Here is a 115,343-nt window from a genome sequence, read left to right as displayed (position 1 = left end):
TTACCAGTGCGCGGGCAATTGCCACGCGTTGTATCTGACCACCGCTCATTTCATTTGGTTTGTGATGGCTTCTGTCTGCAAGGCCCACTTTTGCCAATACTTCTTTTGCCATTTCGAGTCTTTGCCTTTTTGCAATACCTGCATAGATCAACGGCAGGGCCACATTCTCTGCAGCAGTTAAGCGAGGCAGCAAATTGAATTGCTGGAAAACAAAACCAATCTCCTTGTTGCGCACTTCGGCAAGGGCATCATCTGTCATGGTGCTCACGTTGCTTCCGTTTAATATGTATTGTCCTGCCGTGAGAGTGTCGAGGCAGCCAATAATATTCATCAGTGTGCTTTTCCCAGAACCTGAGGGGCCCATCAGTGCAACATATTCATTTTTAAAAATATCCAGTGATATGCCTTTCAGTACGGGAAGAGCTTGTTTTCCCATAAAATAGCTTTTCTGGACATTTTCAAGATGAATGATAGATTGATCCATAGAGAGGTTATGAGTTGTGAATTATGAGTTAGGAGTCGGAAGCTGCAACCCCAAGTCAAAAATAAAAAGTCAAAAATCAAAATTCGGCTTACAGATTAAACGTACAAAACTCCCTTCATTTTCAATTTTCAACTTTCCATTTTCAATTACTTCTGTATCACTTTTGGCACTTTAAAATAGTCAGAATCTGCCAAAGGTGCGTTTTTTAGTGCCTCATTTTTAGGCATGGAACCTTTTACCACATCTTCCCGGAAAGCATCGGTTACGCTGGTCATGTGCAGCAATGGTTCTGTACCGGTAGTATCCACTTCCTGAAGTTTCTCCACAAATGCAATCATTTTCTCCAAATCGCTTTTAATTTCCTGCTTTTCCGCCTCATTAAAGCTTAATCTGGATAATGCCGCCAGGTTGTCCACTAATTTGTCTGTTACTTCCATATTCCAAAAATACGGGGAACAATTTGAAAATTAGATAATTTGAAAATTTGAAAATTGGGTGTGTCACATACTTTTCTTGGAAGATAAATGCTTGGAATTCTAAATTTTATTGAATTGTTGAATTTTTTTACAAAACCCAGTTGAAAAATCTGCGGTCAGTTACGCCTTCCATTTTCAAATTTCCATATTTTCAAATTTCCACATTGGGTATTCCCGTTTTCAAATTTTCAAATTCTTATCTTCGCCCGGTTATGGAAAAAGGGAAAAAACAGATAGTAATGAGTGGCATCCGTCCCACAGGTTTTTTGCACCTCGGCAATTACTTTGGGGCATTGCGCAACTATGTGCGCATGCAGGATGAATATGAATGTTATTTTATGGTGGCGGATCTGCATTCGCTTACCACACATCCTGATACAAAAGAACTGAAAGGACATGTACATCGCGTATTGGCTGAGAATATTGCTTCGGGTCTCGATCCCGATAAAGCTGCGCTTTTCTGCCAAAGCCATGTGCGTGAAACAAGCGAATTATATCTTTATTTAAATATGCTGGCCTACAAAGGTGAGCTGGAAAAAACACCTACTTTTAAAGACAAGGTGAGACTGCAACCAGATAACGTAAATGCTGGTTTGCTAACTTATCCCGTGTTGATGGCGGCGGATATCCTGCTTCACCGTGCGGCGCTGGTGCCGGTTGGTAAGGACCAGGAGCAGCACCTGGAAATTGCCCGTACATACGCAAACAGGTTCAATCACCGTTATAGTGATGTTTTTCCTGAACCGCAGGCGTTCAACTTCGGCCAGGCGCTGGTAAAAGTGCCAAGCCTGGATGGTGAAGGAAAGATGAGTAAAAGTGAGAACCAGAATGCAACTTTGTATCTGGCAGATAGTGATGATGTGATTCGCAAAAAGGTGATGAAGGCAAAAAGCGATAGCGGCCCAACCGAACTAAACTCAAAGAAACCAGATTATATCGAAAATATTTTCCTCTTGATGAGCCTGGTAAGTGGCAAAGATGTGATCGAAAAATTTGAAGCTGATTATAACAATTGCACCATACGCTACGGTGATATGAAAAAGCAACTGGGAGAAGACATGGTGAAGTTTATTGCACCTATCCGTGAAAAAGCTGAAAGCATCCGCACAGACGAAAAGTATTTGAAAGAGGTGATGGAAAAAGGCGCGGAGAAGGCAAGAAAAAGTGCTAACGCAACCATGGAACAGGTTAGAGAACACATGGGATTAGTTTATTAATTTACATACCCTAATAAAAATTTGACTGTTTTACATTTTATTTCATGGCTAAAGCAAAAAAACCTAAACACATAGCGATTGCCGGAAACATCGGTGCAGGTAAAACCACTTTAACGGAAATGCTGAGCAAGCATTACAAGTGGATACCGCAATTTGAAGATGTTGACCACAACCCGTATCTGAATGATTTTTATGAAGACATGCCCCGCTGGAGCTTCAATCTTCAGATCTTCTTTTTGAACAGCCGTCTTAATCAGCTGCTGGATATTCACAGAGGAACAGAGACCGTTATTCAGGACAGAACCATCTATGAAGATGCGAATATATTTGCGCCAAACCTTCATGAAATGGGGTTAATGAATAAACGTGATTTTGACAACTACTATAAATTTTTTCAAACCCTGAAAGGAATGGTGCAGCCTCCGGACCTGATGATCTACTTGCAGGCCTCCGTTCCAACTTTGGTTGCGCAAATACAAAAACGCGGCAGGGAGTATGAAGAAAACATCAGGCTTGATTATTTGAAACGCCTGAATGATTATTACAACAAATGGATCGAATCATACAAAGAAGGTCCACTGTTGGTGATTGATGTTGATAAAAACAAATTCGCAGAAAACGAAGAGCATTTGGGTGATATAATCAACAAAATTGATTCGCAGTTGTACGGATTGTTCTAGTTTTTTTCCGGCAAAATAATTGAAGCGCTGGCCCTATGAGAGCCAGCGCTTTTTTATTTACAAATTGCTGAATAACTGAGTAACTGAATAACTGAAGGGATGACTATAGAATTTGACCTGTGGTACTTTAACTATGGTCGTGAGGTAAAGATTCCGATAGTCTCACCCAGTTATTCAGTTACTCAATTATTCAGTTACTCAGTGAACTATGGCTCATTGTATTTGTTTAGAAAACCTACGTATGAAGCGAATGATCTATTCCATGGCAATTCCACTTTCTATTGCTTTATCGGCAAATGCGCAGGACACGATACCGCCGGATAAATTATACGGCGAGTTATTTGTCGACGTGCAGATGAACCGCATTTTCCCTGATGGGAAAACGTTTGTGGATTGTACTGCCAAACGATCTCCGGCTGCAATTGTAGAGGATTACACAAAAATCAAGAAAGCTCCAACTGCTGATTTTTCGTTGAAAAAATTTGTGGAAGACAATTTCGATTTGCCACTGGCGCCGTCCGACAATTATAAAACGGATAAAAACGCTGATGTGCAAACGCATATCAAACAATTGTGGCAGGTGCTGAAAAGAAATCCGGACAAAACTGTTGCAGGAAGCACGTTGTTGCCTTTGCCCAACTCTTATATTGTACCCGGTGGAAGATTTCGCGAAGTATACTATTGGGATTCTTACTTCACTATGCTTGGTTTGGAAGCGAGTGGGGAAACTGCCATGATTGAAAATCTCGTGAATAATTTTTCGTGGCTTCTAAGTCAATATGGACATGTGCCCAATGGAAATCGCACCTATTATTTAAGCAGATCGCAACCGCCGTTCTTTTCTTTGATGCTCGATTTATTGGCTAAGAAAAGCGGAGATAAAGTGTATGCAGAATATCAGCGTCCATTGCAAAGTGAATACGATTACTGGATGGATAAAACTGCACCCACGAAACACGTAGTGAAAATGCCGAATGGAGATGTTTTAAACAGATACTACGACCAATATGAAACGCCCCGCCAGGAAAGCTATCGGGAAGATGTAGAGCTTGGCGCAAAAGCAAATGAAGCCGTAAAAAAAGCACGCTACAGAAGCCTGCGCTCGGCAGCAGAAAGCGGCTGGGATTTCAGTACAAGATGGTTTGCCGATGGCAAGAATATTTCTACCATCGAAACGACCAACTTTTTACCGGTAGATTTGAATTGCTTGTTATATCATTTGGAAATTACTTTGTCAAAATCATACAAAGCAACCGGCGATTTACTGAGGGCAAATTTGTACACGCAAATTGCTGAGAAACGTAAAACTGCTATCAACAAATATTTATTCAACGCAGCTGATGGCTGGTACTACGATTACAACATCAGCGGAAAAGCGTTGAGCAATTCGATGACGATTGCCGGCATCACACCGTTTTATTTTGCGCTTGCGCCAAAAGAAAGAATTGAAAAAGCTGCAGGTATTGTTGAAAAGAAATTTTTAAAACCGGGTGGCGTTGTTACAACGCTTAAAAACAGCGGTCAGCAATGGGATGCGCCGAATGGCTGGGCGCCGCTGGAGTGGATGGCGATCAAAGGTTTGGAACAATACGGAAAAAATGATCTCGCCAAAGAAATTGCCAAACGCTGGATCGACTTGAACGTAAAAGTCTATAAAGCCACCGGCAAAATGATGGAGAAATACAATGTTGAAAATATCGATGCGACAGCGGGTGGCGGCGAATATCCATCGCAGGACGGTTTCGGTTGGACGAATGGCGTGTTGATGCAATTGATGAAGGAATATCCGACGCCGTGATGCTTTACATCGGATTGTTGCATGTAATGAATGTCGGTAGAGACGCATTGAATGCGTCTCCGTTACCCCCAAACGTTTAACAGCAATATTCGGGGCGCATAATTTTTACGTTGCATTGTTTCGGTGCAAGGGAGACGCGTTCAACGCGTCTCTACAGGTTACGACGTGTAAAATTTATCCTTTTCCCATTTGTTTGGATTGTTGATTATATAGTTTGAGATAGTGTAAAATGATTGCTGTGTCCGAATAGTATGATCATGAAATCTTTCCTGCCAGCCAAATTCTTTTCCTGATTTTTTAGCATAACCAGTTACTGCAGCTTTGTATCCTTTAATGATGGAAGAAAGGTTGTGACGTTGCGGTCCGAATGTGTTTGGCGTCCAGTCTTGCATTTTACGATTGTATTCATTTCCTCCAATCATAATGACGCCATGAATATGATTAGGCATTACAATAAATTCCCCCAATTCGATATTCATATCTGCTCTTAATGAAGGCGTTTCAAACCAAGCCTCTTCGGCAAATTGTCCTATTGATGATTTCTGTAGATAGGCGCTGTCATTGGATTTGACAATAGATCCGAAATAATGAAAATGTTCTCGTGTACAAATAGTGATAAAATAGAATCCGGGACTTCCATAATCCCATGTTGAAAGCCTTGACGATGGAATACGAAATTTGTTTTGAAATAGTTCTGCCATTGGTGCTGTTTTGATGGCAGTATCCGGTAGAGACGCATTGAATGCGTCTCCGTTGCACAGGTTGAATGTAGATGTACAACGTTAGGTTCGGCACGAAAGTATGGTAATTGTTTCATTTTAGCTGCCACCTCTGGGCGCAAGGGAGACGCGTTCAACGAGTCTCTACGGAGTTAATACCCCGCATATGCGCTATATTCCTTCAAACCTTCAGAAATTTTTTGCGACCATCGTTGCTGCGCATCTTTAATCAAAGAGTGATCTGTTTCGCTGTCATATTGTTTTTGCACCTGCTCATGTTCTGTCATGATGCGCTGATAGATTTCCGGCAGATCTGTACCAACTGTTTTCTGATTAAACTTATATTCCTTCATTGCCTTGTTTAGCTTCCGGGCATAAAGTTCCGAGATATCAAAGTGTACTTGCTCGTGCGCCAAAACGTAGCCGTTTTTAACGCGCATCCATGATTTTGATTTATCAAAAAAGCAATTGATTTTATATGTAAACCCGCTTGAATTGTAACCCATGTCCATTTTGATAGAGGTATTTGTCAAAGCGGCGTTGGTGTAAGAAGATTCTATGGGAGCTCTAAAATCTTCGATTGTTATTTTTTTAACTGCATTCCAGCGAATAAGATTGCCGGACTGAGCCTTTGCAAACGATAAGGATAATAGAAGAATAAAAAGGTGGATAATTTTCATTCTACAATTTAAAAAAACGATTTCTTAAATCAGTGTTAAGTAATATCCGTCTCGTTTGCCAGAATGCGGATGATAATTGAGCGTATTACCTCGTTCTTGTTCGGTTCCTGGAATCTCGCTCTTGCGTTGGTAGACAAAATTCTTTCTCTGTCATAAAAAAAGAAAGGTAAGCTATTGACTGCAAGCTTGCTATCGAGGAGTTCATTGCAAAGTGTCAGCAGAGATTTGCCCTCCTGCAATTTCAAAAAATGGTTGAGAACGGTTAACCAAAAAATAGTTAACGTTTCATGGTACCCGCTGTCGCCGGTGTTTTCCGTGCCTATCGCCAGATTGTAGGAGATAATTCTCGAACGCATTCTGCAAATGGCTTCATCCAACGCGAAATTGTGTACATGCCAGAGGCCCACTGTTAGATGTGCAGCATGGGTCCATTCAGATTTTGGGAGCGTTTTATTATTGAACTGTTCAACGAGATGCTGAATTTCTTGTTCTGATGAATAATGCAATGAAACTAAATTTGAGAGTTGAGATATCGATTATTGTTTCCAGCGTTTTAAGGAAGGAATTCCTTTTGTAAAAAAGCCGGCAATAAAACCCGGGAATCCCATTTGTTTGAGTTTTCCCTTTACAAAAGATTGCATTTCAGCAGCAGTGATATTTGGTTGTGTGAATTTTCCATTTTCAAAACAGTAACTGCAGTACATAGTGCTTTTTGAACCATCTGTATTGGTGCCGCCGCCTTTAGGGTCTCGCTTTAGCGGCATTCCGCAGCTTTGACAATTTTTGTAAACATCTGCCATAAAAACTGATTGAAAAATGAAGTTAGAAAAGGTTGTCTAAACTAGAAATTATTTTAACCACTGGTGCTGCAGATATAACTGAAAACAATATCCTATGCGTGTTGTCCTCAGCCTTTTTCAACGGCTAGTCTCCCCGCTTTTATTTCTTTTAGAAAGCTTTCATAATCCTTTTCCGTTTGGTCCGCATAGGCGGTTGCAAAATTGCTGATCGCTTCTTCAAAAGCTTCGCTTTTGCCCATATAAGAACTGATGAGTTCTGAGTTACCTGTTTTTGCATGTGCCCGTGCGAGCATGCGCCCGCAAAGGCGTGCATAAGCCGTAAGCAATGCTTTGCTGAAGTGTTCTATGGTTGGTGCAACTTTACGGTCCCTCAATTGTCGCAGATAAAAATGCCTTCCAGCCGGGCCGATGCTCCAGCCAAGGAATATGTCGCTTGCAGCCTGTACCAATCGCTGACCTTCCACTACTCTTTGTCCCTGGTGTAGATATTTGCTAAGTTGTGTATAAGGTTCCAGCACACTTTGTCTTGCCTCTTTCACTTGCAGGAAAAGCGGTTCTTTTTTATCGTTCATCAACAGCACAACATAACATCGTGTTCCCACGCTGCCAACGCCAACAACTTTAAGGGCCACGTCCACTATTTCATATTTTGTTGCCAGCCATTTACGATCGTGTTGCAGCGTATCAAAATAGTAACTCATGAATGAGCGCATGTATTCTTTATCTTTCTCCACATCAAAAGTGTGATAGATGAGCGGGGGCTGATCGGTGATTTCAAGTTTTCCAAAAACCTCTTGTGTGATCTTATAAAACACTTTTTCAGGCGTTTCCTTATGTGCCTTTGCAATGGAATCATCCAGGAAATCTTTGATGGTTTCGTTCTTTGTTTTGCCGGCAAGTGTTTCAATATCAAACTTCATGTACCATAGGTCCAGCATGCTCATTTCCGAAAAAAGAAACATGTGCTTGCGATAGGATTGCGCCACAGTGTATGCCAGCTCCTGTCCATCAATTTCTGCAAGATTGTTATTTCTGCCTGCCAGCACAAAACTGGTGGCAAGGCGCTTAACATCCCACTCCCACGGCGCAGGATGCGTTTCATCGAAATCATTGGCGTCAAACACCAATGTTCTTTCCGGTGTGGCAAAGCCGCCAAAATTCATGATGTGACAATCACCTATCGCCTGCACATTGATTCCCGTATTTGGCATATGTGATAGGTCGTAAGCCATAATAGAAGCAGTTCCCCTGTAGAAGGCGAACGGCGATGCGCTCATGCGTGCATGGCGAATAGGAACGAGATCTGGTAGCCGGTCATAGTTTGACTGCTGTATAAAACTTAATATTTCCGGCCGGTCTTTGCTGGTTGCAAATTCGCCCTGTGAGCTTCGGCTCACTTTTTTCCGGATCTGTTTGCCTTCTTCAACTACATTCTCGATCATGGTAAATAGCTGTTTCGCAATAGATAACATTAAGTTCTTACTAATGTTTAGATATACGCAGTGTCCGCAAAACTTAATCGGTTATTGTTTTGTTATTTGAGAAACGACTCGTGATGAAACGCAACACGCTGATCCCCCTTTTAGCCGGTCTTGTTTTTATTCTTTGTGTGAATGTAAATAGCGCATTTGCCCAAAAAAATAATGATTCAACTTATTACAAGAATAGTATCAAGTTCAATATAACCAATTGGATATTGTACGATAATGTTTTCATGTTTAGTTATGAACGGGTAGTGTCCAAACATCAAACTTTTTCTGTAACAGGCGGATATGTTGAAATGCCTGGGTTTCTGCCAAATCAAACAGGCGTAAAATACCACGGAGATGTTTCAAAAAGTGGTTTTACTATTGGCGGCGACTACAGATTTTATCTGGCGGCTGAAAACAAATTTCCTGCTCCGCACGGTCTTTATATCGGGCCATATATTAGCTACTATGATTTTAAAAGCGAGCGCCGCATGGCGTACACCGATACTACCGGCAGTACATCTACAGCCATTATAAATTCAAAAATTAATGTTGGCAACCTGGGAGTGCAATTAGGGTATCAATTTATCTTATCAAAACGGATTACCATTGACCTTACTTTGTTCGCACCTTCTTTTTCCCGCTACGGCATACATCTTGATGCCACCGGTAGCTTAAGCGATCATGCGAAAGAAATAATTTATAACGATGTAACACAGGCGGTAATTGACAGATTTCCTTTACTTGACAAGTTATTGACGGATAAACATGTGGATGCTTCCGGAAGCAGAAATGCATTGGCGCCGGGTCTGAAATATTGCGTATATATTGGCTACCACTTTGGAAAAAGATAGACCTTGTGAGTTTCACGCGGCGAGCGCGGCGGAGCAACGACGCAGAGAATTTCACGCAAATCTTTCGCAAAAGTTTGAAATCTTAACTTATATCGATACTCCCGGAATAAGAATACGCTGCGTCGTTGCTCCGTCGCGCTCACCGCGTGAAATTCGTTTGCGTCAGGCATAAGAAAGCCCGGGCTTTCGGCCCAGGCACATCTTATTTAACCCTACAACCAACTTAGACAGCTTTTGGCGCGGCTTTCAAAATTTCTTCCGATACACCGGCTGCATATTTTTCAAAGTTTTTGACAAATTCTAATGCAAGAGCATTTGCTCTTTCATCGTAGGCTGCTTTGTTGTCCCATGTGTTACGAGGGTTGAGTATCTCAACAGGTACATTTGGACAGCTTAACGGAATTTCGAAGCCAAAAACCGGGTCTGCTTCAAAATTTACTTTATCCAGCTCGCCTTTTAACGCTGCTGAAATCATCGCACGTGTGTAAGAAAGCTTCATACGGTTACCTACTCCATATGAACCTCCGGTCCAGCCAGTGTTGATCAGCCAAACTTTTACGTTGGTTGATTTCAATTTTTCCCCGAGCATTTCTGCATATTTCCCCGGGTGCAATGGAAGGAAAGGAGCGCCGAAACACGCACTGAACGTAGATTTCGGTTCTGTAACACCAGCTTCTGTTCCGGCAACTTTTGCGGTATAGCCGGAGATAAACTGATACATTGCCTGTGCAGGATTGAGCCTCGAAACTGGAGGCAACACTCCGTTTGCATCACAAGTTAAAAAGAAAATGTTCTTAGGTTGAGAGCCGATAGAAGGCTCAATGGCATTGCCTATGTATGAAAGCGGATACGAAACCCGCGTATTTTCAGTGATTGTAGAATCGTCGTAATTAACAGTGTGTGTGCCTTCGTAGAAATTGATATTTTCCAGCAAAGCTCCGTCGTGCACGGCGTTGAAAATTTCCGGCTCTTTTTCTTTTGAAAGATTGATACATTTTGCGTAGCAACCGCCTTCAAAATTGAACACATTTTTATCTGACCATCCATGCTCATCGTCGCCAATCAACTTTCTTTCAGGATCTGCACTCAAAGTAGTTTTACCGGTTCCGCTGAGGCCGAAAAACAGGGCTGTGTCGCCATCTTCGCCCATATTTGCAGAGCAGTGCATGCTCAAAACACCTTCTTGTTGTGGTAAAACATAATTGAGAATAGTGAAAATCCCCTTTTTGATTTCACCTGTATAACCTGTTCCCGCGATCAGGATGGTTTTGTGTTTAAATGAAACCACGGCAGCATTCGATTGGCGAATACCGCATTCGGCCGCATTAAGTTTTAAGCCTGGAGCGTTAAGAATTGTCCACTCCGGTTCGAAAGTTTCCAAATCATGCTCCGAAGGGCGCATGAACATATTGTAAGCAAACAGATTAAGAGCAGGAGTTTCGTTTACCACGCGGATCGACAATTTGTACTGGGGATCAGCGCAGGCAAAACAATCTCTTACCCAAACTTCCTTGCGGCCATTCAGGTAATGCATGATTTTTCCGTAAATAACATGGAAAAACTTTTCCTCGATGGGCTGGTTGAATCCGCCCCAATGTACCGTGTCAGCGGTAATTTCATCGCTGACAATGAATTTATCTTTTGGACAACGGCCGGTAAATTCCCCGGTTTTGATTACCAATGCCCCTGTGTCTGCAAGCTCACCCTCATCACGTTTTAAAGCATCTTTTATGAGTTCGTCCGGGTGTAGTTGATAGTGTACGTTGTTTTGAAATGTAAGACCAATTCTTTTAAGGCCTTTGATGGGCATTGCAATCGTTGAAATCATATGGCTTAAATCTATGGTGAAGGACAAAACTAACGGTTGTTAGCAGATGCACTATCTACCCAAAGTGCATAAAATTCGACCTGCTATACAGTCGGCATTATCTTTTTTTCAAAATATGCCCGTTTTTTATACAAATAATTTAAAAGCAATCATTTGAACATTAGATAAATTGAAAATTTTAAAATTTTTTCACTTATTGACAAACATCAGCTTTTTGGGTATGAGACCTCGGGAATAAGGTATGAGGCTTAACACGTGCGCAGAATGTGCGATGTATATCGCTTGTACAATCTGACATCACAAGCCTCCCATCTCGCACTTATCTTTTCTTCCTTACTTTTACGCATTCTTTTACTTTTTCAATAGATTTTAATGAAATACAAGCCTTTAAATGCAGAGATATTTATACAGAATCGTAAACGTTTTGTAGAAAAAATGGAAAAGAATGCGATTGCTATTTTCAACAGCAATGATGAATTGCCTTCGAATGGTGACGCATTACATGGATTTAAGCAAAATTCAGACCTATACTGGCTTACAGGTATTGTGCAGGAAGACACAATGTTGGTGTTGTTTCCCGACAATCCCGATCCCAAATTCCGGGAAGTATTGGTGCTTGTAAGGCCAAATGAATTGAAGGAAAAATGGGATGGCCACAGACTAAGAAAAGAGGAAGGCACTGCAATATCCGGCATTCAAACTATTGTATGGCTGGATGTGCTCGATGGCGTTTTGCAACCGTGGATACACCTTGCAGATACCATTTATCTGAACACAAATGAGAACGACCGCAAGTCAAATTTACTGGCGGTTAGGGATTACCGTTATGTAGCGGAAATGCGCAGCCGTTATCCTTTGCATAACTATAAAAGAAGCGCAAGAATTTTAAAAGATCTTCGTGCCATTAAAACGCCCCTTGAAGTGGAAGTAATGCAGGAAGCGATCGACATTACAGAAAAAGCATTTCGTCGTTTGCTCGGCTTCATTAAGCCTGGTGTTTTTGAATATGAAATTGAAGCAGAACTGGTACATGAATTTTTGCGCAACCGCGCTACCGGAGAAGGTTACGGTAGTATCATCGCAAGTGGCGATAGGGCTCGAACATTGCATTATGTTAGCAATAACCAGGAGTGTAAAGATGGCGAATTGGTATTGATGGATTTTGGTGCGCAATATGGCGGCTACAATGCAGACTTGACCCGCACAGTGCCTGTAAACGGTAAGTTCACTAAACGTCAGAAAGAAGTTTATAATGCATGCCTTGACATTCACAAATATTGCAAAAGCATTTTAAAACCTGGTATCACATTGCTTGATTATACTGATAAAGTGGGAGATGAAGCAACCAAACAATTCCTGAAACTGGGTCTTATCACTGAAGCCGATGTAAAGAATGAAGACCCTGAAAACAGAGCGTACAGAAGGTATTTGTATCACGGTATTTCGCACCATCTTGGAGTGGACGTGCATGATCTTGGAACAAAAACAGAGCCCTTGCAAGAAGGTATGTTGCTAACGATCGAGCCGGGTATTTACATTGAACAGGAGCAAATGGGTATTCGCATAGAAAACAACATTTGGCTCACAAAAGATGGCAACATCGACTTGATGAAAAATATTCCTTACGAGGCGGACGAGTTAGAAGCATTGATGAAGAAATAAAAGGCAAGCACGCAGATGACGCAGATTGAGCAGATAAACACAGATCAGTGTAGATCAGTTTAATCTGCGTCATCTGTGTGCGGCTTTTAATAAAAAAATCATAGTTTCACGATTCAGTTATTCAGTCTATTCAGTCATTTAGTTATTCAGTCTATTCAGTTTATTCAATTCTTATATGAAGCAAATTCCTAACCTATTCACGTTACTTAATCTTTTCTTCGGCTCGCTGGCTATTATCGTTACACTTCAAAATGGCATTATCATAACTACTGACAGTTACGGTGCACAGTTAGTAGATCTCCCGGAAAAAATTTGGTACGCGTCATTATTTATTGGGCTGGCAGCAGTTGTTGATTTTTTTGATGGGTTTGTGGCAAGGTTGCTGAAAGCGTCTTCTGCTATGGGTAAGGAACTTGATTCTTTGGCAGACGTGGTGAGTTTTGGTGTGGCGCCAAGTATGATCTTGTACCAATTTTTGCGCTTAGGCATCGCTAAGGAAGAAAATGGATTGAATGTTTCTATCATGTGGTTGTTGCCTGCTTTAGTGGTGGCTTGTGCTGCGGCTTACAGGCTGGCGAAATTCAATATTGACGATTCGCAACAATATGGCTTTAAGGGAGTTCCGACACCTGCGATTGGTTTGCTGATCGCTTCGTTTCCATTAATTCTTGTGAATTCCGGAGAAACGGTTGCTTCGCTTTTACTCAACAAATGGGTGATTTATGCCATCATTGCGCTCGTGAGTTATTTGATGGTGTCCAACCTGCCGATTATGGCTTTGAAGTTTAAAGACTACAAACTAAAAAGCAATATGCCGAAAGTGATCTTGCTTTTATTGGCCGTTGTTTCTGCAATATTCTTAAAATGGCTTGCAATACCTGTCATGTTTATTCTCTATATCATCTTATCTTTGGCCCTTCCAAAACAACAGGCATAGCTTGTTGAGAGAAATTTTCTAATAAATCGAAAACCAAAATACAATGACTTTTTCAGTACAGGTAAAAGTAATGCCCCTAAAAGATTTGCTGGATCCTCAAGGTAAAGCCGTTATGGGTGGCTTAAACAATCTTGGCCTAAAGGGAATTAATGACGTAAGAGTAGGCAAACACATTACGCTTCAAGTAGATGCTTCTAACGAAGATGAAGCAAAAAAAATCGCTGAAGATGCGACTAAAAAACTACTGGCTAATCCTGTAATGGAATATTTCGAAATTTCAGTTAACTAGTGTGAAAATGTGGAAGTGTGAAAATGTGACAAGTGCAGAACTTCCATTTTCACATTTTCATATTTTTCACATTTTCATATTTTCCCAACCATGCTCTATCTTGTTCCCACGCCTTTAGGAAATCTTAAAGATGTTACTTATCGGTCGATAGAAGTATTGCAAAGTGTCGATCTCATTTTGTGTGAGGATACAAGAACTTCATCCGTGTTTTTGAATCACTACAATATTCAGAAACCGCTTACTCCATATCATCAGCATAACGAACATAAAATTCTGCAGCACCTTGTAGAGCAATTGCTGGCAGGTAAAAAGATGGCAGTGATCACAGATGCGGGTACTCCTGCAATTTCGGATCCTGCGTTTTTATTGGTTCGTGAATGCGTTCGCAACGACATAAAAGTAGAATGCCTTCCCGGCGCTACAGCCTTTGTTCCCGCCCTTGTTAACAGCGGACTTCCCACCAATCGTTTTTGTTTCGAAGGATTTTTGCCTTTAAAAAAAGGTCGCCAAACTGCACTAAAACAACTGGCAGAAGAAGAGCGCACCATGATATTTTATGAATCTCCCATGCGACTTGTAAAAACGCTGGAAGACTTCATTCAATACTTTGGGGCTGACCGGCAATGCTGTGTTAGCCGTGAACTTACCAAGATGTTTGAAGAAAACAAACGTGGCAGTCTTCAGGAAGTCTGCGATCACTTCAAGCAAAAAACGGTGAAGGGGGAGATTGTGTTGATTGTGGCGGGAAAGGAGGAATAATTTGAAAATTTGAAGATAAAGAGGTGCAACTCCTGTTATAGAGACCTTAAATTTAGTGGCTTTCATTTTCAATTTTCAATTTTCCACTTTCAATTAAGCTACCTTGGTGTAATTTTTGTCCAAAAAAAATCTAAACAAAATTTCTGTATGAAAACTGGAAAAATCCTGAGCTTTATTTTGGCAACCGTATGTATCCTAGCTGCTAACTCATTGTTTGCGCAGTTTCGTAAAATACCGGCAGAAGTAACAGATGCTTTTTATGCTAAATATCCAGTGGCAAAAAAAGTGGAATGGAAAGACAAACTGAGTTCTTTTGTAGCAACTTTTAGTCTGGACGGAGAATCGCATGAGGCACGTTTTACCAACAAAGGCATTTGGGAACAAACAGAAACAAAGCTCGAAGAAAGTAAAATTCCTTCCGTGGTGAATGATGGTTTTTCAAAAAGCAAATATTCCGAGTGGGAAGTAAAGTATGCATCGGAAATCAAATTGCCGGGCGATTCTGTTAACTACAAAATGATCGTAGCGAAAAGCAATGTCGAAAAAATGAACCTGACGTTTAACGAGAAAGGAAAGCTGTTGAGAGATAGTAGAACACTTTAAGTTATAAGTTTTAAGTTGTAAGTAATAAGTTAGAAGGAAGCCCCATCACTTAAAACTTATTACTTACAACTTAAAACTCAAATAAAACACCCTGATTATAATGAGAAAATTCTTCCTCCTGAATATCGGGTTCGTCCTGATAAGTTCATTGGTTTTTGCACAGCCTGACAGATGGCAGCAAAGAGTGAGCTACAAGATGAACATCGACATGGATGTTAACACCAACCGTTTTACCGGTACACAAAAACTGGAATACACCAACAACTCTCCCGATACGCTGTACAAAGTGTTTTATCACTTATACTTTAATGCATTTCAGCCAAACAGTATGATGGACATGCGCAGCCGTGAGCTGGGCAAAATTGTAGTGCGGCAGGACGCAAAGGGCAACGATGTTCGCGATTGGGACAGCAGGGTAAGAGATCGCATCGCAAATTTGAAACCTGATGAAATTGGTTATCAAAAAGTGCTTTCATTAAAAATGAATGGTGTTGCGCAGCCCTACAAAGTAGAGGAAACCATTCTGGAAGTAACGCTTTCGAAACCAATTTTACCGAAAAGTAAAGTGGTGTTTGACATGGAATTTGAAGCGCAGGTTCCATTGCAAATTCGCCGCAGCGGAAGAGATAATCCTTTAACAGGAGTTCGTTACTCTATGAGCCAGTGGTACCCTAAGATGAGTGAATATGATTATGAAGGCTGGCATCCTACACCATATGTGGCACGTGAGTTCTACGGCGTTTGGGGTGATTATGATGTTACTATTTCAATTGATAAAAAATATTTATTGGGTGGAACCGGCTATGTTATAAATGGCAACCAGATAGGTTATGGCTACGAGGATGCAGGCGTGAAAGTAGTTCAACCTGCAGGTAGCAAACTAACCTGGCATTTTGTAGCTCCTAACGTTCACGACTTCATGTGGGCAGCTGATCCAGAATACAAACATCTCGTTAGAAAAACGGCTGACGGAATTACCATCAACGTTTTGTACAACTATAAAGAAAATGATGCCGCTAATGATGCTGCGTGGAACAAAGTAGCGGATGCGGCAGTATTGGTACTGCCATATATTCAGCAACATTTTGGTAAATATCCTTACAAACAATATTCGTTTGTGCATGGGGGTGATGGTGGCATGGAGTATCCAATGTCAACATTGATATCCAGCCCAAGCCTTGGAACCGCATTTCACGAGTGGATGCACACATGGTACCAGATGATGATGGGAACAAATGAAAGCATGTATCCCTGGATGGATGAGGGCTTTACGTCGTGGGCAGAAACATGCGTGAGCCAGTACTACGGAGAGCAAACAAGTGGTAGTGGTGCTGCTTCAAAAAATGAACTGGCAGTAAATACCGCTACACAGAATATTCACAAGGATGCTTATGCGGGGTACTTTGCCCTAGTGAAAAGTGGAAGAGAGGAACCGCTGACCACACATGCTGATCACTATGAAAGCAATTTTGCATATAGTGTTGCGTCGTACTCAAAAGGCGAAGTATTCATGGAGCAACTTGGATACATTGTAGGAGCCCAGATTAGAGATAAAATTTTACTTCAGTATTATAATGACTGGCATTTCAAACATCCCAATGTAAATGATTTCATTCGCGTTGCGGAAAAAGTGAGTGGTATGAAGTTGGACTGGTACAAAGAATATTGGGTGAACACAACAAAGACTATTGACTACGGAATTGACAGTCTTTGGGAAGAAAATGGCAAGACAAAAATCAGGCTTGCACGAATTGGCAAAGTGCCGATGCCAATTGATCTTCAGCTAACATTTAAAGACGGAAGCAAAGAGATACAATATGTACCAATGTATTTGATGTTCGGAGAAAAGCCTGCAGAGGACAATACACCACGAGTTGTAAATGAAGCGTGGAAATGGACACATCCGACTTTTGTTATAGAAACAAAACATAGGATCACAGACCTTAAAGAAGTGGTGATTGACCCGTCCGAAAGAATGGCTGATGTAAACCGCAGAAACAACGCGTTGCAATTAAACTGGTAGAAACGCTTTGAAATAAAATGTAAAAGTCATCCCGATTGATCGTCATTATTTGACCAATCGGGATGACTTTTTTATTGAAAAACCCAGGACAATATCGATGTGTAAACACAGAGCTGTAAGGAGAATAAATAAGCCACTCTGGGAGCGGCTATTAAATTACTTTTTAAAGTAATTGAGTTCGTAATGCTGAGCGTTTTTTAGGGATAATACGAAAGGTAAGGTTTCAATGATTAACAATATTTGCTTTAACATCCCGACTAACGCAAAGGTCATGGTAATTTTTATTGGAAACAATACCCACTTAGTGGTAGTTTTTATAAAAAAAGGTTAATGCAATCGGTTGATCTAGCGGCCATAGTATTTATTCACAGCTTCGATGCGGCTGTTTACGTGAAGCTTCTCGTAGATATGGTATACGTGCTTACGTACCGTTTCATGACTGATGCCTAATTGCACACCAATTTCTTTATAGAGCATTCCTTTGGAGAGAAACTTCAGGATTTCTTTTTCCCTGTTGGAAAGCGCATCGATCAGGTCGTCGCTGCCTTCAGTTGTAGCGGCCACAGCGGCTGGTTTGTTTTGGAACGCAGCCACCACTTTTCTGGCGATCAGGCTGCTCATGGGAGCACCGCCTTCTTTCAGTTCTTTTATGGCTTCGAGTAACTTACCGGGAGCAGTTTTTTTCAAAATATAACCATTCGCCCCTGCGCTTAATGCTTCAAAAATTTTATCATCTTCCTCATAAACCGTACACATCATAAAAAGCATATCGGGATTAAGAGGCTTCAATTTTCTTACACATTCAATGCCCGTCATTCCGCCGAGGTTGATGTCCATCAGTACTACCTCGGGCTTAAGATCCGGCAGCTTTTCCAATGCTTCTTCACCATTGCTGAAGCTTCCTATCAGGTCATATCCATCCGCCATATTAATGATCTCCTCAAGGGCAAGGCGAATGTCATTCGTGTCGTCGACAATGCATACAGAAATGTTTCTATCCATACGGCAAAAGTCAGATTATTCTCCTTCCCCTGCAATACCACGAACAGGTATTTAATGATTGCAAGAGCTTATAAAGCGTTTGTACAGCAAAAAATATAACCTGTTGCAGAGGAAAAGTTGATGATAAACGAGAATCGGAAAATATTCTTGAGGGAATTAAAACTTGATCGTTAGCCGTACCTTCTTCTTTTTAGAATTGGCCTTCCAGCCGGGGCCTTCCTTAACGATCCTGATCGCTTCTTTGTCCGCAGCGTCGGTGAGTGATTTTTCAACCACTATGTTGTTGGGTTTTCCTGATTTGTCGATTTCAAAACGTACAATTATTTCTCCATCTATGTTAGGAAATGACTCTGTACTTCTCTGAACATAATTGTAATAATCTTCCCAGCCGTCAACCGGTGCAGGTTGTAATGTGTCAATAGGAGATACGGCTGCAGCTCTTACAGGCTTGGATTTCTTTTTCGAACCGTATCCTACCACCACAACATCGTTTAAAGCTGTGGCATTTTCTTCCAGTTTGATATTGTTCTGAGCGTTAGCATTTAAAGCAACGTTGGCACTCAAATAGCCAATGGAATTGACAGACACTGAATCAAATCTTGTTGCTTCAGATGCAGGAAAAGAGAAAACTCCGTTTTTGTCGGACACCACTGCAACATTGTCGAGATTGTTGGCTTTAATGACGGCCCCTGCAATAGGTTCGTTTTTACTGTTGGTGATTCTTCCGGAAATATTGTTCTTCAGTAGGCCAAAGTTTTGTGAAGCTGCTACCTGTGGTGCTTCTTCAGCTTTAACGCCACTTACCTTACCACTAAGCATCGTTGCCACCGAAGAAGGTTTTTCTTTTTTAAGATCATCTGTATCAGAAAATGTTTTTGCAAGTTTAATTGAATCGCTCACAACAGGAGCATTGAAAGTTTCTTCCGCGTTGGCGAGGTCTTTTGCATAAAACTGTTTTGCGGGGGCTAAATTATATTGCAGCTTTTTCGCATTACCGTTTGCAATTAAATTTTGCTGTCGATTGGCATTTAAGTCAGGCGTTTCTTGTTCAGGTTGTGCCTTGAAATTAAATGTTGGGGTATCTTTCGGCGTGGCGACAGTATCTTGTTTACGTTCAGTTACTTGTTCTTTTTTAGCACCACTTTCTGTTTGCGCAACTTCTTTATTTTTCTCCGGCAAGAATATGAAATAACTCAACGTGCCAAGGCCGCCAATAATGATAAGAGCTGCAGCAACTCTCATCCAATTTTGTTTGAAAAGAGGGATGGCTTTCTTTTCTTTTCTTTCATTTGATGCTAAATTCTTGCGCAACCATTTGATGTCGTTAGCAGCCGTTTGACTTTCTACAGACGAATAGCCTTCCAATGCATCGGCAAGAAAAGGATCATCAAGTGATGCTTTTTCCAACGCATGCATTTCACTTGGAGACATTGTTCCGCTCCAATAATTGCGAATGTCTTCCGCTGTAAAAGTTTTAATATGGTTTTTATTGTCGCTCATAACAAGTGTAATCTCAATTACACCGGTCGGTTTATTTACTGTTTATGGTTACCATTTTTCCTTCCATACAAATCTTCAGATTGCGTCTTCCGTTTTGTATAAGACTGCGAACTTTGTTCCATTCGTAGCCGGTTATGGCCATTATTTCGTTATAACTTTTGTTTTGCAGGTAAAATAATTCCACGCTTTGTTTTTGTTCAAAAGCAAGTGTTTGCAGGCAATCTTCCATTTGAACAAGTTGATCTTCTTTGTCCCATGCACTCTCAGGATGCATTTCTTCCCCCGATTGCATAAATGAATCATCAATGCTTACCGTTACTTTGTTTTTTTGGCTGCGCAAATGCATAAGGCAATGGTTCTTAGCTACAGCGTAAAGCCAACTTCTGAAGTTATCAATGATATGCTTTTGAACTTTAACAGGCAGTTCACCGTAAATATTCATCACAGCGTCCTTTGCAACTTCATGATCGCCAAGATACTTTACGCAAACGCCATATACAAGCTCCATATATTGCTGGTAAAGATGCGCAAGGATATCAGCATTTCCGGTGCGTTTGTATTGCGCCACAAGGTCTGCATCAGAACCTTCAATAGGTGATATTTTCTTTAAAAAAGCCAAACGGTGATTGATGCGGAAAGATAGTGTTTTGCGGGAAGAAAACCAGCAGGGGGAGATGTGCAGGGTCTGAGGGTGTAAGACGTGAGGAAAAGATGTACGAAGTACGAAATTCTTTAGGGCGTTTCATCATAATGATTTTCGTACATCGTACACCTAACACCGTACATTTCTAATGCGGCACATTTACAATAAACTTCTCCTTAAAGAACTCTTCTTCAAAGATGTCATCTATTGGTACAATATGAGGACGGAGGCCACTTTCATGAACTTCCTGCGTAAGATCGCCGCCTTTGAGGCAAACAAGTCCGGAGGCGCGTATGGAATCATTTACGCCTGTAATGGCTTCTTTATTTTTCTTCATCAACGGTTTGCCCCACTGCCACAGATCTCTTAATGGAGCTACAGCACGGGAAACAACGCAGTCAAATTTCCTGCCCTTTATTTCTTCAACACGTGTGTGCTGCGTCGTTACATTTGTTAAACCAATGCCTTCGGCAACAGCTTCTACGACTTTTAGTTTTTTATTAATGCTGTCCACAAGGTGGAACTGTACTTCCGGAAAGAAAATAGCCAGCGGAATGCCCGGAAATCCGCCACCGGTGCCCAAATCAACAACCTCATATCCTTTGGGGAAATCAAAAACTGCGGCAATGCTTAATGAATGCAATACATGCTTTTCATAAAGACTCTCAATATCCTTCCTGGAGATGACATTTATTTTTTCGTTCCACTCTTTATACAATTCTCCCAATCCTTCAAGTTGCTGTAGTTGCCGGGGAGTGAAATCGCTGAAATATTTTAAAACTAGTTCCATGTTGCTTTCGGTTTTTTCCACAATGCTGGTGCAAAGATGCAATAAAACAAAAACATCCAGATATCAAATAACCACCACAGCGGCCAAAGGTCCTTTTCATTCAATTGCTTCATGGCTTTATAATAAATAAAACCCTGTGCAATAAATCGAAGTGCGAAAACTCCCAATGCCAGTCTCCAATCAAAAACTATGAGACTTGTTATAAAAAGTGGATAAAATAAAAACTGGGAGGCAGTATAGGTGCCCAACAAAAACTTGTGTTTTGGCCTGTAATATTTGGCGGTAGAAAAATGCCTGTTCTTTTGACGCATCCAGGCACCAAAGCTTTTCTTTGGTTCAGAAAGTGTGAAAGAATCAGGATGAATAACTACGCTGGTATTCTTGTTTGTTGCCACTTTGTTGATGAACAGATCATCGTCGCCACCGGGTAAATGATTGGTAGAAGAAAAACCTTTGTTACGCAGGAAGAGATTTTTTTTATAAGAAAGATTTCTCCCCACCCCCATGTATGGCATACCCGCAATAGCATATGACATATATTGCAGCGCCGCATGAAAGGTTTCGAAACGGATAAGTTTGTTCAGAAAGCCCGGTCTTTTAAAGTAAGCGCCGTAGCCGATTACGATCTCCGTGCCGTTATCATAGCCATTTTGCATGTGCTCGATCCAGTCTTCAGAAGCAGGAACGCAGTCTGCGTCTGTTAGAAGCAGCACTTCATGTTTGGCCTCTTTAATGCCGATGGACAAAGGGTATTTTTTTCCGGGAATGCCCTTTGCGTCGTTTTCCAGGTTTACCGCATATAAATTCTTAAAAGTTTTCTTGAACTCATCCAGTAAAAATCTTGTCTCATCCTGGCTGTTGTGGTTTACAACAATCACTTCGTTTGTAGAATGATATTTTTGAACAAGTATGCCGGGCAAATTGCGTGTAAGATTTCCCGCTTCATCTCTGGCGCAAACAATTACAGAAACCGGATGCTGCTGCATATGCTCTTTGGAAGGTGTTTTGTAAAAAGCCAATTTGCCAAAAAGCCTCAATATGTAGGTAAGCTGTATTAAGCAAATAACACAAAACAAACCAAAAATGACTAACTGCCAGCCTGATTTCGAAAGAAAGATTTCCATGCCTAGGTAATTGCGGGGTTACAACAATGAGCTGCGAAAATAAGTAGAACCTCTTATTTGAAAAGATAAATGATTGGTTAAACGAGATATTTTTTCCAATAAGGGCAAGTTTCAGGCTTTAGTTACCTGGTTGCGTTTCATTCATAAATACTTATGAAGTCATATTTATTACCGGATTAAAGACTGAGGCTCAGTGAATTTTTATTATTTTGGAAACCGTCCATTGAAAAATATCAAATGGAACCGTTCAATCATTGTAACACGTATGAAATCTTTTCATTCAAAGAGCTTACTACTGTTTTTTTGCAGTTTGTTTTTTTTAACCAAAACCTTTTCCCAGAGTACTGCGGAAGATAGTATTGCCTATGCATCGGCTATAAAAAACGCGAAAGCAATTTATCATAAAGCGCTTTATCCGGAGGAGGGTTTGTATACAGGCCCCGAATATTATGGCTACCCATTTCGATTCCAAGAAGGACAGCCTTATTATTATAAAGACCAGATGGATACAGGCTGGATACAATACGAAGGTGTGTTGTATGAAAATATTGGTATGCGATACGATCTGATCAGGGATCAGCTGATCGTTACCCAACCAAAGAACAATGCCCGTATTTGCCTGATCAACGACAGGGCCAGTAGGTTTCACTTATTCAATACTACTTTTATTTATCTCAAAACAGATACTGCCAAAGCTGGAATTTCCTCAGGCATTTATGCGCTGCTTTACGAACACAACGACAATATGCTTGTAAAAAGAAACAGAAAAACGATAACGGAAGAGCTGAGCCTGGCCGAAGGTATTCTTCGTTTCATAAATGATAACAACTCGTTTGCTATAAAGAAAGGAAATAAATATTACCCGGTAAGTGGCAAGAAAGATGTGCTGAATGTGTATGCCGATAAGAAAAAACAGTTGCAGCAATATATACGCAGGAACAAACTGGATTTTAAACACGATAAGGATAATGCATTTACGAAAGCCGTGAGCTGGTACGATTCCCTATAAACCAACATCATCTACCCTGACCGACCAATACTAAATAAATGAAACTTTATTTCTGCATAGTAACCATTATGCTAATGCTCACCACTCATTTTGCTCTTGCGCAAAAAGAGAAAAAAATGATCACGGGATCATTTGAAGATATGCGGGTTGAGCAGTTTTTGCTGGAGCTGCAAAGGCAAACAAACTGTCACTTCTACTACGACACCGCACAGCTTGATACCCTTAAAATAAATATTTCTGTAAAAAATGAGCCGCTTGAAAAAGTGTTGGAGAAAGGGCTTGCAGGAACAGAGAATGTTTTTTCGATCGATGACAGCAACAATGTATTCATTACAAGAGGCACGCTGGTGAAAACAACACTTCCGGAAGGCTACTTCGATCCGGGTAATCCCAACAAATCCCGCAGCAGCGACGTGCTGGAGGAATACCAGGAAACGGAAATAAAACAAAAGGCCATTCTTGAAAATAAATTGTATGAAGTAGGCGACAAGAATGCGTCGCAGTCAGGCGGCATCAATGTAGCGGGTTATGTACGCGATGCGAAAACAGGCGAGCCGGTAGCCGGTGCCTCTATTTTTATCGACAAACCCAGAATTGGAACTTCTACCGATCAATATGGATATTACTCCATTGTACTTCCCCGCGGCCGGCATGTACTGAACATCCAGAGCATTGGCATGCGAGATAGTCGCCGGCAAATAATGGTATACGGCGATGGCAAGATGAACATTGATTTGCAAAGCCAGGTGCTCGCCCTGAAAAATGTAATCGTGTCATCTGCAAAAGCCAGCAATGTAAAGAGCACTCAAATGGGAGTGCAAAGAATAGACATCAAAGCGATCAAGCAAGTGCCGGTTGCATTTGGTGAAGCTGATCTGTTGCGAGTGGTACTTACTTTGCCGGGTGTAAAATCGGTGGGCGAGGCGAGCACAGGGCTCAATGTTCGTGGTGGTTCTGCTGACCAAAACCTTATACTGTTTAACGATGCTACGATTTATAACCCATCCCATTTCTTTGGAATGTTTTCAGCTTTCAACCCGGAAGTAGTAAAAGATGTTGAGTTGTTTAAAGGTAGTATTCCTGCTAAATATGGAGGAAGGCTCTCATCTGTATTAGATATTAAAAGCAGGGAAGGAAATAAAAAAGAGTTTACAGGTTCAGCCGGAATCGGGTTACTTACAAGCCGCGTAAATATTGAAGGCCCGTTGATAAAAGATAAAGCGTCATTTATTCTTGGTGGCAGAACGACTTACGCCAATTGGTTGCTCAAAGCGCTGCCTGACCAATACAAAAACAGCAAAGCAAATTTTTATGATCTTAACCTGAATGCAAACTATGAGATGAATAAAAAGAACACATTGTTTGTAACAGGTTACTTCAGCAAGGATCGTTTCAATCTTAACAATGACACGACCTATGGCTATGCGAACCAAAATGTATCAGTGAAATGGAAGCACATTTTCAATAATAAAATGAATGCGACAATTGTTACCGGTTATGACGGATATAAATACAATATAAGTAGCGACGCAAATCCTGTGAATGCATATGAATTGAAATTTGACATCAATCAGCTTTATCTGAGAGCCGGATTTAATTATTACCTCAACAGCAAGCACACAATTGATTTTGGCGGCAGCACACTGCATTACAAATTACATCCGGGAAATTTGCAGCCGCTTGGAGCCAAAGCAATCACAGTGCCTGATGTGGTGCCCGCAGAACAAGCATTTGAAAGTGCGCTGTATGTAAACGACAAATACAACATTACACAAAACTTAACCATAGAAGGTGGTGTAAGATATTCCATGTTCAACAACATGGGACCGCAAACGGTCAACAACTATGCTCCGGGTTTGCCGAAAACAGAAGACAATATCATTGACACATCTGTTTACTCAAAAGGACAGGTGATCAAGACATATCACGGTCCCGAGTTTCGTGTTTCTGCGAGATATTCGATCACAGACAATCTGTCGATCAAAGCGGGTTACAATACGCAAAGACAATACATACACATGTTGTCAAACACAACAGCAATGGCTCCCACGGACATTTGGAAATTGAGCGATCCAAATATTAAACCGCAATTTGGCGACCAGGTGTCGTTTGGTATTTACAAGAATTTCAAATCAAACACCATTGAAACTTCTATAGAGGTTTATTACAAACACATCAATGATTATCTCGATTATAAAAGCGGTGCGCAGTTGGTGCTGAATCATCACATAGAAACGGACGTCATCAACACCAAAGGCAAAGCTTACGGAATAGAATTTTTGATAAGAAAAACCCAAGGCAAATTGAACGGATGGTTGAGCTATACTTATTCAAGAACATTGTTGAAAATGGATGACCCAACCGTAGGAGAGCCTGTTAATAAGGGTGAATTCTATCCATCAAATTATGATAAGCCAAACGATGTAACATTTGTAGGTAACTATAGATTCTCGCACCGTTTCAGCACGTCGCTCAATGCTACTTATTCTACAGGAAGGCCAATAACAGTACCGGTTGGAATATTCTATTACGGAGGTTCTGCACGCACTCTTTACTCCGATAGAAACGCTTACCGCATTCCTGATTATTTTCGTGTGGACTTTTCTATGAACATTGAAGGCAATCATAAGGTGCACCAAAAAACGCACAACTCATGGACTGTTGGGGTATACAACCTGACCGGCAGAAAAAATCCTTACTCTGTTTACTACACCTCAGAAAACGGAAAAGTGCAAGGGTACAAGCTTTCCATTTTTGGAAGCGCAATACCGTACGTGAACTTTAACATCAGGTTTTAAAAAAATGAAAGAAGGAAAGATGAAAATAAGAATAGGGTTTTTATGTGCAATGGCAATATTACTTGCTGCATGTAAAGAAGAATACAACGTAAAGTTATCATCACCCCATACCGGATACCTGGTGGTGGAAGGGTTTGCCAATCTTACGCCAAACAGCAAAAGCACGATAAAGCTTTCACGTACAACGTCACTTGATTCCAGCTATTATTACAAAACAGAAAGCGGCGCAATAGTTTTATTAAATGATGATGCGAATGGCGCATACATCTTGTTTGAAACATCCCCCGGCGTTTATACGTCAACGACTGCTACACTGGATCCATCAAGAAAATACAGATTGCACATTGTTACGAGAGATCAAAAACAGTACAATTCTGCGTGGGTGCAGGGAAAGATGTCGCCTGCTATTGACAGCGTTAGCTGGAAACAAAAAAGTGATGGTGTACAGGTGTATGCCAATACCCATGATCCGCAAAACAAGACGATTTATTATTTGTGGGATTACAGAGAAACCTGGCAGTACAACCCAATTTTGTTTTCGCAAATCGTTTATAATCCAGCGACTAATACACTCGATCCCAGAGATCTTGTGAACAACGATATTCATACTTGCTGGATCAGTGCCAATTCCACCAACATTATAGTTGCCTCCACTGAAAAGTTGGCGACCGATGTGGTGTTTGAGAAACCTATTACTGTTGTCTCTTTTTCTACCAATAAGCTGCAGAATAAATACAGCATATTGGTTAATCAGTATGCGCTTACAAAAGAGGCTTATACATACCTTGACCTGATGCGAAAAAATACTGAACAGTTGGGTTCTATATTTGATGCACAACCATCTGAGCTGCATGGCAACATTCATCAGATAAGCGACTCGACAGAAGCGGTGGTTGGATTCTTTTATGCCACTTCTGTACAACAACAAAGAATATTTATATCCCGCAGCCAGCTGCGAGGTTTGGTGTATATAACAACCGGCTACGAGAATTGCCTGGAAGATACGGTACTAAATAATCCTGGCAAGATCAGAGAAGTGTTTAACGTTGGACCCGGTGTTGTAGTCGGAGTAACGCCTATTTATTTGGGTCCATCCATTATATCCTATACTTATTCAAGTAATTATTGCGCCGATTGCAGAGCAAGAGGCGGCAGCACTACCAAACCAGATTTTTGGCAATAGCCCTATAATAACTAAATACATTAAAGCAACCAGAAGTGAGAAATTTCAAAGGCTCTTTAATAACTGTTTTCGCGTTCACAATAGCCCAATTTTGTGTGCGGCACAGTCACGCTCAAAATGTTGCTGCATCTGTAAGGCAACATCTTTATAACTACAACAGCAAAGCCATACAGGAAAAGATATACCTGCACACAGACAAGAACTTTTACCAAACCGGAGAGATTATCTGGTTCAAAGCATATTCGGTAGATGCTTCTTTTCACAAGCCGCTCGACTTAAGTAAGGTGGTATATGTTGAGCTGCTTGATAAGGGCAATCGTCCTGTGTTACAGGCAAAAATAAAAATGGATAGCGCGGAGGGAAATGGTTCGTTATATGTTCCGGTGAATCTGAATTCAGGCAACTATCAACTACGTGCTTATACAAACTGGATGAAGAATTTTGACGAAGCATTTTTCTTTCGGAAAACGATCACGGTTATCAACGGACAAAAACTAAGCGATGTTGTTAAGAAAGGTATTGACAGTAGTTACGACGTACAATTTTTTCCCGAGGGTGGCAATCTTGTAAACGGTCTGCAAAGCAAAGTGGCATTCAAGATAAGCGATAAGTACGGAAAAGGCGTTGACTGTAGTGGAAGCATTGTAAATGAAAATGGAGAGAGCATTGCAGCATTTCAATCGCTGAAATTTGGAATGGGAAATTTTGTTTTCAAGCCTGAAACAGGACATAGTTATAAAGCCGTCATCAGGTTTAAGAGTGGGCTGAATTCTTCCAAACAATTACCGGCTGCGTTTGACAAAGGAACGGTAATGACCTTGAAGGAAAACGCTGCAAATATTGATGTGGTCATTAATGGAAACAATGATGATCGCACTGTGTATTTGGTTGCTCAAACAAGAGGTGTATTAAGGAAGACGCTTTCTGCTGCAATGCAAAACGGTGTCGCAAATTTTAGGATTAGTAAAACAGATTTGCCCGAAGGCATCACGCAACTGACAGTATTTAATGAAAGCAACCAACCTGTTTGTGAACGATTGTATTTTAGTTTTCCTTCTGGAAATGATACGCTTCAGATACAGCCTGATAAGGAAATTTATGGAAATCGAAGCAGAGTAAACCTTGACGTGCACTCTCAAAATATTGCTGGCAGGGCAAGCGCATCCATCGCTGTGTACAGAATTGATTCGCTGCAACAGCTTGATGACATGAAGCTGGGAGATTACTTAGCCCTCGGCTCCGACTTGAAAGGATCGATCGAATCTCCTTCCTATTATTTTTCAAAAGATAAAGATGCGGCAGCGGCTATTGATAACCTGATGCTTACGCAGGGTTGGCGAAGATTTGACTGGAAAAATATTTTGCAGGACAAATCGTCTTCACTAATCTATGAGCCTGAGATTAAGGGCCATATTGTAAACGCGAAAGTGATAGATGTACGAAACGGACTGTCTACAGAAGGAATTGAATGCTATCTCTCGGTGCCTGGTACAAGAGCTATTTTTCTTTCTAACGTGAGTGACGATTCTGGCCATGTTAAGTTTGAAATGCGGAATATGTACGGCGCTGCGGAAGTAATAGCACAAACAAATTCGATACGTGACAGTGTTTATAGAATTGATGTACAAAATCCCTTCAGCGAAAAATATACCAGAGATTCTCTTCCTCACTTTTACCTGCCGGTAAATAATCCTGCAACATTAACGGAACAAAGTGTAGCAACACAGGTTCAAAATATCTACACTGGTAATAAACAAAGACAATTTACAGAAGCAGGCTTCGATACTTCTCTGTTTTATTCAAAACCTGATCTCAGTTATTTACTCGATAATTACGTTCGCTTTACCACAATGGAAGAGGTGCTGCGTGAGTATGTACAGCTCGTGAATGTGAGAAGACGCGGAGGAAAATATCATTTTGATATTTACGATAACAACTCACAAAGAATGCTCTGGACCGATCCGCTTGTACTGCTTGATGGCGTGCCTGTATTCGACATGGATAAGATGATTGCATACGATCCGCTTAAGGTTCGCCAGCTTGATGTACTTACCCGTCGTTTTTATTTTAGTCATTCTGTTTATGATGGTGTGCTGAATTTCGTAACGTACAAAGGGGACTTGCCGGGCTACGAACTTGATTCAAAAGCAACCGTATTTGATTACGAAAGCCTGCAAAGCCAACGTGAATTTTACTCTCCAAAGTATGAAACAGATGTAGACGCAGCAAGTCATTTGCCAGACTTTAGAAACGTTTTGTATTGGAGCCCGAATGTTAAGCTTATAAATGCCACTACCTCTAAAATAGAATTTTATACTTCAGATAAGAAAGGGAAATTTGTTGCAGTGTTACAGGGCATCGATGCAAATGGTAAATGTATAAGCGGCATTCATTACTTTGAAGTGAATTAGTCTTCAGGCAAATTAGTTACAGGATCATCATAAGCTAACCCTGTAACCAAATGGCATTGCATAGATTTTAAGAAATCCGGAAAGGATTGAAGCTATACGGTTCAATCACCGTTATTTTTTCATGTTGTTCATTTCTTCACGCAATTTCCTGCCCGGCAGATACATTTGGAAACCTATGTTGAGATTAAGGTGATTGTTGGTGGCAGAGCTACCAAAACCAACGATGCCGTTATATTTCAAAAGTGTTTCAAGGCCTATGTTTGGTGTAAGAAAATAGGCAAAACCTGGTCCGAGACCAATACCAAGTCCATTGGTATTGTCGCCAACGGCGGGATTGTCGCCTTCTACACCAACATTGCCTTCAAAGAAGAAACGTGATTTTCTTACTACAATTGCGTTTTTATCGTTGATGTAATAGCGTCCCAATAGACCGATTCCATACGAAACATCTGTTCCCGCATTTTTAGCTGTTGACACACCTGCTTTGAGATATCCGCCAAGTGCAATATTGTCTTGTATGAACCATGCAGCCTTTGGATTGATCGTCATACGGAAATTTTGTCCAGAGCCAAGGTCAATATCAAAGTTAGCAATGTCCGCACCTATCATCACGTTTCCTCTTTGTATCTGGGCATGCAACATTTTGCTACTGCATAGGGCAACTATGCAAAAAATTAAAATTCTTTTCATAACATAAGATTTGATGAAAATAAGATGGAGATATATGGATCAAGCTTTAACGCTGGGTACGAAAGGCTGATATGTGAAGTAAAAAAACTGTGCCAACGAGCGAGGAATTAGAAATTAGGAATTAGAAATTAGGAATTAGGAATTAGGAATTAGGATAGGAATGTATTCAGCAGCGCCTAAGTACTGCTCTACATTTCCAATTTTCGATTTTTTTCTAATTTTGCGTAAATTCTTACGTAAAAAATTACCTTTATGAACATAATTGATGAATTAGGTGAATTAGCAATAGGCGCAAGAATGCGAAGACTGTATGATGTTTTCTCCAGAGATGTAATGAAGATATACAATGATCATAACCTCGATTTTGAAGCAAAATATTTTACACTCTTCTATTTGGTGAGCAAACGAAACGGCATCGGTATTATGGATGCTGCGGAAGAGTTAAGCCTTACACATCCGGCCATTATTCATCTCGCAAAAGATCTTGAGAGAAAAGGTTATATAGAATCTGTGAAATCTCCACTGGATAGCAGAAAGAGATTGCTAATGCTCTCGCGAAAAGGAAAGGCCGCACTGCCGGCATTTAAAGAAGTTTGGAACAAGATTGATAAACTAAATAAGAAACTGATGCGTGCGCAGAACAACAATTTGCTGAAAGCATTGGAAGAAATTGAGAATCTGCTCGATGAAAAATCTTACTATAAAAGATATCAAAACTTATAGAGAAATGGAAAACGTGACTATACTCGAATATTCACCGGAGTATGCAGGTGACTTTAAGCGATTGAATATTGAATGGATCGAAAAATATTTTGTAGTAGAAGAGCACGACATTGAACAGTTAAACAATCCGGAAGAATACATCATTTCTAAAGGCGGATATATTTTGTTTGCTCAATACAACAACGAAATTGTAGGCGTTTGTGCTTTGATAAGAACCAATGACGAGTCATTTGAGCTGGCGAAAATGGCGGTGTCTTCAAGTGTACAGGGAAAACAAATTGGTACAACACTTGGCATCGCGACATTAAACAAAGCAAAAGCTATGGGTGCCAATCACGTGTGGCTTGAGTCAAACAGAATCTTAGAACCCGCTATTCATTTATACAAAAAACTGGGTTTTGTAGAAATTCCGATAGCAGAAACGCCGTATGCGAGAGCAGATATTAAGATGGAAGTTTGGTTGTAATTGAAAATTGAAAGTTGAAAATGAAATGGAACGCAGATTGTTAAGATTTTGAAATTTTAAGAACGTAGCAAATAATGGCGACCATAAAAGTTTCTTGCCTCGACATTTTCAACTTTCAATTAATTTCTCCATTTCCTCCAGCAGCGCCACTTGCGCGGGATTGATCTTTTCCTTTGCTTCCTGCAAATTGAACCAGCCTGCTTTGTCTATTTCAGGAAATGTTTTTTGTTTGCCGGATTTTGGTGGCCATTCCATTTCAAATGTATTGGAAACAGTTGCAGTCTCGTCCACATCTCCTTCTATGGCCCACGCATGAACATGCTTGCCGCTTTTTAATTTTATAAGAGTAAGAGAAATGAAGTTGCCTTCCATTGCAATACCTGTCTCTTCCTTGAATTCCCTTTTGGCGGCAGCCAGCGGATCTTCTGTGTCATCAAACTCTCCTTTGGGTATTGACCATGCACCTGCATCCCTGCGTGCAAAGAAAGGCCCGCCAGGATGCACAAGAAAAAATTGAAGCTCGTCTTTCTTTTTCCTGAATACAACTAATCCTGCGCTTTGCTTAGCCATGATCAATTAATGATTAACAATGAATAATTAATAAGGAGGCATTCCTAAGTAAATATAGCACTCTGTTTCTTATGCTTAAAGTCAATTGCGTTCGAATAGCATTGAGCTTCTAATTCTTAATTTCTAACTCCTGTCCTCTTGCAAATGTTATTAGATTTGTAAATAATTTTTGCGCGAAGCATTATTATTCACAAAAGAGTTTTATGGAACGCTAATTGACGACTCACCTTTCAAAATAGAAAAAGCATGAAAGTATTTGTAACAAGAGAGATTCCTGAGATAGGTATTAAAATGATGAGGGAGGCGGGGCTTGAAGTAACGCAATGGCTGGAGAAACGAGATCTTACACAAAAAGAATTAATTGCTTATTGTCTTAACCACGATGCATTGTTGAGTTCCGGTGCGAATAAGATTGATAAAATATTCCTGCATAAATGTTCCCATTTAAAGGTGATAGCGCTTTTGTCCGTTGGCTACGATAACGTGGATATTGAAGAAGCGAAAAAGTTGGCGATTCCGATTGGTAACACTCCTGGCGTTTTAAGCGGTGCCACCGCCGACACAGCATTTCTCCTAATGCTTGCTACTTCACGCAAAGCATTTTACAACCATAAAAAAATAATCAAAGGTGAATGGGAGTTCTTTGATCCCATTGTGAATCTTGGAATCGAATTAAGTAACAAAACAATCGGCATATTTGGCTTGGGGAAGATTGGATATGTAATGGCGAAACGTTGCGTTGGCGCGTATGACATGAGAGTGATCTACCACAACAGAAGTCACAATAAAGAAGCCGAACAAAAGCTGGGCGCTAAAAAAGTTTCGTTTGAACAACTGCTGGAGCAAAGCGACGTATTATCCGTGCACACGGCGCTCACAGATGCAACAAAGGGCATTTTCAATAAAGATGCTTTCACTAAAATGAAACCGGGCTCTATTTTCATTAACACCGCCCGTGGCGCGATACACAATGAGAAAGATTTGATTCAGGCGTTGGAGAATAAAACGATTTGGGGAGCAGGTTTAGATGTAACGAATCCGGAGCCGATGCTTCCTGATAATCCATTGCTGAACATGCCTAATGTTTGTGTGTTGCCGCACATCGGCTCTGCAACAATCGAAGCAAGAACTGCCATGGCGAAACTTGCAGCGGCAAACATCATTGCAGGCGTAAGAGGCGAAAAATTACCAAACCCCGTAGAGACACGTTGAACGCGTCTCTGATACCAGCATGCGTCTCCCGGTACCAGCGATAAAGCACCAAAATATCCGCATTTTTATAAGCCAATTCTTCCTTAAAATTATATGAACATGCCTTGGGGACTTATAGCAATATTTTTTGCACTTACGCTTTTCTACTACATTTCCAGAAAAACAAAAGCAAGAAACGAAGAGCGAAGGGAACGCCTGAATGAAGCAGGCAGGCATATTTGGGTACTCTTCAAAAGAAACATAAAAGTGAAACCAATCTCGTAGAAAATGGCGAAGAATACGAAAACCACCCCTTCCGATAAACTAGACCACGATTAAACAATGTTGAAAAAAATAAAGAGTTTAAAAAACAAAAAGCACCGGAATATCCCGATGCTTGATTATTTGTCTTGAAAATCGAATTTTTAGGCATTCTCAAATTTTCAAATTGCTTGTGGAGAATACCGGGCTCGAACCGGTCACCTCTACGCTGCCAGCGTAGCGCTCTAGCCAAATGAGCTAATTCCCCGAAATGGTGGATTGCAAAAATAGGAGGGAGGAATTGTAAAACAAAAAAATGTTTCTAATAAAAAAGTCCTCCGTCAACGCGGAGGACTCCCTGAATTTTTATGCTGATTTTTTTATTCTTTCTAATCGCCCCAAATATTGTCTTCCTTGTTCAACCATTTTTTTACAAGATCGGTGGTAATTGATTTTGGACGCTCGATAGGCTGACCAAGCGCTCTATCCCAACAAAGGCTCGCCAATACGCCCAATGCACGGCTTACGCCAAATAATACGGTGTAATATTCATATTCCATCATGCCGTAGTGAACTAATAAAGCACCGCTATGTGCATCCACATTTGGCCATGGATTTTTGATTTTTCCCAACGATTGCAAAATTGGAGGCACTGTTTCATAAATGTTCCAAACAGTTTGCACCAATGCATCGTCCGGCATATGTTTTTTACCAAACTCCATTTGTGCAGTAAAGCGTGGATCTGTTTTTCGCAATACTGCGTGACCATAACCCGGAACAACTTTTCCTTCGCTTAAAGTAGTTTTTACGTACTCGGCAATTTGCTCTTTGCTTGGCTGCTCTGTGTTTAGTTTTTCGCGCAATTCGTAGATCCATTTGATCACTTCCTGGTTAGCAAGGCCGTGAAGTGGGCCGGCTAAACCGTTCATGCCTGCCGCGAAAGATAAATAAGGATCGCTTAAAGCAGAACCTACGAGGTGAGTGGTGTGCGCAGATACGTTGCCACCCTCGTGATCAGCATGAATGGTCATGTAAAGGCGCATCAGTTCCATGAATCCTTCGTCCTCAAAACCGAGCATGTGTGCAAAGTTTCCTGCCCAGTCAAGTAATCCGTTTGGATTAATATGTTGATTGTTTTTGTATTTACGTCTGTAGATGTAAGCTGCGATACGCGGCAATCTCGCGATAAGGTCCATTGCATCGTCAAAGACCGGATCCCAGTAGTCTTTTTTGTTGATACCCCGCGCATATTCTTTCGCAAAGTGGCTCTCTGTCTGAAGCGCCATGATACCCACAACAAACATTGTCATCGGGTGCGTTTCGATAGGAAGTGCGTCAATAGCATCAAATACGTGGTTGGGCACGTGCGAGCGACGCTGCAGCAATTCTGTAATAGTGTTTGCGTCTTCTTCTGAAGGAAGTTCATTGATCAACATCAGGTAAAAAAGACCTTCTGGTAATGGCTCGCTTCCTCCTTTTGCTTTTGGCAGTTTCTCCTGAAGTTCCGGAATTGAATATCCTCTAAATCGAATGCCCTCGTGCGCATCGAGCAGAGAAGTTTCAGAAACCAGGCCGGTTATACCACGCATACCCTGATAAACCTGTGCAAGTGTAACTTCACCAATAACATCGTTGCTATGATCTTTCAAAATGCCTTTTATTTCAGTAGCGGCTTCGTCGGCCTTCTTTTTGAACCTTTCTTTGAGTACTTCCATTGACAAGTGATTTTCAAAAATTATTAAAAATTCAGAATGCGGCTAAAGTTACTTAAACGTCGTTGGTGAAACAAATTAAATCAATAAGAATGCAGGTAAATTAATGCGCAATCGATGGAGAATTGAAATATTAAATCTATTTCAACTATGTGCTTTTAATTAAGAATTAGGAATTCATTGCCGCGAAGATGTGGACTGTCGGCGATGATTACTTATGCGTAAAAGGCTTCAATAAGGTCAGCCTGACGGCATAAATAGAGTGTCAGGTTGAGCTTTTTGAAGCCCGCTTATAAATTGAACGAGTTAAAGTGAGATCGGGAATGCCACACACCCAACCAATTCTTAATTCCTAATTCTTAATTATTTCGGTGCTCTTTTGTACAACCAAAACGCAGCAAAGCTGTAAATAATATTCGGGATCCATGCGGCCAGCATTGGGTGCAGGTTTCCTTTTGTGGAGAATACAGTGGAGAATTTGTCCATCACAACAAAAGATGCTGCCATCACAATACCTATGGCGAGATTTAAGCCACTTCCGCCACGTGTTTTTCTTGCGGCAACCGACACCCCAATTACAGTAAGGATTAAAATGGCAACGGGTGTTGCATTCCTGTGATGAAGTTCTACTATATAGTTGTTTAGCCCTTCGCCACCGCGTTGCTGTTCCGCTTTAATGAAGGCTCTTAGCTCAGGTGTAGTGAGTTTATCTTTTAAATATTCGTCTTTTCTCAGGTCTTTCGGAAGTACATTGAGCTTAAGAACCATTGTGTCGTGGGTGGTTAATTTTTCGTGCAACCCATCAATCGTGCGCTCCTGCACACGGTCTGCGATCCATTTTTTTGAGGCAGTATCCCAGTGCATATTGTCGCCACGAAGATTATAGTACACCGAGTTATTGCGGATCTTTTCAAGGAAAAAACTATTGGCGGCTTTTCTGGCGGTATCATAGTAGCGAAGGCCAACAAAAGTGTTGGAATCGGCGCGGAAGTAGAAGTCGCTGGAATTATTTGTACCTCCGGGAACGTATCCGCTGTTCCTGTCTATATATGTGGTCTGAAAATTGCTTCTTATTTCTTGCGCCCTTGGTATCACAAAGGCCATCATCAACCATAAGATAACGGCCAGTAATATACCTCCCATGAAGTAAGGTCTCAACATCCTATTATATGGAATACCGCTTGCAAGAATGGCTACGGTTTCTGTCCGCGCCGCCATTTTTGATGTAAAGAAGATAATAGCAATAAAAACAATGAGTGGAAAAATCATCGACACGATGAACGGCACAAAGCCGAAGTAATATTTGGTGACGATGCCGCCAAATGAAAGACCGGATCTTACAAAATCGTCGGTTTTTTCGCTCACATCAATAACTACAGCAATTGTCGTTATTGTAACAATTGTGAAAAGAAACGTTACCAGGAAGTTTTTAAGTATATACCAGTCAAGTATTTTCATGTAGCTTATTAAACGTGGCAAAAGTAGTGGTTTTAAAGTGTAACCGATGACCACGAAATCGTAAGGAATTCAAAAAAAGCGTAAAAGCTGTAAATTGCAGCGGATTGTAAGTTGCTGAAAATCTTTTCGTTAACAAGTTTTTAGCTTTCAGGTTTTAGCGCTATATTTATCGTTACAGAATTTATTGATATAGAATCCGTCTAATCTATGCTCATTTATTACCTTAAGAACGAAACCATCGAAGGACCTTATTCTGTCGAAGAGCTGAAAAAAAAGAAGTTGACTTCAGACACAATGATCTGGCACAAAAATTTTCCTGAATGGAAGCGATTGGATCAGGTTCCGGAAGTTTATGGACAGTTTGCTCAAAATGGAAATGGCTTCCACGAAACAGAGACCGTTACGATGCAGCTTGCCACTTTTGCACAACGATTCAAGTGGCTTTTTGTCTGGATAGGCTTCAACATGCTTGCGTTAGTCCTTTCATACGCCGAGGTTAAACCGTTTAATTATGTCGGCGACCCTGCAACTGAAAAGTTTTGGCCATTTGTCAAATTCACAGATGCCACGTACACTAAGATCAGCAGTAACCCTGATGTTTGGGGGACATTGGTCAAATTCAATGGGCTTTTTGCCAACTATGACTGGTCGGAATTTAGTGTGTACGTAGGAGGAACTTTATTTATCCTGTTACTTTATTATATGCATAAACGCTCAGTATAAGAATCGTGAATGGTGAAACGTGAAATGGATCACCCAATAATAAGTTTGTACATAATTGGAATGCCACGTTCACGATTCACCTTTCATGAATTACAATCTTGTTTTCAATAATTCCACCTGCTCATTTTTCCAACTCACAAAATCGCCTTGTTGAATATGTTTGCGGGCTTCGGTTACAAGGTGCAGGTAAAAAGCAAGATTATGAACACTCGCGATCGTTAGTCCCAAAATTTCTTTCGATTTAATAAGATGGCGCAAGTAGGCTTTTGAGTAGTAATTACTCGTATCGCAATCAATGCCGTCGTCAATAGGAGAAAAATCTTTTTCCCATTTTTTATTGTCAATGTTGATCACACCTTTGGAAGTAAAGAGCATCGCGTTGCGGCCATTGCGTGTAGGCATTACACAGTCGAACATATCCACACCCAAAGCGATATTTTCAAGAATGTTCCATGGTGTGCCCACACCCATTAAGTAGCGAGGTTTGTCAACCGGTAAATGGTCGCAGCAAAGCGCACAGATCTCATACATCATTTCTTCCGGTTCACCTACGCTAAGGCCGCCGATAGCATTGCCCGTAGCGCCTTTCGATGCAATGTATTCAGACGATGCTTTGCGAAGGTCTTTGTAGGTACTGCCCTGTACAATCGGAAACAGATTTTGCGTGTAACCATATTTGTCAGGGGTGTTGTTGAATTGCGTAAAACATCTGTCGAGCCATCGATGCGTAAGCTCCATGGAGGTCTTGGCATATTTGGTGTCACTCGGGTAAGGTGGGCATTCGTCAAATGCCATAATGATATCTCCGCCAATTGTGCGCTGGATATCCATCACACGTTCCGGAGAAAACAAGTGTTTCGATCCATCAATATGACTTTGAAAAATAACACCTTCCTCCTTGATCTTTCTGTTGTTTGCCAAAGAAAAAACCTGGTAGCCACCGCTATCTGTAAGAATTGGTTTGTGCCAGCCATTGAATTTATGCAGGCCTCCGGCGCTTTCAAGCACATCAAGTGTTGGACGTAAATATAAATGGTACGTATTTCCAAGAATGATCTGCGCTTTTACATCTTCATACAACTGCTTTTGGGTAACAGCCTTCACGCTGCCGACCGTGCCCACGGGCATGAATATCGGTGTAAGAATTTCACCGTGATCCGTTGTTATTTTTCCTGCCCTCGCTTTTGAAGCGCTGTCTGTCGTTTGAAGATCAAATGTTAAAGCCGCCATGTGTACTTGTTAAGCGGGCAAAAATAGTTAAAGGAATCAGGAATTAGAAATTAGGAATTAGGGATCGGCACGCAGATGACGCTGATTGGACTGATTTACACGGATCAATAACTGAATACCCGAGTAAACTGAATAACTGATATGTTGAATGACTGAAAGTCTGCACAAATAAACGACGGTGATCATCGGAAAAATCCGTGTAAATCCATCTAATCCGCGTCATATGCGTGCTCTCTCTAACTCCCTGGGAATGAGTAACCGAAAATTTAAAGAAATCATAAAATAGTCTTTAATGCCCAAAGTGTATATAACTCTGGCATAGGCGTGCCTTATTCGGCACAGTCCTTGTTTTAGGTTGGTTCCCCCCAATAAAAAGCTATACGCATCCCGACGTAGAAAGAGTAAAAACTAAATTAATTTTCTATCAAAAATTCGATTGTTATGAAACAACTCACAAAATTGAAATTGGGATTATTGGGTATTGGTGTAGCGGGATTGTTTTCTTTCTATACCGTACAAAATGGTGCTATTAAAGGAACAGTTAGTCCATCTGAAGGCGCAGTGCGTGCATGGGCATTATCAAGCAGTGATACGCTGAGAGCGGCAATACAAGGTGGCACATTTCAAATTACAAATGCCAAACCTGGAACGTATCGCGTAATTATAGAAGCCAAACCTCCTTATAAAAATATAGCGAAAGAAGATGTGAATGTAACCGAAGGCCAACCGACTGATGTAGGTGAAATTAAACTACAACAGTAAAGATAACCAGCTCTGTGTTGGCGTCTTCTTTTTCTAAAATCTGATTACTTTGATAACGACCACTATGGAATTCCATGTATCCGTTGAGCGCGGCCACTTGCGTTCAACGGATCTTTTTTTAACAGACTGATTAACTGAATAGCTGAATAACTGAAATGTTCTTATTTTGGACTCGCAATTAATTGGCAACAACTCAGTTATTCAATTATTCAGTTATTATGACTACCATTCCTCCTTATTTAAATCCCGGAGATACAATAGGCATCGTTTGTCCAGCTGGATACATGCCATATGAAAAAGCAGAAGTTTGTATCAACACATTGTTGCAATGGGGTTACAAAGTCAAAGTAGGAAAAACACTTGGAGGCGATTCTGTCAATTATTTTTCAGGCACAGATGAAGAACGTCTGAATGATTTTCAACAAATGCTTGATGACAAGGAAGTAAAAGCCATTCTTTGCGGCCGGGGCGGATATGGTGTTAGCAGGATAATTGACGACATTGATTTCCGGCAGTTCGAGAAGTATCCAAAATGGATCATTGGGTTCAGTGATATTACAGTATTTCATTCCCACATTCATACGAATTACAAAATTGCATCTATCCATTCGCCAATGGCGGCAGCTTTCAACGATGAAGGTTATAAAAGTGAATACGTTCTTTCACTAAAAGAAACGTTGGAAGGCAAGGCTATGCAGTATGCTTGTCCTGCTCATGAGTTCAACAAAACAGGAAAAGCAAGTGGCGAATTGGTCGGTGGGAATCTCGCATTGCTGGTACATTTGATCGGTTCAAAATCTGAGGTCAAAACCAAAAACAGAATTCTTTTTATTGAAGATATTGGCGAGTATACTTACAATATCGACAGAATGATGCTCCAGCTGAAGCGTGCCGGTAAGTTGGATGACCTTGCAGGATTGATCATTGGCAGCTTTAATGATATGAAGGACACCACAAGACCGTTCGGTAAAACTGTTTTTGAAATTATTCACGACGTTGTAAAAGCCTATAAATATCCCATCTGCTTTGATTTTCCTGTAAGCCATGACACGAAAAACTATGCGCTGAAAGTAGGAGTGGAGTATGAGTTGAGGGTGGATGAAAGTGAGGTGAAACTTAGAGAAATTGAAAATTGAAAGTTGAAAAATGGGCGTGCTGTAGGGGCGAATTGAAAACGCAGCGAGTTCCTGTTTGACGTTTGATTTTTACTTCATAAATGAAATTTATTGATTTTTAATCTTCATCAACGCTATCTATCTTTGCTGCATGACTTTCACGCAATTAGAATACCTCGTGGCGGTAGATAATTTTCGCCATTTTGCCGCTGCAGCCGATGCATGTTTTGTAACACAGCCAACACTCAGTATGCAGGTTCAAAAACTTGAAACCGAATTAGGCGTAAAAATTTTCGATCGCAGCAAACAGCCCGTTGTTCCAACAGAAGCGGGCGTTGATATTCTTGCGCAAGCAAGGAAGATCATCGCTGAGAAAAATGTAATACAGGAGATTGTTCAGCAAAAGAAAGGCATATTGACCGGTGAGTTGCGCATTGGTATTATTCCAACTTTAGCGCCATATCTCTTGCCGCTTTTTGTAAAAGGATTCAGTAAAAAATTTCCACAGATTAAACTGGTTGTAAACGAAATGATGACGGAAGTGATGGTTTCACGTTTGAAAGAAAGCCGCATAGACGTTGGTATTCTTGTTACACCTTTGCACGAAAATGGTATTAAAGAATATCCTTTATTCTACGAGGAGTTGCTGGCCTACGTTTCCAAAAAGAACGATTTGTTTAAAAAGACAGTTATTCAGCCAAACGATATCGCTGTCGATAAACTTTGGTTGATGGAAGAAGGACATTGCTTTAGATCGCAGATTGTAAATCTTTGCGACCTCCGGAAACAAAGCGAGCTACAACATAGTTTCAAATACGAAGCGGGAAGCATCGAAACGTTAAGGAGAATGGTTGAGGTAAACGAAGGTATAACCATTCTTCCGGAACTAGCTACAACAGATATGTCACCAAAGCAATTACAATTGCTAAGACATTTCCGCAACCCTTCACCTATGCGTGAAGTGAGCTTGGTCGTTCACCGCGATTTTGTGAAGAAAAGACTTATTGATGCGCTAAAAAGTGAGATCATTTCCGCCGTGCCAGAGAAGATAAAGAAGAATAAAAAGTCGTTTGTGGTGGAAGTGAATGGGGAATAATAACTGAATAAATTGAATAGACTGAGTGGTCGATTGACATAGTGCAAAATCGAAAAATAAACACTCAGTTTATTCAGTCCATTCGTTTATTCAATCATTGCCTTAGCAAAGAGTCTAACTTCTCGTGAAACAAAGGATAGTCATTAAGGTTGTTATGGCTTGCCCCTTTGATGGTTACAAATTCATCACCTGGTTTTAAAAAAGGCTTCAGCTTAGATGCGTTTCTATAAGTTATTACGCGATCATCCGTGCCGTGAAATATTGTTACCGGGTCAATAACTTTTTGCAAATATTCATACGTAGGCAAATTATAATGCAACATATTTTTTAGCGGATACATAAAAAAATATGTTTGCACTAGTCCACGCATGCTTGAGTACGGAGTTTCTAAAATTAATCGTTTGCAATCCCTGATGGAAGCCAGCTGCGCCGCAACACCCGTGCCCATGCTTTTGCCATAAATGATAATGCTGTCCTTTCCATATTTTGTACGCGCCAATTTATATAACTGCAGCGCATAGTCATAAAGGCGTTGTTCTGACATCTTGCCTGTGCTTTTTCCAAACCCAGGATAATCGATCATCCAGACTTCGTAACCATTTTTGGTGAAGTTGGGAGCGAATTTGGCGTACCAGCTGATGTTCTTTTTATTGCCATGAAAATACAGCACCACGCCTTTCGCAATGCTGTCCTTTGTTGTGAATTGAATGATGTTGAGGTTAGAAGCCGTATCGTAAGCAATGTTCACTTCCCTATGCGGAATATCGAAATTGTATGCTTCGTTCTTAGCTTTTCTTTCAGGATGAAAAAGAATCTGATCCTGCAAATAATAAAAAGCGATACCAATAGCGCAATACACTATGATGATAATTTTGATCCATTTGAAAACTGGTCCTCTCATTTTGCAAAAATAGGGGCTATTTGAAAATTTGAGGATTTGAAAATTTGAAAATGATATTAAGTTTAGAATTAGGAATGGAAATCAGGCATCTCGCATTAAATGAATTTTCATATTCCCACATTTTCAAATTTTCAAATTGGACTAATATTTCAAAATATCCCGAATGAAATTATGGTACTCATCAAAAGAGGGCAGGTTGTTGTGTCCGCCGCCTACAATGCGTATCAGCGTGATTTTGTTGGGGCTGATTTCCTGGAGTTTTTCGCTGTGCCTTATGGGGATCAATCTGTCTTTTGTGCCATGTAAAATGTACGTGTGGCAGTTTACGTATCGAATCCATTTATCAATACGCAAATGATATCGCAGTACAATGCTCACCGGCAAAATTGGAAGAAAGCGCTTCACCACTCTTGTGAAATTGTAGTATGGCGCATCGAGGATCAGATAGCGCGGCTTATTATCAGATGCGATCTTTGCCGCAAAGCCGCTGCCAATGCTTCTTCCATAAACGATGATGTGGTGCTCCGCAAATTGTTTGGCAAGAGCCGAGTACACAAACTGCACATCGCTCAGCATTTCTGATTCACTTCGCTTGCCTGTACTTTTTCCAAACCCCCGATAATCGATCAACACGACATCATAGTCATACCGGTAAAAGTCTTTTGCGCGTTTGGCCCAGCCCTTTATACTTCGGCTGTTGCCGTGTAAATAGAGGATCAAACCTTTGGGGTCCTTCCGGTAAAAATGCAAACCGTTTATCAGTACACCGTGAGCGATATCAAAGTTTAATTCGCGAAAAGGAACATCATATTTGAAAACAAAGTCTTTCTTTAGCTTTTCTGGTTTGAAAATGAATTTTTCCTGGAAAAAATATCCGAGAATAGAAAGTAAAATAATGCCCCCCGCTATATAAATAATGATGTGGCTCAATAAGTGGTCTGTTAGTTATTTCAAAATAGTAAATTTTTCATCTGTAAATATTAACGTTACGCAAAACAAAAAAGTTGGACCAAGGGCCCAACTTTTCAAATAACGCTCAACTCTCCATCAGTTCAGTCCATCTCAATTCTTTTCAATCGCAAGTTCGTAACTGGGGATACGATCAACGGGAACTTTTCAACTGTTACGCTTGCCGAGTCAAGACCGAAGCCTCTTTCCTCAGAAAGACTGACTTCTTTCACCCAGAAATACAACTTCATAATAATGCGCTCCACGATTGGCAATTCATTATCCTGACTTAAATATTTTTCCATAACAATGAATTGGAAATCGCCCACCACATTGTTTCTTTCAAGACTTTCATAGCGGCTGGTGATGTTCACTTCTTTGTTGGCAACAAGATCCGCCACTACTTTACGGAACATTAAGTTGATGCGCGGCTCAATTCTAAAGCCTAAACGGAATTCTACCCTGATAATATCATTCGGGATAATATGGTCAACGGAATATTCGCAGGTATACGGATCATCCAAAGTATCTACGTGAATGAACCAGTATATATCGGCGCGTTTTGGTTTTCTGTTCAGAATTGAATAAATGATCTTATGCTCAATTTCCTTAGGATTGTTCGCGCTAGTCATGTACACCAGGTGAGTCGCATGTTTAGGAACAGTTCTGTCGTTGCTCAGTTCCTGTATTTGTGGAATATAGTGGTCCATGCGTACAAACTCCACATAACGGTTTTTGATTTTTCTGCTGCGGAACCAGATATACATAATGGTGAACAAACCTCCTGCAATGATCAAAGAAACGAAACCACCGTGAGGGAATTTCTCAAGATTTGCAAAAAGGAAACCGAATTCAATTCCCAAATACACCACGAGATACAAGTAAATGAGATATGGCGGGGTTCGTTTGGAAACGAGGTAGTTTGCAAACAAAATAGACGTTGCGATCATGCACATGGTAATAGCCAAACCGTAGGCTGCCTCCATGTTGCTCGATTCCTGGAAGTACAATACTACACCTGTACATCCCAAAAATAGCAACAGGTTAATGCCCGGAATATATAGTTGCCCGCGTTCTTCTGTTGGGTAAACAATTTTGAGTTTTGGCCAAAGATTCAGTCGCATTGCCTCACTGATCAGCGTAAATGAACCGCTTATCAATGCCTGGCTGGCAATGATCGCAGCAGCCGTGGCAATCACGATACCTGCAATGATGAACCAATGCGGCATGATGCCGTAGAAAGGGTTGATCAGTTCCTGTGCGTTTGGAAACTCCAGCATGAACTTGGAATCTTTTAAAAGCTTTTCAGTCGCAAATACAGCTCCATGATGTTTTGCCAAAAGCCATGCACCCTGTCCCAGGTAGTTTAAGATCAGGGCGGTTTTTACGAATATCCATGAGTAACGGATGTTCCATTTTCCGCAGTGACCAAGATCTGAATACAGTGCCTCCGCACCCGTGGTACAAAGGAAAACCGCACCTAGCAACCAGAATCCTTTTGGATAAGTTACCAATAATTTTATAGCGTAGTATGGATTCAGTGCTTTGAAAATGTCGAAATCAAAAGAGATCTTCGAAAGCCCCAGTACCGCCAGCATACAGAACCAAACAAACATGATCGGCCCGAAGAATTTACCAATGGATGCCGTTCCAAATTGCTGTACAAAGAAGAGCATACACAAGATGCCCAGCACTATGTACATGATAATGTTAGGATTGGAATCGACAATTGGCTTGAAGAAATCCTGCCTTCCAAGCTCCTCAATGGCAGAGGTAACGGTAATTGGAGGCGTAATCATACCGTCGGCGAGTAACGCGGCACCGCCTAGCATCGCGGCAACAACCAGCCATTTCCGTTGCCGTCTTACCAGTGCGTATAATGAAAAGATACCACCTTCACCTTTGTTATCTGCCTGTAACGTGAGGATAACGTATTTAACAGTGGTTTGTAGTGTGAGCGTCCAGATAATGCAGGACACGCTTCCGATGATAAGGTCTTCTGAAATAGGTCTTCCGGCAATGATAGCGCTCATTACGTAAAGAGGAGATGTACCAATGTCACCATAAATAATTCCTAAGGCGATTAGAAGTCCGGCCAACGAGGCCTTGTTTGATATTTTGCCCACGATTGAGTAATTATGAACTTTACTGTGTACGAATATTTTAATACTGTGTTAACAGTTTTTCTGCAGACACAAGCTGCAAAGTTATATGGAAACACAATTAAAGTTGTTTAAAAAATTATTAGTTAATAACTGAAACTACTAACCGTTAGTTTAGTCAGGAATTAGGAATTAGAAATTAGGAGTTAGAACGTAGCTCAAATATCAAGTGTGTTCTCCCACTAATTTCTAATTCCTAACTACTAACTCCTAATTCCTGTTGTCTCAACGTATAATCGCACTTTTTGTTTACGTTTGTGAGGCTATTAAACAACCCGGGATTATGAAAAAGGAAGAATTACCACAGGATAAAAAAATCATTAAGGGAGAAGACAATACCTTAAGGAAAGTATTATACGTGACTGACGATTCCGGAAATTATGAGTCTGCACAGTCCGACGGCTGGGAAGCCGAGAACTATGCACTTACCCAAGCCTGGGAAGACATTGACGAACACATTGCAGAAACCAGGGATAAAGTGAAAAATGGCGAAGTAAGTCCGATTGCCTATTTTATGCTGAAAAATCTTATGGACATTCCCATCCTTGCAAGCTATGTCGGCAAATGGAAATGGGTAGTAAAACGGCATTTAAAACCTTCTGTCTTTAAAAAACTTGATAAAGAAACATTGGAGCAATACGCATCCGTTTTCAACATAACTGTAGATGAACTTACTAAATTCCCTACAGCGTAATAATATTTCAACCATCTATGATCATTGATAATTTCGAGCATCACCAGTATGCACACTGTGAAAGCGGCGTTACAGTAAATCTTTTAAGATACTACGGAGTAGAACTTTCTGAACCTATGATATTTGGCATCGGCGCAGGAATGTTTTTCGGGCACTTACCATTTGTGAAAGTAAATGGCGTACCGGGAACAACCTTTCGCATTTGGCCAGGTTACATTTTTAAAAGAGTAAGCAATCAACTTGGCGTAAAAATAAAAGTGGAGAATTTTAAAACTCCCGAAAAAGCCATGCAGGCGCTGGATGAGGTTTTGGCCAGCAAAAGACCAGCGGGAATGATGGCCAGCGTTTATTATTTAAATTATTTGCCTCCTGCTTTTCGTTTTCATTTCAATGCACATAATTTAATTGCCTTTGGCAAAGAAGGTGATGAATACCTGATCAGTGATCCGGTAATGGAAAGTGTTGCGAAAGTTTCCTCAGAAGATCTGGCGAAAGCACGCTTTGCAAAAGGGTTTCCGGAACCTAACGGCAGAATGTATTATCCCGTTCAGGCGCCCAAAACAGTTGATCTTACAAAGCCGATTTGGAGCGGCATCAATCAAACATGTTTTTTTATGTTAACTCCACCCGTGCCATTCTTCGGAGTAAAGGGCATTAAATTTTTGGGTAAAAAAATAAAACAATATCCCGCCAAACTTGATCCAAGAAGATCGGCACTGTATGTTGGAAATATCATTCGCATGCAGGAAGAGATCGGCACAGGCGGCGCAGGTTTCAGATTTTTGTATGCGGCATTTTTGCAGGAAGCAGGCAAGAAATTTGGTAACGACGAATTGTTGCGCCTGTCACAAGAAATGACCACAATTGGCGACCAATGGCGCAACTTTGCATACTCCGCAGCACGCACCTGCAAGGCCCGCAGCGGTGAATTGCACTCCTACGATGAACTGGGCGACATGCTCATTGACATATCCGGAAAGGAAAAAGATTTTTTTGAGAAACTTAAAAAAGTAGCGAAAAGCTGGAATTAATTGAAAATTGAAAGTTGAAAATTTAAAATGTAACCTCGTAGTTCAAACCAATTTTCGACTTTCAATTTTCAATTTTCAATTAATTAATGATGCTTCAAATAAACAATCTCCATAAAACATACAAGCATGCGCCGGAGCCATCGTTGCAGGGATTGAACATACAATTCTCTACGGGCATCATTGCGGGTTTGCTGGGGCCAAACGGTGCAGGTAAAACAACTACCATTTCGATCATTTGTGGGTTGGTGGCACCAGACAATGGAGATGTAGTTGTGTTAGGAGATAACGTAAGAAGTGAGCTTGACAGCATTAAAAAGAAGATCGGTGTTGTGCCGCAATCCATTGCTCTGTATCCCCAGTTGTCGGTGTTTGAAAATCTACAATACGTTGGAAAATTGTATGGACTTAAAGGAACAGCGTTGAAAGATAAGATCTATCATTATTTGAAAATCTTTGGCCTTGATAACAACGCAAAAAAGTCTATCAAACATTTTTCCGGAGGAATGAAACGGAGGGCAAATATTATCGCAGCTCTGCTGCACGAGCCCGTGTTGTTGATTTTGGATGAGCCAACCGCTGGCGTAGATGTGCAGTCGCGCAACATGATCATGGACTTTCTGAAAATGTACAATGCGCAAGGACATTCTATCATTTACACTTCCCACTTGTTAGAAGAAGCGCAGGAGTTATGTGATGAAGTTGCCATTATAGACAACGGGAAATTGGTGGTTCATGGGAATACAGAAGAATTAATTTCATCGCATCATGCAAATAATTTGGAAGATCTGTTTTTAAAAATAACCGGAACAAAAGTCAGAGATTAGGACTCATAACTTACAACTCAAAACTCACAACTTTCCCCGTTTCATGCAAAAAAAGGCTGCATCTGTATCTAGAATTATTGCTACCATCATCAATGAATGCCGACTTTTCTTAAAAGATATAGCCGGGTTATCATTGCTGTTATTAATGCCGATTGTACTCACCGTAATCATGGCATTGATACAGGACGCTCCATTTCGGGAATATCAGAACATTCGGTTCGATGTGTTGTGGGTGGACAATGATCACGGCCAACTCGCAAAAAAATTACAGGAAGATTTTAGCCAGACAAAGCAGTTTCATCTTGTTACATCTGTAGACGATAAGGTATTGGATGATGCTGCTGTAAAGGCTTTGGTGCAAAAAGGAAAATATCAGATCGGTATTGTTATTCCCAATGGTCTATCGGCTGAAGTGATCAATAGCGCCAACCAGATTGCTAATGACATCGGTTCAAAAATAGGCGCTCCCGGAAAACTACCGCAAAGAGAAAGCCGCCCCGGCAATGACATACAAGTCTATTTCGATCCTGCTGCCAAACAAACGTTCAAGCTTTCAATAATGAATGCGCTTGAGAAATTTACCACGAAATCTGAGGCTGAATTGACGCTTTCCAGACTCGCAAAAACAATGAAGTCGCAGGATAGCGATACTAACGACTCGGTAAATATTGATTTGCAGAATAGGCTGCGTTCGGTGGGTATTAGAGAGGCCTCACCCGTAAACGCCAATATTTACAGCGCCACCAACTCAGTGCAACATAACGTTCCCGCATGGGCGATATTTGGTTTGTTCTTTATCATCATTCCTATCGCGGGAAACATGATCGGTGAAAGGGAAGACGGTAGCTTGACAAGGCTGAAACTAATTCCGGGCTCGTATTTCGATATTCTATTCGGCAAATTATTTTTCTATGTAATGGTTGGTGTGGTGCAATTTTATTTGATGTTGCAGGCAGGTGTTTATTTGTTGCCCCACTTAGGTTTGCCTGCATTGTACATGGGCCACGCACCAATTTCTTTATTTATCACGGCAATTGTAATTTCATTTACGGCAACTTCTTATGGCGTGCTAATTGGAACTGTATTTCAAACGGCGAACCAGGCTTTGCCATTTGGTTCCATTTCCATCGTGATATTATCGGCCATCGGTGGTATTTGGGTGCCAGTCGAAATTTTGCCGTATGCATTGCAACAACTGGCAAAAGTTTCGCCCCTTCATTGGGCTCTCGATATTATCAATGATCTGTTTTTACGTAACGGTAGTTTTTATGGCATTTTGCCTAAGCTTTCAATGCTTCTTGGTTTCAGCGCCGTGTTTTTTATAATCGCAGGAGTGGTGGAGAAGCGGAGGAAGAGGTGAAATTTGTTAGATATGATCCAGCGTCATTGATTGTTCTTAATCTGGTCAAATCTGATAAGAAAATAATTGTCTTTGTCGAACACGATGTTTCCATTTGAATTTAGGGGGACTATGTCACCGGTGGCGCCGTTTGCTAGGTCTCTTTGTCGCATGTTTTGCCACTCATCTTTGTGATCTGGATATTTCCCTTGCCAATAACTGCTATCCATACTAGAATAACGGCGAATTAAGAATTTATTAGTTTGAATTCCATGGTGCTTTCTTAAATCGTGCATAATTATCGTGTCACCAGATAAGTCGTAATTACCCGTGTAACAACCCGGGTCCATAAAATCGCCGTCACAAAATTGGTATTTATTGCCTTTGTATAAACCGAAGTATATTACGCCAAATCCACTATTGACTGGGCCTGCATGGAATATTTTGTCTTTTTCGTCTACCTTAATCTGAGTTCGGCAATATACAAGGAGAAAAGCGAAAACAACAAAAAGTAACGTCTTGTTTGTAATCATAGAATAATCGTTGGCTCAAATATATAAAGAGAAAAATAAAGCCCCTGCAAACAATTCCCGGCTTTCTTTGTTAACAAAACTCGCGTCAGATCTTACATGTTTTTTCACATTTATAGATGTGCATAACTCAAAAGCTGTATGTTATTTGATGTTTAGTGCTGATATGCAGCTTGGCTCTGTAGTTAAGCGTTATCTGTGCCAAAAATCCTTTCCCTTACCGTTAATAAAACTTATACTAAACGATTACTTTATGGTATTTCCTTACAGATTATACCTGGTTGTCAGTGAATTGGCTTGTAAGGGCAAAAACATTTTACACGTTGTGGAGTCTGCTGCGCGCGGCGGTGTAGACCTTGTTCAATTCCGCGACAATGAGATGGATGAGACAGATTTTGCCATGACCACCATAGCTCTGCAACATTTATTAAACAAATACAATGTTCCTCTGATTGTGAATGACAGGTGGGATATAGCCAAAGGATTAAATGCTTACGGCGTTCATGTGGGTAAAAGCGATAATTCTCCGAGTATAATTAAGCAGGTTTGGCCAGACTGCGGCTGCGTGGGTTATTCCGTTGAATATGAAGAACAAATAAATTGCGAAGAAGCAAAAAAAGCCGATTACCTTGGTATATGCCCTGTTTTTACAAAAACGGGTTCGCTGGTGCAATGGGGGATAGAAGGCATCCGCTGGATTCGTTCGCAAACCAATAAGCCACTTGCCGCTATTGGCAATATTAATATGGCAAATGTAAAAGAGGTGGTAAAAGCGGGAGTGGACTGCATTGCGGTGATGTCATCTATTTGCAGTGCAAAGGATCCTGAAAAAGCAGCTGCATTGTTAAGAGCCGAGATTGAGATCGCCAGTCTTGCCTGATTAGCGAAGATATGCAGGCTTGGGTCGGTAGTTGCAGCGTGGCGTATCTGTGCTAGCAGCTATATATAAATAATTTTTGTCAGTTTTCTGTCTTCTTTAATAACTTTTATTTTTATTTGATGTTATTTCTTACCTTTGCTCTCCTGTTTTTACGGGAAAATTAGCTAATTGATGTTATATAACGGCCGTATTTTTTATATAACTTATTGATTTGTAGTGTAAAAGAGAACATTTAATGTTCTCCTTTGGTATTTTGTCTATAGACGATTTAAAATCTTTAAAACCGGTTTAATTATACATATGTCTTCAACAAAAGTGAACAACAGGGTCAATTTTGCAAAAATTAAAAACATTGCAGAAACTCCTGACCTACTCGAAGTACAGATTCAATCATTTAAAGACTTCTTCCAGTTAGAAACGACTCCAGACAAAAGAAACATTGAGGGTTTATTCCGTGTGTTTAGGGAAAATTTTCCTATCACCGATACCCGCAACATCTTCGTGCTGGAATTCCTGGATTACTTTATTGATCCGCCTCGTTACACTATCGAAGAGTGTATGGAGCGTGGTTTAACGTACGCTGTTCCATTAAAAGCAAAGCTTCGCCTGAGCTGTAATGATGAAGAGCACGTAGATTTCCAAACCATCGTTCAGGATGTGTTCCTCGGAAACATTCCTTACATGACCCCTCGTGGTACTTTTGTTATCAACGGTGCTGAGCGTGTTGTGGTTTCTCAATTACACCGTTCTCCTGGTGTATTCTTTGGTCAGTCCGTTCACCCGAACGGTACTAAGATTTACTCTGCAAGGGTAATTCCTTTCAAAGGTGCATGGATGGAGTTTGCTACAGATATCAATAACGTGATGTATGCTTACATCGACCGTAAGAAAAAATTCCCTGTAACAACTTTGCTGCGTTCTATCGGTTTCGAAACTGATAAGGACATTCTTGAGTTGTTCGGAATGGCCGATGAAGTGAAAGGCGAGAAAAAAGAACTTGATAAATATATTGGTAAAAAATTGGCTGCTCGTGTATTGAGAACATGGGTAGAAGATTTCGTGGATGAGGATACAGGCGAGGTGGTTTCTATCGAGCGTAACGAAGTTGTGCTTGAGCGTGACACTATCCTTGACGAAGAAGCAGCTGAAATGGTGGTTGATATGGGCGTTAAAAGCGTATTCCTGCAAAGAGAAGACGTTGGTGGCGACTATGCGATCATCTACAACACTTTGAATAAAGATACTTCTAACTCAGAGTTGGAAGCGGTTCAGCACATCTACCGTCAATTGCGCGGTGCAGATGCTCCTGATAACGAAACAGCACGTGGTATCATTGACAAATTGTTCTTCAGTGATAAACGTTATGATCTTGGAGAAGTGGGCCGTTACAAAATCAACCGTAAGTTGAATTTGAACTATCCTCTTGAGAAAAAAGTATTAACGAAAGAAGATATCATCGAAATCATTAAATACCTGGTTCGCCTTACAAACGCGAAAGCAGATATTGACGATATCGATCACCTGAGCAATCGTCGCGTACGTACAGTGGGCGAACAATTGTATGCTCAGTTCGGTGTTGGTCTTGCACGTATGGCTCGTACCATTCGTGAAAGAATGAACGTTCGTGATAATGAGGTATTTACCCCGGTTGATTTGATCAATGCAAGAACACTTTCTTCTGTGATCAACTCATTCTTTGGTACGTCTCAGTTGTCTCAGTTCCTTGACCAAACCAACCCTCTGTCTGAGATCACTCACAAACGTCGTATCTCAGCGTTAGGGCCAGGAGGTTTGAGCCGTGAGCGTGCAGGCTTTGAGGTTCGTGACGTACACTATTCTCACTACGGTCGTCTTTGTACAATTGAAACTCCGGAAGGACCAAACATTGGTTTGATCTCTACCTTGTGTGTTCACGCAAAGATCAACGAAATGGGTTTCATCGAAACTCCATATCGTAAAGTGAACGACGGTAAAGTTGATATGAAAGAATTGACTTACCTGAGTGCTGAAGAGGAAGATTTCGCTAAGATCGCGCAGGCAAATACTCCGCTTACTGAAAAAGGCGAGTTTGCTGAAGACAAGATCGTTAGCCGTGAAACAGGTGACTTCCCTATTTTGGAAAGAACAGAAGTAGAATACATGGACGTTGCTCCTAACCAGATCGTTGGTTTGAGTGCTTCCCTGATTCCGTTCCTTGAGCATGATGATGCCAACCGTGCGTTGATGGGATCAAACATGCAACGTCAGGCTGTTCCATTGATCAATGCCCAGGCACCAATCGTAGGTACCGGTCTTGAAGGTAAAGCTGCACGTGACGCACGTGTGCAGATTATGGCTGAAGGCAAAGGCGTTGTTGAGTTCGTTGACTCTAACGAAATTCACGTTCGTTACGACCGAAACGAAGCTCAGAAACTTGTAAGCTTTGAAGAAGATCTTAAAATATATAAACTAACGAAGTTTATTAAAACCAACCAGGAAACTTCTATCACTTTACGTCCTGCTGTGAAAAAAGACCAGGAAGTAAAAGAAGGCGACTTCTTAACTGAAGGTTACGCTGTGAAAGATGGTGAATTGGCTTTGGGACGTAACCTGAAAGTGGCATTCATGCCTTGGAAAGGTTACAACTTCGAGGATGCGATCGTAATCAGCGAAAAAGTAGCACGCGATGACTGGTTCACTTCTATTCACATTTCTGAATACGAACTGGAAGTACGTGATACTAAATTGGGTGAAGAGGAATTGACTCCGGATATCCCTAACGTATCTGAAGAAGCAACAAAAGATCTTGACGAAAACGGTATCATCCGCATCGGTGCCCAGGTAAAAGAAGGAGACATCCTTATTGGTAAGATCACTCCAAAAGGAGAAAGCGATCCTACCCCTGAAGAAAAACTGTTGCGTGCGATCTTCGGTGATAAAGCCGGCGACGCAAAAGATGCTTCACTGAAAGCTCCAAACGGAGTAGAAGGTGTGGTTATCGACAAGAAACTTTTCCAACGTGCAAAAAAAGATAAGAATACAAAAGTTCGTGAAAAAGCAACTATCGAGAAAATCGAGAAAGTTCACGAGAAAAATGTAACTGATCTGTTGGAAGTGTTGTTGAGCAAATTGCAAGTGTTGTTGAGAGATAAAGCTTCAACAGGTGTTAGCAATAACTTCGGTGAAGTACAAATCGGTAAAGGCGCGAAGTTCACTGCTAAGAACCTTGCCGGCCTTGATTACCTTAACATTAACCCGCTGGGTTGGACAGGTGATGCTGATATCGACAACCAGATCAACATCTTGTTGCACAACTATAACATCAAGTACAACGAAGAACTTGGACGTTATAAGAGAGAGAAGTTCAACGTATCAATCGGTGATGAATTACCTGCCGGTGTATTGAAATTGGCTAAAGTTTACCTTGCTGTAAAACGTAAGTTGAAGGTGGGTGATAAAATGGCCGGTCGTCACGGTAACAAAGGTATCGTTGCTAAGATTGTGCGTGCAGAAGATATGCCTTACCTGGAAGATGGTACTCCGGTTGACATCGTATTGAACCCATTGGGCGTACCTAGCCGTATGAACCTTGGACAGATCTACGAAACAGTACTTGGATGGTGCGGTGAGAAATTGGGTGTGAAATTCGCTACTCCAATTTTCGACGGTGCTACAACTGACGAAATCGCTGAATACTGCGAAAGAGCAAGTATCCCAATGATGGGTCACACTTACCTGTATGATGGTGAAACAGGCGAACGCATGCACCAGAAAGCAACTGTAGGTATCATCTACATGATCAAACTGCACCACATGGTTGACGATAAAATGCACGCACGTTCTATCGGGCCATACAGCTTGATCACACAACAACCTCTGGGTGGTAAAGCTCAGTTCGGTGGTCAGCGTTTTGGTGAGATGGAGGTTTGGGCACTTGAAGCATACGGTGCATCTAACATCCTGCAGGAGTTGTTAACTATTAAATCTGATGATATCATAGGTCGTGCAAAAACTTATGAAGCAATCGTGAAAGGTGACAACATTCCAAGAGCTGGTGTTCCTGAATCATTCAACGTATTGGTACATGAGTTGAGAGGTTTGGGTCTGGATCTGAAATTTGAATAATAAATTATTCATCATACTGTGAAGCCGCGGCATTGCCGCGGCTTTTTTATTGTGAAGTTCATAATCATCAAGGTTTACATCTACACCTCAGCCACTCTAAACGGCACCACTTCATAAGTCTCCCATACACCATCCTTCACATATGGATCTGCCTCTATCCAGTTTTCAGCAGCTTCCATATCCGGCAAGTCGATCACCAGTATTGAACCGACCATTTTTCCTTCATCAGTTAGTTTTGATCCGCCGAAAATAAAATGTCCTTTAGCTTTTTCTTTGTGCATACGGTCGATATGTTTCGGACGAACCGCGAGTCGGCGATTTAACGCTTCGGCATCTTTGTGGTCAGTGCCAATAACAAGGAATTGCATATGGGAAGTTTTGAGTTGTGAATATGAGTTTTGAGTAAAAGGTAAAAAGTAAAAGATCTTCATTGATCATGGAAATCATGAAAATCTGCCTGCCCGACCAGTCATTCAGGCGGGCGTTCAGGTTTCTCCAAAAAAAATCCCCATGAGAAATCTCACAGGGACAAATTATTTAAAATGGACTTAGGCTAACTATTTGCCTTTTGCTTTTTCAGCTTCATATTTTGCGAAGTCATCAGCGCTTAACACCTGGCCAGCAATTTTCAATTCCAAAGGCTGATCAGCACCAGCAACTTTTACGAAAATTGTTTTCTCGAATGGACCGGCAGCGGCAGCATTGAAACCAGCTTTTACCACATCGCTTTTACCTTTAGCAACCGGTTTTTCAGGTTTTACAGGTGTAGTACAACCGCAGCTTGCAGTTGCAGATTCGATTACAACAGGAGCTGAGGCAATGTTTTTGAAGGCGAAATCGTAAGTAACAGGTACGCCTTGTTTGATCTTACCAAAGTCGTGTCTTGTTTCAGCAAATTTTACTAATTCGTCAGCTTTTTTGGTTGGAACCGTACTGGTTGTTTGCGCAAATGCAAATACGCTTAGCATTAAAGAGAAAACAGATAACAGAGCGATTTTTTTCATGCTTATTGTTTTTTATTGTTTTAATAATTGAATGGAACTGTTGGCAGGAGCTGAACCTACTGGAGCCTTGGTTACTTCACCCTTAATTTTAATGGCCGAGGTTTTGTTTCCATTGTAAAAAATAGTCACGGTTTTTTCGAAGGGGCCTTCTGCTGCTGCATTGTACCCTACTGTAATTTTGCTTGTATTATTCGGCAACACCGGATCCTTTTTCCAGACAGGAGTGGTGCAACCGCAAGATGCCTGCACATTATCAAGGTGCAAAGTATCAGAACTATTGTTGGTAAAATAAAATTCATGAGTAACAGGCCTGCCTTGGGAAATTTTGCCAAAGTCGTAGACTTTTTCAGGTAACATCAGCGTTTCCTGTTGTTTTTCATTGGTTTGTGAAAATGCAATGGAGGAGATTCCCACCGACAAACAAACCGCTAATAAGGTTTTTTTCATTCGCATACAGGGTGATAAGACCGGAAAATTACAATTAAGTTTAACGAACAACAAATCTATAAATTGTAAAGTCAAACCGGAACTTTTTGCCTTTCGAAAAACAGGTTATTAACAATCAGATTACATTTACCAGATTATATTAACAGTTGTTAGTTTCTGTTTGCCAAATTCACTTTACATTTGTCGCATGGAAAATTTGATACACAGCGATGCTATTACCGATGAACAACTTTCGTTCGATTCATTTCGCGAAAAAGTTCTTACCGATTATAAAATAGCTTGTGAGAGCAGGGAGGCGAGTTTGCTTGGCCGTAAGGAAGTACTCACCGGCAAAGCGAAATTCGGCATTTTCGGAGACGGAAAAGAAGTTCCGCAGGTTGCACTATCAAGATTTTTCAAGCCGGGCGATTTTTACTCCGGTTATTACCGCGACCAAACTATCGCTTTCGCCACAGGCGGAGCTACTGTTCAGGAGTTTTTTGCGCAGCTATATGCTGACCCTGACAGAAACAATGACCCTCACAGTGGCGGTCGTCAGATGAACTCACACTTCGCAACCGCATTTGTAGACGATAATGGTGAAATATTAGACCTTATAAACCGCAAGAACCTTGCGGCAGGAATGGCTCCTACAGCAGGCCAAATGCCAAAAGCGCTTGGTTTTGCATTGGCATCAAAGTCTTTCCGGGAGATAGATCAGCTGCATCAATTTACCAACCTGTCAAACAAAGGCAACGAGGTTTGCTTTTGTACAATTGGCGACGCATCTACCAGCGAAGGACATTTCTGGGAAACAGTGAATGCTGCGGGTGTTCAACAAGTGCCACTGGCCATCTTTGTTTGGGACGATGGTTACGGAATCTCTGTTCCTACAAAATATCAAACTACCAAAGGTTCCATCTCCGAAGCATTAAAAGGCTTTCAGAAAAAGAATGGTTCCAACGGTATCGACATCTATAAAGTAAAGGCCTGGGATTACGCAGGAATGTGCGAAGTATTTGAAGCTGGTATTCAAAAGATCAGAGACACGCATATTCCAGCGGTTTTCCATGTGGAAGAAGTAACGCAACCACAAGGCCACTCTACATCTGGCAGCCATGAGCGCTATAAATCTAATGAGAGACTGGCATGGGAAAAAGAATGGGATTGTTTGAAGAAAATGAAGGAATGGATCATTGAGAACGCTTTGGTAAGTGAAGAAGAGCTTTCTGAAATTGAGCTGAAAGCAAAAGAATATGTAAAGCAAAGCAAGATCAATGCGTGGGAAAATTACATCATGCCGATCAAACAGCAGGTTATCAAAGCGGTTGCGCTGTTGAAAGATTTTGCAACTTCTTTGCCGGATCAGGCAAACGCTATCAACACCATTTCCAGTGTACTTTCTGCACATCGTGAGCCGGGACGCAAGGATGTAATGAAATCCATCCACAATGCATTGCTGCTTTCTACAGACAAAAAGAAGAATCAACCATTGCAGGAATACTACAATGAACTGTTGGCTTTAAATAAGTCTTTATACAATACTTATTTATTGAACGAGAATGCCAAAAGCGCTTTGCGTGTAAAAGAGGCAAAACCAAATTTTGATGATCATAGCCAGGTGCTGAATGGTTATGAGGTATTGAATAAATATTTTGATGCCTTATTTGGAAACAATCCGAAGGTTCTTGCTTTTGGTGAAGATCTTGGAAATATTGGCGACGTGAACCAGGGCTTTGCTGGCTTGCAGGCAAAATATGGTGAAAAAAGAATTTTCGATACTGGCATTCGTGAGCTTACGATTATTGGTCAGGGTATAGGAATGGCGATGAGAGGTTTAAGGCCAATCGCAGAAATTCAATACCTGGATTATGTATTGTACGGTTTGCAACCACTAAGCGACGACCTTGCTTCTATGCACTACAGAACAGCGGGCAAACAAAGTGCTCCACTGATCGTACGTACAAGGGGCCACAGACTAGAAGGCATTTGGCACAGTGGCTCACCAATGGGCATGCTTGTTAATTCATTAAGAGGCATTCACGTGTGTGTGCCGCGCAACATGGTACAAGCGGCCGGTATGTACAACACCCTTTTGCAAAGCAGCGATCCTGCTATTGTGATTGAAAGCCTTAACGGATATCGCCTGAAAGAGAAATTGCCAAACAATTTACTTGAATACAGAGTGCCACTTGGCGTTCCTGAAATTATAAGAGAAGGTAGTGATATTACCATCGTGTCTTACGGTTCAACTTTGCGCATCATTCAGGAAGCTGCCGACATTCTTGCTACTCATAACATACATTGCGAGATTGTTGACGTACAAACGCTTTTGCCATTTGACGTTAACGGTTCCATCATCGAATCTTTAAAGAAAACAAACCGCATCGTGTTTATCGACGAAGATGTTCCGGGTGGAGCGGCGGCTTACATGTTTAACATTGTGATGGAGAAACAAGGTGGTTATAAGTGGTTGGATGTTGCTCCCCGCACGGTTACCGCAAAAGCACACCGTCCTGCATATGCAAGTGATGGCGACTATTTCAGCAAACCTAATGTGGAAGAGATCGTAGACGTGGTGCTTGAAATGGTGAGAGAATAATTAGGAACCAAGAATTAGAAATTAGGAATTAGGTTTTTCCGATTATAAAGTTTTCGAAACTGCAGGGTGAGAGCCTTGCAGTTTTTTTGTTGCACCGCGTGAATGCGAAAGTTAGGCGCAGCATCTGGCAAACCGTAATGGTTCTTACTAATCATGTCCCACCCATCAGCCATGGTTCGTGTCTTCACGAACCATCACCCACCTGCTTACTGTTGCGTTGCGTGAGGACACGTACTGCGGCGTTCGGTGTTTTGCGTTAAACCGTCCATCAAATAATCCACAACCCGCTTGTATTCCATCTTTATTCTGTCTATTTTAAAGGGTATTTAGAAAATAAAACCCGGTAGAAGTTTCCAATCTTTGAATTTTTGCGATATAGGTAGGTGATGTTCTCTAAACTGTTATTTCCCCTCAAATGAGAGAAACTACCATACTGCCGAAAATAATGGCAACACTTTTATTTGTTGCTATTAATTTTTTTGTGTCTTCTCAGTCCTTTTGCCAAACTATTAATGGAACAGTTGTAGACTCGGTTAACAAGCCGTTGGGCCACGCAAATGTTTTGTTGCTTAAGGCAAAAGATTCTTCGTTGGTGAAAGCAATCATGTGCGATGACAAGGGCATTTATTCTTTTGCAAATATTTCTGAAGGAAAGTATCTTATCGTTTCCAATTTTGTGAATCATAAAGCGGCTTATAGCAGTTCATTTATTCTTGACAAAGCACGTTCGAAAATTTCACTTCCTCCAATCATTCTCATTGAGCAGACTACCACGCTAAAAGAAGTTACAGTTTCCGTCAAAAAGCCATTGTTGGAGCAAAAGATAGACCGGCTCGTGATCAATGTGGCAAACAGCATCACAGCTGCCGGTAACACGGCACTTGAAGTGCTGGAAAGATCACCAGGTGTAATTGTTGATCACCAGAACAATGCTATTGCGATGAACGGGAAAAGCGGCGTTGTATTGATGATCAATGGAAAGATAAGCCGGGCACCGGTTTCAGCGGTTATGCAATTGCTGGAATCCATGCCATCTGGCAATATTGAAAAAATAGAATTGATTACTACACCGCCTGCAAATCTTGATGCGGAGGGTAATGCGGGTTATATAAATATTGTACTGAAAGAAAACAATAACGAAGGAACAAATGGGTCTGTTTCAGGAACCATTGGCTACGGAAAAGGCCCGGTAACACAGGTTGCAGCTAACATCAACCACAGAAAAGGAAACATAAATCTATACGGCGACATTTCTTATTCACGTATTCACAAGCCTTTGCCGATAGACGCTTATAATATCGTATCAAACAATGGCGACATTACTAAAACGACTTTTACGACCGACAGAATGGAAACAAGACCTAATTTAAACTGCCGCGTCGGTATGGATGTTGAATTGTCCAAAAAAACAGTATTGGGAGTGTTGTTTTCAGGGTATGATAACAAGTATTCGCAAACAGAGCACAATACCAGCACTATCACAAAGAATGATAAACTGGACACAACGATACAGCATTATAACAATGAAATTAATCACTGGCACAGTTTAAGCGGAAACGTTAATCTGCAGCACTCCTTCAATGAAACCGACAAAATTGTGTTCAACGCGGATTATATGTACTATGGCAATCATCAGCCGGTGAACTATCATAGTGTTTATTTTGATGGCAACAACAACTATGCGTACGAAGAATATTTCAGAAACGAGAAAACAACGCCGATTTCATTTTGGATATTCGCACTTGACTATTCCAAAAAAATAGGAAAGCACGTAAGCCTGAATGCTGGCTTGAAAGAAACAATTTCCACTTTTGACAACGACATAAGTTTTGAACAGCTGATACAAAATGAATGGATCAAAGATGATTCATTATCGGCAAAATATACTTTAAAAGAAAATTACAGTGCCGCATACGCATCTGTTAATGCGACGTTGGGCAAACGCACAGAAGCTAAGCTGGGACTTCGTTACGAGTACACTAACTCAAACCTGGGAACAGTGGAGCAAAAAGATATAGTAGACAGACACTACGGAAATTTGTTTCCGAGCTTTTTTATTACACATAAGCTCAATGATAATAATTCACTCGATTTTTCTTACAGCCGTCGCATAACAAGGCCAACTTTCAATGACCTTGCGCCATTTACTTACTATGCAAATGCTAATACGTTGATCACAGGTAACCCGGCATTGCAGCCAGCTATATCCAACAATTACAAAGTTGGATATACTTTTAAAAGTTACTTGCTTTCTGTTTCTTATTCTAAGGAAACTAATTCGATTGCGGGCTTTCAACCGAAATCAGATTCTACCACTAACAAGTTGCTCCTGTCGGCACAGAATCTAAATAATGTCAAAACGGTTTCGGTCATACTTTCTTTGCCCTTCAACGTTACCAAATGGTGGGTAATGCAGTTGAACCTAACAGGTCTGTGGCAGCAAATTAATGCGACGTATAAAGGTGATCCTGTTTCTGCAGATCAGATAAACTATAATATAAATGCCAGCGAAAGATTTACATTGCCCAAAAACTTTTCTCTTGAAATATCCGGATATTATCAGTCGAAGTTTTTAGGAGGCATCTACACAATACACGGCAGAGGCTCACTGGATGTTGGCGTAAGGAAAAAATTGCAGGGAAAAGGCGGTGCATTTACATTAAACGCAGTTAATATTTTGAATACATCCTACCTTAACGCGGAGGTGAATATGCCTGAACAAAACCTCATTACAGGTGTGAAAATATATTTTTCTCAACCTACCATAAAGCTTACGTACACACGAAATTTTGGTAAAGAGAAATTAAAGGCGAAGAGAAATTATGCAACAGGTGCAGAGGAAGAAAAGGGGAGAGTGGAGTGAATTGAAAGTTGAAAATGATGGGATTATCAGAATACCCACTGGTAGGCAAGAGATGCCGCATTGTAATCATAACCGCTTTCGGTGAATGCTCCTACGTGAAACTGAAGTTTTAACGAATGTCCTTTTGCGATTGGAAATGACCATGTCGCACCAATTCGCCAGTTGTCAAGTAAATTGCCTTGCTCTGCGCCATCAACGAGTGTTTGGCCTCCGTTGAACCAGTTGGCATTTATGCTAATCCACATTTGTCTTTTGAAATAGTACGATGCATGTCCCTGTATATTGAAAACCGGCTTTTGGATTTGTGTTTTTGTAACAAGGTATTTTGTATTAGCGGTATAGAACCAAACGCCGCTGTACATTTCCGCATATACACGTTTGAATCTTTTGGAGATACCAATTTCCGGCTTAAAGCCCCAGCGATTGCTGCCTGGGTTGATTCTTTTGTCTTGGTCGTAATAACCTATTGGAATGCTGGTCACAAGGCTGACCCCAATAATTGTTTTTTGAGTATAGCGAACAAAATCTTTTTTGTCAAGAGGAGGAGAACCCGTTAGATTAATTCCCAGTCTTAATCTTGCGTCGCCGAAACCGTTCCTGGTGATACTTGTATCGACACCGTTTAATTTAAGCTTGCCAGACAGCATCATGTAAGGTAAGACTATTTGCACACGTGCCAGTTTATTCGCAAGGCCAAAGGTATGGACGTAGCCAAGCGTAAGGCTGTTTACATTGGCCTTCATGTCTTTGATTGGAAGGGAAGGGTCGGTCAAAACATTTCCTTTCGTTAATCCATATACGAAGGCAAGCGAGTTTAAGTTTTTGGGAAGTGCAGCGTATGCCCGGGGCTCCAATTCCTGGCCGCGACAAATGCTGCATAACAGGCAAAGCAGACTTAATAGAAAAGCAGTTTTCATAATCATTTTTTGAAAGGCCGGTTGTGCAGTGTACGGTGTACGAAGTACGATGTACGACATTCATGTAAATACAACATCAAAAGACTTTCGTACATCGTACATCGTACATCGTACTTCGTACATTCCCTACTGGCTGTCCTGCACACTTTGCCAAATCTTTATCAGGTCTGGGTTTATAATGATTTCAGTTCTTCTGTTTTTAGCGCGGCCATCCGCAGTGCTGTTATCAGCAACAGGGGAATATTTGCCTCTGCCTGCAGATGTCAGACGGCTTGGATCCACTTTGTAATCGTCGCGGAGAATTTTTACAACACCGTTTGCTCTGTCCGTGCTAAGCGTCATGTTGTCGCCACCTTTCTTGAAAGGTTTATCATCCGTGTTGCCTACCACGTATACTTTTAATTTCGGGTATTCGTTGAGTACAGAAGCAAGGTTGCCCAAGGCAGCTTTAGCATCTGGCCCTAGTGTAGAGCTGCCGCTTTTGTACAATAAACCTTCGGACATGCTTACATATACCAGTCCTTCTTTATAGTATACATCCACACCCTTATCGTTGAAATTAGAAAGAGCATCTGCGATCTTTTTATCTACTTCCTGCAACGTTGCATATTGTTCAGCTACCAAAGCCCGTACCACCTCCAGTTTTTGTTTGGCGTTTTCACATTCTGCCCTGTACTTTTCAAATGCAGCCATATTCGCTTTTCTTTGGGCGTCAAACTCGTCCAGCTGTTTTTGCAAGGCTTCATTTTTTGAAGTAAGAGCTGCTTTGTCGGCCTGCAATTGTGTATTGGCGGCTTCAGCAGCTGCTAGTTTTTTCTTTGCAGCGCAAGAAGTAAACAGCACTATACAAATAAGTGTAATGGGAATGATTAATTTTCTTGTCATGGTGATGTATTTAATATGATTAACAGGGAATTAAAACAAACGACTTATTAAGAGGATATTAACTGGTTGTTTCAACAGGTAGGACGCGTTAAACGTGATCGACTTTGATGGGCCAATCACTCCTATAGCAACAGTAACAAACAACAAATGCGAGGATTAAATGGTTGGATTTTGTGCAAAAAAAACGTGAATAGACAATGGTGAATCGTGAATAGGTAGTTGACGTTCGTTGTCCAAAAAAGAATAATAAAAGCGCGAAGATTGTGTTGGGTGCCCTGATTCACGATTGACATTTCTGGATTCATCCCTATTGAAGAAACTTCGCCTTAAGCTCGGGAGTTGGTACCCAGCACGCTTCGCGCTTGCCGAACCAACGGTAACGGTTCCGCGCAATGAAGCTGTAAACAGCGTCTCTGATGAATTTTGGAATGAAAAGAAGAATCGTGGACCAGTGCCAGTTATGTAGTTGTGATAGGACTTTTAAAGCTCCTGTTGATTTTGTAAACAGCGTATCGTTTTCCAAAAGAAGAAAAGAGTCAAAATCGCCGGAAGATAGTTTGTATTGAGCGAGAATGCTACGGCCAAATTCGGATTGTAAAGAGGCAAACTGAAACCTGTTTTGTTTATCGCGTTTGATAACAAACTGAACAGAGCCGTTGCAGAGATTACAAACGCCATCGAATAATATTACAGGTTTACTTTGCAAAGCGGGATAATTTGATAATTTGAAGATTTGAGAATTTGAAAATGCTTTCTGCGCAACTTGTCGTTGTTTAAATTAGCTCGCCACAGAGGCAAGCAAATAAAAAGTTTAGCAAGACACACCTGAAGCATTTTCAAATTTTCAAATTTTCAAATCCTCAAATTTTCAAATTGGATTACTTCAAGTTGTGAAACACTTTTTGAACGTCGTCGTCCTGCTCCAGTTTATCAACCAGTTTCAGTACATCCTGCGCTTGTTCTTCGTTTAGCTCAACTGTAGAAGTTGGGATCCACTCAAGCTCGGAGCTGATAGGTGTGATGCCTTTGTCCTCCAGTGCTTTTTGAAGGTTACCAAAATCGGTGAATGCGCAGCGCAACACCAGTACATCTTCGCCATTTTCACCGCTACCTTCTCCCATTTCATCAAGACCGGCATCGATCAATTCCAGCTCCAGTTCATCTGCACTCAAACCTGCAGGATTCAATTTGAAAACACCCATTTTCTTAAACTGGAAACTAACACTTCCACTGTTTCCCAAAGCACCATCTCCTTTGTTGAAAATAGATTTTACGTTCGCCACAGTACGAACGTGGTTGTCGGTTGCAGTTTCAATAAGAACAGCTACACCGTGCGGAGCATAACCTTCATACAGGATCTCGTCGTAGTTGGTCATGTCTTTACCAGAAGCTCTTTTAATAGCAGCTTCTACTCGGTCCTTAGGCATGTTTACCGCCTTGGCATTCAGGTAGCAACGACGCAAAGCGGGGTTGGTATCAGGATCTGGGCCACCGGCTTTAACAGCGATCACAATTTCCTTTCCAATACGGGTAAACTGTTTTGCCATGCGATCCCAGCGGGCAAACATGGTTGATTTACGAACTTCAAAAATCCTTCCCATGATATATAATTTCGAATTTGAACGTTTAAGTGTATGAGCCTCAATTGGCAGGCAAACACGTGAATATTTTAGGTTCGGCAAAATTAGGAGATGGCGGGCATGTTGCCAAGCAATAACTGAATAACTGAATAATTGAATAACTGATTGTTTGAATATCGAAACCGCTGATTGAAGGTTAAGATTCAGTTATTCAGTTAATCAGTTATTTAGTCATAAAAAAAGACGCCCGGAGGCGCCTTTAAATTTATTTCTCAATCTTTTCGAAGTCTTTTGCTCGTGTAAGTATTTCACTTGGATTTCGAAGTTTGCTGTGCTTTCTGCTATAGAGGAAGTAGACTACTAAACCCACTGCCATCCAAAGGAACGCGACTTTCAACGTTTGTGCATCAAGCGCCACGATCATACCGCCGCAAATGATCACACCCAAGATCGGAACAAGTGGAACCAAAGGCGCTCTGAAAGGACGTGCAATATTGGGTTCTTTTCTTCTCAATATCCAAACGCCTGCGCTTACCAGAACGAATGCGAACAATGTTCCGAAGGAAGTCAGATCACCCGCAACATGTCCCGGAACGAATCCAGCGAAAAGGCCAACGAATACTAAAAGAATAAGGTTTGCTTTGTAAGGTGTTTTGAATTTCGGGTGAAGATCGCCGAACACTTTAGGAATCAAACCGTCGTTGCTCATGGTGTAGAACACGCGGCTCTGACCCATCAACATCACGAGGATTACAGAAGAAAAACCCGCAAGGATCGCAACAGTTACGCTTGTGCCTAACCAGCCATAACCTTTCATGTATGTTTGAATAGCATACGCTACAGATGCTTCTTTTCCCGCAGTTTTAAATTCCTGCCAGTTAGCAACACCCGTAAGAACGTGCCCAAAAAGGATGTACAGAATGGTACAAACCACCAATGAACCGAGGATACCGATTGGCATGTCTCTTTTTGGATTCTTTGCTTCTTGTGCTGCAGTGCTTACCGCATCGAAGCCAATAAAGGCAAAGAATACAATGGCAGCGCCGCCTAATAAACCGCCCCAGCCATGTTTGAAGAAACCTTCATGACCTGGCGTATTTGCAGGGATCAAATAAGGTGTGTGGTTCGCGGGATTGATAAATTTCCAACCAATTGCGATGAACAAAAGAACGATGGCAACTTTTACAAACACGATGATCGCGTTTACAAAAGCTGATTCCTGTGTTCCTTTTATAAGTAATAAAGTAAGAAGCAAAAGAATGAGAAGAGCAGGAGCATTTACAAGACCGTGTGTAGATTGTACCAATGGTGCAAGGCTCGCAGGCAGCACTTTCATTTGATCTTCGCTAAGCAAAAGTACGCCGTTTTTGATGCCTTTTGTAAGCTCAGGCATGGCAGCGGTAAACTGTGCAACGGCGTCTCCGGTTACTTTGTGTAGTGATTCAAAAGGAGAGTGGCACCATTCATATGGGATACCTCCTCCTAATAAGTTATTTAAGTATTCGCTCCATGCAATGGAAACCGTGGCGGCACCAAGGGCATATTCCATAATAAGCGCCCAGCCGATGATCCAGGCAACCAATTCGCCCATTGTTACATAAGAGTAAGCGTAAGCACTACCGGCGATAGGGATCATGCTGGCAAATTCTGCATAGCACAAACCAGCGAAAGCACAACCAATGGCTGCGATAACGAATGATAACGTAACTGCGGGACCGGAGGCTTCTGCGGCAGCGGCAGCGGTTCTTACAAACAATCCCGCGCCAATAATGGCACCAATTCCCAAAGCGATCAGATTACCGGCTCCAAGGGTTCGCTTCAATCCCTTTTCACTGTCTTCAGCCTGGGCAAGCAACTGTCCCAGCGGTTTCTTTACGAACAAACTCATATTAGCTGTTAATTAGGTTTTTAAAACAAGTTTAATTTAGGCAGGTAAAGTAAACAATTATCTTCAAAAATCGACCGATTTAAGCTGTTGATTTGGAATTGGGTGAAGAAAAAATGGAATGAATAAACAGTAAACTTTATCCATTGTGCTGGATAAAATCAAACGGAAAAACTAATTTTATAGCAGTTATTGGTGAGGAAATTTATGGTAAAATTCGATGTCCTCAATGCCCTACATTAAACCCTTAATACAGCCGTCACGTTTAATCTTACTCTTTTTTAAATAACCAAAACATCCATTGCGTCGCTACCATTAGTTGATCATTAATCGATACTGTCAAGCGACTTAACGTCACTAAATGAGTTTGCGTTGGTTTTTATTATAGATTTATTATCAGTTCAACCAAAATTAGCTAATGAAATTCAGGTTTATCCTTTCGCTGCTGTGCTGTATCTTTTCTATAACTTCCTTTGCGCAGCCCATTTGCGGATTTGATCATATTCACCAAACCAGGCTAACGATTGATCCACAGTATGCGAATCAAGTGCAGTTAAATGAACAGAAGATCCAAAAAATCATTCCGGAAAAGAAATCAAAATCTGTCCATGGATTTGGGACATTGTCTACTGCGATTATTCCGGTAGTAGTGCACGTTATTCATACCGGTGGCGCTGTGGGCTCAATCTACAATCCGTCGGATGCTGACGTACAGGGAGCCATTGATTACCTGAACAAGGTATATGCGGCAGATGCTTCTGTAACAAGCGGCAGCACTAACCTGGGAATTCAGTTTGTTTTGGCAAAACGGACTCCTTATTGCTCAGCTACTACTGGTATTGAACGCATTGATGGTTCGGGCATTCCTAATTATGTTGCCAACGGTGTTAACATGAACAGTACGTCGGGCACTAATGAGATAAATGTAAAAAACCTTAGCCGATGGGATCCAAACTCGTATTATAACATTTGGGTAGTGGATAAAATAGACGGGAATGATGGCACCAACGGACAATTTATAGCGGGGTATGCTTATTTCGCGGGGGCACCAGCTTCGCTCGACGGCACTGTTATGCTGGCGACTCAAATGAAATCAGGACAAAAAACATTGCCACATGAGATGGGCCATGCGTTTAGTTTATACCATCCGTTTGAGGGGTCTCCGGATAAGAACACCTGTCCGCCTAATACTAATAACGATTGCAATTTAGATGGAGACAGGGTTTGTGATACCGATCCTATCAGGTTCAATCAGCTTAATGGTGTTGTCGATTTTACGCCACGCACAGGAAACAACCCATGCGTAAATCAGTCCTATACTGCCAATACGGAAAGCAATTTTATGAACTACACCACTTCATATTTGCTTTTCACAGCGGGCCAAAGTGCAAGGGTAAGTGCAGCATTGGGCTCATTGAGAGCTTCACTGGCAAATTCGCTGGGAAGCTTGTCAATAGACATGGCACCCGCCTGTGTTTCTCAAATTAATTTTGAAATAGGCAGTAGTTCTGTAACAGAGGCCACTACAAGTGTAGACAACTGTCGTGGCTATACAGACTACAGTTATCGCATCCTCAGCAGCGGTCCTCAACCTGCACAAGCCGTTACCGCAACGCTAACCTTAGGTGGTACTGCAGTGCGTGGAACGGATTATGACATTACTACCAACGGCAGTTTTACATCACCATCTTTAGATATTCCGTTTTCAACTTCGAGCGATGAAACCAAAAGCTTTACCGTTCGCATTTACGATGATAAAGCAATAGAGTTGCAAAAAACAATATCGCTTGCTTTTACTTTGAGCAACACATCCACATCAATAGGAAATATTAACCCTGCACTTACAATTACATTAAACGATGATGATGTAGCACCGGTGACTTATTTCTCTGGATCAATTGCCCTAATTAAAACACCCACAACGTCGGGCGGAAGTATAGTTAGCTGTTTTTCGGGTGATCTGCACCGCCATAGAGTGCAGTATTTATATAGAAAGGCAGATCTCTATAATGCAGGCATAGTCAATGCCGCAGTTTTAACGGCACTTAAGTTACAGGTTACAACCAAAAACAGCACGAAGCCTTTTACTGGATTTACAGTTTCTATGTGTCAGGTACCCACCACGACTACAACATTGGGCAATTTTGCGTCAACCACAGGTTTTACAACTGTATACTCTGGTAATTATACAACCACGGTGGGAACCAACAATATACCTTTCTCCACTAATTTTAACTGGGATGGCCAGTCAAACATAGTGATCAATATGTGTTATGATAACGGAAACACAAATTCCAACTTCGATGAACTGGCATTTAACGCAGATTACGGGCAATATGTAGCAGCGCTTAGTAGTGGGAGTGGAGCTTCCAGTGGATGCGCACTGCCTGTTGGATACGTTGCCACCAGCAACCCTGCTATAACTTTCGACTGCTCCTTTGGCTTATTTGTCGAATCAGCGATAAGTTCTGATGAAGAATACCTGGGAGCCAATGCCCTTGTGTATTTTAAAGATGCCGCTGGCAAGCTGCTGGCGAACATACAGAACTTGTCAAGCTTCGATTATGGTTGTACAAAAGTGGAAATAGACAGAGCAGGTACAAGTGCCAATATTTTCTGGCATAACACAAACGACAAAAAAGTGGCAGCTACAACATTTAAAGTAACGCCAACCAACGCTAATCCGAACGGTCAGTACAAGATTACCTTATACTATACGAAAGCGGAAATAGACGGTTGGAGAAGCATAACGGCTAAAAACCTTTCTGATGCAGATATGAGAGTAGTGAAGATTTCCAATCACAACATATCGGAAGTATCGCCAGCCACGCCATATGTATCGGATGTTCAATGGGCCCCATTCACAAAAGAAGACTTTGGTAGTGATACCGCCATTTCTGCCACATTCAATACAGGCTTCTCTGGTTTCGGAATTGGCGCAATAGACGTAACGCCTTTGCCTGTTACATTGCTATCTTTTACGGGAAAGAGCCAGAATGATAACGTTGCGCTAAATTGGGCAACATCAACGGAAATCAATAGCAGCTATTTTGATGTGGAAACAAGCGTAGACGGTACGAATTTCTATAAAGCGGGGCAAGTAAAAAGCAAGGGAAATTCCGGCTTGGTGCAGGATTACAGCTTTATCCACTACTCTCCGGTAGAAGGTGCAAACTACTACAGGCTAAAACAAGTGGATCTGAACGGAGCCTTTACATACAGTAACGTCATAGCTGTGCAGTTTGATAACAACAAAGGACAGGTTATAAGCATCTACCCAAGCCCTGTAAACAATGACCTGAATATTACTTTCAGTAAAAGAGAGGAAAATGTGATGCTCCGGGTTATTTCTATTGATGGTAAAGTAGTTGAAACGAAACAAATTGGTATAGCTGAAGGCAAAACATCATTGAATGTTTCTTCCCTAGTCAATGGCGTATATATTTTGCAGGTAAGAATAAATAATGAATGGAGGCATTTTAAGTTTGTAAAACAATAATAAACCATGTGGGAATAGCATTCGCCGCTTAATTTTTCCACGACCTTCGCACCAATAGTGGCCCTCAAAGGGAATGAAGCGTCTGGGGGCTTTTATACTAAATTTTTGTCAAGTCAATTTTTTTTTGAACTTTCGGTGCTTATTAACCTTAATAGTCGCTAAAACATTATGTCAAAAGGCAATAAACTCACATTGTGGATCATCATAGCAATGTTATTAGGCGTAATCGTCGGATATTTTATCCACGAGAGTGGCGGCGGTAAAAGGCTACAATACAAACCCAAAGAGGGATTTGCCGGAAAAGACACCGTTGTCCTTCAGATATCATCCCAGGTTGTAAAGCAGCCAATCATTGTATATAAAGACGAAGACAGTTACAGAATTGATACCGTAGCAAGCGGGAGCGCATGGAGAACGATAACTGACATTGATGGCAAGTACGTTCCAACCTACATCAAGGTACATCCGGGTACGAAGATTGAGAAAATAGTAGAGCAGCCTAAACACGGTGTAGCCTTTACGAGACTGGATAATTTTGCTACCAGCATAAAATTACTGACCGTTATTTTCCTTCGCCTTGTGCAAATGATAATCGCGCCATTGGTGTTCTGCACATTGGTAGTAGGTATTGCTAAACTGGGCGATTTAAAAACAGTAGGGCGTGTTGGCGGTAAGGCATTGCTCTGGTTTGTTACCGCATCCCTGATCAGTCTTTTGATTGGGTTGGTCTATGTAAATGTTTTTCAGCCGGGTCATGTTATAAACCTGAGTAGCGGCGATGCAGCTGAAGCAAGTGATCTGATTGGTAAAACAAAATCTTCTTTTTCGTTGTCCATGTTCATTGAGCACGTCATTCCCAAAAGTGTGATAGAATCAATGGCTTCTAATGAAGTGCTGCAGTTGGTGGTGTTCAGTGTGTTTTTTGGAATTGCTGCGACCGCTGTCGGCGACTATGCAAAACCAATGATCAAAGCGCTCGATGGTGTTGCACACGTGATCCTTAAAATGGTTGGCTATGTAATGGGCTTTGCGCCGCTGGGTGTGTTTGGTGCAATATCAGCCGTAATTGCAGTAAAAGGATTAGAAGTTTTTAAGTTTTACGGATACTATCTTTTTTACTTTCTCATAGGTATTGCAACGCTTTGGCTGTTGCTGTTGCTGGTGGGTTATTTGATTTTGAAAAATCGATTGCCGGCACTGGTAAAAAGAATTGCACAACCGCTGTTGATCGCTTTCAGTACAACCAGCAGCGAAGCGGTTTTTCCAAAACTTACAGAGGAACTTGAGCGTTTTGGTTGTAAGGATAAAATCGTGTCATTCATTTTGCCATTGGGCTATAGTTTCAATCTTGATGGGAGCATGATGTACATGACTTTTGCCAGCTTAACCATAGCGCAGGTATATAAAGTGCCTCTCGATTTGCCAACACAATTAACTATGCTGATAGTTCTGATGCTTACCAGCAAAGGAATTGCCGGAGTTCCAAGAGCATCACTGGTAGTGGTTACAGCAACATGTGCCATGTTTAAAATTCCACCTGAAGGTATCGCATTGATCTTGCCGATCGACCACTTCTGTGATATGTTCAGAACCGCAACAAATGTGTTAGGCAATGCTTTGGCGACAACAGTTGTTAGCAAATGGGAGGGCGAATTGGGAGAAGAAGTAACACAGACTGCATAAGAAATACCATAGAAACAGAACAGGATTTGAATACTAAAAAAGTAATTATGATTAAAAGGATTTCGGTCTTATTGGGGCTCTTGATTATGACGATGAATTTTTCTTTTGCACAAAAAGAAATTACTCTTCAATTCCTTAACCAGTATGAAACACCGCTGAAAAAGGTAAGCGTCGAAAACGCCGGTAAAACAAACGAGTATGCTCCTGATAAAGCCGGCTTTGCAGTAGTGAATGTTGATCCTTCATCACCCGTTACTGTGACAAGCCACGATCACGAAAATGTTGTACTATCAGCAAATGAATTAACTGATAAGAAAATAGTTCAGTTGCATAAGATCTTCTCATGGAAAGATCTGCTGAACCCAATGTTCTACATTATCAATGGAGGCTTTTGGTTATTACTTTTCATTGTATTTGCAGAAACAGGATTGTTTGCCGGTTTCTTTCTGCCTGGCGACAGCTTGTTGTTTGTTGCCGGCATTTACAGCGCTAACCTTGCACATGAGTTTTTGAAAGCATTGGGCTTGGGCGGTGTACATTCTGAGTGGTTTGATTTGTTTCTCCTCGTGGCATTGATATCTGTCGCCGGTATACTTGGAAACATGCTTGGGTATTGGTTTGGCCGCAAAATTGGCCCAACGATGTACACCTGGAAAGACAGGTTCTTATTTAAGAAAAAATACCTTAACGACGCGCATGATTTTTACGAAAAACACGGCGGCGGAGCTATCATCTTCGCCCGTTTTCTTCCTGTGATAAGAACCTTTGCCCCAATCATCGCGGGCATTGTTCAAATGGACAGAAGGAAGTTTATGCTAAACAATATTATCGGTTCTGTGGCATGGGTTGTGAGCATGGTTTTCGCAGGCCATTTTTTGCAAATTTGGGTGCGCAAACAATTCGGTTTTGAATTGAAAGATCATCTTGAAATGATAGTGATCGGCATTATAGTTGTGACGACAGCGCCGGTACTTTGGAAGATATTTTTCGGGTCAAAAAAACCAACACAAACGACATAAGTTGAGAGTTGAAAGTGGAAAGTTGAGAGTGAGGGCGCGTAAATCATTTTCAACTTTCAATTAACTCTCAACTCCCCATTCTCAATTCTCAACTAGCTTATGAATCCAACATCCAAAACCACAGGTCTCTTCAACATCATAGTTATTGTAGCCGCGCTTGGTTATTTCGTAGATATTTTCGATTTGCTGTTGTTCGGCATGATCCGTACAACGAGTTTGAAAGACATAGGAATTACTTCCAAAACAGATATTGAACGCTTTGGCCTTATGCTGGATAACTGGCAAATGATCGGCATGCTCATCGGAGGTATTTTCTGGGGCATCATGGGCGACAGAAAAGGAAGGCTGTCGGTGCTGTTTGGTTCCATTCTTACTTATTCTATAGCCAACATTTGCAACGGATTTGTGCACGACGTACACATATATGCGGTTCTTCGTTTTGCTGCGGGCTTTGGTCTCGCGGGTGAATTGGGTGCAGGCGTAACAATGGTGAACGAAGTGTTGGATAAAGAAAAACGCGGTCTCGGCACTGCGCTGGTCGCAGGCACGGGAATCTTAGGCGCAGTGATCGGAGGATTTGTGGTGAAATGGGTAGGCGATTGGCGGACATGCTATTTCATTGGTGGCGGGATGGGCGTATTCTTGTTGTTGCTTCGTATTGGCGTTTTTGAATCAGGCATGTATGAAGCCGTGAAAAAATCTGACGTAAAAAAAGGAAGCATTCGGTTGATCTTTCAGAAAAAGGAACGCTGGCAAAAATACATTGCTGTTATTTTGATCGCTATTCCTATCTGGTATATCGTTCAGCTATATGCGAAATACTCGCCAGAACTCGCCGATGCACTGGGGTTACAGTTTTCCGACGCAGAAAGAAAAACAGTTCCCATCAATGCCATCATGCTTACTTACCTTGGCTTAACATTGGGCGACTTTGCTTGTGGTCTTATTTCTCAACATTTAAAAAGCAGAAAGAAAGCCATTCTCGGGTTCATGCTCAGTTCCATCACAGTTATTATTCTGTTCTTTTTGCTCGCGCCATTAAGTCAATACTTCTTCTATACCGGTATTTTTATGTTAGGTTTTACAGGCGGTTATTGGGCAGTGTTTATGAGTACCGCTGCAGAAAGTTTTGGCACAAACATCCGCTCAACAGTTACCAACACAGCGCCCAACTTCGTAAGAGGCTCGGTAGTTCTGATCAACCTGATGTACGAATTCTTCAAATATTCAATGAACTTCAATTCTAAATACGCAAACATCTTTGTGGGTATAATGGTCTTTGCTGGTGCGCTTTGGGCATGGACAAAATTGGAAGAAACGTTTGGAAAAGATTTGAATTACGTAGAGAGTTGAAAATGGAACGCAGATTTTTATGATTGTTAAGATTTTTTATGATTTTGATTAAATCATAAAAAATCATCAAAACCATAATAATCAGCGTTCCTTTTTCAATTTTCAATTATTCCCCTATTTTCGGTCAATGAAATTTCTTGTGATCCGCTTTTCCTCCATTGGTGATATTGTGCTGGCATCGCCCGTTTTGCGTTGCCTCAAAAAACAGGTGGCAACTGCGGAGGTCCATTTTCTTACAAAAAAATCTTTTAAGGCGGTAACGGAAGCCAATCCTTATGTTGACAAATTCTTTTACTTCGATAAAGATCTTGGTGAAGTAATTGAAGAACTAAAAAAAGAAGATTACGATTACGTAATTGATCTGCACAAGAATTTCCGTTCCGGAAAAATAAAAAGAGCGCTGGGTAAAAAAGCATACACGATCGATAAACTCGATTGGCAGAAGTTTTTGCTTACAAAATTGCACATTGATAAAATGCCCAAACGCCATATCACACAACGAAGCCTCGATACGGTTGCTGCGTTTGGCGTAAAGGATGACGGTCTGGGCCTTGATTATTTTATTCCACAAAAAGATAATATTGATATCAGCAAGGACCTGCCTGCTTCGCACCATGCAGGCTACATTGCGATTGTAATCGGTGCATCCTACTATACGAAAAAATTACCCGTTCACAAGCTAAGGGCATTGTGTGCGCAAATCAATCACCCAATCATATTGGTTGGCGGAAAAGAAGATGTGAAAGAGGCCGAAGCCATTGCAGAAGAAGACCCGGTAAAAATTTACAATGCCTGCGGCAAATTTAATCTTAACGAGTCGGCAGACATCGTGAGATGCTCAAAATTGGTGATATCGCATGATACCGGACTTCAATATATTGCCAGTGCATACAAAAAGCCAACGATCGCGATCTGGGGTGGTACTTCACCAAAGCTTGACGTAGAGCCGTATTACGGCGCAAATTATATGGCCAGCCTGAAAAAATCTCCTTACATAAACATGCTCGTACCTAACCTGCCATGTCAACCTTGCAGCAAGTATGGGACAAACAAATGTCCACGCGGTCATTTCAAATGTATGGAGCAGCAGGATGTTTATAAGATTATTGATGAGGTGAGAGGATATTTGAATAACTGAATAATTGAATAAACTGAAGTTGAAAGGCGATTATTCATTTGAACCTCAATTATTCAATAACCGTTCTATATTCAGTTACACAGTTACTCAGTTATTCTGTTATTTCACATGCACTCCCTTCCATTCGCCGCCTTTTTCAAAGAAATTGAAACCCGTTATGCCGTCATAACAGCCGAATTGGCCGGTCCACTGATCATTTGTATTATAGAAGTTGTAAGTTCCTTTTCCGCTCCTTACAAAATAGCCAAGCCATTTGTAAGACCTGTCGAAGTATAAGATGACGTTTTGGCTCGCGGAAGAAACGTAGCCCATCAGCTCATCATCGATATCAAAAACAAACAGCCCCTCCCAATTCGGATTTTGCGGGTGAAGTTCATTGTGATACATAGGATTAAGCATCTTGTTTTTATTGGGATTTAAATCGTTAACGATAATTGGGTTGATGCTCGCGTTTGTATCAGGGTTGAGGGTAGCATTATGTTCAGGACTAATGTTCCAGTTTACTTTGGGATTGATAGCCGCATTTTTTTCGGGATTAATGCTTTTATTATTAGCAGGACTTAGATTTGGGTCCATCCTGGGATTGTGTTTCGGGGGGATGTTCTGAGAAAAGCAAAGCACTGGAAAGAATAAGGCTATTAGTATTTTAATGGATATAATTTTAATCATACAGGGTCGATTTTTATGAGGCAAAAGGTCATGTGCGGATCGATCCATGATCTTTAACCTTTTAAGCATTCAATTTGTTCGTTTTATTCTATTTGATATACTGATGCATCCACTTGCAATCCTTGTTAAAAAGATTGTACCCGCCGCTGTTATCGGTACACAAAAACTTTCCTGTCCACAGGCCGGTTACGCTGAAATGATTGAAAAGTTTTTCCGAAGCCCTTACAAAATACCCATCCCACTCCATCTGGCTGTTAAAGCACAAGATAACTTCCTGCGACGCTCGTGACACATATCCTCTTAGCTCGTTATGCTCATCAAAAATATATTGTCCATCCCACGAAATGTCATCTGGCCAAAGATTTTTGATATACAACGGATTCAAAACAGAGTTTTGCTGAGGGTTATAATTCAGGTTCATCAGCGGGTTGATCTTTTCGTTTTTGGAAGGATTGCATTCCGTTGTTTGAACAGGATTGATGTTCCAGTTGGTGACCGGATTGATAAAAGAATTGCTATCGGGATTGATATCGCGATTAAAAAATGGACTCAAATACCTATTAAGCATGGGATCGTGCTTTTTAAAAAGCTCGCTTTTTTGCGGAAATGCAGTTAAGCAAATACCCATAAACGTTACACAAAACAACCACTTCATAAACAAGCTGTTAAAATGTTTATGCCCAGATACAGTAAACTAAGTTTTATGGGATAATTGGAAGGGTCTGAGGGCGCAGATTATTAGTTATTCAAAAAGGTTTGGAGTAAAAGATGGGGCAAAAATAATAAAAAAAGGCGGCAATGAAGAATTTGCCGCCTTTTTGGCTGTTCTGGTCCCTCTTGTTGGAAGAGGTTACAAAGTTTTCAGAACGTCGTTCATGTTACGAACGGCGTCAGCACTTTTCTTGAAAAGCTCTTGTTCTTCAGCGTTAAGATCAAAATTGAGGATCTTTTCCCAACCGGATTTGCCGATTATAACGGGTACGCCTAAGCAAATATCTTTCTGGCCATATTCCCCGTCAAGGCTCACGCAGCAGGAGAATAATTTCTTTTCATCGTTAAGAATGCTTTTTACAAGCGCGGCGCCGGCAGCTCCGGGAGCATACCATGCCGAGGTGCCGATCAGTTTTGTAAGCGTCGCACCGCCTACCATTGTGTCCCCAATAATTTGTTTTTGCTGTTCAGCGCTCAGGAAGCTGGTAACAGGCATGCTGTTCCATGTAGCAAAACGGATCAGCGGAATCATAGTCGTATCGCCGTGACCGCCCACTACCATTGCATTCAGATCTCCAGGGCTGGCACCTAAATGTTGGCTCAGCTGATAACGGAAACGTGCGCTATCCAATGCACCGCCCATACCAATGATCCTGTTCTTAGGTAATCCGGTAGCCTGCAATGCGAGGTAGGTCATTGTATCCATGGGATTACTGATCACGATGATGATCGCGTTTGGCGAGTATTTCAGGATGTTTTCGGCTACACCGCGAACAATCCCTGCATTTACCCCAATTAATTCTTCCCGCGTCATTCCTGGTTTTCTCGGCAATCCTGAAGTGATCACTACTACATCGCTGTTGGCGGTTTTTGAGTAGTCATTTGTACTGCCCGTAATGCGTGTGTCAAATCCAAGCAAAGCGGCAGTTTGCATCATGTCCTGTGCCTTGCCTTCTGCAAGCCCTTCTTTAATGTCTAGTAAAACTAAGTCCTGGCAAATAGAGGCTCTTGCAATGTTATCAGCGCATGTTGCGCCTACTGCACCAGCCCCAACAACTGTAACTTTCATGTAAAAGAATTTGCGGTGAAAAAATAATTTTAAATCAAGAAACGTGAATGATTCCGTTACAGACAAGGCATTGCCTTGTCTGTACAGCGACTATATTCGTTAAACTTAGTAAATAATTGACTGGTTTATTATGATTTAGTCCAATTTATTATCAAAAGCTTTTAAGAGCTTGTCTGGCTTGCGATTTCCTTCGAAAGTGGTGATCAGGTTGCCTTTTTTGTCATAAAGCGCCAGGTATGGCAGACTTTGCATTCTGTAAAAAGGAGGAAAAAAGAACTTGGAATCTCTACCTATTTTGATATTTGGATATCGCACCAGCTCGAATTTTTTATAAAAATCAACCATTTCCTCATAGGGTTGGTAGGTCATCATAACGATCTCTATATCCTTGAAACCCTTCATGGCGCCTAAAATATCCTGCGTTTGATGCTGGCAATGTTCACATTCAGGACTAAAATACATCAGCAACACTTTTTTATGCTTGGGGATGTCGTCCCTGGTCACATTAGCACTGTCTAGTCCAATCAATGTAAAAGGCGGAATATTTGGAAATCTTTTGTAAGCAGGCAGTGTATCGTCTTGAGCGAAAAGTTTTCCCATAAAAAGGACCGTCAACAACAAAAAGGATATTTTTTTCATGGTGGGAGTTATTGTGGTACAATGATAAGAATAACTGAGTAACTGAGTAACTGAATAACTGAATAAATAACGAGTTATTAGTTATTAGTTGTTGGCTGTTAGGCTCTAGGTGCGTCTTTCTTCCTAACAATTAACAACCAACAACTAACTACTGATAACTAAAGACTCATGCCAATATTCAGTTATTCGGTTATTCAGTTACTCAGTTATCCAATCATTGGATAAATTGCCTTAGATTTGCCGCTCTGAACCCGTTTTGGGTCAACAATCTTGTATAATTTTTTATTATTTATTTATGGCAAATACATCAGACATCAGTCGTGGCCTGATTATTAAATTAGACGGAAGCCTTTATTCCGTGGTGGAGTTTGGCGAAAACAAAACTGCAAGAGCTGCAGCAAAAGTTTGGGCCAAATTGAAAGGAGTGGATAACAACCGTTCCATTGAAAAAACATGGAACAGTGGGGATACTATTTATCCTGTGCGTGTAGAGAAAAAAGCTTTCCAGTTTTTATACAAGGACGACAGCGGCTACAACTTCATGGATAATGAAACTTTTGAGCAAATTGCTGTAGCTGAAAATATGGTAGATGCCCCTCAGTTCCTGAAAGATGGCCAGGAAGTAGCGGTAATGTTCAACACAGAAACCGAGCAACCAATGAGCGTAGAATTACCTGATAAGATCGTTTTGCAGGTTACTTACAGCGAACCAGGCGTAAAAGGCGATACTGCTACCCGTACATTGAAGCCTGCAACTGTGGAAACAGGCGCAACTGTAAACGTACCGTTATTTGTAAACGAAGGCGAATTGATCCGCGTCAATACAAAGACAGGCGAATACGTAGAAAGAGTAAAAGAATAAACTAACATATCATTGGAAGTAAAAACCCGAATTTTCGGGTTTTTACTTTTTGTAAGGATTTTTATTAATTTCAAAAACTATTCCGTTGTATTGTAGTTAATACATTTCCTTATCTTAGCAGCCCATTTTTTAAACTGGAAAATTCTTCATCATGGATTTCAAACAAATACAAGAGTTGATTAGAATAATCAACCGGTCCAATATCGGTGAGTTGACGATTGAAGAGAAAGGCTTTAAAGTTACTATCAAGCAGAAACAAGACAATATTCAGCAAGTTGTTGCTGCAGCCCCTCAAATGATCGCCGCTGCTCCTGCTGCAGCATTGCCTGCCGCTGCCCCTGCTGCTGCTACCGCCGCAGAAAAAGCAAAGCCTGCAGCAGAAACTACCGCAAGCAACCTCATTACTATAAAAAGTCCGATGATCGGAACTTTCTATCGCAGACCTTCTCCAGACAAACCTCTTTTCATAGAAGTAGGTGACGAAGTAACTCCTGGTAAAGTAGTTTGCATCATCGAAGCGATGAAACTTTTCAACGAAATTGAAAGCGAAGTAAAAGGTAAAATCGTAAAAATATTGGTTGAAGACAGTACTCCGGTGGAGTATGATCAACCGTTGTTTTTAGTAGAACCTTAAGGTGTGCTGAGTTATAAGTTGTAAGTTGTAAGTTATAAGTGCCAAATGGGAAACTCCCACAACTTATTACTTACAACTTAATACTTAAAACTTAGAACTTTCTTCCAACTTAAATTCAATTAACTTAAATGTTCAAAAAAATATTAATAGCCAACCGTGGAGAAATTGCGCTGCGTGTGATCCGTACCTGTCGCGAGATGGGCATTAAAACAGTAGCGGTTTACTCTACGGCTGACAAGGATAGCTTGCATGTGAAATTTGCTGACGAAGCAGTTTGCATCGGCCGTCCTCAAAGCAGTGATTCTTACCTGAATATTCCTCACATCATGGCCGCAGCCGAAATTACCAACGCGGACGCCATCCATCCCGGTTACGGATTTTTGGCGGAAAACGCGAAGTTTTCGGAAATATGCGGTGAACACAATATCAAATTCATCGGGCCAACTCCTGCTATGATCAATCAGATGGGTGATAAGATCACCGCTAAAGAAACGATGATCAAAGCTGGCGTTCCTGTTATTCCGGGTAGTGAGGGTCTTTTAGACACCCTTGAAGAAGCATTGGACCTCGCGAAAAACACCGTGGGTTATCCCGTGATTCTGAAAGCAACTGCCGGTGGTGGTGGTAAAGGTATGCGTGTGGTATGGCACGAAGAAGAAATGGAGCGTGCTTATAACACTGCGAAGGCGGAAGCTTTGGCGGCCTTCAAAAATGATGGTATCTATATGGAGAAGTTCGTAGAAGAACCTCGCCACATCGAAATCCAGATTGCAGGTGACCAGTACGGTAAAGTTTGTCACCTAAGCGAAAGAGATTGTTCTATTCAACGTCGTCACCAAAAACTGGTAGAAGAATCACCTTCTCCGTTTATGACACCTGAATTGAGGCAAAGAATGGGAGAGGCTGCAATTAAGGCTGCTTCTGCTATCAATTATGAAAGCGTTGGAACAATTGAATTCCTTGTAGATAAACACCGCAATTTCTACTTCATGGAGATGAACACCCGTATCCAGGTAGAGCATTGCGTTACGGAAGAAGTAGTGAATTTTGATTTGATCAAAGAACAAATCAAAATTGCTGCCGGTGAGCCGATCAGTGGTAGAAACTACGAACCGGAAATGCATGCGATCGAATGCCGTATCAACGCAGAAGATCCATACAATGATTTCCGTCCTTCACCGGGCAAGATCACTGTTTTGCACCAACCCGGCGGTCACGGTATCCGTATCGACAGTCATGTTTACACTGGTTATACAATTCCTCCATACTACGACTCCATGATTGCTAAGATCATAGCGGTTGCACGTACGCGTGACGAAGCGATCGACACCATGCACCGTGCATTGAGCGAGTACGTTATTGAAGGTGTAAAAACTACCATTCCGTTCCATCTTCAGTTAATGAAAGATGAACGCTTCAGAGCAGGTGACTTCAACACTAAGTTCCTGGAAGGTTTTAAAATGCAATAAATCATTTCGAAACAGCATATTATAAGAAAGCTCCGCGATCGCGGAGCTTTTGATTTTAACACTACCCTGAAATGAAAGACGTTTTATTGCAAAACGTGAAATGTGAATCGTGAATAGGACATCATGATCACTCATTCACTTTACTATTTATTTAAAACTCAGTAGTACGGATACCATTCACCATTTACCATTCACGACTATCCAGTCACGGATACGCCGGTTGCGTCAGAAACCTCGCTTCTATGATGTCTGAAATGCTGATGACGGTCTTTTTTAAACTCTGCCAGTTTTGCTTTTTGATCATCATTCAAAATGCCGGTCACCTTATTCCTTCTTTCCTGACTAAGCGATTTGAACTGATCCTTGCGTTGCTGATCGCTTAAGGTTTTATCGTTCTTAAGCGCCATCATTTTGTCCTTGTATTCTTTGTTAATGCTTTTCCACTGCGTCTGTTGATTCTGCGATAGATTCAGCTCTTTAATGTGTTGCTTTGTCTTCGCAACTTTTTGCTTCTTCATCTCCTTAAGCTTTGATTGTTGCTCAGGGGTGAGGATTGTATTCATTTTATTTTGTTGCTCCTGGTGCAAAGCCTTGTATTGTTGCTTGCGTTGCTCCGCGGTCAGGCTGCTATCGGCTTTCAATGCTGCAAATTTTTGCTTGTATTCAGCATGCATGCTTTTTATCTGCGCCTGCTGTTCTTTTGTAAGATTCAACTCTGATTTGACTTTATCCTTTTTATGGGCAGTGGAGTCCTGAGCAGATGCAGCCACTGCAAAACCGATTGATAATGCGACGATAGCAAATAACTTCTTCATATTTTAAAATTTTTGTTTTTACCAATGTGTATCTAAGAAGCACATAGAAACAAAAAGTTTAATGGGGCTAATGTTAAATAATTGGAAAGGGGAAAATTAAAAGTTGAAAATAGGTGTTGGCTACAAAAAAGAAATGCCCATGAGTATTTTGCTCATGGGCATTTCTTTTTTATTTAATTGTGATTACCGACAAATGTGGGATCGCGGGACTTTGGATCTGCCATTTTCAATTAATCACTATTGTTTTTTGGTCGCCAGCTGCACCTGTCCGTACGTTGGAATTTGCTGCATTATACTGGCTCTTATTTGCGTGAGCAAGTATAGCTCTGCCTGGTAGAACTGAAAAGCCACATTGGCATTGGTGGCCTTCTTGATTTTCATGTAATATTCTTCAAGCGTCTTTTCCTGGCTCTGCCTGTTTGCAAAGTATTTCATGGCAAGTGAGTCAGCGGTCGCTGATGTCATGTTGCCATATGCGTGTACTGTTTGTTCATACAACTTGATTCTCCCTTTACCGGTTGCAATATTTTTTTTAGCATACTCATCATAAATTTTCCAAAACGCAGCAGAGTCTTTCGCCGAAACAGCAACCAGTTTGGCCATTGCCTCTTTCTTTTGCACGCCCAATAGATTGGCCATCGCCTGCGCTTCTTCATCGGAGGTTTGTGCGTAAGAACTTGCAAAGATACAAAGGCCGAAAACGGTAAGTAGTATGAGTTTCATAAAAAAGAAATTTTCCGAAAGAAACTCATTTATTATTTAAAAAGAAAGGAGAGCAGACGTTTTACAGTAAATGCGAGAGCTTTATTTAATTGAAAATTGACAATTATCGGGTGGTTAATACGTATTTTAAAGGCTTGCAAAAATGTGAAGCCCATGAGTGTTTGCTCATGGGCTTTTAATCTGGTGTTATTGCCAGCAGCTGGCATTTTATGTCGGACTTCAATATTTTAGGAACCGCCATTTTCAACTTTCAACTTTCAATTTTCAATTAATTACTGCTTCTTCGTCGCTAGCTGTACCTGTCCATAAGTTGGTATCTGCTGCATGATTTGCGCCCTTATTTGCGTGAGCAGATATACTTCAGCCTGGTAGAACTCAAACGCAGTAACTGCATTCGTTGCCTTTTTTATTTTCTGATAATATTCTTCCAATGTTTTCTCCTGGTCCATTCTGTTGGCAAAATATCTTGTTGCAAGGGAATCGGCAGTGCCTGCGCCCATAGCGCCATATGATTGCACCGTTTGTTCATACAGCTTAATTCTGGCTTTGCCGGTTGTAACATTTTTCTTTGCATACTCATCGTAAATTTTCCAAAAAGCAACTGAATCTTTTGGAGCAACAGAAACCATTTTGCTGATAGCTTCTTTCTTTTGTACACCAAGTAAATTTGCCATTGCTTCGGCTTCTGCGTCAGATGTTTGCGCATATAAACTGCTTGTGATATAGAGGCTGAAAATGGCGAGTAGTAAGACTTTCATATATTTTCTTTTTAGCAAGAAACTCAATAATTATGTAAGAAGAAAGGAGTGAGAATGTTTTACAGTTAAATGAAGAAAGCACGAGGGGAAAGAGGTATATTCTAATTGAAAATTGAAAGTTGAAACTTGAAAATTGAAAATGATGGTGCGGTTATTCAGTTACTCAGTTATTCAATTATTAAAGCCTTCACAATCTCCTCAAGATACTTCTGATCAGTTTCATCAAACTCATTTAAATCTTTGCTATCCACATCAAGCACCCCAACAACTTCATCGCCTTTAAAAACCGGTACTACAATTTCAGATTTGGATAAACTGCTACAGGCAATATGTCCGGGGAATTTTTCAACATCGGGAACGATTAGTGTTTTTGCTTCGGCCCAGCTAGCGCCGCATACGCCGCGACCCTTTGCAATGCGTGTGCATGCAACAGGACCCTGGAACGGTCCGAGGACTAGCTCACCTTTTTTAACCAAATAGAAACCGATCCATAACCAATTGAATTGTTCCTTCAATGCACCGGTAATGTTGGCAAGGTTGGCGATCAAATCTTCTTCACCCTCCAATAACCCTTTTATTTGCGGAATAAGTGCTTCGTATTGGTCAGTTTTTGAACCTCTTATTATCGTTAAATCTTCTGCCATAAAAAAAAGAAACAACCAATTTGAAGGTTGTTTCTTTTGTAAAATTAGGGGGAAGTTTTGAGTTATGAGTTTTGAGTCGAACGCCCACTGTCGTATATGCTTTATTTTGCCTGTTTCATATTGTTCACAACTCAGACTTACAACCCAAAACTCAAAACTCACAACTTCTTTATTTGCCCGGGAAATCAGATTCTGATTCTTTGCCGTTTTCAAACACCGCCCGATACAGGAAGCCTGCGATCAGGGCACCAATGATTGGCGCCGCCCAGAACAACCACAATTGACCAACCGCCCAACTGCCTGCAAAAATTGCCTGGCTAGTGCTGCGGGCAGGGTTAACAGAAGTATTGGTAACGGGAATGCTGATAAGGTGAATCAGCGTAAGTCCCAGGCCAATGGCGATGCCTGCAAAACCTTTCGGTGCTCTTTCGTCTGTCGCACCCAAAATAATGATCAGGAACAAACAGGTCATTACCACTTCACAGGTAAAAGCGGCTGCGACAGAATAGTGCCCCGGCGAGCCTGGCGTATCGCCATAGCCGTTAGCAGCAAAACCACCGGCCGTAGAAAAGCCGTCGTGGCCGCTGGCAATAATGTACAACACGCCCGCAGCTGAAATGGCACCCAGCACCTGTGCAATAATGTAAGGAATAAGTTCGCCTGCGGCAAAACGGCCGCCTGCCCATAAACCAACAGAGACAGCAGGGTTAAGGTGTGCGCCGGAAATATGGCCAAGCGAATAGGCAATGGTCAGTACAGTTAACCCAAATGCAATTGCTACGCCTACGAAGCCAATACCAAGATCGGGAAAGGCCGCAGCAAGTACTGCGCTTCCGCAACCGCCAAGTACCAGCCAGAATGTGCCGATAAATTCAGCAACCAGTTTTTTTGTCATACAATAAATTTTAGTTTGATAGCAAAAGTTTATCTCTGGTAAAACGAATCTTCATGACCCGCTAATCAGGGAAAACTATTAGTTGTCATTTTAAAGAGTTTAGTTGCAACGGTATTTATAGAATGCGCATATAATTATTTAATTAATAAAATATAATAACTATGTGTCGCTGATAAATGAATTGCCTGATCTTGAATCATGATATACAATCAGCAATTACTAAATGTTTGCGTAAGGGTACTTATTTTATCGGTTAAATTAACTACCTGTCGGTGTAGTTGTCATAAACATTCAAGTGCTGGTTTCAGAAGCCTTTCTCCACAATTACAACCCCTTGATTTGTAGATATTTTACCTCACAAAAAAAGTAGAATTTCACACAACTTTGTTAACCTCCGCGTGTTAAACAATTCTAATTAGTCACCATTTTAGAATAGATGCTTATGAGATACTTCTCAATGGGCAGATGTTTTTGCGTTTGTATGTCCCTATGTGTGCTTGCTCTTGGCGCACGGGCAAACGAAAACAACAAGCCGTCTGAAACAGTCACCTCGTACTCCAACGTTCCCGGTCTATTAAATGATACAGTACCGAAACGGGTAACCGGAAAAGTTACCTCTGAAGAAAACGGGGCTCCACTCGCGAATGTTTCCATTACTATTTTACAAACAAAAAAAGGAACCGAGTCGGATGCTGCCGGGAACTTTGTCATCTACGCCAAAGATGGCGATGACATTCAGTTCTCTTACGTGGGTCGTACGCCCAAAGTCATTACATTCCACAAACAGGCTACGCTCAATGTGACGTTGGTTACCGGCACCGAAAGAGCGCTTTCGGAAGTAGTGGTGACAGGATACCAAAATATTGACAAACGGAAATTCTCCGGAGCCGCTGTTGGTCTTAAAGCGGAAGATGTAAAGATCGATGGGATGACAGATGTGAGCCGCATGCTGGAAGGGCGGGCCGCCGGTGTATCTGTTCAAAACGTATCCAGCACTTTTGGTACAGCACCTAAAGTGCGCATACGTGGGGCCACTTCCATTAACGGGGATAACAAACCGCTTTGGGTAGTGGACGGGGTAGTGCTGGAAGATGTGGTGAATATTTCCAACGATCAATTGTCAAGTGGTGATGCTGTTACGTTGCTTGGCTCGTCTGTTGCGGGTTTAAACGTAAACGATATTGAAAGTTTCGATATACTGAAAGATGCCGCTGCTGCTGCGTTGTACGGCGCAAGAGCGATGAACGGTGTAATTGTGATCACCACAAAAAAAGGACGTGTAGGTAGACCAATTGTTTCCTACGTGGGAAATTTCAGTACACAGTTAAAGCCAACTTACAACTCATACAACATCATGAACTCTGCCGATCAAATGGCTGTGTATACTGAGTTATATAAAAAAGGAATGTTGAACTCAACCATTTCCGATGGACCAAACACTGGTGTGTACGGAAAAATGTACGACGAAATAAATACCTACAATGAAACCAATGGAAAGTTCGGCGTTGAAAATACAGTAGCAGGAAGAGCTGCGTTTCTTCAAAGATATGTAGGCGTGAATACCGACTGGTTCAATGTGTTGTTTAAAAACTCTTTTATACAGGAACATAACCTTAGCATTTCTTCCGGTACCGATAAATCGCAAACATATTTCTCCACCAACTTTTACTATGACAACGGTTGGACAATTGCGGACAATGTAAAACGCTATACACTCAATTTTAAAAACACTTATACTCTCAACAATAAGCTAACAGCCGGCTTCTCAACCGTTGGATCGCTGCGCCAGCAAAGGGCTCCGGGCACATTGCAGCGTGCCGCCAACGCTGTCGAAGGAAGCTATGACAGAGATTTTGACATCAATCCATTCAGCTACGCGATCAACACCAGCCGCACGATCACACCATATGATTCAACCGGACAACTCGAATATTTTAAAATGAACTATGCACCCTTCAACATCGTGAACGAATTAAAGAATAACTACATCGATCTTACAGTGCTTGATATTCGCTTGCAGGGAGAGTTGTCTTACAAGTTTGCAAAAAACTTTCGCTACGAATTTGTAGGTGCATTACGTTTTGTAAAATCAACAACGGAACAGCAAGTGCGTGAAAACTCCAACATGGCAAACGCATACAGAGCCGCAGGAACATCAACCGTTCGTCAAAACAATAAATTTCTTTACCGGGATCCTGATAACCCCGACGCAGAACCGGTGGTGGTATTGCCATATGGAGGTTTTTATAACAGGCAGGAAGATCAGTTGGCCAACTACGAAATCAGGAACAGCCTTAACTACAACAAAACATTTAACGAAGTGCACAGCCTGAATGTGCTGGTGGGGCAGCAGATTAAATATGCGAATCGTCAGAGTGCAAACAACACTGGTTATGGTTATCAATATGATCAGGGTGGCGTCCCGTTCATTGATTACAGAATCATCAAACAAGCGTTGGAAAACAGTTTTCCTTACTATGGCATGGTAAAGACTTACGACAGGTTTGCCGCTTTTTACGCTACCGCAGGATACTCCTACAACAGGAGATTCAACTTAACTGGAACTGCTCGCTACGACGGGTCCAATCAGTTGGGCGAATCAAAAACTGCACGATGGTTACCAACCTGGAGCGTGAGCGGTTCGTGGAACATAGACCAGGAGTCATTTATGAAGAATGTTGACTTTGTAGACTTTCTTACGTTACGTGCAAGTTATGGTTTAACAGCAAGTATGGGACCTGCTACCAACTCATCCATTGTGTTGAAAAATATGCAGACACGCAGACCTTATCTCTCCGAAGTTGAATCGGTAATTCTTCAGGAAAGTTTGGAAAACGAAGATCTCACCTGGGAAAAATTATATACCGGAAATATAGGTGTAGATGCCACAATGTTCAACAGACGATTGAATATAACGCTGGACCTTTATAGAAGAAGAAGTTTTGATTTGATCAGCATTGTCAAAACATCGGGCATTGGCGGTGAAGCATACAAAGCCGCAAACTATGCTGATATGAAATCACATGGGGTTGAATTTCTAGTGGGTGGCGATATCATACGGCAAAATGATTGGGGATGGAAAACCAATCTGACATTTGGCTATAATGAAAATGAAATTACTAACGCCAAGAACGATCCAATCATATTCGATCTTGTAAAAGCTGAAGGGGGTAACAAACAAGGTTATCCTGTAAATGGTTTGTTTTCGCTTGATTACAAAGGCCTGCAGCCAAGAACCGGTGTGCCGCAATTTGTAAATGAAGATGGAGATATAAGTCCTTCAGTGTATCTGCAAAGTGACAACACACAGCACCTTGTGTATGAAGGTCCGGTAGATCCAAAAATTACAGGAGGGTTTTCAAACACCGTTCGCTACAAAGCATTTTCCGTCAACGTATTTCTTACTTATCAGCAAGGCAACAGGATTAGGCTTTATCCTGCGTTCAAGCAGCGCTACTCCGATCTTGATGCGATGCCTAAAGAGTTTTACGATAGATGGGCGATACCTGGCGACCAGGGGCAAACAAATGTGCCTTCCATCGCAGATGTGTATGAGCAATATTTGTTAGGAGGTTCCTATCCTTATAACAACTACAACTATTCGACACAGCGTGTTGCCAACGGTTCTTTCGTAAGATTAAAAACAGTATCGCTCACCTATCAGTTGCCGGCAGCGACTCTGCAAAAAGCGAAGCTGAATAACTTATCAATAACGGCGCAAGCGATTAATCCATGGCTCATTTATTCCGATTCAAAACTGAAGGGACAGGATCCTGAATTTTTCAACGCCGGTGGTGTGGCGCAGCCGATACAAAAGCAGTTTACACTTTCGTTGAAAGTAGGAATATAGGAAAAGTTAAGAGTCAAAAAGAAAAAGTCAAAAAAGGAAGCTGATAACTCACTACTCAAAACTCATTACATGAAATACTCAATATATATCTTCATAATTTTTACAGTTGTCATTAGCAGCTGTAAGAAATATTTGGAGCAAGTGCCGGATAACAGAACGCAGTTGGATTCGCCGGAAAAGGTAGCGCAACTTTTAGGCACAGCGTATCCGCAAGCGAGTTATATCACCTTTGCTGAAGCCATTTCAGATAACGTAGAAGACAAAGGTGCGGGCGTTGTGCTCAACATCAATCTTGATCCATTCAACTTTCAGGATGTAAGAGATCAGAATCAGGATTCCCCCGAGTTTTACTGGAACGGATGCTATACAGCCATTGCAGCCTCCAACCAGGCGCTGGCAACATGTATGGCTGCGCCAGATTCGCAAAACTATCGCACGCAGAAAGGAGAGGCATTGGTAACAAGAGCTTTCTCACATTTTATGCTCGTAAATTTCTTTTCTAAATTTTATGACCCCGCAACAGCAGGTACAGATCCCGGCATTCCATATGTAACAGAACCGGAAAAAGTAGTGTTCAAAAATTACGATCGCAAAACAGTGCAGTACGTGTACGACATGGTAGAGAAAGATCTAACCGCCGGACTGCCACTGCTAAAAGATCAGGCATATACTGTACCGCGTTATCACTTTAACCTGGCCGCGGCACATGCATTTGCGACGCGGTATTATTTATTCAAAAAGAATTATGACAAAGTAATAGAACACGCAACAGCAGCATTCCCCAATAACAATTTTGCCGACAATATGCGCCCATGGAATACTACTTATCAAACACTTTCTTTTTTCACTTTGCTCGCGACCTATACCAAGGCTACAGAGGTTGCGAATTTGTTGCTCACAGAAATGCCTTCCAACTATGCACGCAATTACGCTACGTTCAGGTATGGACTAAGCTATGGAAAACAACGTGACATTTTAGGCACCAACGTAACAGGTGGTAAATGGGCATACTCAGTATTTTATTACGGTTCACAGGATTATTTTGTACCAAAGTTCAATGAGTATTTTGTAACTACATCGATCAACGCAAATACCGGTATCCCTTATATTATGCAGCCGGAGCTGACTACAGAAGAAGTATTGTTGAGCAGGGCAGAAGCTTACATCTATAAGAACAACACAGCTGCCGCTATCGCAGATTTAAACACTTTTATAAGCAAACGCATAATAAACTACAGTCCGTCACAGCACAACATCACCGCTGCAAAGCTTGCTAATTTTTATGGAACATCAGATCTGCAAACAGGATTACTACTTGCAACACTTGATTTCAGAAGAGCGGAATATGTGATGGAAGGACTGCGATGGTTCGACCTGCAGCGATATAAAATACCTGTAACGCATTCGTTTTTTGATGGCTCTACAAAAACACTGAGCGCCACTGATCCGTATCGCGTTTTCCAAATACCAGAATCTGCAAAGCTTTCAGGTATTGCATTAAACCCGAGGTAGGAATTAGAAATTAGGAATCAGGAATTAGGAATTAGGAAAGAAAGGTCGATGGTAAAGTCTAACAACTCACAACTTTTTATAAATGAAACTACTCAAAATAATAACGCTTGTTGCAATGCTCGGAACCATTGCATCGTGCAAAAAAGATGAGAACCTCAACACCAATATTCCGGGGCTGGGAGGAGATTCCTGGGTGCCTTCCAAACTGGATAACTGGTTGTATGACAGTCTTACGCACCCTTACAATATTGAAGTCAAATATAAGTGGGATCAATCAGAACTTGATCTTAACAAGACACTCGTGCCGCCCATTGAATCGCAGGTACAGCCTGTGTTGGATGCATTAAGGCAAATTTGGATCAACACTTATATCGCAGAAGCCGGAGCAACATTTTTCAAAAAATATTCGCCTAAGCTCTTAGTAATGGTGGGAAGCCCATCCTTCAATCCGGACGGTTCCATTACATTGGGTACTGCTGAAGGCGGCAGGAGAGTTGTTTTGTATGATGTAAATGATTTTGATAACACCAATGTTAATTCTGTACAAGAAATGGTGCACGTGGTGGAACATGAGTTTGGGCACATTCTTAATCAGAATCAAATCTATCCACCGGAGTTCAAACAGATATCTGTTGGTAAGTATACCGCCAACTGGATCAATGAATCCGATGATCAGGCAAACTCTGAAGGCTTTATTTCAGCTTACGCAAAATCAATGCCCGATGAAGACTTTGTGGAAATGATATCACTCATGTTATCGAACGGAAGAATGTGGTTTGAAATGATGGTGAACAGCCAACCCGATAGTGCACGGACGGCATTAAGAAGCAAGGAGCAGTACGTAGTAAGCTACTACAAAAGTATTTGGAACATAGATTTCTATGCATTGCAATCAGACGTGCAAAACGCATTGACGAAAGTAACAGGAAGGCCGACGCTTGCTTCTGTATTCGGTTTTGGGAAAAGATATACATCAGCTGTTTGGAGTACAGCTATTACCGGCAGCTCACCGGATTTTGTAACCCTCTTCAATACGGCATCAACCAATTTGAGTGGCTCATTTGGATTTACTTTGGATTCTTTGAAAGTAACGTTTACCGCGGCTAACAGGATACGTGTACAAATGTTTTTCAACCCTTACCAGGCGAGCTTCACATACAGTTTCTCAACTGATGCGAATGGGGTGATGACGCTTACTTACCTAAGTGCAGACAATAACGGAGGGATAATAAAAACCAGTGTGCAGGGACTGCTTGATTATTTTTCGTTAAATCATTTTACGCTTGATTGGGGATTCAACAGAGATTCCAACGCAAACCTCGGAGCCTTTGTGCCGAAGGAAAATCCGAAGATTTACTATGTAGGAATATTAGAATGACAGAAAGGTTGTTGGTTGTGAGTAATGAGTCGGTAGAACTAAAACTCAAAACTCACTACTCCACTCAAACCCTAAAAGCTCAAAACTCAGAACTCAAAACTCAAAAAGATGAACAAATCACTGTTATACATCGGATTGTTTTTCATGATAGCGTTAGCAGCGTGTAAAAAAGACGACTCGCATCCATTCAATCAATCGCCGAATGACAGGATGCAAGCGCTTTTGGATAGCTATCAGTCAACCTTTGTAAATGCGCAATATGGCTGGCGTGCCGTTGTTTTTCCTGATAGTGGAAAAAGCGGTGGCTACTCTTTTTATTGGAAATTCACGAACGCCAATCGTGTAACCATGCTGGCAGATATTTATCCTTCCACGCTCGACCAATCATACGAAAGCAGTTACAGAATGAAAGGCTTACAACAACCTGCATTGATCTTTGATACATATTCTTACCTGCACATACTTTCAGATCCCAACAGTAATGTGAACGGCGGAACCATGGGGAAAGGTTTAATGAGTGACTTTGAATTTGCTGTAGATACAGTAACAAAAGATAGTGTTAAGTTAACCGGTCGCTACAATGGCAGCAAGGCCTTTATGGTGCCGGCTACACAAAAGGAGTCGCAAGACTTTGCAGGATCGTTTGGCAATGCAATGGATTTTGAAAACATCGCCAATCTCACCACTTATTTTAAACGGCTGGTTCTTGGCAGCAATCAGTTTGATATATCAGTAAATCTATCGACACGAACCATCACGTTTTCGTGGGTAGAAGGAGGCGTGGTAAAAACATTTACAACTGGTTATTTCTATGCAAATGGAAAAGTGGTGCTGGAGCAACCATTCACAGCAAACGGCATTACGATAAGAGATTTTTCCAACATTAACTACGATGCAACAAACAGCATCATACATGTAACAGCAGCAGGAATTGCAGGACAGATTCAGGGTTCAGGAAAACCAATATTGGTAGATACCAATGCGCCGCAAAGGTGGTACCAGGCAGTACTTTCACAGGACAGTTATTGGTATTCAAACACAGGCTTTACAATAGAAGGCATACAGGATGCATACGGCATTACAACCATTCCTAATTTTTATTTTCTCATTTTCTGGCCCAATTTCAACAACTATGATCTTACAGGATTTGTAGTGGTTGTGAACAATACTTCACTCTCTATATCTTATGGTCTTGCGACCTCAACGCCACCAAACTTTACTTCAGATGGCAGAGTGATATTTACAAGGCTTGGCACTGTGGGTACAATCCCTCCGAGCCAGCAATCTATTTTTAATAACACCGCTGCGAAGTTCACAGATCCTTCCGGCTTCTACCTCGTGCAAACCGGCATGCAAGCCTATGACATGGTAAGCGCAAAGGATGGAAAGGCATGGATCAGTTGGCAGTATTGAATGACTGAATGACTGAATAATTGAAGTGGCGAGGCAATCTTAATTTGGGGATTGCTTCGCCACTATTGTTTGTTGAATATTTCATTCTTACAACTCACAACAACTACTAGCTAACAACTAACAACTAACAACTAACAACTAATTCCTAGTTCCTGATTCCTAATTTTCCTACCTTAGCCTCGTTATCAACCACTTGCTTTATAATATGAGTAAATCCACATCAAGAAACACTACCATCCAGGATATAGCAAAGGAATTGAACGTAACTGCGGCAACCGTATCACGTGCATTGAACAATCATCCGCGCATTAGCGAAGCAACGAGGCAGGCAGTTGCAGAAGTGGCTGACAGATTGAATTACACCCGCAATCGCGTCGCTTCTTCATTGCGTTCCGGTAAAACAAATGTTATCGGTGTCATTATACCAAGTGCCAAGATCAACTTCTTTGGTTCCGTTGTGCATGGCATTGAAACCATGGCTAATGAGAGAGGCTACAATGTGCTTATCTATCAATCCAATGAAGATACCGAGTATGAGAAGAAAGGCATTCAAGCTTTTCTGAGTGCAAGGGTAGATGGCATACTGGCATCCATCGCAAAAGATACAAGAGATATTTCCCACTATTTAGACGCTCGTGATAAAGGTGTGCCCATCGTATTCTTTGATCGTACAAATGATGATACTTCTATTCCATATGTGGTGGTGGATGACTACAAAGGCGGGTATCTCGCAACGGAACATCTCATCAATCAGGGTTATAAAAGAATTGCACACGTTTCCGGCCAGCAGCATTTGAAAATTTTTGCGGAGCGCTTACGAGGTTATAAAGCGGCATTAAAGGCGTATAAGTTGCCATTTGAGAAAGAACTTGTATTTGCGGGAAACGTTTCCATAGAATCCGGTAAAGAGGCTGTAAAACATTTCCTTAGTTTACCTGAACCTCCTGACGCTATTTTCGCCGTGGAAGATTTTACTGCTCTTGGAGTGATTAAAGAATTGAAGGAAAATAAGATCAGGATCCCTGAGCAATTTGGCGTCGTAGGTTTTGCCAATGAGGAGTTTGACGAACATATAACGCCTGCATTAACCAGTGTGGATCAACAAACTGTAACGATGGGCAAGGAAGCCTTCAACCTGATCATGGACATGATCAACAAGAAGGTGGTGCGTAATGTAGACAATAAAAAAGTGATCCTCGAACCCCTTTTGCAGCCAAGAGCTTCATCCCAACGCTAAATTTTAGAAAAAATCAGTTGGCCGGATTCAAAATATTTATACATTTGTGCAAACGTTTACGCATTGTTCATTTCGAATGTCGGGGCGAATTCAATTCGCCCTAGCCGATGAGTCAATGGTATCATATAAATTTTAAAGATTTCAACATAAACGCATGAACGCAGAGAATGCCAAAGCGGTTAGCGCTTTAAACGATCTTGGCCATAAGATCCCCGAAAATTTACAGAAATACATCACCAGTGAATCGGTGGTAGTGTTTTCTCCAGGACGTGTAAACCTTATCGGAGAGCACGTTGATTATAACGATGGACTTGTTTTGCCGGCAGCGATCAGCAAGACAACTTACATGGCCGTTACTCCAAGACAGGATGATGTTATCCATTTAAGTTCGCTTGATTTTAATGATACTTACTCAACCACCGTTGGTGAGTTGAAAAAATATCAGAAATCATGGCCAAACTATATTTTGGGAGTGGTAGAGCAATTGCAGAAAAATGGCTACGAAGTAAAAGGCTTCGATGCATTCATCACCGGCAACATTCCGATGGGCGCTGGCCTTTCGTCATCTGCTGCTATCGAATGTGCAACCGGTGCGGCTTTGAGCGCATTGTTTGGGTTCAACATAGAGAGGATTGACCTTGTGAAAATGGCGCAAAAAGCAGAGAACGAATTTGTGGGCGTAAAATGCGGTATTATGGATCAGTTCGCAAGCGTGTTTGGTAAAACAAACCATCTGATTAAGATCGATTGCCGCACACTTGAGTACGAATACATTCCTTTCGAAATAGATGGTTATCGCATTGTATTGCTCGATACACAAGTAAAACACTCCCTTGCTTCTTCCGCATACAATAAACGCCGAGAAGAGTGTGAAGAAGGCGCTGCATTGATCAACAAAAAATATCCGCAGGTAAAATCATTACGCGATGCTACTGTTGAAATGGTGGAAGAATGTATTAAACCTGTTGACAGCGTAGTATACGACCGTTGTTTATTTGTAGTAAAAGAGATCAATCGTCTCATCACAGGTTGCGAAGATTTGAAGAAGAATGATCTTGTTTCCTTCGGCAAAAAAATGTTTGAAACACACGAAGGCCTTAGTAAAAAATATGAAGTAAGCTGCAGCGAATTAGATTTTCTTGTTGAGTACGTAAAAGATAATCCGAACGTACTAGGCGCAAGAATGATGGGCGGCGGCTTCGGCGGTTGTACCATCAACATCGTTAAAGAAGAAGCCATCGACGATCTTATCACCCACGTGGGCGAAGCTTACGAGAAAGCTACGGGCCTTGTGATGAAAGCGTATGTGGCGGAGATTGGTGAAGGAACTAGTGTTGTAATTAAGAATTAATAATTAATAATTCTTCTCGTGTTACACTATGACCAATGTTTGAGGATTCACTAGGTGCCACACCTATTAATTCTTAATTATTAATTATTAATTGATCAAAATGCATTTCGACTATAAAGAACACCCTCACACTCGCGTAAACCTCCTCACAGGCGAATGGGTGCTGGTATCACCACATCGCAGCAAAAGGCCATGGCAGGGTAAAACAGAATCTGCAGGTGGCGCACAGAGACCGGAGTACGATTCGACTTGTTATTTGTGTCCGGGCAATAAAAGGGTAGATGGCGACAGCAATCCTCAGTACACAGAGCCTTACGTTTTCATAAATGATTTCTCTGCATTATTGAAGGACACGCCGGATGGAGAGTTGAATGAAGAGGGTTTGCTCATGGCAACTTCTCAAAAGGGAATTTGCAAGGTTATTTGTTTCTCTCCGCGTCACGACCTCACGTTGCCTGAGATGGAAGTAAGTGCGATTACAAAAGTGATCGATCTATGGGCAGAGCAAGTGAAAGAACTTAGCGCAAACCCAATCATCAGGTACATTCAGATATTTGAGAACAAAGGTGAGATCATGGGCTGTAGCAATCCGCATCCGCATGGTCAAATCTGGGCTTCGCAAAATGTGCCGCTGGAAGTTTCGAAAGAACTGCACCAGCAGAAAAAATATTATGATCAGCATGGCCGCAGCCTGTTGGCTGACTACTTAAAACTGGAGCTGAAAAAACAGGAAAGAATAATTGCTGAAAATGATCACTTCGTTGCATTGGTTCCATTTTGGGCAGTTTGGCCATACGAAACAATGATCATCAGCAAGCGTCATGTGCAATCTGTGGTTCAGTTCACCACAGAAGAAAAACAGGCATTTGCTGAGATGCTGCAAAACCTTACCATTCGTTACGATAATTTGTTCGAAACATCTTTCCCATATTCTGCAGGTATGCACGAAGCGCCGGTAAATGACGGAGAACATCCTGAATGGCACTGGCACATGCATTTCTATCCACCGTTGTTGCGTTCTGCCAACGTTAAGAAATTCATGGTAGGCTACGAAATGCTGGCAAACCCACAACGCGATATTTCGCCAGAATTTGCAGCCGAGAGATTAAGGGCGCTCCCGACTGTGCACTATAAGAAGAAGTAAAAGATGCTTCGTATCTTAAAATATTAGCCACTGAGGTACAGAGAATACAGAGGATTTTTTTTCAGAGTCCTCTGTGCTTCAGTGGCAAAAAAAGTTGTTGTTATATTGGTTTTTGTTTCATTGGGCTTGATTGCGCTCGCAGTCGGGCCCTTTTTGTTTACGCAACCGGCTTCAGGGTAACTGCTCCTCTAATTCCTAACTTCTAATTCCCAATTCCTAATTCTTCCTTCCTATATTTGGGCAAAATTCAGTAGATGCTTAAAATTGGTGTATTCGGCGTGGGCCATTTGGGTAAATTTCATTTGAACAACTGGAAGGAAATAAAAGATGTGGAGCTGGTAGGTTTTTATGATCCAAATGATTCGATGGCTCAGGAAGTGCAGGACAAATATCAGCTTGCCCGTTTTCTTGATCCTGAAAAACTAATTGATGCCTGTGACGCTGTAGACATTGTGGCGCCGACGACTTTCCACTTTGATCTATGTGAAAAATCAATCCGCAAAGGCAAACACGTTTTCGTGGAAAAACCTTTGGCAAATACAATAGAAGAAGCAAAAACATTGGTAAATCTTGCTCGCGAATCCAATATAAAAATGCAGGTTGGGCACGTAGAGCGCTTCAATCCGGCATTTCTCGCAACACAAGGTTTGGAATTGAACCCCATGTTCATTGAAGTGCATCGTCTTGCACAATTCAATCCCAGAGGTACAGAAGTAAGTGTGGTCCTGGATTTAATGATTCACGATATCGACATTATTCTTACGCTTGTTAAAAGCGAAGTAAAATCTATCTCCGCGAGTGGAGTAGCGGTTATGTCGGATACGCCGGACATTGCCAACGTTCGCATAGAATTTAACAATGGTTGCGTGGCAAATCTTACTTCCAGCAGAATTTCCATGAAGAGAATGCGCAAAATGCGACTCTTCCAGAAAGATGCATATATCGGCATCGACTTCCTGAATAAGAAAACGGAAGTGATCAAATTAAAAACAGAGGAAGACGCCAACGTTTTTGAATTTGATATAGAAACAAACCACGGCAAAAAAACAATTGCTGTTGCCAACCCATTGGTGCCTGAAGTAAACGCTATAAAAATGGAACTTGAAAAATTCCGTGACGCCATTGTTAATAACACTCCACCAATCGTATCGGCAGTGGATGGTTACAGAGCAATGGAAATAGCTCACCAAATACTTAATAAGATAAAAAATACCACTATTAACGCATAAGTCTTGAATGCCAGCCAATAAAAAGATTCCTTATGCATGGTACATTGTTAGCGATGCCCTGGCGGCGTTGCTGACATGGATTTTATTTTATGCCATCCGCTGCGAACTCTTGAAAATTCCCTTTTCATTTTCAGAACAGTTCCGGATAAATCCACCTTTTGCCATCGGTTTGTTTTTAATGCCTCTTGCATGGGTGATCATCTATTTTATCGTTGGCTGTTATGAGTCGTTGTATAAAAAATCGCGACTCAATGAATTTAATATAACCTTCATCTGTTCGCTTATCGGCTGTGTTTGCGTGTTCTTTATATTGAGGGTGAACGATATAAGACGCTCACTGACCTTTTATTACATTGCTTTTTTCTCTTTTCTTTTTCTGCAATTCTTTATTACTTTTTTAGGCAGGTGGATTTTGCTCTCCATTACAAAGCGACAATTGAAAAATGGAGACATAAGGTTCAATGCTTTGCTGGTAGGGGATCACGCAACATCATACGAAATATACAAGCAAACAAAGGGTTTGCTGCACCTCACCGGATATTATTATGTCGGTTTTTTAAGTGCGCATAAAAACGTTTTTTCTAATGAACTTTCCTATTTAGGAGCATTAAGTTCATTGGACAATGTGTTGCGTGAGTTCGATATTAAAGTGGTGGTGCTGGCAATGGACAAATCACATTATGCAGATATCGAGGCTTTGCTCGATAAGTTAAGTGAAAAAGATGTCGAAGTAAAGATCATTCCCAAAACGCTCGACATTGTTTCTGGTTCTGTAAAAACAAACAACGTTTATACGCCGTTGCTGGCGGAAATCAACACCGGCCTTCTTACAGGCTGGCAGCAAAACGTAAAGCGCTTAATTGATATTGCAGCATCATTCGCGAGTCTCATAGTATTGTCGCCATTATTGTTGTTTGTTGCTGTTCGCGTGAAACTTACTTCTAATGGGCCGCTTATATACAAGCAGATTAGAACTGGTTATAAAGGCAAGCCATTCACTATTTACAAATTCAGATCAATGAGAGTGGACGCTGAGGAAAATGGGCCGGCCCTTTCTTCAGAGAATGATCCACGCATTACCAAGTGGGGCAAAACCATGCGCAAATGGCGTCTTGACGAACTGCCTCAGTTATGGAATATTTTAATAGGCGAAATGAGTCTGGTGGGGCCGCGCCCTGAACGTCAGTTTTACATTGACCAGATCCTTCAAAAAACACCTTATTTCAAATACCTGCTAAAAGTAAAACCGGGTCTTACCTCATGGGGGATGGTGCAATTTGGCTACGCGGAAAATATAGATGAAATGATTACGCGTATGCAGTATGACCTTGTATACATCGAAAACATTTCTCTCTCTCTCGACTTCAAGATCATGATCTACACGCTGAGAATTATTTTTACGGGAAAGGGGAAGTAATTGAAAGTTGAAAATTGAAAGTTGAAAATGTAGGGGCGAATCGCGTTCGCCCTGATGAAAATTGCACGTGTAGCGATATTCCAGATTCTTGTATAAAATTTGTTGCATCGTGTGCATGCAGCAAGGGCGAATGCAATTCGGCAGCTCTCCGAAGCTTATAGCTTCGGAGTTGTATTTTATTGCCTCCGGCGATTGGTATTTGTTGTTGCCAAAGGCAACAGAATATTGCTCCGAAGCTGGAAGCTTCAGAGAGCTGCCTGGTTTTTGTTACGGGGCGAATCGCATTCGCTCCTATATTTTCAACTTTCAATTTTCAACTCCCCGTTAATCTCCCTATTTTTGAAAATGCGCCTTAACCTTACATTTTTCTTTCTGGCTTTTCTGTGCCTTGGCAGTTTGCGATCATATTCGCAAAGCAGCTATTGGCAGCAGCAGGCAAATTTCCAGATCAAAGTAAAACTCAATGATATCGATCAAACCCTCGATGCTTTTGAAACAATCACCTATACCAATAATTCTCCTGATACTTTAAAATTCATTTGGTTCCACATTTGGCCCAATGCCTACAAGAATGATAAAACCGCATTCAGCGAACAATTGCTGAGAAATGGAAGAACAGATTTTTATTTTTCCAACAAAATGCAACGCGGCTATATCAACAGGCTTGATTTTAAAATAGATGGATTGACTGCAGAAATAGAAGATCATCCGCAATACATAGACGTTGTAAAAGTGCTCCTGCCAATTCCGTTGGCTCCCGGAAAAACCTCCACCATCACAACGCCTTTTCATGTGCAATTACCATATAATTTTTCACGTGGTGGTCACCTGGACCACTCATACCAACTCACGCAATGGTTCCCTAAGCCTGCAGTGTATGATAAAAAAGGCTGGCACGAAATGCCCTATCTTGACCAGGGAGAATACTACAGTGAATTTGGCAACTACGACGTAACGATCACGCTGCCTAAAGATTTTGTAGTAGCCGCAACCGGCGATCTGCAAAACGAAGATGAGTTGGCATGGTTAACGGAAAAGGCGAGGCAGCCTGTGGAGAGTCAGAAAGGACAAGTAAGTCAAAAGGGAAAAGTAAAAAGTCAAAATGCAAAAGGCAAAAAGACAGCGCCGGCAAAGAAAAAGACTACTACGACTAAACACCCAACGCCCAACGCAAAAAGCAGGACAGGTGTGCCACAAAATATAACAACTAACAACCACCAACTAACAACTGAAACCAAAACCCTCCACTACATTCAAAATAATGTCATCGACTTCGCACTGTTTGCAAACAGAAATTTCATTGTAAAAAATGATACACTGCAATTGCAATCAGGACGAGTGATCAATGTGTGGGCGTTTTATTTGAAACCGCAAGCAAGCCAATGGACAAACAGCATACAGTTTATAAAGGATGCAATAGTAAAACATTCGCAGTGGCTGGGTGAATATCCTTTTAATACTGTAAGTGCTGTGCAGGAAGACGTGGTTACAAAGTCGTACGGTGGCATGGAATATCCAACTATTACAATGCTGGCTCCTGCAGATGATGGATTAACTGTTGGGGAAACAATATTTCACGAAGTGGGGCATAACTGGTTGCAGGGCGTTCTTGCAACTAATGAACGTACATATGCATGGATGGATGAAGGTTTTAACACTTTTTACGATCATAAAAATGATTCGTTAAAACCAAAGGGCTGGGTAGAAAAACGGATGCCCTATGACTTTGAAGGCTTATTGATGACTAGCCTTGAAAGCGTCAAACAGGATCAGCCCATCAACACTCCAGCTGACCAATTTACGGAAGTGAATTATGGAATGATTACCTATTACAAAACGGCAGAGTGGATGAGGGCATTGCAAAAGAAACTTGGAGAATCCATGTTCGATTCCTGCATGCATGAGTACTACAGGCAATGGCAATTCAAACATCCGCAACCGGAAGATTTTAAAAACATAGTGGAAAAAACAAGCGGTCAATCCATTAATGATCTTTGGACCAAGCTCGATAAAAAAGGATCACTCGAAAACAAAGAAAATCATAAGAAACTGGCCTTGGAATGGTTGTTTAGTTTGCGCGATACCGATAAAAAACAATACATTTCCCTTGCACCGGCAATTGGCTTTAATAACTATGATCATTTAATGGTGGGCGCCGTTATACACGACTATCAATTGCCTCTGCCGCGTTTGCAATTCGTGCTTGCGCCCATGTACGCTACTGTCAGCAAAGCTTTTGCCGGCATTGGTCGCGTGGGCTACAACTGGTATCAGCCATCACAGAAAATAAAACACGTCGAGCTTGCGGTGAGCGGTGCGAAATTCTCAACCAATGACGGACTTGATAGCAGCGGCAATAAAGTTTTTGCCGGATTTTATAAAGTTGCGCCAACGCTTAAAGTTGAATTTGCAAACAGGTCTCTGCTAAGTTCCATGCACAAATGGATCGAATGGAAAACATATTTGATCGGGGAAAATAATTTTAAGTATATCGAGAAGATTGCAGATTCTAATTACTATCCATCTGCAAACAGTTATTCCACGCGATACATAAATCAATTGACTTTTGGTGTAGACAACAACCGCGTGATATATCCGTATGATGCAAAATTGCAATTGCAACAAAGTTCATCATTTTGGAAAGCGACTGTCACCGGAAATTATTTCTTAAGTTATGCAAAAGGCGGAGGTGCAAATGTTCGTTTGTTTGCTGCGAAGTTTGGTTATATAGGCAGCCGTACAACTACAAAGCAGTTTGAAAACTATCGCTACATGCCAAAGCTTACCGCCGTAAAAGGAAATGAAGATTACACTTACAGCAATTATTTTTTTGGCAGAAATGACAATGACGGAATAGCAAGTCAGCAAATAATGATGCGTGACGGCGACTTAAAGATTTTGCACACGGATCAATTTGCTTCGTTGCCAAACCGCTCTGACAACTGGGTTGCTGCGATTAATTTGAGTACAACATTGCCTTACCAGATCATTCCAAAATGGATACCGATAAAATTGTTTGTCGACTTTGGAACTACCGCAGATGCCTGGGATAAGGATGATGTAAATTTTACCGGAAGCAGAATATTATATGTTGGAGGTATACAGCTTTCGTTGCTGAAAAACGTGATCAATATTTATGCACCACTTGTATACAGCAAGGATTTCAAAAATGAATTACAAACAGATCCTTCAACCAATACCTTTGGCAAACGTATATCATTTAGCATAGACATTCAAAATCTAACGTTAAGAAAAATCTTCGGCAACAAAATGCCTCTCTAATCATTTCATGAGCGAAACAATACGTTACATACAGCGGAAAGACATTGATGTTGCGAAATGGGATGCACGTATCGAAGCAGCGACAAATGGTTTGATATACGCCAGGTCCTGGTGGCTCGATGAAATGGCTGATCATTGGGATGCATTGGTGGTAGGCGATTATGAGAAGATAATGCCGCTGACATGGCGAAAAAAGTGGGGCATTAAATATTTATATCAGCCGGATTTTACACAACAGTTGGGGATTATTTCTTCGCAAACACTTGCAGCAAACAATGCGCATTCATTTTACGCACAAATGCAAAAGTCGTTTCGCTTCGCAGAGATTAATCTGAATTATTTAAACCCTTTCGAGAAGACTTCTTCAAGGAAAAATTTTGTTTTAGATATCAGCGCGGATTATGCAAGCATTGCCTCACACTATAAGAATGATCTGAAAAAGAATCTGCACAGGAGTGCAAAGGAAGGTTTTACTTATAGTGGCAATATAGAAAACTTGACAGTTGTAGAATTGTTTAAGGATACCTATAAAAATAAAATAGAGCTCTCTGTTGATGGTTTTTCAAGATTGAATAAAGCAGTCGCTATTGCTGAACGGAAAGGAATGATTGTTGCCCGGTGTGTTAATGACAAAGAAGAGCAGATATCTGCGGCGTCCTTGTGCTTAAAAGATAACAAGAGAATTTATTTTCTTTTGTCGGTAATACCCTCTTCTGCCCGCGTGCAACGTGCAAATCATTTCCTTGTTGACAGCTTGATACGTGAATTTTCCCGGCAGCCATTATTGCTGGATTTTGAGGGATCGGATATAGAAGGAATTGCACACTTCTACAAAGTTTTTGGCGCCATCAATCAATCCTACTTTTTTTTGAGGTATAATAATCTACCCTGGCCAATTTCAATGTTGAAGGGGTAGACTCATGTTGTACAACTTTGCACAAGGTTACTTTTTGCTAAAAAGAAGTTGGATTTTTACCAGCACTTTTAAATAAAACAATACGGTGGCTTTTAAAAAATCTGACTTTAATTCCAGATTGTATGATACTATTGGCGTTTGTCTTAATTGCTTGAAATATTCATAGTCCGCTAAGGTTTTCTCATCGAAGTGCTTTCTCAATGCTTTTTGCCTTTCCATTTCATTCATCTCTTCATTAGCGCTTAAATTATTCTTCTCAAAAAATGAAATTGGTTCGTTCAAATATCGAGTAGTACAATTATGCTTGATGATAACAAGTGTATTAAATTCCCAATCGGAGGCTATGCGGTTATCTTCGTTATAGAGTCCATATTTCTGGAACAGATCACGTTTATAAAAAATGGCCTGGTGGCAAATTGAAGAGGAAAAATAAAAGGTAAAGAATGTCAATTTCTCAGGAGCCTTGTGTTCATATTCTTTTCCATTTTTATTTAATCGCATAATATTTCCGTATACGAAATCTTCATTAGGGTTCTTGCTATGAAAGACAACATCTAAAATATTTGAATTAATAAGATAGTCGCCACTATTCAAAAACAAACAGTATTCGCCTGTCGCTTTTATGACGCCTTTGTTCATGGCGTTATATATTCCGGCATCAGGTTCGCTTACCCAATAGTTTATTTTTTCACTGTGTTGTTTAATAATGCTCACACTTTCATCGGTTGAGTTGCCATCAATTATGATATATTCATAGTTGGTGAATGTTTGGTTGATTATGCTTTCTATGGTTTTTTTTAAACCATCTGCATTGTTCAGATTAATTGTTATAATAGAAAGTTTAGTCATAGAAAGCTTAAATAAATAAGAGCAACCTATTCGATGTTAGTTAATATTTCAGATAGTTTGTAATGGTCAAAAACATTCTGTATTTGTTTGTCGTTTTGGTTTTGAACAACATTTACATTGAATAACCTCAGATTTTTGTGTATAGTATTTTCAATGAACATCTCTTCCCAGGGCAGACTTCTGTACGCCAATTTACATGAAGTTCTCTTAAGAATGGACATGGCTTTGTACCAAACGTCATCCGCGGTTGGGCATAATTTCATAAATGTATCCCTATTCGTAATGTCTTTATGAAAACAATCCGGCGGATACAAAACGCCACCTCCACTTGTCGGAAAATTTAAAAACGATTCCTTTGTATCGGTTATTTGGTGTCCCCATTTATTATACGGAAGCGGTTGGTTGTTCTCAGTTAGTCTTATTTGGTGGCCTCTGCAAAAATGAATCAGGTGCGGAGCGCTTTTATAGCTCGCCACAAGCGATTCTACAAAATCACGCGGATACAGAATATCATCATCCGCTGTAATAATTATTTCGCCGGGGAAGCACTCCAATGACGGAACCAGTTTTTTGTATGCTTTAATATCATCACAAAAGCGAATTTGCAATCCCCGTTCACGCAAGTTTAAAAGAGATAAAGGAATTGTATCTAATGAAAATTCATCCTTTGCAAGCCATAGTATGATCATGTTTGGCTTTAAAGTCTGTTGAAGGAGCGATTCAATTGTAACATAGGTTTCAAAAATCCGTTTGTTGAAGGTGGTTAGTGAAACTATGATTTGCCGGTCTAAATGCCTTTCGTTTGAAATACCTATTGAAGTGGAATTAAAAGCTGACTGCTTTAAATTGTTTAAGACTAATTGTTCATTAACAATCTTTGCAATAAACTTCTGTAAATGCAATAGCACATAAATAGAATCTCTTAGTTTTTTCATATTACAAATGAGTTCACCTGAATCAAATGCCTTACTTTATTTCAGTAAGTTACTATAAATGTCCAATAGCTTTTGCGTTTCATTTTTCCAAACATATTTTGCTTCAGCAACTTCAGTGCATTTCGCTGAGTAACTTTGGTAGCGGTCGTCCTGAAGCAAATACAATATTTTATCCGCGATTTCATTGGCATTGTACGGATCAACAGCAAACCCCACATCGTCAGTCTCGGCAATTTCTTTCATATGACCAAAGTTGGAAACAATAATCGGCAGACCAAAATGCAGGTATTCGAACAGTTTTACGTGAAGTGCGATCTTAAACGTCCTGTTCGCAGGGAGCAGGCAAATACCAATCTTACTTTGGTTATAAAAAACATCTACATCCTCAAAAGCCACATGACCGGGAAAGTGAAATTGTGAGCCGAGGTTATAGACCGCAATTTTCTTTTTTACGCTTTCTTCATGATCTTTTGTCTCAAAGCCCCCGACAAGCATGCATGAAACGTCTGCGCCTCTTTTTTTGCATTCATGCACGGCTTCCACGATGAATTCAATTCCCCGTGCTTTATTAATGCTTCCACTGTATACAAGGTCATATTTTTTTGCCGGGGCATTAATGCGGCTGCGATCAAAATAGGAATAATTATGAATAATTGAAGTATTGCGGTTCTTTTTTGCTAAGCGTCCTCCCACATTGTTTTCCGTTGCAATAAGTGCATCTGCCTTTGGCAAAAAACGTTTTTCTGCCAATAATGCGGGAATGTCATTAAAGATGATCTTGGGCAAAGAGGAATATTTCCAAAAGTCTAAAAAGTTTTCGAGGTACGGCTCATGTACATCATAGATCACCTTTGGTTTGTGAGGAAGGCGTTGAAGCCGGCGTGCTATTCTGCACAATTCCAAATCGTGCAAATGATAAACATCAGCTTTTGCATTTGCCGCGACGTCAAAAATATCTTCAAGGAAAGATTGTTTGAAAGATTGAAAAGCTGTTTTTAGAGACTTGCCTTTTTTGAGTTTTTTAAGTTGTATGATTTCAACACCATCTTTAGTAAAATAATGGTTGTCCTCATTACCATAACCGACATGAAGAACTTGGTAGCCGTGGGCTTGCAGTGTTTTAGCTTCCCGGGTATAAATTCTTCCATCTAGCATATAGTGCCTGGTGGACATCATACAAATCTTTATTGACATAGTGCTTATCAGGCTTCTCTTTTTTTCATTAAAAACTTTTTAACAAAATACATCATTGTGCGGTAACGGCTTTTTTTATACCATGACCATTCGTCGTTGTAAATCACATAATCGCCTTTCATGCCGTCTTTGAAATCAAAAACGCCGTTCAGTTCTTTTGTCATGGAAGGTATTAACCGGCCCACATCAAAATACCTATGCGCCCCTTGCTGTAAGTGTTCCAACAGTTTTGCATAAATAAAAAACATCGCTCCGTTGTCTCTTGCTTCTTCTGATTTGGCAGTAAACAACGAAACAGCATTTGTTTTGTCTGTAAAGAAAATGAAAACTGCATTCGTTTTGTCGTTGTCGTCTTTCGCAACAGCTAGTTTGAAACGGGTATCTGCCAAAAGATATTTCAGTTGATCAGGTGCTATGTTGTGATAAATCTTTTTATCAGACAGTAGTTTGGTATAGAGTTCAAGAAATGTATGGATGTCATTTTGTGAAGCATGCTCAATCACTTCAAATTGTAAGTGATGCTTCTCTGATTTTTTCAGATTTCTTCGCCAGTTTCCGCTGAAAGCGATTTCTGTTTGCAGATCAATAACTTTTGAAAGATGCACCGAGAAAGTACCAACGGGTTTCAAATACCCCGCGCTTCTGATACCTATCTCGTATTCGGGATTGTAAATGGCGATGGAACTGACCTCGACAAAGTCGTAGCCAAGCTTTGTTATGTCTTCAAAAAATGATTGAACGATTTGCCGCGAAATTGTATTCTTTTTAAGGCACTCGCCTTCGATCATCAACAGACGAAGGCCAAAAAACTTTTTTACATAACCAAAACAAGCGATAGACGGTTCTTCTACATTGTCGACGATAAAAACAACATCTTCAGGTTTTGAAAAAGAATTGTATTTATACCAGCCCTCCGTTTGAGTATAGGGTACATACTCAAAATCATTTATCAGCTTAAAAAAAGTGTGTTTATCAGAAAGTGAAACCATCCTTTAAAGATAACTTTTTGAAATTCAAAAGTTGAAAGTCGAAATTAAAAAAGCTTTAGAAGCAGTCACGCTGACGCAGTTTTTACTTTTTAATTTTGATTTTTAACTTAACCCTAAAGCACGTTCTTCCAGTACTTTTTCTGCAATCAACAGATCCAAAGGATGAGTGATCTTGATATTTGTTTCTTCACCCTCGATTAGATGTATTTTGATGCCAAGTTGCTCAACTACACTTGCTTCATCGGTAAAGGCTTCGTGATAATCCTGCTCGAAAGCGGTTTTAATAATATCTGAGTAAAAAGTTTGCGGCGTTTGAATAATGCGCACTTTATTTCTGTCAATAATTTCGTTGCCGTTAAAAGTTTCAATGCGCAGGCTGTCGAAAGGTACAATGGCTGGGATAGCATTGCCACGATCCATCGCACCACGGAAACATCGTTGAATAAGATCGGTGGTAAGAAGGCATCTTACGCCATCGTGTACGAAAATGATGGAATGTTTTTTAACAAGATCAAGTCCGTTTTTTACAGAGTGAAACCTCGTAGCACCGCCGGTTGTAATTTGAACGCGTTTGGGATCAAGTATATCGGCAATAATGGTTTTGCCTGTTTCCACATAGTGTTGCGGCAAAACAAGAATGATCTCGAGATCGTCAAATGATTCCAGGAAAGTGTTCAATGTATACCAGATAACGGGTCGCTCATTGATCTCAAGGAATTGTTTAGGTACGGTTGTTCCCATTCGCAAGCCGGAACCTCCGGCGACTATTACAGCGTATTTCTCCATTTTCAATTAATAATTAACAATTAATAATTAATAGTGCGACCTTCACAAGTAGAAGAAACTTTGTTTATTATCGAATAATAAGAGGGCATATGTTTTGCGGCTATGCTACACCTATTAATTATTCTTTATTAATTATTAATTACTTTCCGCAAATATGATGAAATTTTTTTACAGCGCTATAGCTTTTCCAATACTGGCCATCATTTCGTGCCATAAGGCGCCCGATCAACGGCAGGAGGTTCTTGCCTTGAGGCAAATGGGTAACCTTGCGACGACTGAGTATGTGGTAACCAAAATTGTAAAAGCAAGTGATGATCAGACATGGTACAAACTTGGCGATCGTAAAATATTAATTTCCTGCCAGGCAAATATTAAAGCCGGTGTTGATTTAACCAGGCTGACTGAAAATGATGTAGTGATAGAAGGGAAAAATATCACCATCTATCTACCTCCACCACAAATGCTTTCGCTAAGTATCCCCCCGGAAAAAATAAAAGTGGAGTACAAGGAAGTATCGATTTTAAGAGATGATTTTAATAATGCAGAAAGAGATGCATTGCTTACACAGGCCGAAAATCAAATAAGAAACAGTGTGAAAGAGTTGGGTGTAATGGAAACGACCGAGAAGAATACAACTTTGTTTGTGACGAATTTTTTGAAAAAGCTGGGCTTCGAATCAGTAAACATTTCTTATGGTAAAAGACCGGAAATAAATATTCAACATGATTAAAAGCATTAGAAATATTGTTATCACTGTACTGGCAGTAATAGTGCTTGTTTTTGTTTTGAGGAAACTGGATGTTATCCCTTCCTTTCACGACGTGTTTGCGCCAAAGCCCGTGGTTATTGACAATACACCGATCCTAATAAAAGACATCAAGCAAATAAGCCAGCTATTTACCATAACCGTGTACGATGAAGTGGTGATGGATTCAACAAAGTACACACAGCAAAATGTCATCTCAAAAATATTGCAGTACACCGTACCGGGCACCGTGCCATCAGGTTTTGCAAGAGTAGTGCTGGTAGCAAAAGGAAAAGTAATTACTGGCACGGACTTGCAAAAGATTACAGAAAAAGATGTGTTTGCAGAAAAAGATTCTGTGTCTTTACAAATGCCACAATCTCAAATACTGGATGTGATCGTAAATCCATCTGATGTTAGTACTTTTTCAGAAACCGGAGACTGGCTTCCCGATGAAATAACACAGGTAAAAAGCAGGATCAAAAATAAACTTGTTCAACGCGCCCTCGAGCAGGGTGTGCTTAACAAAGCCAACACACAAGGCATATCCATTATGGAGAATTTTTTGAGAACGCTGGGGTATAAAAAAGTGGTGGTGCGAATGCGGAGTAATTGAATAAACTGAATGGACTGAATAAACTGAGTGCTTGATTTGGAAAGTGATCTCACACTTTGAAACATTCAGTTTATTCAATCATTGCTATTTGTACATCTTCACTTCATACCTGCCATCACTATCTCTCACACCGCGGTACATGCCGGCGCTGTTTAATATCATTGCTGTATTTCCTTGAGCATCCACGCCAATCATGCCTCCTTCACCGTGCATGCTCACTAGTTTTTTATTTACCACCTCGTCCATGGCTTCCTGGAGGCTCAATCCCTTGTATTCCATTAATGCACTTACATCGTAAGCAGCTACTGAACGGATGAACATTTCACCGTGACCCGTGCATGAAATAGCGCAGGTTTTATTATTGGCATAAGTGCCGGCTCCAATTACCGGGCTGTCACCAATGCGACCATATTTTTTGTTGGTCATGCCGCCTGTGCTGGTGGCACCTGCAATGTTGCCGTGCATATCGCAGGCTACGGCACCTACAGTACCAAATTTTCTATCCTTCATCAATTCTTCCAATCGTTGGTGCGTATGATCGAGAGAGTAAGTATCTGAATCGCGAATTGCTTTCCATTGGTCATAGCGGAACTGCGAAAAGAAATAGTCGTCAGCTTCCAGTTTCACGCCTTGTTTGATGGCAAACTCGGTGGTTCCTTTTCCGCTCAGGAAAACGTGATTGCTGTTGCGCATCACTTCCGTGGCCAGTTCTATAGGATTGCGAACGTTTCTTACACCGGTAACAGCACCGGCTGCAAGATTGCTGCCATCCATAATTGCAGCGTCCATTTCCTGAATACCTTTTTTGGTAAATACAGAACCGCGACCGGCATTAAAAAGCAGGTTGTCTTCCAGCAGAACGATTGCTGCTTTGATGGCGTTTACCGCAGATCCACCTTCTTTTAATACTGCAAAACCGGCGTCAAGCGCCTCACTTAATCCTTCTGTATAAGCAAGTTCCAATTCGGGAGTCATGTCTTCCTTCACTATCGTACCGGCGCCACCATGAATAACCAATGAGTATTTCGACATATTTTAGATGAGATATAAATATTTGGTTAAATATGCCTGTGAAATTAAATAATATTTAATCGCAACGCGTCGAAGATTTTGGGAAAAACATTAAATGTGGCGGTGGTGAGGGGCGGGATTTGTTTGAGGTTTTCAAAAGGAAAAAGCGAAGGTTTTGAGTTGTGAGTTTTGAGTAATGGGTTTTGGGCAAGCCTCAGGTTACAAAATAAGCTGGCCCACGTTTAAAATGCTAAACATGGGCCAGCTTATAATTTATATTGAAAACCGTACTTGAAACTAATTACTCAAAACTCATAACTACCCTAACAGCAGCTTACATTCTGTCAGCAATCTTCCTTTATTAATCGCCTGCGTGCCTACCTCCTCGCATACGAGACCGCCAGCGATGTTAGCAACTTCCGCCATTAAGTGTTGGTCCTTTGTAATGGCGTAGAGTAAAGATGCTACGGCGATCACTGTGTCTCCCGCACCGGAAACGTCTGCAATATTTCTTATGTGAGATGGAATAATAGCACCTTTTTCGCTGTTTTGGTAAAAAACGCCTTTCTCTGAAAGCGTGATAAATGAAATCTCGTGGTTGAGTTTTTCGCAAAGCGCAACGTGTACTTTCTGCATCGACTCAAGATTTACTTTTTCGATGGAAATATTCAAACCTTCCTTTACTTCTTTAAGATTTGGTTTGAAAATGTGCACATTTTTATAAGCGAAGAAATTTTTCTTTTTAGGATCAACTGCAGTGATTACGTTGTGCTGCTTGCAGAGCGCAACAACGTCAGTGATCAGTTTTTCTGTCAGTACGCCTTTATTATAATCCTCTAGTATGATAACAGACGGTTTTTCATTCACGATGTATTGCTGCAAATTACTCAATAATGAATCTGCAGTAGAAGCAGGAATGTCTTCTGTTGTTTCAGAATCCAGTCGCATCATTTGCTGGTTGCGGCTCATGATGCGGGTTTTATTGGTCGTCTTGCGTCCTTCGTCTTTCAGTAAGTAAGAAGTGTTGATCTTGTTTTGAGCGAAAAGATCACTCAGCAATTTACCATCTGCATCTTTGCCGATAACAGAAAAAATAGAAACCTGTGCATCCATGGAAACCAGGTTCAGGGCTACGTTGCCGGCGCCTCCAATGCGCAATTCCCGTTTGTCGAGGCTCACCACTGGCACGGGCGCTTCGGGAGAAATGCGCTCCACATGCCCCCACCAGTAAGTATCCAACATCACATCGCCAACAACGCCCACCTTAACATCTTTGAATTGCTGAAAGAGTTTATCAAAATCCATTGTTCTTTATCGGTTTGAAACGCAAATGTAGAGATCAAAGATCAAAAAACCTTAGGCACACAGATGACACTGATTGGACAGATTACACGGAATACTACCTGAGCTCCGTAGAGACGCATTGAGTGCGTCTCTGTTAATACAGCGGGTTTGTGGAACAGAAACAGGTTTATGGTGCAACAGAGACGTATTCAATGCGTCTCTACGGGTGGCCGTTAACATGCGGCCATAAAAAACGCCCTGAAAATTCAGAGCGTCTTTGAAAATATTGAAAGAGAAATTATTTACTCTTATTCGAAATGGCCACATAATAAATTGGGATGCCGATCAAGGCAATCACCAATCCCAGTACTGCATACAGCGGTTTCATGTACAAAAGAAAACCGCAAAAAGTAAGACCCAGAATGATGTAGATAATCGGCAAAACCGGATACCCAAAAGCTTTGTAAGGCCTTTCAGCATCGGGCATTTTTTTCCTTAAAATGAAGATGCCGATAATAGTAAGAATGTAGAAAATAACTACCACAAAACTCACCATGTCCAGCAGGTCACCATAACGACCGCTAAGGCAAAGTACAGATGCCATAATGGCTTGCGCCCAAAGTGCCCATTGAGGTACGTGAAAACGATTCAGTTGACCGGCTTTTTTGAAAAACACGCCGTCATTTGCCATGGTATAATAAACCCTTGCACCGGCGAGGATCAAGCCATTGTTACAGCCAAAAGTTGAAACCATAATAAGAATGGCAATTACAATAGGGCCCGCCGTACTAAATAATTTGCTGGCGGCTGCCACGGCAATCCGATCCTCTTGTGGAAAGGCGATTTCATTAAGAGGAAGAACATTCAGGTACATCAGGTTCATACCGATGTAAATAAGCGTAACGATGAAAGTTCCAAGTGCAAGGCTCAGCCCGATATTGCGTTTTGGATTTTTGATCTCCCCGGCAATAAACGTAACACCTTCCCAGGCCACGCTACTGAAAAGTGAGCCGGTCATGGCTGCTGCAATCGCACCTATAAGGGCAACCCCACCAATTGATTTCCAGCCCGTTGGCACGAGCACACCTTGGGTATTTTTTTCCCCAAGATCTTGTGCGGCCTTCCAGCCTCCGGTAAAGTTCTCATGCCAGAAACTGTGTTTCGCCAAAAGAAAGCCAAAGGCCAAAAGCCCGAACATGGCAATTAGTTTGGAAACGGTAAAAGTCGTTTGAATGAGTTTTCCGTTTTCAACGCCCCTGGAATTGATCCAGGTAAGGAGCAGAATAATGACAATGGCAATTATTTGTGCGGGGTAAATACTAACCGATCCAACGGAAAAGAGGATATTCTCGCTGGTCATATTTAAAGCCGGCCAGAAATAACCGGCATATTTGGCAAAAGCCACCCCCACGGCGGCAATTGTACCGGTTTGAATGACCGCAAAAAAGCTCCAGCCGTAAAGAAAACCTGTTAAAGGATTGTAAGATTCGCGCAGGTAAGTGTACTGGCCACCCGCTTTAGGAAACATGCCGCTCAGCTCGCCGTAGCTCACCGCCGCCACAATGGTCATAAAGCCTGTAATGAGCCATACCATTATGATCCACCAGGCGCTGCCCACGTTACGGGCAATATCTGCGGTAACGATAAAAATTCCTGATCCTATCATAGAGCCCGCCACGATCATCGTAGCGTCCAGCAGGCGAAGTGATGGAATAAAGCCGGTTTTTGTTGTTGTTTCGGTTGCAGTTGTTGTTTCGCTCATAAGGCAGTTTGGTTTTGTATTTTGTCGTAGAGACGGATGATAATCCGTCTCTAGATCTCGTCATTTCGCAATGGTGACGGATAATTATCCGTCTCTACATTCCGTCTTCCCCCAGTTCTCTCTCTATTTCTTCCATCTGTACTATGTCCCAGGCTTCGCTTTCCGTAGGCGTTACGTTCATCATTTCCAGCTTATCCGTATCAAGCAAGAATTGCTCTACATCGGGTTGCAGTTGACAAATAACAAATGAAGCACCATTATCATAATATTGTTGTTGTATATTTAGTAACTCGTCGGCGGCAGGCTCGTCAATTGTCGTTACCTTTTCCATGATTAATACGACATTTTTAACGACATTTTGCAGGTACGGAAGCAATCTTTCAGCCAGTTCTGCTGTCATATTAGCAGCAATACTTTCGTCAAGTAATGTTATGACATGGAATTTTTCCTTGGTATCAATTTTGACCTTCATAATTCGTTCTTTTATATATTGTAATGTTAACGTTAGTTAGTCGAAAATTTTTTTGCACATTCTCTCGTAAATGTTAATAAT

99 protein-coding genes and 1 tRNA gene (1 of these 100 cut by a window edge) are annotated in these 115,343 nt (G+C 41.1%); 51 read left to right on the top strand and 49 right to left on the bottom strand.

Going from position 1 to position 115,343, the window contains the following annotated elements:
* Both QJ048_RS20745 and gatC read right to left on the bottom strand, forming a co-directional pair.
* Positions 1–484 carry the 5' portion of an ABC transporter ATP-binding protein gene (locus QJ048_RS20745; RefSeq protein WP_345774538.1) on the bottom strand. Its footprint begins 221 nt before the window's first position, so only the first 484 of its 705 coding nucleotides appear in the window; it begins with the start codon at positions 482–484; the stop codon falls past the left edge of the window.
* A 146-nt stretch (positions 485–630) separates the two neighbouring features.
* Positions 631–921, bottom strand: a complete 291-nt coding sequence (gatC, locus tag QJ048_RS20740) for an Asp-tRNA(Asn)/Glu-tRNA(Gln) amidotransferase subunit GatC (RefSeq protein ID WP_217790633.1) — start codon at positions 919–921, stop codon at positions 631–633.
* Between the two features lie 251 nt (positions 922–1,172).
* Between gatC and trpS the strand changes: the two genes are divergently transcribed.
* From trpS to treF, 3 genes are all read left to right on the top strand, one after another.
* Positions 1,173–2,177 carry a tryptophan--tRNA ligase gene (gene trpS, locus QJ048_RS20735; RefSeq protein WP_282336343.1) on the top strand — a complete coding sequence of 335 codons (1,005 nt, stop codon included), beginning with the start codon at positions 1,173–1,175 and terminating at the stop codon, positions 2,175–2,177.
* 44 nt (positions 2,178–2,221) lie between these two features.
* Positions 2,222–2,857 (top strand): deoxynucleoside kinase, encoded by a 636-nt coding sequence (locus tag QJ048_RS20730; protein WP_217790632.1) that lies wholly within the window; start codon positions 2,222–2,224, stop codon positions 2,855–2,857.
* A gap of 241 nt (positions 2,858–3,098) precedes the next feature.
* Complete coding sequence (gene treF / locus QJ048_RS20725; RefSeq protein ID WP_282336342.1) at positions 3,099–4,655, top strand: alpha,alpha-trehalase TreF; 1,557 nt, start codon at positions 3,099–3,101, stop codon at positions 4,653–4,655.
* A 158-nt stretch (positions 4,656–4,813) separates the two neighbouring features.
* Here the strand turns inward: treF and QJ048_RS20720 are convergent, their stop codons facing one another.
* From QJ048_RS20720 to QJ048_RS20700, 5 genes are all read right to left on the bottom strand, one after another.
* A complete protein-coding gene (locus QJ048_RS20720; protein ID WP_282336341.1) occupies positions 4,814–5,356 on the bottom strand; it encodes a transposase in 543 nt (180 codons plus the stop codon).
* A gap of 170 nt (positions 5,357–5,526) precedes the next feature.
* Positions 5,527–6,054, bottom strand: coding sequence for a DUF922 domain-containing protein (locus QJ048_RS20715; RefSeq protein ID WP_282336340.1), 528 nt, complete (start codon positions 6,052–6,054; stop codon positions 5,527–5,529).
* A gap of 35 nt (positions 6,055–6,089) precedes the next feature.
* On the bottom strand, positions 6,090–6,560 hold the full coding sequence (locus QJ048_RS20710; protein ID WP_282336339.1) for a hypothetical protein: 471 nt from the start codon (positions 6,558–6,560) through the stop codon (positions 6,090–6,092).
* A gap of 30 nt (positions 6,561–6,590) precedes the next feature.
* A complete protein-coding gene (locus QJ048_RS20705; protein ID WP_282336338.1) occupies positions 6,591–6,854 on the bottom strand; it encodes a zinc ribbon domain-containing protein in 264 nt (87 codons plus the stop codon).
* A 107-nt stretch (positions 6,855–6,961) separates the two neighbouring features.
* On the bottom strand, positions 6,962–8,326 hold the full coding sequence (locus tag QJ048_RS20700) for a DUF2252 domain-containing protein (protein WP_282336337.1): 1,365 nt from the start codon (positions 8,324–8,326) through the stop codon (positions 6,962–6,964).
* 83 nt (positions 8,327–8,409) lie between these two features.
* Here QJ048_RS20700 and QJ048_RS20695 point away from each other — a divergent pair, with 83 nt between their 5' ends.
* On the top strand, positions 8,410–9,177 hold the full coding sequence (locus tag QJ048_RS20695; RefSeq protein ID WP_282336336.1) for a DUF3575 domain-containing protein: 768 nt from the start codon (positions 8,410–8,412) through the stop codon (positions 9,175–9,177).
* A 223-nt stretch (positions 9,178–9,400) separates the two neighbouring features.
* On the opposite strand, the gene pckA is transcribed toward QJ048_RS20695, so the two are convergent.
* Positions 9,401–11,005, bottom strand: a complete 1,605-nt coding sequence (gene pckA, locus QJ048_RS20690) for a phosphoenolpyruvate carboxykinase (ATP) (protein ID WP_282336335.1) — start codon at positions 11,003–11,005, stop codon at positions 9,401–9,403.
* Positions 11,006–11,377: 372 nt separating this feature from the next.
* Between pckA and QJ048_RS20685 the strand changes: the two genes are divergently transcribed.
* From QJ048_RS20685 to QJ048_RS20660, 6 genes are all read left to right on the top strand, one after another.
* Positions 11,378–12,667 carry an aminopeptidase P family protein gene (locus tag QJ048_RS20685; RefSeq protein ID WP_282336334.1) on the top strand — a complete coding sequence of 430 codons (1,290 nt, stop codon included), beginning with the start codon at positions 11,378–11,380 and terminating at the stop codon, positions 12,665–12,667.
* A 175-nt stretch (positions 12,668–12,842) separates the two neighbouring features.
* Positions 12,843–13,604: a CDP-alcohol phosphatidyltransferase family protein gene (locus QJ048_RS20680; RefSeq protein WP_282336333.1), complete on the top strand. Its 762-nt coding sequence runs from the start codon at positions 12,843–12,845 to the stop codon at positions 13,602–13,604.
* Between the two features lie 43 nt (positions 13,605–13,647).
* Positions 13,648–13,893 carry a phosphoribosylformylglycinamidine synthase subunit PurS gene (purS, locus tag QJ048_RS20675; protein WP_282336332.1) on the top strand — a complete coding sequence of 82 codons (246 nt, stop codon included), beginning with the start codon at positions 13,648–13,650 and terminating at the stop codon, positions 13,891–13,893.
* A gap of 90 nt (positions 13,894–13,983) precedes the next feature.
* Complete coding sequence (gene rsmI, locus QJ048_RS20670) at positions 13,984–14,652, top strand: 16S rRNA (cytidine(1402)-2'-O)-methyltransferase (protein WP_282336331.1); 669 nt, start codon at positions 13,984–13,986, stop codon at positions 14,650–14,652.
* Positions 14,653–14,799: 147 nt separating this feature from the next.
* Positions 14,800–15,255 (top strand): PepSY-like domain-containing protein, encoded by a 456-nt coding sequence (locus QJ048_RS20665; protein WP_282336330.1) that lies wholly within the window; start codon positions 14,800–14,802, stop codon positions 15,253–15,255.
* Positions 15,256–15,355: 100 nt separating this feature from the next.
* Complete coding sequence (locus tag QJ048_RS20660; RefSeq protein ID WP_282336329.1) at positions 15,356–17,278, top strand: M1 family metallopeptidase; 1,923 nt, start codon at positions 15,356–15,358, stop codon at positions 17,276–17,278.
* Between the two features lie 345 nt (positions 17,279–17,623).
* Here QJ048_RS20660 and QJ048_RS20655 read toward each other — a convergent pair whose 3' ends face one another.
* The 5 genes from QJ048_RS20655 to QJ048_RS20635 form a co-directional block, all read right to left on the bottom strand.
* Entirely contained in the window at positions 17,624–18,280 is a 657-nt protein-coding gene (locus tag QJ048_RS20655) for a response regulator (protein WP_282336328.1), read from the bottom strand.
* A 156-nt stretch (positions 18,281–18,436) separates the two neighbouring features.
* Positions 18,437–19,780, bottom strand: a complete 1,344-nt coding sequence (locus QJ048_RS20650; RefSeq protein WP_282336327.1) for an energy transducer TonB family protein — start codon at positions 19,778–19,780, stop codon at positions 18,437–18,439.
* Between the two features lie 31 nt (positions 19,781–19,811).
* A complete protein-coding gene (locus QJ048_RS20645; RefSeq protein ID WP_282336326.1) occupies positions 19,812–20,399 on the bottom strand; it encodes an RNA polymerase sigma factor in 588 nt (195 codons plus the stop codon).
* Between the two features lie 169 nt (positions 20,400–20,568).
* Positions 20,569–21,213 carry a 16S rRNA (guanine(527)-N(7))-methyltransferase RsmG gene (rsmG, locus tag QJ048_RS20640; protein WP_282336325.1) on the bottom strand — a complete coding sequence of 215 codons (645 nt, stop codon included), beginning with the start codon at positions 21,211–21,213 and terminating at the stop codon, positions 20,569–20,571.
* Positions 21,204–22,337 (bottom strand): glycosyltransferase, encoded by a 1,134-nt coding sequence (locus QJ048_RS20635; RefSeq protein WP_282336324.1) that lies wholly within the window; start codon positions 22,335–22,337, stop codon positions 21,204–21,206. The genes rsmG and QJ048_RS20635 overlap by 10 nt, the downstream gene beginning before the upstream one ends.
* Before the next feature lie 265 nt (positions 22,338–22,602).
* On the opposite strand from QJ048_RS20635, the gene QJ048_RS20630 reads away from it, so the two are divergent.
* The 4 genes from QJ048_RS20630 to QJ048_RS20615 are packed head-to-tail and all read left to right on the top strand — an operon-like array spanning position 22,603 to position 29,738.
* Positions 22,603–23,346, top strand: a complete 744-nt coding sequence (locus QJ048_RS20630) for a hypothetical protein (RefSeq protein ID WP_282336323.1) — start codon at positions 22,603–22,605, stop codon at positions 23,344–23,346.
* 38 nt (positions 23,347–23,384) lie between these two features.
* Positions 23,385–26,144 carry a TonB-dependent receptor gene (locus tag QJ048_RS20625; protein ID WP_282336322.1) on the top strand — a complete coding sequence of 920 codons (2,760 nt, stop codon included), beginning with the start codon at positions 23,385–23,387 and terminating at the stop codon, positions 26,142–26,144.
* 4 nt (positions 26,145–26,148) lie between these two features.
* Complete coding sequence (locus tag QJ048_RS20620; protein ID WP_282336320.1) at positions 26,149–27,327, top strand: DUF4249 domain-containing protein; 1,179 nt, start codon at positions 26,149–26,151, stop codon at positions 27,325–27,327.
* Between the two features lie 35 nt (positions 27,328–27,362).
* Complete coding sequence (locus QJ048_RS20615; RefSeq protein WP_282336319.1) at positions 27,363–29,738, top strand: hypothetical protein; 2,376 nt, start codon at positions 27,363–27,365, stop codon at positions 29,736–29,738.
* 111 nt (positions 29,739–29,849) lie between these two features.
* Here the strand turns inward: QJ048_RS20615 and QJ048_RS20610 are convergent, their stop codons facing one another.
* The gene (locus QJ048_RS20610; protein WP_282336318.1) at positions 29,850–30,428 is read right to left on the bottom strand and encodes a hypothetical protein; all 579 of its coding nucleotides are present in this window, start codon (positions 30,426–30,428) and stop codon (positions 29,850–29,852) included.
* A gap of 252 nt (positions 30,429–30,680) precedes the next feature.
* On the opposite strand from QJ048_RS20610, the gene QJ048_RS20605 reads away from it, so the two are divergent.
* Positions 30,681–31,151, top strand: a complete 471-nt coding sequence (locus QJ048_RS20605) for a MarR family winged helix-turn-helix transcriptional regulator (RefSeq protein WP_282336317.1) — start codon at positions 30,681–30,683, stop codon at positions 31,149–31,151.
* Between the two features lie 4 nt (positions 31,152–31,155).
* Positions 31,156–31,617, top strand: coding sequence for a GNAT family N-acetyltransferase (locus QJ048_RS20600; RefSeq protein WP_282336316.1), 462 nt, complete (start codon positions 31,156–31,158; stop codon positions 31,615–31,617).
* 108 nt (positions 31,618–31,725) lie between these two features.
* On the opposite strand, the gene QJ048_RS20595 is transcribed toward QJ048_RS20600, so the two are convergent.
* Positions 31,726–32,187 carry an NUDIX hydrolase gene (locus tag QJ048_RS20595; protein WP_282336315.1) on the bottom strand — a complete coding sequence of 154 codons (462 nt, stop codon included), beginning with the start codon at positions 32,185–32,187 and terminating at the stop codon, positions 31,726–31,728.
* A 246-nt stretch (positions 32,188–32,433) separates the two neighbouring features.
* Between QJ048_RS20595 and QJ048_RS20590 the strand changes: the two genes are divergently transcribed.
* Both QJ048_RS20590 and QJ048_RS20585 read left to right on the top strand, forming a co-directional pair.
* The gene (locus tag QJ048_RS20590) at positions 32,434–33,399 is read left to right on the top strand and encodes a 2-hydroxyacid dehydrogenase (RefSeq protein ID WP_282336314.1); all 966 of its coding nucleotides are present in this window, start codon (positions 32,434–32,436) and stop codon (positions 33,397–33,399) included.
* Positions 33,400–33,498: 99 nt separating this feature from the next.
* On the top strand, positions 33,499–33,663 hold the full coding sequence (locus QJ048_RS20585) for a hypothetical protein (protein ID WP_282336313.1): 165 nt from the start codon (positions 33,499–33,501) through the stop codon (positions 33,661–33,663).
* Positions 33,664–33,833: 170 nt separating this feature from the next.
* Here QJ048_RS20585 and QJ048_RS20580 read toward each other — a convergent pair.
* From QJ048_RS20580 to QJ048_RS20570, 3 genes are all read right to left on the bottom strand, one after another.
* A tRNA-Ala gene (locus tag QJ048_RS20580) sits at positions 33,834–33,907 on the bottom strand.
* A 121-nt stretch (positions 33,908–34,028) separates the two neighbouring features.
* Positions 34,029–35,354, bottom strand: coding sequence for a citrate (Si)-synthase, eukaryotic (locus QJ048_RS20575; protein WP_282336312.1), 1,326 nt, complete (start codon positions 35,352–35,354; stop codon positions 34,029–34,031).
* Positions 35,355–35,714: 360 nt separating this feature from the next.
* Positions 35,715–36,830: an LptF/LptG family permease gene (locus QJ048_RS20570; RefSeq protein ID WP_282336311.1), complete on the bottom strand. Its 1,116-nt coding sequence runs from the start codon at positions 36,828–36,830 to the stop codon at positions 35,715–35,717.
* A gap of 186 nt (positions 36,831–37,016) precedes the next feature.
* Between QJ048_RS20570 and QJ048_RS20565 the strand changes: the two genes are divergently transcribed.
* On the top strand, positions 37,017–37,532 hold the full coding sequence (locus tag QJ048_RS20565) for a DUF4339 domain-containing protein (protein ID WP_282336310.1): 516 nt from the start codon (positions 37,017–37,019) through the stop codon (positions 37,530–37,532).
* Positions 37,533–37,622: 90 nt separating this feature from the next.
* On the opposite strand, the gene tgt is transcribed toward QJ048_RS20565, so the two are convergent.
* A complete protein-coding gene (tgt, locus tag QJ048_RS20560; RefSeq protein ID WP_282336309.1) occupies positions 37,623–38,762 on the bottom strand; it encodes a tRNA guanosine(34) transglycosylase Tgt in 1,140 nt (379 codons plus the stop codon).
* Between the two features lie 441 nt (positions 38,763–39,203).
* Here tgt and QJ048_RS20555 point away from each other — a divergent pair, with 441 nt between their 5' ends.
* The 3 genes from QJ048_RS20555 (at position 39,204) to QJ048_RS20545 (ending at position 41,735) form a co-directional block, all read left to right on the top strand.
* Positions 39,204–39,524: a carboxypeptidase-like regulatory domain-containing protein gene (locus QJ048_RS20555; RefSeq protein WP_282336308.1), complete on the top strand. Its 321-nt coding sequence runs from the start codon at positions 39,204–39,206 to the stop codon at positions 39,522–39,524.
* A gap of 218 nt (positions 39,525–39,742) precedes the next feature.
* Positions 39,743–40,660 carry a S66 peptidase family protein gene (locus QJ048_RS20550; RefSeq protein WP_282336307.1) on the top strand — a complete coding sequence of 306 codons (918 nt, stop codon included), beginning with the start codon at positions 39,743–39,745 and terminating at the stop codon, positions 40,658–40,660.
* Between the two features lie 130 nt (positions 40,661–40,790).
* The gene (locus tag QJ048_RS20545) at positions 40,791–41,735 is read left to right on the top strand and encodes a hydrogen peroxide-inducible genes activator (RefSeq protein ID WP_282336306.1); all 945 of its coding nucleotides are present in this window, start codon (positions 40,791–40,793) and stop codon (positions 41,733–41,735) included.
* Positions 41,736–41,829: 94 nt separating this feature from the next.
* Here the strand turns inward: QJ048_RS20545 and QJ048_RS20540 are convergent, their stop codons facing one another.
* From QJ048_RS20540 to QJ048_RS20530, 3 genes are all read right to left on the bottom strand, one after another.
* Positions 41,830–42,636 (bottom strand): alpha/beta hydrolase, encoded by an 807-nt coding sequence (locus tag QJ048_RS20540; RefSeq protein ID WP_282336305.1) that lies wholly within the window; start codon positions 42,634–42,636, stop codon positions 41,830–41,832.
* Positions 42,637–42,777: 141 nt separating this feature from the next.
* Positions 42,778–43,566, bottom strand: a complete 789-nt coding sequence (locus QJ048_RS20535) for an alpha/beta hydrolase (RefSeq protein ID WP_282336304.1) — start codon at positions 43,564–43,566, stop codon at positions 42,778–42,780.
* Between the two features lie 122 nt (positions 43,567–43,688).
* Positions 43,689–45,710: a KUP/HAK/KT family potassium transporter gene (locus QJ048_RS20530; RefSeq protein WP_282336303.1), complete on the bottom strand. Its 2,022-nt coding sequence runs from the start codon at positions 45,708–45,710 to the stop codon at positions 43,689–43,691.
* A 319-nt stretch (positions 45,711–46,029) separates the two neighbouring features.
* Here QJ048_RS20530 and DarG point away from each other — a divergent pair, with 319 nt between their 5' ends.
* The 4 genes from DarG to QJ048_RS20510 all read left to right on the top strand — a co-directional run bounded on the left by DarG (position 46,030) and on the right by QJ048_RS20510 (position 49,655).
* Entirely contained in the window at positions 46,030–46,440 is a 411-nt protein-coding gene (DarG, locus tag QJ048_RS20525) for a flexirubin biosynthesis protein DarG (protein ID WP_282336302.1), read from the top strand.
* Positions 46,441–46,457: 17 nt separating this feature from the next.
* Complete coding sequence (gene darH / locus QJ048_RS20520) at positions 46,458–47,471, top strand: BtrH-related acyltransferase DarH (RefSeq protein WP_282336301.1); 1,014 nt, start codon at positions 46,458–46,460, stop codon at positions 47,469–47,471.
* Positions 47,472–47,557: 86 nt separating this feature from the next.
* Positions 47,558–48,295, top strand: a complete 738-nt coding sequence (locus tag QJ048_RS20515; RefSeq protein WP_282336300.1) for an ABC transporter ATP-binding protein — start codon at positions 47,558–47,560, stop codon at positions 48,293–48,295.
* A gap of 43 nt (positions 48,296–48,338) precedes the next feature.
* Positions 48,339–49,655 (top strand): ABC transporter permease, encoded by a 1,317-nt coding sequence (locus tag QJ048_RS20510; RefSeq protein WP_282336299.1) that lies wholly within the window; start codon positions 48,339–48,341, stop codon positions 49,653–49,655.
* 23 nt (positions 49,656–49,678) lie between these two features.
* Here the strand turns inward: QJ048_RS20510 and QJ048_RS20505 are convergent, their stop codons facing one another.
* On the bottom strand, positions 49,679–50,167 hold the full coding sequence (locus QJ048_RS20505) for a hypothetical protein (protein ID WP_282336298.1): 489 nt from the start codon (positions 50,165–50,167) through the stop codon (positions 49,679–49,681).
* A gap of 250 nt (positions 50,168–50,417) precedes the next feature.
* Between QJ048_RS20505 and thiE the strand changes: the two genes are divergently transcribed.
* A complete protein-coding gene (thiE, locus tag QJ048_RS20500) occupies positions 50,418–51,044 on the top strand; it encodes a thiamine phosphate synthase (RefSeq protein ID WP_282336297.1) in 627 nt (208 codons plus the stop codon).
* A gap of 300 nt (positions 51,045–51,344) precedes the next feature.
* The gene (gene rpoB / locus QJ048_RS20495; protein ID WP_282336296.1) at positions 51,345–55,148 is read left to right on the top strand and encodes a DNA-directed RNA polymerase subunit beta; all 3,804 of its coding nucleotides are present in this window, start codon (positions 51,345–51,347) and stop codon (positions 55,146–55,148) included.
* Positions 55,149–55,228: 80 nt separating this feature from the next.
* Here the strand turns inward: rpoB and QJ048_RS20490 are convergent, their stop codons facing one another.
* From QJ048_RS20490 to QJ048_RS20480, 3 genes are all read right to left on the bottom strand, one after another.
* Positions 55,229–55,516 (bottom strand): YciI family protein, encoded by a 288-nt coding sequence (locus QJ048_RS20490; RefSeq protein WP_282336295.1) that lies wholly within the window; start codon positions 55,514–55,516, stop codon positions 55,229–55,231.
* 189 nt (positions 55,517–55,705) lie between these two features.
* Positions 55,706–56,152: a DUF1573 domain-containing protein gene (locus tag QJ048_RS20485; protein ID WP_282336294.1), complete on the bottom strand. Its 447-nt coding sequence runs from the start codon at positions 56,150–56,152 to the stop codon at positions 55,706–55,708.
* A gap of 12 nt (positions 56,153–56,164) precedes the next feature.
* Positions 56,165–56,599 (bottom strand): DUF1573 domain-containing protein, encoded by a 435-nt coding sequence (locus tag QJ048_RS20480; RefSeq protein WP_282336293.1) that lies wholly within the window; start codon positions 56,597–56,599, stop codon positions 56,165–56,167.
* 187 nt (positions 56,600–56,786) lie between these two features.
* Here QJ048_RS20480 and QJ048_RS20475 point away from each other — a divergent pair, with 187 nt between their 5' ends.
* Together QJ048_RS20475 and QJ048_RS20470 are read left to right on the top strand one after the other, a co-directional pair.
* Positions 56,787–59,180, top strand: coding sequence for an alpha-ketoacid dehydrogenase subunit alpha/beta (locus tag QJ048_RS20475; protein ID WP_282336292.1), 2,394 nt, complete (start codon positions 56,787–56,789; stop codon positions 59,178–59,180).
* Positions 59,181–59,625: 445 nt separating this feature from the next.
* Entirely contained in the window at positions 59,626–62,043 is a 2,418-nt protein-coding gene (locus QJ048_RS20470) for an outer membrane beta-barrel family protein (protein ID WP_282336291.1), read from the top strand.
* A 26-nt stretch (positions 62,044–62,069) separates the two neighbouring features.
* Here the strand turns inward: QJ048_RS20470 and QJ048_RS20465 are convergent, their stop codons facing one another.
* The 5 genes from QJ048_RS20465 to QJ048_RS20445 form a co-directional block, all read right to left on the bottom strand.
* On the bottom strand, positions 62,070–62,960 hold the full coding sequence (locus tag QJ048_RS20465) for a transporter (RefSeq protein WP_282336290.1): 891 nt from the start codon (positions 62,958–62,960) through the stop codon (positions 62,070–62,072).
* Positions 62,961–63,086: 126 nt separating this feature from the next.
* Entirely contained in the window at positions 63,087–63,845 is a 759-nt protein-coding gene (locus QJ048_RS20460; RefSeq protein WP_282336289.1) for an OmpA/MotB family protein, read from the bottom strand.
* Positions 63,846–64,152: 307 nt separating this feature from the next.
* The gene (locus QJ048_RS20455; RefSeq protein ID WP_282336288.1) at positions 64,153–64,551 is read right to left on the bottom strand and encodes a thiol-disulfide oxidoreductase DCC family protein; all 399 of its coding nucleotides are present in this window, start codon (positions 64,549–64,551) and stop codon (positions 64,153–64,155) included.
* A gap of 172 nt (positions 64,552–64,723) precedes the next feature.
* Entirely contained in the window at positions 64,724–65,446 is a 723-nt protein-coding gene (locus tag QJ048_RS20450) for a YebC/PmpR family DNA-binding transcriptional regulator (protein ID WP_282336287.1), read from the bottom strand.
* 244 nt (positions 65,447–65,690) lie between these two features.
* The gene (locus QJ048_RS20445) at positions 65,691–67,313 is read right to left on the bottom strand and encodes an amino acid permease (protein WP_282336286.1); all 1,623 of its coding nucleotides are present in this window, start codon (positions 67,311–67,313) and stop codon (positions 65,691–65,693) included.
* A gap of 415 nt (positions 67,314–67,728) precedes the next feature.
* On the opposite strand from QJ048_RS20445, the gene QJ048_RS20440 reads away from it, so the two are divergent.
* The 5 genes from QJ048_RS20440 (at position 67,729) to QJ048_RS20420 (ending at position 76,002) form a co-directional block, all read left to right on the top strand.
* Positions 67,729–70,809: a zinc-dependent metalloprotease gene (locus QJ048_RS20440; protein ID WP_282336285.1), complete on the top strand. Its 3,081-nt coding sequence runs from the start codon at positions 67,729–67,731 to the stop codon at positions 70,807–70,809.
* Positions 70,810–70,977: 168 nt separating this feature from the next.
* Positions 70,978–72,492 (top strand): dicarboxylate/amino acid:cation symporter, encoded by a 1,515-nt coding sequence (locus QJ048_RS20435; protein ID WP_282336284.1) that lies wholly within the window; start codon positions 70,978–70,980, stop codon positions 72,490–72,492.
* Between the two features lie 47 nt (positions 72,493–72,539).
* The gene (locus QJ048_RS20430) at positions 72,540–73,511 is read left to right on the top strand and encodes a DedA family protein (protein WP_282336283.1); all 972 of its coding nucleotides are present in this window, start codon (positions 72,540–72,542) and stop codon (positions 73,509–73,511) included.
* A 99-nt stretch (positions 73,512–73,610) separates the two neighbouring features.
* Positions 73,611–74,864, top strand: coding sequence for an MFS transporter (locus QJ048_RS20425; protein WP_282336282.1), 1,254 nt, complete (start codon positions 73,611–73,613; stop codon positions 74,862–74,864).
* 127 nt (positions 74,865–74,991) lie between these two features.
* Complete coding sequence (locus tag QJ048_RS20420) at positions 74,992–76,002, top strand: glycosyltransferase family 9 protein (RefSeq protein WP_282336281.1); 1,011 nt, start codon at positions 74,992–74,994, stop codon at positions 76,000–76,002.
* A 99-nt stretch (positions 76,003–76,101) separates the two neighbouring features.
* Here QJ048_RS20420 and QJ048_RS20415 read toward each other — a convergent pair whose 3' ends face one another.
* The 4 genes from QJ048_RS20415 to QJ048_RS20400 form a co-directional block, all read right to left on the bottom strand.
* A complete protein-coding gene (locus QJ048_RS20415; RefSeq protein ID WP_282336280.1) occupies positions 76,102–76,578 on the bottom strand; it encodes a hypothetical protein in 477 nt (158 codons plus the stop codon).
* Between the two features lie 181 nt (positions 76,579–76,759).
* The gene (locus QJ048_RS20410; RefSeq protein WP_282336279.1) at positions 76,760–77,326 is read right to left on the bottom strand and encodes a hypothetical protein; all 567 of its coding nucleotides are present in this window, start codon (positions 77,324–77,326) and stop codon (positions 76,760–76,762) included.
* A gap of 195 nt (positions 77,327–77,521) precedes the next feature.
* Positions 77,522–78,451 carry a malate dehydrogenase gene (gene mdh / locus QJ048_RS20405; protein ID WP_282336278.1) on the bottom strand — a complete coding sequence of 310 codons (930 nt, stop codon included), beginning with the start codon at positions 78,449–78,451 and terminating at the stop codon, positions 77,522–77,524.
* A 135-nt stretch (positions 78,452–78,586) separates the two neighbouring features.
* Positions 78,587–79,090, bottom strand: a complete 504-nt coding sequence (locus QJ048_RS20400; RefSeq protein ID WP_282336277.1) for a TlpA family protein disulfide reductase — start codon at positions 79,088–79,090, stop codon at positions 78,587–78,589.
* Between the two features lie 295 nt (positions 79,091–79,385).
* Between QJ048_RS20400 and efp the strand changes: the two genes are divergently transcribed.
* From efp to accC, 3 genes are all read left to right on the top strand, one after another.
* Entirely contained in the window at positions 79,386–79,952 is a 567-nt protein-coding gene (efp, locus tag QJ048_RS20395) for an elongation factor P (protein ID WP_282336276.1), read from the top strand.
* A gap of 151 nt (positions 79,953–80,103) precedes the next feature.
* Entirely contained in the window at positions 80,104–80,586 is a 483-nt protein-coding gene (accB, locus tag QJ048_RS20390; protein ID WP_282336275.1) for an acetyl-CoA carboxylase biotin carboxyl carrier protein, read from the top strand.
* 128 nt (positions 80,587–80,714) lie between these two features.
* Positions 80,715–82,055, top strand: a complete 1,341-nt coding sequence (accC, locus tag QJ048_RS20385) for an acetyl-CoA carboxylase biotin carboxylase subunit (protein WP_282336274.1) — start codon at positions 80,715–80,717, stop codon at positions 82,053–82,055.
* 197 nt (positions 82,056–82,252) lie between these two features.
* On the opposite strand, the gene QJ048_RS20380 is transcribed toward accC, so the two are convergent.
* The 5 genes from QJ048_RS20380 to aqpZ all read right to left on the bottom strand — a co-directional run bounded on the left by QJ048_RS20380 (position 82,253) and on the right by aqpZ (position 85,890).
* A complete protein-coding gene (locus tag QJ048_RS20380) occupies positions 82,253–82,870 on the bottom strand; it encodes a hypothetical protein (RefSeq protein WP_282336273.1) in 618 nt (205 codons plus the stop codon).
* Between the two features lie 237 nt (positions 82,871–83,107).
* The gene (locus QJ048_RS20375; protein WP_282336272.1) at positions 83,108–83,593 is read right to left on the bottom strand and encodes a hypothetical protein; all 486 of its coding nucleotides are present in this window, start codon (positions 83,591–83,593) and stop codon (positions 83,108–83,110) included.
* 272 nt (positions 83,594–83,865) lie between these two features.
* Positions 83,866–84,351, bottom strand: coding sequence for a hypothetical protein (locus QJ048_RS20370; protein ID WP_282336271.1), 486 nt, complete (start codon positions 84,349–84,351; stop codon positions 83,866–83,868).
* 167 nt (positions 84,352–84,518) lie between these two features.
* Entirely contained in the window at positions 84,519–84,995 is a 477-nt protein-coding gene (locus tag QJ048_RS20365; protein ID WP_282336270.1) for a GAF domain-containing protein, read from the bottom strand.
* 169 nt (positions 84,996–85,164) lie between these two features.
* The gene (gene aqpZ, locus QJ048_RS20360) at positions 85,165–85,890 is read right to left on the bottom strand and encodes an aquaporin Z (protein ID WP_282336269.1); all 726 of its coding nucleotides are present in this window, start codon (positions 85,888–85,890) and stop codon (positions 85,165–85,167) included.
* Between the two features lie 442 nt (positions 85,891–86,332).
* Here aqpZ and QJ048_RS20355 point away from each other — a divergent pair, with 442 nt between their 5' ends.
* From QJ048_RS20355 to QJ048_RS20305, 11 genes are all read left to right on the top strand, one after another.
* A complete protein-coding gene (locus tag QJ048_RS20355) occupies positions 86,333–89,740 on the top strand; it encodes a SusC/RagA family TonB-linked outer membrane protein (protein ID WP_282336268.1) in 3,408 nt (1,135 codons plus the stop codon).
* 69 nt (positions 89,741–89,809) lie between these two features.
* Positions 89,810–91,252 (top strand): RagB/SusD family nutrient uptake outer membrane protein, encoded by a 1,443-nt coding sequence (locus QJ048_RS20350; RefSeq protein WP_282336267.1) that lies wholly within the window; start codon positions 89,810–89,812, stop codon positions 91,250–91,252.
* Positions 91,253–91,334: 82 nt separating this feature from the next.
* Positions 91,335–92,630: a zinc-binding metallopeptidase gene (locus QJ048_RS20345; RefSeq protein ID WP_282336266.1), complete on the top strand. Its 1,296-nt coding sequence runs from the start codon at positions 91,335–91,337 to the stop codon at positions 92,628–92,630.
* A 108-nt stretch (positions 92,631–92,738) separates the two neighbouring features.
* On the top strand, positions 92,739–94,043 hold the full coding sequence (locus QJ048_RS20340) for a DUF4302 domain-containing protein (protein ID WP_282336265.1): 1,305 nt from the start codon (positions 92,739–92,741) through the stop codon (positions 94,041–94,043).
* 205 nt (positions 94,044–94,248) lie between these two features.
* On the top strand, positions 94,249–95,280 hold the full coding sequence (locus QJ048_RS20335; RefSeq protein WP_282336264.1) for a LacI family DNA-binding transcriptional regulator: 1,032 nt from the start codon (positions 94,249–94,251) through the stop codon (positions 95,278–95,280).
* A gap of 154 nt (positions 95,281–95,434) precedes the next feature.
* Positions 95,435–96,631, top strand: coding sequence for a galactokinase (locus QJ048_RS20330; protein ID WP_282336263.1), 1,197 nt, complete (start codon positions 95,435–95,437; stop codon positions 96,629–96,631).
* Positions 96,632–96,731: 100 nt separating this feature from the next.
* On the top strand, positions 96,732–97,775 hold the full coding sequence (locus tag QJ048_RS20325) for a UDP-glucose--hexose-1-phosphate uridylyltransferase (protein ID WP_282336262.1): 1,044 nt from the start codon (positions 96,732–96,734) through the stop codon (positions 97,773–97,775).
* Between the two features lie 254 nt (positions 97,776–98,029).
* Positions 98,030–99,004: a Gfo/Idh/MocA family protein gene (locus QJ048_RS20320; protein ID WP_282336261.1), complete on the top strand. Its 975-nt coding sequence runs from the start codon at positions 98,030–98,032 to the stop codon at positions 99,002–99,004.
* Between the two features lie 7 nt (positions 99,005–99,011).
* Complete coding sequence (locus QJ048_RS20315; protein ID WP_282336260.1) at positions 99,012–100,421, top strand: sugar transferase; 1,410 nt, start codon at positions 99,012–99,014, stop codon at positions 100,419–100,421.
* Positions 100,422–100,766: 345 nt separating this feature from the next.
* Positions 100,767–103,703 (top strand): M1 family metallopeptidase, encoded by a 2,937-nt coding sequence (locus QJ048_RS20310; RefSeq protein WP_282336706.1) that lies wholly within the window; start codon positions 100,767–100,769, stop codon positions 103,701–103,703.
* A gap of 7 nt (positions 103,704–103,710) precedes the next feature.
* The gene (locus tag QJ048_RS20305) at positions 103,711–104,619 is read left to right on the top strand and encodes a hypothetical protein (protein WP_282336259.1); all 909 of its coding nucleotides are present in this window, start codon (positions 103,711–103,713) and stop codon (positions 104,617–104,619) included.
* Between the two features lie 27 nt (positions 104,620–104,646).
* Here QJ048_RS20305 and QJ048_RS20300 read toward each other — a convergent pair whose 3' ends face one another.
* The 5 genes from QJ048_RS20300 to QJ048_RS20280 all read right to left on the bottom strand — a co-directional run bounded on the left by QJ048_RS20300 (position 104,647) and on the right by QJ048_RS20280 (position 109,372).
* Positions 104,647–105,468, bottom strand: a complete 822-nt coding sequence (locus tag QJ048_RS20300; protein ID WP_282336258.1) for a glycosyltransferase family 2 protein — start codon at positions 105,466–105,468, stop codon at positions 104,647–104,649.
* 26 nt (positions 105,469–105,494) lie between these two features.
* Positions 105,495–106,157: a hypothetical protein gene (locus tag QJ048_RS20295; RefSeq protein WP_282336257.1), complete on the bottom strand. Its 663-nt coding sequence runs from the start codon at positions 106,155–106,157 to the stop codon at positions 105,495–105,497.
* Between the two features lie 282 nt (positions 106,158–106,439).
* On the bottom strand, positions 106,440–107,579 hold the full coding sequence (locus QJ048_RS20290) for a glycosyltransferase (protein WP_282336256.1): 1,140 nt from the start codon (positions 107,577–107,579) through the stop codon (positions 106,440–106,442).
* 26 nt (positions 107,580–107,605) lie between these two features.
* Positions 107,606–108,586 (bottom strand): GNAT family N-acetyltransferase, encoded by a 981-nt coding sequence (locus tag QJ048_RS20285; RefSeq protein WP_282336255.1) that lies wholly within the window; start codon positions 108,584–108,586, stop codon positions 107,606–107,608.
* A gap of 102 nt (positions 108,587–108,688) precedes the next feature.
* Positions 108,689–109,372: a 2-C-methyl-D-erythritol 4-phosphate cytidylyltransferase gene (locus QJ048_RS20280; RefSeq protein ID WP_282336254.1), complete on the bottom strand. Its 684-nt coding sequence runs from the start codon at positions 109,370–109,372 to the stop codon at positions 108,689–108,691.
* 154 nt (positions 109,373–109,526) lie between these two features.
* Between QJ048_RS20280 and QJ048_RS20275 the strand changes: the two genes are divergently transcribed.
* Together QJ048_RS20275 and QJ048_RS20270 are read left to right on the top strand one after the other, a co-directional pair.
* Positions 109,527–110,102 (top strand): DUF4230 domain-containing protein, encoded by a 576-nt coding sequence (locus QJ048_RS20275; protein ID WP_282336253.1) that lies wholly within the window; start codon positions 109,527–109,529, stop codon positions 110,100–110,102.
* On the top strand, positions 110,095–110,733 hold the full coding sequence (locus QJ048_RS20270) for a DUF4230 domain-containing protein (protein WP_282336252.1): 639 nt from the start codon (positions 110,095–110,097) through the stop codon (positions 110,731–110,733). The genes QJ048_RS20275 and QJ048_RS20270 overlap by 8 nt, the downstream gene beginning before the upstream one ends.
* Positions 110,734–110,817: 84 nt before the next feature.
* On the opposite strand, the gene QJ048_RS20265 is transcribed toward QJ048_RS20270, so the two are convergent.
* From QJ048_RS20265 to QJ048_RS20250, 4 genes are all read right to left on the bottom strand, one after another.
* Entirely contained in the window at positions 110,818–111,765 is a 948-nt protein-coding gene (locus QJ048_RS20265; protein WP_282336251.1) for an isoaspartyl peptidase/L-asparaginase family protein, read from the bottom strand.
* A 297-nt stretch (positions 111,766–112,062) separates the two neighbouring features.
* Entirely contained in the window at positions 112,063–113,049 is a 987-nt protein-coding gene (locus QJ048_RS20260; protein ID WP_282336250.1) for a bifunctional heptose 7-phosphate kinase/heptose 1-phosphate adenyltransferase, read from the bottom strand.
* Positions 113,050–113,326: 277 nt separating this feature from the next.
* Positions 113,327–114,790 (bottom strand): APC family permease, encoded by a 1,464-nt coding sequence (locus tag QJ048_RS20255; protein ID WP_282336249.1) that lies wholly within the window; start codon positions 114,788–114,790, stop codon positions 113,327–113,329.
* A gap of 94 nt (positions 114,791–114,884) precedes the next feature.
* The gene (locus QJ048_RS20250; RefSeq protein WP_282336248.1) at positions 114,885–115,262 is read right to left on the bottom strand and encodes an STAS domain-containing protein; all 378 of its coding nucleotides are present in this window, start codon (positions 115,260–115,262) and stop codon (positions 114,885–114,887) included.
* Positions 115,263–115,343 lie beyond the last annotated feature (81 nt).

Source organism: Pinibacter soli (assembly GCF_029961145.1).
In the GTDB taxonomy this organism is placed as follows: domain Bacteria; phylum Bacteroidota; class Bacteroidia; order Chitinophagales; family Chitinophagaceae; genus Pinibacter; species Pinibacter soli.
This window is presented reverse-complemented; position numbering and strand designations above follow the sequence as displayed.

Excerpts from the sequence above, each read along its gene's own strand:
- gatC (WP_217790633.1), bottom strand. The coding sequence starts at position 921 with ATGGAAGTAACAGACAAATTAGTGGACAACCTGGCGGCATTATCCAGA.
- trpS (WP_282336343.1), top strand. The coding sequence starts at position 1,173 with ATGGAAAAAGGGAAAAAACAGATAGTAATGAGTGGCATCCGTCCCACA.
- QJ048_RS20730 (WP_217790632.1), top strand. The coding sequence starts at position 2,222 with ATGGCTAAAGCAAAAAAACCTAAACACATAGCGATTGCCGGAAACATC.
- treF (WP_282336342.1), top strand. The coding sequence starts at position 3,099 with ATGAAGCGAATGATCTATTCCATGGCAATTCCACTTTCTATTGCTTTA.
- QJ048_RS20720 (WP_282336341.1), bottom strand. The coding sequence starts at position 5,356 with ATGGCAGAACTATTTCAAAACAAATTTCGTATTCCATCGTCAAGGCTT.
- QJ048_RS20715 (WP_282336340.1), bottom strand. The coding sequence starts at position 6,054 with ATGAAAATTATCCACCTTTTTATTCTTCTATTATCCTTATCGTTTGCA.
- QJ048_RS20705 (WP_282336338.1), bottom strand. The coding sequence starts at position 6,854 with ATGGCAGATGTTTACAAAAATTGTCAAAGCTGCGGAATGCCGCTAAAG.
- QJ048_RS20700 (WP_282336337.1), bottom strand. The coding sequence starts at position 8,326 with ATGTTATCTATTGCGAAACAGCTATTTACCATGATCGAGAATGTAGTT.
- QJ048_RS20695 (WP_282336336.1), top strand. The coding sequence starts at position 8,410 with ATGAAACGCAACACGCTGATCCCCCTTTTAGCCGGTCTTGTTTTTATT.
- pckA (WP_282336335.1), bottom strand. The coding sequence starts at position 11,005 with ATGATTTCAACGATTGCAATGCCCATCAAAGGCCTTAAAAGAATTGGT.
- QJ048_RS20685 (WP_282336334.1), top strand. The coding sequence starts at position 11,378 with ATGAAATACAAGCCTTTAAATGCAGAGATATTTATACAGAATCGTAAA.
- QJ048_RS20680 (WP_282336333.1), top strand. The coding sequence starts at position 12,843 with ATGAAGCAAATTCCTAACCTATTCACGTTACTTAATCTTTTCTTCGGC.
- purS (WP_282336332.1), top strand. The coding sequence starts at position 13,648 with ATGACTTTTTCAGTACAGGTAAAAGTAATGCCCCTAAAAGATTTGCTG.
- rsmI (WP_282336331.1), top strand. The coding sequence starts at position 13,984 with ATGCTCTATCTTGTTCCCACGCCTTTAGGAAATCTTAAAGATGTTACT.
- QJ048_RS20665 (WP_282336330.1), top strand. The coding sequence starts at position 14,800 with ATGAAAACTGGAAAAATCCTGAGCTTTATTTTGGCAACCGTATGTATC.
- QJ048_RS20660 (WP_282336329.1), top strand. The coding sequence starts at position 15,356 with ATGAGAAAATTCTTCCTCCTGAATATCGGGTTCGTCCTGATAAGTTCA.
- QJ048_RS20655 (WP_282336328.1), bottom strand. The coding sequence starts at position 18,280 with ATGGATAGAAACATTTCTGTATGCATTGTCGACGACACGAATGACATT.
- QJ048_RS20650 (WP_282336327.1), bottom strand. The coding sequence starts at position 19,780 with ATGAGCGACAATAAAAACCATATTAAAACTTTTACAGCGGAAGACATT.
- rsmG (WP_282336325.1), bottom strand. The coding sequence starts at position 21,213 with ATGGAACTAGTTTTAAAATATTTCAGCGATTTCACTCCCCGGCAACTA.
- QJ048_RS20635 (WP_282336324.1), bottom strand. The coding sequence starts at position 22,337 with ATGGAAATCTTTCTTTCGAAATCAGGCTGGCAGTTAGTCATTTTTGGT.
- QJ048_RS20630 (WP_282336323.1), top strand. The coding sequence starts at position 22,603 with ATGAAATCTTTTCATTCAAAGAGCTTACTACTGTTTTTTTGCAGTTTG.
- QJ048_RS20625 (WP_282336322.1), top strand. The coding sequence starts at position 23,385 with ATGAAACTTTATTTCTGCATAGTAACCATTATGCTAATGCTCACCACT.
- QJ048_RS20620 (WP_282336320.1), top strand. The coding sequence starts at position 26,149 with ATGAAAGAAGGAAAGATGAAAATAAGAATAGGGTTTTTATGTGCAATG.
- QJ048_RS20610 (WP_282336318.1), bottom strand. The coding sequence starts at position 30,428 with ATGAAAAGAATTTTAATTTTTTGCATAGTTGCCCTATGCAGTAGCAAA.
- QJ048_RS20605 (WP_282336317.1), top strand. The coding sequence starts at position 30,681 with ATGAACATAATTGATGAATTAGGTGAATTAGCAATAGGCGCAAGAATG.
- QJ048_RS20600 (WP_282336316.1), top strand. The coding sequence starts at position 31,156 with ATGGAAAACGTGACTATACTCGAATATTCACCGGAGTATGCAGGTGAC.
- QJ048_RS20595 (WP_282336315.1), bottom strand. The coding sequence starts at position 32,187 with ATGGCTAAGCAAAGCGCAGGATTAGTTGTATTCAGGAAAAAGAAAGAC.
- QJ048_RS20590 (WP_282336314.1), top strand. The coding sequence starts at position 32,434 with ATGAAAGTATTTGTAACAAGAGAGATTCCTGAGATAGGTATTAAAATG.
- QJ048_RS20585 (WP_282336313.1), top strand. The coding sequence starts at position 33,499 with ATGCCTTGGGGACTTATAGCAATATTTTTTGCACTTACGCTTTTCTAC.
- QJ048_RS20575 (WP_282336312.1), bottom strand. The coding sequence starts at position 35,354 with ATGGAAGTACTCAAAGAAAGGTTCAAAAAGAAGGCCGACGAAGCCGCT.
- QJ048_RS20565 (WP_282336310.1), top strand. The coding sequence starts at position 37,017 with ATGCTCATTTATTACCTTAAGAACGAAACCATCGAAGGACCTTATTCT.
- tgt (WP_282336309.1), bottom strand. The coding sequence starts at position 38,762 with ATGGCGGCTTTAACATTTGATCTTCAAACGACAGACAGCGCTTCAAAA.
- QJ048_RS20555 (WP_282336308.1), top strand. The coding sequence starts at position 39,204 with ATGAAACAACTCACAAAATTGAAATTGGGATTATTGGGTATTGGTGTA.
- QJ048_RS20550 (WP_282336307.1), top strand. The coding sequence starts at position 39,743 with ATGACTACCATTCCTCCTTATTTAAATCCCGGAGATACAATAGGCATC.
- QJ048_RS20545 (WP_282336306.1), top strand. The coding sequence starts at position 40,791 with ATGACTTTCACGCAATTAGAATACCTCGTGGCGGTAGATAATTTTCGC.
- QJ048_RS20540 (WP_282336305.1), bottom strand. The coding sequence starts at position 42,636 with ATGAGAGGACCAGTTTTCAAATGGATCAAAATTATCATCATAGTGTAT.
- DarG (WP_282336302.1), top strand. The coding sequence starts at position 46,030 with ATGAAAAAGGAAGAATTACCACAGGATAAAAAAATCATTAAGGGAGAA.
- darH (WP_282336301.1), top strand. The coding sequence starts at position 46,458 with ATGATCATTGATAATTTCGAGCATCACCAGTATGCACACTGTGAAAGC.
- QJ048_RS20515 (WP_282336300.1), top strand. The coding sequence starts at position 47,558 with ATGATGCTTCAAATAAACAATCTCCATAAAACATACAAGCATGCGCCG.
- QJ048_RS20510 (WP_282336299.1), top strand. The coding sequence starts at position 48,339 with ATGCAAAAAAAGGCTGCATCTGTATCTAGAATTATTGCTACCATCATC.
- QJ048_RS20505 (WP_282336298.1), bottom strand. The coding sequence starts at position 50,167 with ATGATTACAAACAAGACGTTACTTTTTGTTGTTTTCGCTTTTCTCCTT.
- thiE (WP_282336297.1), top strand. The coding sequence starts at position 50,418 with ATGGTATTTCCTTACAGATTATACCTGGTTGTCAGTGAATTGGCTTGT.
- rpoB (WP_282336296.1), top strand. The coding sequence starts at position 51,345 with ATGTCTTCAACAAAAGTGAACAACAGGGTCAATTTTGCAAAAATTAAA.
- QJ048_RS20490 (WP_282336295.1), bottom strand. The coding sequence starts at position 55,516 with ATGCAATTCCTTGTTATTGGCACTGACCACAAAGATGCCGAAGCGTTA.
- QJ048_RS20485 (WP_282336294.1), bottom strand. The coding sequence starts at position 56,152 with ATGAAAAAAATCGCTCTGTTATCTGTTTTCTCTTTAATGCTAAGCGTA.
- QJ048_RS20480 (WP_282336293.1), bottom strand. The coding sequence starts at position 56,599 with ATGAAAAAAACCTTATTAGCGGTTTGTTTGTCGGTGGGAATCTCCTCC.
- QJ048_RS20475 (WP_282336292.1), top strand. The coding sequence starts at position 56,787 with ATGGAAAATTTGATACACAGCGATGCTATTACCGATGAACAACTTTCG.
- QJ048_RS20470 (WP_282336291.1), top strand. The coding sequence starts at position 59,626 with ATGGCAACACTTTTATTTGTTGCTATTAATTTTTTTGTGTCTTCTCAG.
- QJ048_RS20465 (WP_282336290.1), bottom strand. The coding sequence starts at position 62,960 with ATGAAAACTGCTTTTCTATTAAGTCTGCTTTGCCTGTTATGCAGCATT.
- QJ048_RS20460 (WP_282336289.1), bottom strand. The coding sequence starts at position 63,845 with ATGACAAGAAAATTAATCATTCCCATTACACTTATTTGTATAGTGCTG.
- QJ048_RS20450 (WP_282336287.1), bottom strand. The coding sequence starts at position 65,446 with ATGGGAAGGATTTTTGAAGTTCGTAAATCAACCATGTTTGCCCGCTGG.
- QJ048_RS20445 (WP_282336286.1), bottom strand. The coding sequence starts at position 67,313 with ATGAGTTTGTTCGTAAAGAAACCGCTGGGACAGTTGCTTGCCCAGGCT.
- QJ048_RS20440 (WP_282336285.1), top strand. The coding sequence starts at position 67,729 with ATGAAATTCAGGTTTATCCTTTCGCTGCTGTGCTGTATCTTTTCTATA.
- QJ048_RS20435 (WP_282336284.1), top strand. The coding sequence starts at position 70,978 with ATGTCAAAAGGCAATAAACTCACATTGTGGATCATCATAGCAATGTTA.
- QJ048_RS20430 (WP_282336283.1), top strand. The coding sequence starts at position 72,540 with ATGATTAAAAGGATTTCGGTCTTATTGGGGCTCTTGATTATGACGATG.
- QJ048_RS20425 (WP_282336282.1), top strand. The coding sequence starts at position 73,611 with ATGAATCCAACATCCAAAACCACAGGTCTCTTCAACATCATAGTTATT.
- QJ048_RS20420 (WP_282336281.1), top strand. The coding sequence starts at position 74,992 with ATGAAATTTCTTGTGATCCGCTTTTCCTCCATTGGTGATATTGTGCTG.
- QJ048_RS20415 (WP_282336280.1), bottom strand. The coding sequence starts at position 76,578 with ATGGACCCAAATCTAAGTCCTGCTAATAATAAAAGCATTAATCCCGAA.
- QJ048_RS20410 (WP_282336279.1), bottom strand. The coding sequence starts at position 77,326 with ATGAAGTGGTTGTTTTGTGTAACGTTTATGGGTATTTGCTTAACTGCA.
- mdh (WP_282336278.1), bottom strand. The coding sequence starts at position 78,451 with ATGAAAGTTACAGTTGTTGGGGCTGGTGCAGTAGGCGCAACATGCGCT.
- QJ048_RS20400 (WP_282336277.1), bottom strand. The coding sequence starts at position 79,090 with ATGAAAAAAATATCCTTTTTGTTGTTGACGGTCCTTTTTATGGGAAAA.
- efp (WP_282336276.1), top strand. The coding sequence starts at position 79,386 with ATGGCAAATACATCAGACATCAGTCGTGGCCTGATTATTAAATTAGAC.
- accB (WP_282336275.1), top strand. The coding sequence starts at position 80,104 with ATGGATTTCAAACAAATACAAGAGTTGATTAGAATAATCAACCGGTCC.
- accC (WP_282336274.1), top strand. The coding sequence starts at position 80,715 with ATGTTCAAAAAAATATTAATAGCCAACCGTGGAGAAATTGCGCTGCGT.
- QJ048_RS20380 (WP_282336273.1), bottom strand. The coding sequence starts at position 82,870 with ATGAAGAAGTTATTTGCTATCGTCGCATTATCAATCGGTTTTGCAGTG.
- QJ048_RS20375 (WP_282336272.1), bottom strand. The coding sequence starts at position 83,593 with ATGAAACTCATACTACTTACCGTTTTCGGCCTTTGTATCTTTGCAAGT.
- QJ048_RS20370 (WP_282336271.1), bottom strand. The coding sequence starts at position 84,351 with ATGAAAGTCTTACTACTCGCCATTTTCAGCCTCTATATCACAAGCAGT.
- QJ048_RS20365 (WP_282336270.1), bottom strand. The coding sequence starts at position 84,995 with ATGGCAGAAGATTTAACGATAATAAGAGGTTCAAAAACTGACCAATAC.
- aqpZ (WP_282336269.1), bottom strand. The coding sequence starts at position 85,890 with ATGACAAAAAAACTGGTTGCTGAATTTATCGGCACATTCTGGCTGGTA.
- QJ048_RS20355 (WP_282336268.1), top strand. The coding sequence starts at position 86,333 with ATGAGATACTTCTCAATGGGCAGATGTTTTTGCGTTTGTATGTCCCTA.
- QJ048_RS20350 (WP_282336267.1), top strand. The coding sequence starts at position 89,810 with ATGAAATACTCAATATATATCTTCATAATTTTTACAGTTGTCATTAGC.
- QJ048_RS20345 (WP_282336266.1), top strand. The coding sequence starts at position 91,335 with ATGAAACTACTCAAAATAATAACGCTTGTTGCAATGCTCGGAACCATT.
- QJ048_RS20340 (WP_282336265.1), top strand. The coding sequence starts at position 92,739 with ATGAACAAATCACTGTTATACATCGGATTGTTTTTCATGATAGCGTTA.
- QJ048_RS20335 (WP_282336264.1), top strand. The coding sequence starts at position 94,249 with ATGAGTAAATCCACATCAAGAAACACTACCATCCAGGATATAGCAAAG.
- QJ048_RS20330 (WP_282336263.1), top strand. The coding sequence starts at position 95,435 with ATGAACGCAGAGAATGCCAAAGCGGTTAGCGCTTTAAACGATCTTGGC.
- QJ048_RS20325 (WP_282336262.1), top strand. The coding sequence starts at position 96,732 with ATGCATTTCGACTATAAAGAACACCCTCACACTCGCGTAAACCTCCTC.
- QJ048_RS20320 (WP_282336261.1), top strand. The coding sequence starts at position 98,030 with ATGCTTAAAATTGGTGTATTCGGCGTGGGCCATTTGGGTAAATTTCAT.
- QJ048_RS20315 (WP_282336260.1), top strand. The coding sequence starts at position 99,012 with ATGCCAGCCAATAAAAAGATTCCTTATGCATGGTACATTGTTAGCGAT.
- QJ048_RS20310 (WP_282336706.1), top strand. The coding sequence starts at position 100,767 with ATGCGCCTTAACCTTACATTTTTCTTTCTGGCTTTTCTGTGCCTTGGC.
- QJ048_RS20305 (WP_282336259.1), top strand. The coding sequence starts at position 103,711 with ATGAGCGAAACAATACGTTACATACAGCGGAAAGACATTGATGTTGCG.
- QJ048_RS20300 (WP_282336258.1), bottom strand. The coding sequence starts at position 105,468 with ATGACTAAACTTTCTATTATAACAATTAATCTGAACAATGCAGATGGT.
- QJ048_RS20295 (WP_282336257.1), bottom strand. The coding sequence starts at position 106,157 with ATGATCATACTATGGCTTGCAAAGGATGAATTTTCATTAGATACAATT.
- QJ048_RS20290 (WP_282336256.1), bottom strand. The coding sequence starts at position 107,579 with ATGATGTCCACCAGGCACTATATGCTAGATGGAAGAATTTATACCCGG.
- QJ048_RS20285 (WP_282336255.1), bottom strand. The coding sequence starts at position 108,586 with ATGGTTTCACTTTCTGATAAACACACTTTTTTTAAGCTGATAAATGAT.
- QJ048_RS20280 (WP_282336254.1), bottom strand. The coding sequence starts at position 109,372 with ATGGAGAAATACGCTGTAATAGTCGCCGGAGGTTCCGGCTTGCGAATG.
- QJ048_RS20275 (WP_282336253.1), top strand. The coding sequence starts at position 109,527 with ATGATGAAATTTTTTTACAGCGCTATAGCTTTTCCAATACTGGCCATC.
- QJ048_RS20270 (WP_282336252.1), top strand. The coding sequence starts at position 110,095 with ATGATTAAAAGCATTAGAAATATTGTTATCACTGTACTGGCAGTAATA.
- QJ048_RS20265 (WP_282336251.1), bottom strand. The coding sequence starts at position 111,765 with ATGTCGAAATACTCATTGGTTATTCATGGTGGCGCCGGTACGATAGTG.
- QJ048_RS20260 (WP_282336250.1), bottom strand. The coding sequence starts at position 113,049 with ATGGATTTTGATAAACTCTTTCAGCAATTCAAAGATGTTAAGGTGGGC.
- QJ048_RS20255 (WP_282336249.1), bottom strand. The coding sequence starts at position 114,790 with ATGAGCGAAACAACAACTGCAACCGAAACAACAACAAAAACCGGCTTT.
- QJ048_RS20250 (WP_282336248.1), bottom strand. The coding sequence starts at position 115,262 with ATGAAGGTCAAAATTGATACCAAGGAAAAATTCCATGTCATAACATTA.